The organism is Neobacillus sp. Fa239 (assembly GCF_055395235.1).
The window spans coordinates 4,219,731-4,335,073 of record NZ_AP041611.1 but is presented as its reverse complement, the minus strand read 5'-3'; the positions used below and the strand labels follow the sequence as shown (position 1 = coordinate 4,335,073).

The window sequence follows — 115,343 nt, the reverse complement described above, 5'->3', positions numbered from 1 at the left end:
TTTTTTCATTTTGATAGGTTGCAAAAAAAATATAAACAAAGTATACTAGTCATCGTGAACTTCTTGAAATTAGGTAACGATTAATTACTTAAAGGGTTAGGACCTCTCTGGACTAACTTTCCCCCGTGGTAATTGCTCCTGTACCGTCAATAACAGGATTTCAAGAATGAAGCGGAAAAAGGTTAGAGGGGGAAATTGAATATGGAAACAATGGGTAGACACGTAATCTCTGAATTATGGGGATGCGATTTTGAAAAATTGAATGATATGGATTTTATTGAACAAACTTTTGTTGAGGCGGCTCTTAAGTCAGGTGCAGAAATTCGCGAAGTTGCTTTCCATAAATTTGCTCCACAAGGCGTGAGCGGTGTTGTGATCATCTCTGAATCACACTTAACCATTCACAGCTTTCCAGAACATGGATATGCAAGCATTGATGTGTATACATGCGGCGATTTAAATCCGAATATTGCAGCCGACTATATTGCTGAAGCTTTAAATGCAGAAACCCGTGAAAATATTGAAATCCCGCGTGGTATGGGTCCTGTTCAAGTAAAACAGGCGAAAGTTCTTTAATTCTAAAATATATGTAAATGAATTGACAAGGGGTGTATACGAATACACTCCTTTTTATTTTATTTACGCTTTATTATAATAAAGTTAAAGTGATTTTTTTGGAGGAATACTATGGCTATCTTTGGAAATGTATTTTTGAGATTTAGCAAGCAAATTGAGACTTCAGATCGACAAGCGGATGAATTGTTGAAAACACATTATTATAAGGCAACTTTTAATCAGCTTTTTCAATCGGTTGAGCATGTATTCAGCGGGGATGCGGATTGCCGGATTACTACTGTATCAAAGGAGCATGGAGAAATGGCCGTTGAAATAAATAAACCGTTCCCTTGCTTTTTAATAATCACTGTTGTATCGGTCAAGCCAATGGAAACAGCAGTGGATTTTATTCTTTCCACTGATAAATTCTCCCTTACCGGGGTTTATCCTGTTTTAAGAAAGCGAATCATTGCCTATTACGACAAGCTTAACAAAGTGCATACATACGTTGGAACAGCTAAAAACCATTAATAGTTCTACTTGTCTTACCTTATTCTTTTTAATAAGATATTGGTAAGAGGCTTGTTTTGCCTAGTTAGATTTGGAGCTGATTAACAATGAAGTGCCCAACATGTTTTAATTATGGTACACGTGTACTTGATTCTCGGCCGGTTGATGATGGACGGGCAACACGGCGCAGACGGGAATGTGAGGAATGTGGTTATCGTTTTACCACTTTTGAGAAAATAGAAGAGATCCCATTAATTGTTGTGAAGAAGGAAGGAACTCGGGAAGAGTTCAGCCGAGATAAAATTTTGAGAGGCTTAATCAAAGCCTGTGAAAAGCGTCCTGTTGCGTTAAAGGAATTGGAAGACATCACCCATGGTGTTGAAAAAGAACTGAGAAATCAAGGCATATCTGAGATTAAAAGTGAATTTATCGGCGAAATGGTCATGGACAGGCTTGCCCGGGTTGATGAAGTTGCCTATGTCCGTTTTGCCTCTGTATACCGTCAATTTAAGGATATTAATGTTTTTATTGAAGAATTAAAGGAACTGATTAACAAAGAGAAATCATAAGGAGCTAAAGCATTCTTTGGCTTCTTTTTCCACTTATAGAGAAAGAGGTGGTAACGATGGCGCAGCATTGGCAGGAGATCGTTCCTATTGACCGTTATATCGTAAGTGCTAATGGACTTCTGCATGATTATGACCGAAAAGTGCTGACCTTTTTGTATCAGCCTTTAATCGGGTCTGCATGCTTTAGTTTGTATATGACGCTTTGGTCGGAATTAGAGGAAAATCGATTATGGTCAGAATCCTCTTCCCATCACTTATTAATGAACCTATTAGGTCTAAATCTAAAAGATATTTATGAAGCAAGATTAAAGCTTGAGGGAATTGGACTTTTAAAGACATTTGTAAAGACGGAAGAAGATGAGCGTTCCTTCATTTATGAACTGCACCCTCCGTTAACCCCCGAACAATTTTTTTTGGATGGGATGCTTAACATCTATTTATATCGAAAGATTGGCAAGAACCATTTTGCACGGCTCAAACGTTTTTTTAGCGACCAACAATTGCCAGTGGATGATAGGTTTATGGACATCACAAAGGCCTTTCAGGAAGTTTTTAGCTCGGCCACTCCGGGGAGCCTTCAATATCATCAAGATCTTTCAGCTGAACTAACTGCAGATGGCCAAAAGCAGTTTATTGGCAGGCAGGATCAAAAAACCATTCAAATCGATTCGAGTTTCTTTGATTTTGAATTACTGTCAGCTGGTTTAAATGAATCACTCGTCCCCAAAAAGGCACTCACTTCAAAAGTGAAAAATGTGATTAGCAATCTGGCGTTTTTATACCAAATAGATGCAATTGAAATGAAAAACTTCATTTTGGGCGCAATGAATGAGCATGAAGAAATTGATATAGAGGAATTGAGAAAAGGGGTTCGTGATTGGTATCAATTTGTTAATTATGACCAGCTTCCGAGCCTTATAAACCGAACCCAGCCTGTAATCCATCAAGTTCAGTTAACCGAACCGAAAACACAGGAAGAAAAATTGATTCGTTATTATGAAACTACTTCCCCTTTAACGGTTTTTAAGGAGCTTTCAGGTGGTGTGGAGCCATCAAATGCTAATTTGGAAATTCTAGAGGAAATTATGATTAAGTACAAGCTTTCACCCGGGGTTGTGAATGTATTGATACAGGTTGTCATGATTAAATCCGATATGAAGTTTACCAAGGGATTTGTCGATTCAATCGCCAGTCATTGGGCCCGAAAGCAATTGAAAACGGTGAAGGAAGCTATGGAATTTGCAAAGAAAGATGAAGTATCTCGGGCAGAAAACAAAAAGGCTGGAAGAGGATCGAATAGAAAGCCAATTCGGAAAGAGCTGCTTCCAGACTGGTTTGATAAGGAAAAACAAAAGAAGACAGAAAAGAGTCCGGACTTAGAGGCTAAAAAACGAGATATAGATGAAATGCTTAAGGCATTAGACGAATAGAGGTGAGGTGACTTATGGAGAAGATAAACCAAACGTTAAAAAGGTTAGCCTCAAATAACGATTTCCAAAAACGATATGAAAAAATGCGTCAAGAAACCTTAGAACATCCTGACATTAAGGATTTTATTATAAAGAATCAACATGCCATTACAAAAGACTTAATTGACAGAAGCTTAGGAAAGCTTTATGAATATACAAACCAAAGCAAGGCTTGCAATAAATGTGAAAACCTTGAAAACTGCATCAATATGATGAAGGGCTATCAGCCTGAATTGTTTTTAACAAGAAATTCTATAGATGTTAGATACGAACGCTGTCCAAGAAAAATAATGCATGATGAAAAACGAAAAAATGAGAGTTTGATTAAGAGTCTATATGTGCCGAAAGACATTTTAAATGCCACTTTTGAAGACTTTATACGTGATGAAGACAGAATCGATGCTTTTCAAAAGACCCTCGCATTTTTATTGGCATATGAACAGGGAAAACAAACAAAAGGCTTATATTTATATGGTGAATTTGGGGTTGGGAAATCCTATTTGTTAGGTGCAATTGCCAATAAGCTCGCTCAAAAACAAATTTCATCGATGATTGTTTATGTCCCTGAACTTCTTCGCGAGATGAAAAGCTCTATTGCTGACTCAACCTTAAATGAAAAAATTGAGGCACTCAAAAAAGAACCGATCTTAATGTTGGATGATATTGGGGCGGAAGCAATGTCAAGCTGGACAAGAGATGAGGTTTTAGGACCGATTCTCCAATTTAGAATGCTTGAAAATCTTCCGACCTTTTTCACCTCCAATTTTGATTTTCAAGGATTAGAACACCATTTAACTTATAGCCAGCGTGGTGAAGAAGAAAGAATGAAAGCACGAAGAATTATGGAAAGAATAAAGACCATAAGTGAGCCGGTACTTGTTGATGGGCCAAATCGAAGAAGATAATTTAAATAATGAAGAAAAGGGCTGCCAGCGAAAACCGCGGCAGTCCTTTTTCTTTTTTGCGAACTTCTAAATTGGTCAAGTCCCCCATATATATTAGAAACCAGAAAATCGGTACGAGGGGGGATTTGGTTGGCAGAAATCATCTTCCAAAGTAAGATGGATGCACAGCGGTTTTATAATCATTTGCTAAAATGCTTACAAAATAAATTTGATAATCAATTTATTCTTCTTTATGAAGATCGATATATAGTAAAAATTATTGAAGGCGGTTTATCCAATCAAACCTTTGAAAAGATCAAAGAAGCATTTTGGGAGTTTATTGTTCATATAAAACGAGACGATTGGTATAGGGAAATTTTGAATAATCAATATTTATATGAGGACCCGGATGAGCAGCAGCAAATTATTGATATTATTTATTCCATTCAAGATGGGTATCGAAAGGAATTAGCGGTCTTTTTAAAGGACTCTGGAGAAGAGCCAAAAATCAAGGAAGCCATCAGCCAAATATTTCAAGAAAATATTTCCTTTTCATTTGATTCATTTTTCAAATTCCGCTTGCGTCCCTATTTGCAATTGCTTGAAAGCTATGTAGAAATTTCTATTGATGAATATAAAATGGAACAGGAATACCAGATGTTTGTTCAAACACTTCGAGAGTTTTTAGCGGGAAGAAAACCGATGATGAATATACTTCATTTGTTGTTTGATGAGGAGATTACCTTTTTCAATGAGGATCTTCTGGAATTGAAAAGGGCTGAACTCACAAAAATGATTGACCGTAAATTATTGTTTAATCATCCGATTTATGTTGACTCTGCATCCATTGCACCACTTTTATCACTCGCACCAACATCGATTTTTATTTACACGAAGGATTCTGAGGCACCGCTTATCCGCACCATTAAAAATATTTTTGAAGAAAGAGTAACGATTAAATCCTTTGAAACACTTCGAAAAATAAGAATGGCAGAGGGGACATCAGATATTTCTGAACATCATGCATAAAATAAAAAAATATTGCCAAAATAATAATTATGGTGTAAATGTCCCTTGATTTTTAAAAATGAAATCATTATAATAACCTACATAGCAAATTATTACAGTAAAAGTAATGATAAGGATAAGAGTATTTCTTTACGGTTACAAGAGAGGGAGGTCAAAGGCTGGAAGCCTCCTATCACGGAATAAATACTTACCACCTTTAAACTTCAGCAGTGAACGTCTGTTTAAGAGATCAGTAATTGTTGACGGTCAACAACCGTTATTTGTCCAAAGTCATTTTTATCTTTTTTAAAAATGAAAAATTGGGTGGAACCACGTGTTAATCATAACTCGTCCCTTTTCCAGGGACGGGTTTTTTATTTTTATCAAAAATGATTGGAGGAATTGTTATGTCAGACGTTGTAAAATTATCGTTTCCTGATGGAGCAGTAAAGGAGTTTTCAAAAGGAACAACAACGGAAGATGTTGCCGTATCTATCAGCCCGGGCCTGAAGAAAAAAGCGATTGCCGGTAAATGGAATGGCCAAATGTTCGATCTTCGCCGTCCGATCCTTGAAGACGGTTCAATAGAAATTGTAACGCCTGATTCTGGGGAGGCTTTGGAAGTTCTCCGTCACAGCACTGCCCATTTAATGGCACAGGCAGTTAAACGACTCTATCCTCAAGTAAATCTTGGTGTAGGTCCGGTTATTGAAGGCGGGTTTTACTACGATATGGATCTTGAGGAGTCATTAACACCAGAAGATCTTCCAAAAATCGAAAAGGAAATGGCGAAAATCGTAAATGAAAACCTTGAGATTATTCGCAAGGAAGTCAGTCGTGACGAAGCCGTCCAGCTTTTTAAAGAAATGGATGATCCATACAAGCTTGAACTAATTGAAGCCATTCCAGCTGAAGAGACTGTAACAATCTATCAGCAGGGTGAATTCCTGGATCTTTGCCGCGGTGTCCATGTTCCGTCAACTGGAAAAATTAAAGAGTTTAAACTTTTGAGCATTGCCGGTGCCTATTGGCGCGGTGACAGCAACAATAAAATGCTCCAGCGGGTTTATGGAACTGCGTTTTTCAAAAAAGAAGAACTGGCAGAGCACCTTCGTTTGCTTGAAGAGGCAAAAGAGCGGGACCACCGCAAGATCGGAAAAGAATTAAGCCTGTTTACAAATAATCAATTGATCGGCCAGGGGCTTCCGCTCTGGATGCCAAAAGGGGCAACAATCCGCCGAATTATCGAGCGATATATTGTCGATAAAGAAGTAAGCCTTGGTTATGATCATGTGTATACTCCGATAATGGGAAGCGTTGATCTTTATAAAACATCAGGACACTGGGACCATTACCATGAAGACATGTTCCCAGTTATGGAAATGGATAATGAGCAATTAGTGCTTCGGCCGATGAACTGCCCGCATCACATGATGATTTATAAAAATAGCATCCACAGCTATCGTGAACTGCCGATTCGAGTTGCAGAGTTGGGAACAATGCATCGTTATGAAATGTCAGGCGCATTATCTGGTTTGCAGCGTGTCCGAGGAATGACGCTAAATGATGCTCATATTTTTGTCCGTCCAGATCAAATTAAAGAAGAATTCCAACGGGTTGTTCGTTTAGTACTGGATGTTTATAAAGACTTTGATATTAGTGATTATTCCTTCCGCTTATCCTATCGTGATCCGCTAGATAAGGAAAAATACTTTGATGATGATGCAATGTGGGAAAAAGCGCAAAGCATGTTGAAGGAAGCGATGGATGATCTTGGACTGGATTATTTTGAAGCTGAAGGGGAAGCGGCCTTTTATGGTCCGAAACTTGATGTTCAGGTCAGAACTGCATTAGGTAAAGATGAAACACTCTCCACTGTCCAATTGGATTTCTTATTACCTGAGCGATTTGACTTAACTTATGTTGGCGAGGATGGCAAGCAGCACCGCCCAGTTGTTATTCACCGAGGGGTTGTTTCAACGATGGAGCGATTCGTTGCTTACCTAATTGAAGAATATAAGGGAGCATTCCCGACATGGCTCGCACCTGTTCAAGTTCAAGTCATACCGGTATCACCAGAAGCACATTATGACTATGCCAGGAAAGTACAGGATCAGTTAAAAGCTGAAGGCTTCCGTGTTGAATTGGATGGCCGCAATGAGAAAATCGGCTATAAAATCCGCGAAGCCCAAATGCAAAAAATTCCATATATGCTCGTTATCGGTGATAAAGAAGTGGAAGAAAGCGCTGTGAATGTCCGCAAATATGGTGAACAAAACTCAGAAACCAAGCTATTTTCGGAGTTTATCGCTTCCTTGAAGGCGGAAGTGAAAAAAGGATAATAAAACAAAGAGAGGCATCGCCTCTCTTTTTGTTTATAAAAAAACTGTTGAATAATTTTTCGTTTCTTGCTAAAATAAATTTCGTTGCCAATAACATTGTTAATTTGACATTACGTCTTTGCTTATGTTATAGTTACTAAGGTAAAAATTGAATACAATTATGGGAAAAGAAGAAGCACCCGCTTCTCACCTGATTGACGCTTTAGCAGTTGGCAGGTTTTACGTGAACTTTTTAGTTTGATTACTTTTGTTTCGTAAAGTGTGGGTGTGCTCATCCGCACTTTTTTATATGCATGAAAAACAAAACAATGCTTAAAAGTTTTAGTATTTACCAATGCAGCTATGTGTCATGAGAAAAGGGCAGCCTTTTATAAATCCTTCTTGTCCTGAATGATGTATTTGTAATTAAACCTTGGAGGTGGCTAATTATTAGCAAAGACATGTTGTTAAATGAGGGAATTCGCGCTCGTGAGGTTCGCCTGATTGATCAAAACGGTGAACAGCTTGGAATCAAATCCAAAAACGAAGCGTTGGAGATTGCTGGAAGAGTGAATCTTGATTTGGTACTTGTAGCACCAAATGCAAAGCCTCCAGTAGCCCGAATTATGGACTATGGCAAATTTAAATTCGAGAATCAAAAGAAGGAAAAAGAAGCTCGAAAGAATCAAAAAATTATCGTCACTAAAGAAGTTCGTCTGAGCCCGACAATTGATGAGCATGACTTTAATACAAAGCTTCGCAATGCTATTAAGTTTTTGGAAAAAGGCGACAAGGTAAAAGCTTCAATCCGTTTTAAAGGCCGAGCGATTACCCATAAAGAAATCGGTCAGCGTGTATTAGACCGTTTTTCAGAAGCGTGCAAAGAGGTTGCGACCATTGAGTCACATCCGAAAATGGATGGACGGAGTATGTTCCTAGTCCTAGCACCTAAATCAGACAAGTAATAAGGAGGATATCCCAATGCCAAAAATGAAAACTCACCGCGGCGCTGCAAAGCGTTTCAAAAGAACCGGAACTGGTCAATTAAAGCGTGACCACGCTTATACAAGCCACTTATTTGCTAACAAATCTACAAAAGCAAAGCGTAAGCTTCGTAAATCATCACTTGTTTCAAAAGGTGATTTCAAACGCATTCGTCATTTATTAACTAATATCTAATCATCTCGAGTATTTTCGATTTATATAGGAGGGAAATTACATGCCACGTGTAAAAGGCGGTACTGTTACTCGCAAACGTCGTAAAAAAGTTCTTAAATTAGCTAAAGGTTATTTCGGTTCAAAACATACATTATATAAAGTTGCTAACCAACAGGTTATGAAATCTTTAATGTATGCATTCCGCGATCGTCGTCAGAAAAAGCGCGACTTCCGCAAACTTTGGATCACTCGTATCAACGCAGCTGCTCGTATGAACGGTCTTTCTTACAGCCGTTTAATGCATGGATTAAAGCTTGCTGGTATCGAAGTAAACCGCAAGATGCTTGCTGAATTAGCAGTTAGCGATGCTAACGCATTTGCTGAATTAGCAAACGTTGCAAAACAACAAAATAACAAGTAATTTTATAATATAGCCATTCTCTAATAATGAGGATGGCTTTTTCTATAAGGGGAATGGAGAATGAATGAAAAAGAAATAGTGGCAGCGGCCTATTTTATCCTTAATTTAATAGGGCTGTTCCTGATGGGGATCGATAAAAAGCGGGCCATAAAGCATCAATATCGGATTCGGGAAAGGACCTTATGGCTTGTCGCATTGGTTGGCGGAGCAGTCGGAACAACCATTGGCATGCAGCTATACCGGCATAAAACAAAGCATCTGACATTTAAGATAGGCTTTCCACTACTTGCAATTATTGATGTTATTTTATTAGTCTTTTGGATTTAATTTTTTCAATAGGAGGGGATTAAGGTGCAACTTAAAAAATTATTTGACATGCAAAAGAATTTGGATGCCCATATTGAAGCAAAACACGGGCTTCATGAAGAGGATTTATTTAGCAGGAAGGTACTTGCTTTACTTGTGGAAGTTGGGGAACTTGCCAATGAAACGCGGTGTTTTAAATTTTGGAGTATTAAGTCTTCTTCTCCAAAGGATGTGGTATTGGAGGAGTTTGTGGATGGAATCCATTTTATTTTATCGCTTGGTCTCGAGTGCGGGTTCCAGGAACAATCCCCCGAACTGCCTAAGATGCCTTCCTCGATCGATGTGAATGAAATGTTCCTAAACATATATGATAAGATCAGTATTTTTCAAAAAAGCAAAGCCCTTTCTGATTATGTTTGTTTATTTGAGACTTATCTTCAATTGGCGAGTCTGCTTGGTTTTACAATGGAGGATATCGAAAAAGCATATTTATTGAAAAATGAAGTAAATTATCAAAGACAAGAAAATAACTATTAGCAGAAAAATTTGTCAATTTCAATAGTTATTTTGTATAATTAAGATTGGTACGAATAAAAAGGGGGCGAAACAATGGCAAAATTAGATGAAACATTAACCATGTTTAAGGACTTAACCGATGCCAAAGGAATACCCGGCAATGAGCGTGAAGTTCGTGAAGTGATGAAAAAATACATAGAACCATTTGCGGATGAAGTAACAACTGATGGTCTAGGCAGTTTAATTGCCAAAAAGACTGGTAAAGAAGGTGGACCAAAGATTATGGTTGCCGGCCACTTAGATGAAGTAGGGTTTATGATCACAGCAATCGATGATAAAGGCTTCCTTCGCTTCCAAACTGTCGGCGGATGGTGGGGGCAGGTGATGCTTGCACAGCGTGTGACCATTGTGACACGCAAAGGTGATGTAACCGGTATCATCGGCTCAAAACCGCCACACGTATTATCTGCTGAAGCACGGAAGAAACCAGTTGAAATTAAAGATATGTTCATTGATATCGGTGCATCCAGCCGTGAAGAAGCCCAGGAATGGGGTGTTCGTCCTGGAGATATGGTGGTTCCTTATTTTGAATTTACCGTCATGAACAATGAGAAAATGCTTTTAGCAAAAGCTTGGGATAACCGTATTGGCTGTGCAATTGCGATTGATGTTCTAAGACAGCTGCAAGGCGTGGATCACCCAAATGTTGTTTATGGGGTAGGGGCCATTCAAGAAGAGGTTGGATTGCGTGGAGCTAAGACGGCCACTTTCAAAATTCAGCCGGACATCGGCTTTGCTGTAGACGTAGGTATTGCCGGTGATACACCTGGAATTTCAGAGAAAGAAGCAATGAGCAAAATGGGCAAAGGACCTCAAGTCGTTGTATATGATGCTTCAATGGTGGCACATAAAGGCTTACGTGATTTTGTAACAGATGTCGCCGATGAGCTGAGCATTCCATATCAATTTGAATCCATTCCTGGCGGTGGAACAGATGCCGGCTCTATCCATTTGACTCGTAACGGTGTTCCTGCACTAGCCATTACGATTGCAACACGTTATATCCATTCACATGCTGCAATGCTTCACCGTGATGACTACGAAAACGCAGTAAAACTAATCGTTGAAGTCATCAAGCGCTTAGACCGCGAAACGGTGGATAAAATTACGTTCGAATAAATTGAAAGAGGCTGCAAATGGGCAGCCTCTTTATTATTTCAATGCTTCTAGGAGTTAGTTCGCAGCAAAGAAGTTAAGGGAGAAGTAAGGGCTGTTTCCTAAAGGGGACATATGGTCCTAGATATGGAAACGCAGATGGGTGTCCAAAAAGGACTGGTGTAAAGTGAACGATGTTATGGCCTATATGAAAACTATAAGGATCATAATGTATGATCTGATTCCAAGCACCAAACGTCGGTGAAGGAAAACCTAAATATAATGATCCGTTAGTACCGGTAATGATAGTGGGCATTCGATCACCAATCCATATTTTTTACATTTTACGTTTTGATAGGAAAAAAGAGCATGTTTTGTTGAGGAAAGACTGATTGGAAAAAGGTTCATAAATAAAAGCTGCCGATTTATGATCGGCAGCAGGGAAAAGACAGCTATTGTTTTAACCCGTTTTCAAGAGAAGAAAGCATTTCTTTTTTCTCTTCCTCAGATGAATTTTTCCAAATGACTTCAAATAATACGCCTAAGCCGGGCAGCATTTTTTCTTCGCCATTTTGGATGGCATCAACAATTGTATCTTCCAGTTCCGCTTGTGAGTTGCCAGAAACATTGTGGATAATCGCATTTCTTAAGTTTAAGTTCATGATTACACACTCCTTTTTATCCTGTATTACTCTAATATGATTTCTAATTTTGGTTTAATTATGTATAATTAGGAAATTAAAAAGCGTTTTTAAAGGAGATTCATGAGTTGAAACATATTCAATCTGTTCAAAATCCGCAGGTTAAACAATGGAAAAAGCTGCAAACCAAAAAAGAACGGGATAAAACGGGCTTGTTTTTAGTGGAAGGTTTCCATTTAGTGGAAGAGGCGCTGAAAGCTGAAAAGTTTGTGGTAGAAATCATCGTTTCAGAAGAAGTGGGTTTGCCTCCGCGCTGGGATTCTGGAACAACACCAGTCACAACCGTAACAGAAGAAATATCCAACGCACTATCGGATACAGAAGCACCACAAGGAATATATGCAGTCTGCAGGCAGCCGGAATGGCAGGCAGAGGATGCTAAAACCTATTTATTCATTGATGCAGTCCAAGACCCCGGCAATTTAGGGACAATGATCCGGACGGCCGATGCAGCGGGAATTGACGCCGTCATTGTTGGAAGCGGCAGTGTGGATCACTTTAATTCAAAGGTCCTTCGCTCTGCACAGGGAAGCCATTTCCACCTTCCTGTCATCCGGGGAGATCTAAACATTTGGGTTGAGAAACTAAAGAATCGCCAAATTCCTGTCTTTGGTACGGCCTTGGAACAGGCTTCCGTTTATACCGATACCGTACCTACTGAAAATTTTGCTTTAATCGTTGGTAACGAAGGGAATGGGGTCAACAAGGATCTTTTAGCCCATACAACTGCCAACCTCTATATTCCGATTTACGGGAAAAGTGAATCTTTAAATGTGGCGGTTGCAACAGGTATTCTGATTTATTATTTAAAATTGGGCTCAAAATGATTTGAAACGCAATAAAAATTATTATATAATAATCTGCAATATGAATATTTGAAAAACGATGACGGAGAAAAGTATCTTGTCCAAGACCTTTTAGGGAAAAAGTGCCGTGACTGAAAGCACTTTTAGGAAACAGAGAAGAGAAGTTCACCTCCCGAGTTGGCATCAGGACCATTTTAATATGTAAAGATGCGCCGGCAAAAGCCGTTATTCGAATGAAGCGAACACAAATGTTTTGTACATAAAGTGTTTACAAGGGTGGTACCGCGACTATAAACCTCGTCCCTTTCCAGGGATGGGGTTTTTTTGTTTGATTTGGAGGCATCCAAAATAGTTTCGCGGAATTATGGCTAAAACCCGTGGAATTATTTCCAAAGTTGGCGGAATTAAGAAAAAAGTCGGCGGTATTCCGTTTCAAATGCGCGGAATGAATCAAAAAAGTAAATCCCCGCCCCAGAAAAAAGGTTAATTTAAAGGAGGAAATCCAATGCAAGAACGTTTAAAGGAATTGCAGGAGGAAGCAATCGAGAAGATTGAACAATCTTCCAGCTTACGAGATTTGAATGATATTCGTGTTGCCTACTTAGGTAAAAAAGGTCCAATCACTGAAGTATTACGCGGCATGGGCAAGCTTTCCGCAGAAGAGCGTCCTGTCATGGGAGCACTGGCCAATGAGGTACGCGAGGCGATAGCTGTAAAAATAGAGGCAAAGCAAGCTGAGTTAGAGGAAGCGGCAGTACTTGAAAAATTAGCTTCGGAAACAATTGATGTCACTCTTCCAGGCCGCCCGGTAAAAGCAGGGAACCACCATCCCTTAACAAGAATCATTGAGGAAATTGAAGATTTATTTATTGGCATGGGTTATCAAGTGGCAGAAGGGCCTGAGGTTGAGCAGGATTATTACAACTTTGAAGCTCTTAATTTGCCGAAAGGCCACCCTGCCCGCGATATGCAGGACTCTTTCTATATTACAGAGGAAATCCTGCTTAGAACTCATACTTCACCTGTTCAAGCGCGGACAATGGAAAAACACGATGGCAAAGGGCCAATTAAAATCATCTGCCCAGGCAAAGTGTACCGCCGCGATAATGATGATGCGACACACTCCCATCAGTTCATGCAAATTGAAGGCTTAGTGGTCGGTGAAAATATTCGCATGAGTGATCTTAAAGGTACCCTTGAGGTATTTGCGAAGAAAATGTTTGGTGAAGATCGTGAAATCCGCCTGCGCCCTAGCTTTTTCCCATTCACGGAGCCATCTGTTGAAATGGATATTTCTTGTAAAATTTGCGGCGGCAGCGGCTGTAATGTTTGTAAGCAAACAGGCTGGATTGAAATCCTTGGCGCTGGTATGGTGCATCCAAATGTACTCGAAATGGCGGGTTATGATTCTAAAAAATATACCGGTTTTGCTTTCGGAATGGGTCCTGAGCGGATTGCCATGTTGAAATACGGGGTAGATGATATTCGTCATTTCTATACAAATGATGTACGGTTCTTAAAACAATTTTCAAAACACGAATAACAATAAAAGCGGAAGTGCCTTGGGCAGCCCCGACAAGCTTAAGACGAGCCGGCGGGAAGGTTGTTCTTTAACCTTCTTGCTGGATTGGCTTAAGACCTCGAGGGGCTAGGCACTGTAGCTGGATAATAAAAGGAGGATGACGACATGTTCGTTTCATATAAATGGCTCCAGGATTATGTGGATTTAACGGGAGTAACGGCTGCAGAATTAGCCGAAAAAATTACGAAAAGCGGTATTGAAGTTGAAGGTGTGGAAGTGCTTAACGAAGGCATTAAAGGAGTGGTTGTCGGCTACGTCCAGGAACGTGAGCAGCATCCAAATGCTGATAAATTAAGCAAATGCCTTGTTGATATTGGTCAAGGAGAACCGGTGCAAATTATTTGCGGGGCAAAAAACGTGGCACAAGGTCAAAAGGTAGCTGTTGCAACGGTTGGAGCAGTTTTGCCAGGGGACTTTAAGATCAAGCGGGCAAAGCTTCGCGGTGAGGAATCCAATGGAATGATTTGCTCGCTTACCGAGCTTGGCATGGAAGCAAAATTGGTACCAAAAGAATATTCAGAGGGAATTTTTGTTTTTCCTTCAGATGCAGAAGTCGGCACTGATGCAATTGCCTTATTAAACAGAGATGATGAAGTTCTTGAGCTTGGCTTAACACCGAATCGTTCCGACTGCTTAAGCATGCTTGGCGTTGCATACGAAGTGGCAGCTATTCTTGGGAGAGATGTGAAGCTTCCAGAAATCAACCTTGAGTCCAGTGATGAAAAAGCAACGGATTATATTAAAATTGTTGTGGATGCGAAAGAGGATAACCCACTATATTCAGCAAAAGTCATTAAAAATGTAAAAATCGGACCGTCTCCGCTTTGGATGCAAACTCGATTAATGTCAGCAGGCATTCGCCCGCATAATAATGTTGTCGATATTACCAATTATATTTTATTAGAATATGGCCAGCCATTACACGCATTTGACTATGACCGCTTAGGTTCCAAAGAAATTCTCGTCCGCCGCGCAAACGATGGAGAAAAGTTTGTCACACTGGATGATGCGGAACGAATTTTGACAGCTGATCATCTTGTGATTACGAATGGAAAAGAACCAGTAGCCCTAGCTGGGGTTATGGGCGGAGCAAATTCCGAAGTAACGACTGATACGACAACAGTTTTATTAGAAGCTGCTTATTTTACAGGTTCAGTCGTTAGAAAGGCTTCTAAAGACCACGGCTTAAGAAGTGAAGCAAGCGCCCGTTTTGAAAAAGGTGTTGACCCTAATCGCGTCCGTGCTGCTGGTGAACGTGCGGCCTATCTCATGGCAAAATATGCAGGCGGGGAAGTTTTGGAGGGGGCAGCAGAAGTCGATACCCTTACAATAGAACCCGCAGTTGTCTCGATCACACTTGAAAAAATCAACCGCGTCCTAGGAACAAACCTTAATGCTTCAGATGTAAAAGCAATTTTTGACCGCCTGCAATTCGTTGCCGCCATTGAAAATGACGTGATTACCGTAACGGCGCCTACCCGCCGCGGCGATATCAAAATTGAAGAGGATTTAATTGAAGAAGTTGCTCGTCTTTATGGCTATGATAATATACCTAAAACATTGCCAATCGGTTCAACCACACCCGGAAAACTTACGGAGTACCAGAAAAAACGCCGCGTTGTGCGTCAATATCTGGAAGGAGCCGGCCTTTACCAAGCAGTAACATACTCCTTAACAAGCGAAGAAAAAGCAGCACAATTTGCACTTGATATGCGGGATACCATTCGATTGGCAATGCCGATGAGCGAAGACCGGAGTATACTAAGATTGAGCATTTTGCCACAGCTATTAGAAGTATTAAAATACAACAGTGCAAGGCAAAATGACAGCCTGGCTATTTATGAAACGGGTGCTGTATTCTTGGCAAATGGTGCGGATGTACTGCCAACTGAAGAAGAACATGCAGCGGCAGCGATTACCGGCCTCTGGCACAGCCATTCCTGGCAGGGAGAGAAAAAGCCGGTTGATTTCTTTGTACTAAAAGGGATTTTAGAAGGAATGTTTGCCAAGCTTGGCCTTTTGGAGCAGGTTGCTTTTGTTCAAGCCAGAGTTGAAGGTATGCACCCTGGCCGGACAGCTGAAGTTCAGTTAAATGGCAAAAAAGTTGGATTTATCGGTCAAGTTCATCCAACTGTCCAAAAAGAGCTTGATCTAAAGGATACCTATGCATTTGAGCTGTCATTGAAAGAGATTCTTGGAGAAGAAGCAGCACCGCTCCAATATGAAGCGATCCCAAGATTCCCTTCGATTACAAGAGATATTGCCCTTGTTGCAAACAAGGAATCTGTATCAGGCGCATTGAAGGAAATTATTTTAACCGCTGGTGTTCCGCTCATCAAAGAAGCAAATGTCTTTGACTTATATGAAGGGGAGCATATGGAGGAAGGGAAAAAATCCATTGCGTTCTCATTAAAATATGCTGACCCGGAACGAACATTAACGGATGAAGAAGTAACAAAGGTTCATAACAAAGTGCTAGAAGCATTGAAAGATCAAGCTGGAGCCGTTTTACGGGGCTAATCAGGATTTGAAGATTTTAATTATCTCCGAAAATGAAGAAATCGAGTATGAAACCTTATTGGTTTTATACTCGATTTTTTTTGTAATAAGCAATAAGTAATGCACGAAACTTGTTAAATAGGCTTACAGTTAATAAATGCCCGAACCTAGCAAAAAATAAGGCTTGCGATCAATAAGAGAGGTTCTTAATGCCCGAACCCAGCAAAAAATAAGGCTTGCGGTTAATAAGAGAGGTTCTTAATGCCCGAACCTAGCAAAAAATAAGGCTTGCGATCAATAAGAGAGGTTCTTAATGCCCGAACCTAGCAAAAAATAAGGCTTGCGGTCAATAATTGAGGTTCTTAATGCCCGAACCTAGCAAAAAATAAGGCTTGCGGTCAATAAGAGAGGTTCTTAATGCCCGAACCTAGCAAAAAATAAGACTTGCGGTCAATAAGAGAGATTCTTAATGCCCGAACCTAGCAAAAAATAAGACTTGCGGTCAATAAGAGAGATACTTAATGCCCGAACCCAACAAAAAAGCAGGTTCATGGTCAATAAGAGAAGATCTTAATTGAATCACTGGGAACTGCTCTTTATGACAGATTTCGCATCTTCCAAATCCAATAGAACTACATAAAATATAGCTTGAAATCTTGAGGAAACCTGCCTAAGATTTTAGCTCCTCTTTTTTTTGACAAGATTCATTGCTTTTTCTGTGTTGGCAAAATGAAGCTTCACAAATCCGGGCAAAGACTCCCGCCCTTTCCGCAAAATCAATTTAGCTGCGGCTTCATCAACTTGAGAACCAGCCCCTTTAGGAATTGTAAAGCCCGCTGCAGCACTCAATTTATCCATATATTGGACAAACGCATAGCGGGCAAGAATGGAGGCGGCCGCAACAGCAAGATGAATTCCCTCTGCCTTTGTACTGAAATAAACATTTTCTCGAGCAATCGCCTTTTGATTTTTTATATGCTGAAAATAAGTACTTCCCTGCACAAATTGGTCGACCAATATTGCTTCCGGCTTCAAAGGCGATATCTTCTCCAATACGTTTAAAATTGCCTGATTATGGAGGATGGCTTTCATTTTCCCTTGTGACATGCCCGATTGCTGCAGCTGATTATACTTATCATTTTTTAATGTCATCAGGCTAAAGGGGACTACATCCTTGATAACTTTTGCAATCGCGATTATTTTTTCATCATTTAAATCCTTTGAATCTCTCACTCCGAGCTCTTTTAACAAAGGAATATCTTCTTTTTTAACATAGGCTGCAACAACTGTGATCGGACCAAAAAAATCACCGGTGCCGACCTCATCAGAGCCAATGACCGACATCGAGCTGATTCCAGCAGGGACGTTCCCTTTTGCAGCAGAAGGAGCCTTGGTCGGCTTTTTCTCAGCAGCCTCCCCCCATTTACCAGCTTCCCCCTCACAGCCATTCCCTTGAAACAGCACCTTGCCTGATTTATAGGCGGTAATCGAACAAGCTGATACTTTGGCAGTAAATAAACTGCCAGTTGGATTCTTATCTGTTAGATAGGCACTATAATATTCTTTCATTTTCATGATTTCGCTTAAAGTACAATTTAAAACAACATTAGCCAATCGTGTACACCTCTTTCAAATTTGATAATGATCTAGCAAAAGGAGCTGCCATTAAATGCCGCATCGGCTTTTCTAACTTGTTTGACTTTTCGACCTAGATGGATTCATGGTATGATATACATTAGGATTCTTTTGAATGGAGGCATTCAGGTTGTCAAATTCACCTAAAGCTAGAACAACCGTCGATATATTCGGGCAGCACTACGTTATTGTTGGGACAGAAAGTCCTGGCCATATTCGGCTCGTTGTATCGTTAGTGGATGATAAAATGCGTGAAATCAGCTCTAAGAATCCGGCACTTGATGTTAGTAAGCTTGCTGTTTTAACAGCAGTAAATGCCGTCAATGATTATATTAAAATAAAAGATCAATTCGAACGGCTGCAGGCGGAATTAAAAAAGAAAAGGATTGAATAAATTCATGTTGGATATAGCCATTCTTGTATTATTAATTATCGGATTTTTTATCGGCTTAAAGAGGGGATTCATCCTCCAGCTTGTCCATTTAACAGGTTTTATTATTGCATATATTGTGGCAAATTTATACTATGAACAATTTGCACCTAAGCTTGTTCTATGGATCCCATACCCCAATCTGGGTGAAAATGCTACATTAAAATTACTTACAGGCAGCGGGAATATGGAGCAGGCTTTTTATCGGGGGCTTGCCTTTGTGATCATTTTCTTTGCCGTTAAGATACTCTTGCAAATTATCGGTTCCATGCTAGATTTTATTGCCCATTTGCCTATACTGAAACAATTAAACATTCTGGGCGGCGGCATACTGGGTTTTTGTGAAGTCTACTTAATTATCTTCATTTTATTATATATTGGAGCCCTGATACCAATAAAAATTTTGCAGGATCCAATGGATCATTCCATTTTAGCGGCAGCGATGGTGAAACATACACCAATCCTTTCACAGCAAATTAAAAGTATGTGGATTTCATATTCAACTGCTTTAACTTCTCTGTAGCAGAGAAGTTTTTCTTTTCATGCCTTAAAAAAAGATATTTTGAAAATGCTAAAAAGAAGGTAGGTGGGCTGGATGGAAGTCAATAAAAAAGATGTCATTCATCTTTTAGATTCAATTGCCATTTATTTGGAGCTGAAAGGGGAGAACCCCTTTAAAATATCTGCTTTTCGAAAGGCAGCGGCCGCATTGGAGGCGGACGAGCGCAGTTTAACCGAAATTGAAGATTTCACAGCGATTTCAGGGATTGGTAAAGGTACTGCCGCCGTCATAAATGAATACATACAAGAGGGCACATCCTCTGTCTTAAAAGAGCTGAAAGAGGAAGTACCAAAAGGGCTGATTCCATTATTGCAGCTGCCGGGGCTGGGCGGAAAAAAAATTGCCAAGCTTTATCAGGAGTTAGGAATAGAGGACGTAACAAGCTTGGAAGAAGCATGCAAAAACGGACAAGTACAAGTCTTGCCTGGTTTTGGAAAGAAAACAGAGGAAAAAATTTTAAGTGCGATACAAAATATTGGCACGAGACCAGACCGGCTCCCAATCGCTTATATGCTTCCAATCGCTGAAGGAATTGAACGGATTCTTGCGACAATACCGGAAATTCATCGATTTTCACGGGCCGGCAGCTTGAGGAGAATGAGGGAAACCATCAAAGACCTTGATTTTATCATCGCCACTGAACAAGCGACCATTGTGAAACAACATCTCCTTGCATTAAAGAATATCAAAGAGGTTACCGGAGCAGGCGATACAAAGGTTTCTTTAGTATTTGAGTTAGATTATGATATTTCTGTTGATTTTCGGCTTGTTAAACCGGAGGAATTTATTACAACATTACATCATTTTACCGGCTCCAAGGAACATAATGTCCGCATGAGGCAGCTCGCAAAGGAGCGCGGTGAGAAAATTAGTGAATATGGTGTGGAAAATATCGAAACAGGGGAAGTGTTAACCTTTTCTTCGGAGGAAGAATTTTTCAAGCATTTTGATCTGCCGTTCATCCCTCCTGAAATAAGGGAGGTTGGAAAAGAAGTAGAGGAGTTTTCTGCAGCTGAAGAATTAATTGAGCTGAAGGATATAAAGGGTGACCTTCACATGCATTCCACCTGGAGTGATGGAGCCCATACTATAGAGGACATGGTTGAAGCCTGCCGGGCGCGCGGCTATCAATATATGGCGATTACCGATCATTCGCAATACCTAAAGGTTGCGAATGGGCTTACACGTGAGAGGCTGTTACAGCAAAGAGATGAAGTTAAAAAATTAAACAAAAAATATGATGATATTTTGATTTTATCAGGCGTTGAAATGGATATTCTTCCTGATGGGTCACTGGATTATGAGGACGATATTCTGGCAGAAATGGATTTTGTCATTGCCTCCATTCATTCGGCATTTTCTCAGTCACGGGAGAAAATCATGGCTCGTTTAAAAACAGCGTTAACCAATGCTCATGTTGATTTAATTGCCCATCCTACCGGAAGAAAAATTGGCCGGCGGGAAGGATATGATGTCGACATTGATTTGTTGATTGAGCTTGCGAAAGAAACCAATACAGCATTAGAGTTAAATGCTAATCCAAACCGGCTTGACCTGGCTGCTGATTATTTACGAAAAGCCCAGGCAGCCGGAATCAAAATAGTGATCAATACGGATGCCCATAAAATGGATACATTAGCACATATGGAAATCGGTGTTTCCGCAGCGAAAAAAGGCTGGATTAAACGGTCATCGGTTTTAAACGCATTAAACAAGAATGATTTACTTGATTTTTTGCATAATCGACAATAATGAGGGATGATCTCCAATGCATGAAAGAGCATTAAAGGTACTAGAATTCAACAAAGTGAAGGAACAGCTGATTGACGAGGCAGCTTCTTCTCTTGGCAAAGATAAAATAAGGCAATTGATACCATCGACGGAATTTGACGAGGTAGTCAAGCTGCAAGAGGAAACAGATGAAGCAACAACTGTTTTGCGGTTAAAAGGAAATGTTCCCCTTTCAGGTGTTCATGATATTCGCACCCATATAAAACGCTCTGTTATTGGCGGTGTCCTCAGTTCTCATGAATTGGTTCAAACAGCCAGTACGATATATACAAGCCGGCAAATGAAGAGGTTTATTGAGGATTTAGCGGAGGAAAATGTGGAGATTCCACATCTTTCATCACAAGTGGAACAAATAATCCCGCTGACAAATCTGGAGCATTCCATCAAACAGGCGATTGATGAAAGCGGAGAGGTATTGGATGGGGCCAGTGAGCTTCTCCGCTCCCTGAGACATCAGCTAAGGTCAAATGAAGCGCGGGTCAGGGAGAAATTAGAGAGCATGATCCGTTCGTCAAATGCACAAAAAATGTTGTCGGATGCGATTATTACGATTCGTAATGACCGCTTCGTCATTCCGGTAAAACAAGAATATCGGGGGCATTATGGGGGAATTATCCATGATCAAAGTTCGTCAGGGCAAACTTTATTTATTGAACCGCAAACCATTGTTCAACTAAACAATCAGCTTCAGGATATTCGGGTTAAGGAACAGTTGGAAATTGAAAGAATTCTGACGGAGCTGTCCAGCTGGGTTGCCGAGCATGATTCAGAGCTGCAGATAATTGTAAAGGTACTAGCTGATTTAGACTTTATTTTTGCCAAAGCTAGATATGGCCGGAAAATGAAAGCATCCATGCCAAAAATGAATCATGAAGGCAGAATTCGATTATTTAAGGCTAGACACCCATTAATCCCGATCGATGAAGTGGTGGCAAATGATATTATGCTTGGCGGCGATTTTACGACCATTGTGATCACAGGTCCGAATACGGGGGGGAAAACGGTCACATTGAAGACCCTGGGCCTATGTGCTTTAATGGCGCAGGCAGGCTTGCAGATTCCTGCACTGGATGGCTCTGAATTAGCCGTTTTCGATGCCATATTTGCCGATATTGGCGATGAACAATCCATTGAGCAAAGCTTAAGTACATTTTCATCCCATATGGTCAATATTGTTGATATCTTAAATAAAGTTGATTTTAATAGCCTCGTATTATTTGATGAACTCGGTGCCGGAACGGACCCACAGGAAGGGGCAGCACTGGCAATCTCGATTTTAGATGAGGTGCATAAACGGGGCGCAAGGGTGATTGCGACCACTCACTATCCTGAATTAAAGGCATATGGCTATAATCGGGAAGGAGTCTTAAATGCCAGTGTCGAATTTGATGTGGAGACATTAAGTCCAACTTATAAATTGTTGTTAGGTGTTCCTGGAAGAAGCAATGCCTTTGAAATTTCTAAACGTTTAGGGTTAAATGAACAGGTCATTCAAGCAGCGCGGTCACATATAAGTGAGGACACGAATCAAATTGATAAAATGATTGCATCGCTGGAGGAAAGCAGGCGGCAGGCTGAAATCGAGCAAGAGGAAGCGCGGGATTATTTAAAACAGGCAGAGATGTTACATAAGGACCTGCAAAAACAAATAATCGAGTTCTATGATAAAAAGGACGTAATGCTCGAAAAGGCAGCAGAGAAGGCCGAAAAAATTGTTGAAGAAGCGAAGGATGAAGCAGAGAAGGTGATCCGCGATCTTCGTAAAATGCGGATAGAAAAGAATGCGGAAATTAAAGAGCACGAATTAATCGAGGCAAGGAAGCGCCTTCAGGATGCAGCGCCTGAAATTAAGAAATCAGATAAAATTGGTACGAAGAAAAGTAAAAAACAAACCTTTATGCCGGGTGATGAGGTAAAGGTCCTTACCTTTGATCAAAAGGGAACTTTAATTGACAGAGTTTCTTCTACTGAATGGCAGGTCCAAATTGGAATTTTGAAAATGAAAGTAAAAGAAAAAGACATGGAATATCTGAGCACTCCAAAGCAGGTAGAAACGAAGCCGATGGCGATTGTCCGAGGCAGGGAGACGATGGTCAAATTAGAATTAGATTTGCGCGGGGAAAGATATGAAGATGCCTTGCTGAAAGTAGAAAAGTATATTGATGATGCCTTATTATCAGGGTACCCTCGTGTTTCCATTATCCATGGAAAAGGAACTGGGGCACTAAGGCAAGGGGTTCAAGAATATTTACGAAATCACCGCTCAGTAAAGAAAATTCGCTTTGGGGAGGCAGGAGAGGGCGGCTCGGGGGTAACCGTAGTTGAATTTAAATAAAAATTTGGGGAGTAGTTGGAATGAACCAATTTTGGGAGAACCAGTATATTCAAATTGCGGCCTATTATAGTGTAGTCATATTATGCATAATTGTCTTTTTAGCGATTTTTGAAATGGTTACTAAATATCGGAATTGGGAAGAGATTAAAAAGGGAAATATGGCGGTTGCTCTGGCGACTGGCGGAAAAATATTTGGGATTGCGAATATTTTTCGTTTTTCCATTGAACACCAGGATTCATTGCTTAGGATGATCAGTTCAGGTATATATGGATTCATCCTGCTTCTTGTTGGCTATTTTATCTTTGAATTTTTAACACCAAAATTTAGAATAGACGATGAAATTCAAAAAGATAACCGTGCAGTTGGCTTTATTTCAATGGTCATTTCCATCGGATTGTCCTATGTTATTGGTGCTGGAATTTCTTAAGGGGAGTTAAATGGTGGAGAAATTAGCTAAAATACTTCTGGGATTATGCGGCTTGTTTTTGCTAATAGGCTTAGGGTATATGTTGTTTTTTGCGAAATAAGCAGGAAATCATCGCTGGAAGGAGCCGGCGGTGATTTTTTTTGCTCGTTGTTTAAGTATTAGGTCTATAATATAATAGAATCAGATATTGGAATTTTTAAATAATTCTTCTAAAAGGAGGCCTGAAATGACAGAAATAAAACCATGGCTTCAACATTATCCAGAAGAAATCCCTGCTACCTTGGAATATTCTTCAGAACCTGTCCAGCAATACTTAGTAAATGCTGCTGAAAAATATCCAAAAAAAATTGCGATTCATTTTATGGGAAAAGAAATCACTTATAAAATGCTTTATGATCAGGCAGTAACATTAGCTGGATATCTGCAAGGCCTTGGTATTTCTAAGGGCGATCGTGTTGCTATCATGCTTCCGAATACTCCTCAGTCGGTGATTAGCTATTATGCGATCTTAATGGCAGGTGGAATTGTTGTCCAAACGAATCCATTGTATACCGAACGGGAGCTTGAATACCAAATGAAGGATTCGGGTTCCATTGCCATTGTCACACTTGATATCCTTTACCCTCGAGTATCAAATGTGATGACAAGAACCACTTTGAAGAACATCATTGTAACCGCCATCAAAGATTATTTACCATTTCCGAAAAATATGCTCTATCCCTTTGTCCAGAAAAAACAGTATGGAATTGTCGTTAATGTCAAGCATGAAGGCAGCACACATCTGTTCAAAGAAGTAGTAAAAACATTGCCACAGGACCTGATTAATTATGAATTTGATTTTGAAGAAGATCTTGCCCTCCTCCAATATACTGGAGGTACAACCGGTTTTCCGAAGGGCGTCATGCTGACTCACAAGAATTTAGTTTCCAATGCGGCGATGTGTCATGCCTGGCTTTATAAATGCAGGACGGGTGAAGAATCGGTGCTGGGAATATTACCGCTTTTCCATGTATATGGAATGACAACTGTATTGATTTTATCGGTAATGCAAGTGCAAAAAATGATTTTATTACCGAGATTTGATGTTTTAACGACTTTAAAAACCATTCAAAAACAGCGGCCGACCCTATTTCCCGGTGCGCCAACCATTTATATCGGATTATTAAACCATCCAGACTTAAAAAAATTTGATCTTTCTTCAATCGAAGCCTGTATTAGCGGTTCAGCCCCGCTGCCCGTTGAGGTACAGCAGAAGTTTGAAGAAGTGACTGGAGGAAAGCTTGTCGAAGGCTACGGATTAACAGAATCATCACCTGTCACCCATGCCAATTTCTTGTGGGATCGTCCTCGTGTGAAGGGAAGTATTGGCGTTCCATACCCGGATACGGATGCAGCCATTTTTTCGATAGAGGGTGAACGCTTACCCGCAGGAGAAATCGGTGAAATTGCTGTAAAAGGACCTCAAGTCATGAAAGGATATTGGAACAGACCGGAGGATACGGCTCAAACATTGCAAGACGGATGGCTTTTGACAGGCGACCTGGGCTACATGGATGAACAAGGGTATTTTTATGTTGTCGATCGCAAAAAGGATATGATCATCGCCGGTGGTTATAATATTTATCCTAGGGAAATTGAAGAAGTTTTGTACGAACATCCTGCTGTGCTGGAAGTCGTTGTTGCGGGAATCCCTGATCCATATCGGGGTGAAACGGTCAAAGCGTATATTGTCCTAAAAGAAGGTACAGCTGTGACAGAGGATGAATTGAACCAATTCGCCAGAAAATATTTGGCAGCCTATAAGGCCCCAAGAATATATGAATTTAGAAAAGAATTGCCTAAGACAGCAGTCGGCAAAATTTTAAGAAGAGCACTTGTTGATGAAGAAAAGAGAAAAATAGAGGAAGATACCGGAAACCTTGCATAGCCAACCTTGAGGCCTTCCATTCGCCTCTTTATTTTTGAAAGAAAAGGCTTGTCCTATCGCATAAAAGTGGGTATAGCGTCTTGACAGAAATTCATCTAAAAATTATTATTAAATTATGAATGATGATTCATTCATTTTTATATTCAAGAAAGGCGAAGCCATTTTTTCTAAAGGAGGAGGGGATTATATGAAAAAAATGAAGCCTAAATATATGCAAATCATTGATGCAGCCGTCATTGCTATTGCTGAAAATGGGTACCACCAAGCCCAAGTTTCTAAAATTGCTAAACAGGCCGGTGTCGCCGATGGAACCATCTATCTTTATTTTAAAAACAAGGAAGATATTCTCATCTCTCTTTTTGAGGAAAAAATGGGCAGCTTCGTTGAAAAAATAGAAGAAATTATAGCAGGAAAACAAACAGCGGCGGAGAAATTATTAAAGATGGTCGAAGCACATTTTAAAATGCTTTCTAATGATCATCACCTTGCGATCGTAACCCAGCTCGAATTACGTCAATCAAATAAAGAACTTCGACAGAGGATAAATGATATACTTAAAGGGTATTTAAAAGTGATTGAAAGAATCGTTTCAGAAGGAAAAGAATCCGGTGAGTTCTCCAGGGACATTGATGTAAGGCTTGCCAGGCAAATGATCTTTGGAACGATTGATGAAACCGTAACATCATGGGTGATGAATGAGGAAAAGTTTGATTTGAATGCGCTTGCAGGCCCAGTACATAATCTATTAGTGAATGGATTTGGAAACAGGGAAAATTGATATCATTTTAGAATGGGAGGATTACAATGAAGTTTTTAAGCTGGTCTTACCAAGACACTATTGCCACTATCACAATTAATCGACCTCCGGCAAACGCCCTTTCATCAGGTTTATTGAGGGAATTATCAGGAGTCCTTGATGAAATTGAATCCAATCGTGACTTAAAAGTTGTCGTCATACATGGAGAAGGACGCTTTTTCTCGGCGGGTGCCGATATAAAAGAATTTACCACCGTCTCTACTTCAGAAGACTTTGAGAAGCTTGGAAAGTTTGGTCAAGATTTATTTGACCGTATGGAAAAGTTTCCAAAACCGATTATTGCAGCGATTCATGGTGCGGCCCTTGGAGGAGGACTGGAATTGGCAATGGCCTGTCATATCAGGCTTGTAAGTGAAACAGCCAAGCTCGGACTTCCTGAACTTCAGCTTGGTCTAATACCTGGATTCGCCGGTACACAGAGGCTGCCTAAATATGTTGGAGTTGCAAGAGCAGCGGAAATGCTTTTCACTTCAGAACCAATTACAGGCGTTCAAGCAGTACAATATGGCTTAGCCAATCATGCCTATCCGGAAAATGAAGTTTTGGAGCAGGCTTATAAGCTTGCGGCGAAAATTTCCAAGAAAAGCCATGGCTCTTTAAGCGCCGCTATATTATTATTGAATTATGCAAAAACTGAAGAGTTTTATGCTGGTACTGCTAAAGAAGCAGAGTTATTCGGTAAAGTGTTTATGTCAAATGATGGCAAAGAGGGAATCCAAGCCTTTATCGAAAAAAGAGAACCGCAATTTAAAGGTGAATAAACTTCCGTATGCGGGTTTATTTCTGCCCGCTGGGAAGTTATTATAAAAATTTTTTTGAAAAAAATTTTCTTAATCTTTCAAACTGAGCGAATGCTCGAAATTTTATAGGAGGGAAACCATGAACATTTATGTGTTAATGAAAAGAACCTTTGATACTGAAGAAAAAATTGCCTTAAGCGGTGGAAAAATCAATGAGGATGGAGCAGAATTTATCATCAACCCTTATGATGAATATGCAATCGAAGAGGCAATCCAAGTTCGCGATGCGGCTGGTGGAGAAGTTACGGTCGTTTCCGTCGGAAATGAAGAAGTTGAAAAGCAGCTGCGCACCGCCCTTGCAATGGGAGCTGATAAAGCCGCTTTAATAAATATTGAAGATGATGTTGAATACGGCGATCAATTTACGACTGCCAAAATCCTAGCTGAATACTTAAAAGATAAGAAGGCAGATTTAATCCTTGCAGGGAATGTGGCGATTGACGGCGGTTCTGGTCAAGTCGGTCCTCGTGTTGCCGAATTATTAAATATTCCTTATGTCACCACGATTACAAAGCTGGAAATCAACGGCAGCAGTGTAACCGTTACTCGAGATGTTGAAGGAGATTCAGAAGTGATTGAAACGAGCCTTCCACTTTTGGTTACCGCTCAACAAGGATTAAACGAGCCTCGCTATCCTTCCTTGCCTGGGATTATGAAAGCGAAAAAGAAACCGCTTGAAGAGCTTGAATTAGATGATCTTGATCTTGAAGAAGACGATGTTGAAGCAAAAACAAAGACGATTGAAATTTATTTACCGCCGAAAAAAGAGGCAGGAAAAGTTTTATCAGGTGATTTAAATGATCAGGTAAAAGAACTTGTTCAACTTCTTCATACTGAAGCAAAAGTAATTTAATCGTTTTTTTATAATAAAGTTTCAGGAGGTAATCGAATGTCTAGAAAAGTACTTGTATTAGGTGAAGTCCGTGACGGATCATTACGTAATGTATCGTTCGAAGCTGTTGCTGCCGGGAAAACTATGGCAGAGGGCGGAGAGGTAGTAGGTGTATTAATTGGCAAAGCTGTAAGCGCTTTAGGAGCTGAACTAATCCAATCGGGTGCTGACCGCGTTGTAGTGGTGGAAGATGAAAAATTAACCCAATATACTTCTGATGGTTATGCGCAAAGCTTGTTAGCCGTTATTGATAAAGAAAAGCCTGAGGGATTAGTTTTCGGTCATACAGCTTTGGGGAAAGATTTATCACCAAGAATTGCCGGAAAGCTTTCATCGGGATTAATTTCCGATGTAACCGCGATTGAAACAGCCGGCGGAAATATCGTTTTTACAAGACCCATTTACTCCGGTAAAGCTTTTGAGAAAAAAATTGTTACCGACGGGTTAATTTTTGCAACTGTCCGTCCAAATAATATTGCACCGCTTGAAAAAGATGAAAGCAGAACTGGCGGAGTGGAAGCTCTTTCTGTCGAGATTAAAGATCTTCGCGCCATCATTAAAGAGGTTGTCAGAAAAGCGAGCGAAGGCGTGGACCTTAGTGAAGCTAAAGTAGTGATTTCAGGCGGCCGTGGCGTAAAAAGCGCCGAAGGCTTTGCTCCATTAAAAGAGTTAGCCCAAGTATTAGGCGGCGCGGTTGGCGCTTCCCGCGGTGCCTGCGATGCCGACTACTGCGATTACTCCCTGCAAATCGGGCAAACCGGTAAGGTTGTAACGCCAGACCTTTATATTGCCTGTGGAATCTCCGGAGCCATTCAGCATTTAGCAGGTATGTCCAACTCCAAAGTGATCGTTGCCATCAATAAAGATCCGGAAGCAAACATCTTCAAAGTGGCCGATTATGGAATTGTTGGAGACTTATTTGAGGTTGTTCCATTATTAACGGAAGAGTTTAAAAAATTAAAAGTACACTCATAATAAGTAGGAAAGAACGAGCGGCGAAAAACCCGCTCGTTTTTATCGCTGCCGAATAAGATATAATCATTGGGAAAATTGCATCCAATCAAAAAATTAGCATGATGTTTCAAACGGTGATATACTTTCGGTAGTATTTCAAGTATTTTTTAGGAGGGCAACAAAAATGGCAATTTCACATGTTACAGATCAAAATTTTGCTGCTGAAACAGGTTCAGGCCTTGTACTTGCAGATTTCTGGGCTCCTTGGTGCGGACCTTGTAAAATGATAGCTCCAGTTCTTGATGAACTTGACTCAGAAATCGGCGATAAAGTAAAGATTGTTAAATTAGATGTAGATGATAATCAGGAAACAGCTGCTAAATATGGCGTGATGAGCATTCCTACATTACTCGTTTTCAAAAATGGTGAAGTCGTTGACAAGGTAGTCGGCTTCCAGCCAAAAGAAGCACTAGCTGGTGTTTTAGAAAAGCATATTTAATTATTAGTTAAAAAAACCTTAGCCTGATTTTTATCGGCTAAGGTTTTTTTAACTTTCCTTTATATTAGGTTTGTTTTACAATTTTATCGATATAGAAAAATTATGGACGGAGCGGAGTGGCCTAAATGAATGAAACAATCAAGCAAAAGCTGACATTACTCCCAGACCAGCCGGGCTGCTATTTGATGAAAGACCGTCAAGGGACAATCATCTATGTGGGGAAAGCAAAGGTATTAAAGAACCGTGTCCGCTCCTATTTTACCGGATCGCATGACGGGAAGACCTTAAGGCTTGTGAATGAAATTGAAGACTTTGAATATATAGTGACTTCATCAAATATTGAAGCACTTCTTCTTGAATTAAATTTAATCAAGAAATATGATCCCAAATACAACATCATGCTGAAGGATGACAAAAGCTACCCGTTTATCAAGCTGACCGCGGAAAGGCATCCGAAGTTAATCATTACGAGGAAAGTCAAAAAAGATAAAGGTAAGTATTTTGGACCATATCCGAATGTTGGAGCAGCGAATGAAACGAAAAAGCTTCTTGATCGTCTCTATCCATTAAGAAAATGCTCAACTCTCCCTGATCGGGTCTGTTTGTATTACCATCTCGGACAATGCCTGGCACCGTGTGTAAATGATATTGCTGAAGAACAGTATAGGCAGATGACTGATGAGATTACCCGGTTTTTAAATGGCGGTTTTACGGATATTAAAAAAGAATTAACGGAAAAAATGACAGCTGCTGCGGAAGAGCTTGATTTTGAACGGGCCAAGGAATTCCGTGATAAAATCGTTCATATCGAAACGATTATGGAAAAGCAAAAAATCACGATGACCGATTTTACTGACCGAGACGTGTTTGGCTACGCCGTTGATAAAGGGTGGATGTGCGTGCAGGTCTTTTTTGTCCGCCAAGGGAAGCTGATTGAACGGGATGTTTCCATGTTTCCGATTTATAATGAGCCAGAGGAAGAAATCCTTACATTTTTGGGTCAATTTTATCAGAAAGCCAATCATTTTAAGCCAAAGGAAATTCTCATTCAGGATGAAGTGGATTTGGCAATGGCAGAACAGCTTTTAGAAGTAAAAGTGTTGCAGCCTAAGCGGGGGCAAAAAAAGGATCTCGTAAAAATGGCGATTAAGAATGCAAAAATTGCTTTGAACGAAAAGTTCTCACTGATTGAAAAAGATGAGGAAAGAACGATTAAAGCAGTCGAAAACCTAGGTGAACTGCTTGGAATTTATACACCTCACCGCATTGAAGCATTTGATAACTCAAATATCCAGGGGACAGACCCTGTTTCTGCTATGGTCGTTTTTACGGATGGAAAAGCGAATAAACGGGAATACCGCAAATATAAAATAAAATCGGTTATAGGTCCGGATGATTATGAATCGATGAGAGAAGTTACGAGGAGAAGATACTCACGGGCATTAAAGGAGGAACTTCCGCTCCCGGATTTGATTATCATCGATGGCGGGAAGGGTCATGTTGAAGCAGTACGGGACGTGCTGGAGAATGAGCTTGGGTTGGATATTCCTCTTTCCGGGTTAGTAAAAGATGAAAAGCACCGTACCTCGCAATTACTGTACGGGAATCCACTTGAGATCATTCCTCTTGCCCGAAACAGCCAGGAATTCTATTTGCTGCAAAGAATTCAGGATGAGGTACACCGATTTGCGATTACGTTCCATCGGCAGACCCGTGGGAAAAGTGCATTTCAATCCCTCCTTGATGATATACCTGGTGTGGGTGAAAAACGGAAAAAGCTATTGTTAAAACAGTTTGGTTCGGTGAAAAAAATGAAAGAAGCGAGTATAGAGGAATTTACAGCGATTGGAATCCCTGTAAATGTCGCGGAGGAATTAATCAAAAAACTTCAGTCCTAGGCATTGTCACAAAAATGGGACTATGCTATAATGAGTGAAAATTATATTACTAACACTTTTATATTAAAGTGTAGGTAGAGGTGCGAGCTTCAAGAGTAATGGTTCTGAGAAGGATGAGCTTCAAGGAAGAACCATGAAAGGGTTTGCTCGCCGAAGTGAAGGAAGTCTCATTTCTTTCTTTGCTGGTCCTGTGTTGAATAAATACTGGATTGTCAAGACATATGTCTTGGAGAGCTATCTTACATTGTATACGCATGAATTTTTTTCGTGTTGATCAAGCAATGAGATACTCTCTCATTGCTTTTTTATTTTTTTTGAGAAAAATATGGAGAAGCCTAGCTGAAAGAAGGAGAAACAATGGGATTAATTGTGCAAAAATTCGGGGGAACTTCCGTTGGCAGTGTAGAAAGAATAATGAATGTGGCGGAGTCGGTTAAAGCGGAAACCGAACGCGGTAACAATGTTGTTGTTGTCGTATCGGCTATGGGAAAATCAACGGACCACCTCGTCACGCTGGCAAAGGAAATTTCTGCGCAGCCAAGCAAACGTGAAATGGATATGCTGTTGACCACAGGGGAGCAGGTATCCATTGCATTATTATCGATGGCATTAAATCAAAAAGGTCTGCAAGCTGTTTCCTTTACCGGCTGGCAGGCAGGGATTGTCACAGAACCAGTCCATGGGAATGCCCGTATTACTGATGTAAGGACAGAGCAAATTGAAAGCCAGCTGTCTGAGGGCAAAGTGGTGATCGTTGCCGGTTTCCAGGGCATCACTGAAAACGGCGAAATTACCACACTCGGCCGCGGTGGCTCTGATACAACTGCCGTAGCATTAGCAGCTGCACTCAAAGCTGATCGATGTGATATTTATACGGATGTTACCGGAGTATTTACGACAGACCCAAGATATATTAAAGGTGCTCGGAAGCTGTTATCTATTTCTTATGATGAAATGCTCGAGTTAGCCAATTTGGGAGCAGGGGTCCTGCACCCGCGTGCAGTTGAATTTGCAAAAAATTATCAAGTGAGACTAGAAGTCCGTTCAAGTATGGAGAAAATCGAAGGAACAGTGATTGAGGAGGAAGCAACAATGGAACAAAATCTAGTAGTCCGCGGTGTCGCATTTGAGGATGAAATTACGAAAGTAACTGTATTGGGTCTAGCCAATTCATTAACGAGTTTATCCACCATTTTTACCACCTTGGCGGCGCACCATATTAACGTCGATATAATTATTCAAAGCACCACTGAGGCAGGAGCGGCAAATCTTTCTTTCTCGATCAAGACAGAAGATTTAATGGAGACATTAAGAGTCTTGGAAGACAACAAAGAATTGCTTAACTATGAGCAAATTGATGCGGAAAACCAGCTGGCAAAAGTGTCGATTGTCGGTTCCGGAATGATTTCCAATCCAGGGGTAGCAGCAAGAATGTTTGAAGTGCTCGCCGAGCAAAATATTCAAATCAAAATGGTCAGCACCTCTGAAATCAAAGTATCAACGGTAGTGGAAGAAAAAAGCATGCTTAAAGCCGTTCAAGCACTCCACGATGCCTTTGAACTCTCAGCCGTTGCTGAGTAAAAAATAACAAAAAAGCTTTCACGGGATCGAACCCATGAAAGCTTTTTTGCAGTGTCCACCCTACGTGGACAAAACAGGGTGTTTTGTCCACGAACGGTGCCTGTCACCTAAATGTTGTCACCTATATGGTGTCTTTTTGGTCCCATTTTACGGTGAATAGGACTTTGTTTGATTTTTTGATGGGGTGTTCAAAGGCTTCGGAGATGACTTTTTTCTGGGACTCGATTTGTTGGGCTAAAAATCCTGCTTCGAGCTGGAAAAAGTGTTCTGCTTTTGATTTTACACGGGAAACGATAAGTGGACTGAACAGCTCAAATTCGAGTTCGTCCTTTCCTTCACGTTTGATCGTTAGTTCTCCCCATGAGGCCCGTGAGAAGAATTCAATGATACCATCAAAATCATCTAAAGGATATTTTCTTGCGATGCGTTTTCCTGCCCAATACAGGATTTCAGGCGTATCCTTTCCCAATATCTCAGGCAAAAGAATTTCTCTGATTAATTCATAACCAAAAATTGATATGTCCCTGGGTTCATCTAAATCCATATGCTGAATGGCAGCTGTACTATCTTTCACAAGTCTCCCCTCTTTCTATCATTCTATTATATACAATTTGTGTTTTATTTCAGTACAGTTTTTAATTAAAATTTGATGGGGATTAAATGAAAAATTTGCTATTTTGCAATATCAAGTTCTTATTTACCTTGAAAATTATTTTATCCTATTTAGGAATTTTCTATCAGTTATACGTTGGTAATTTCTTAAAATTTTATTGGGATGGCTTCAAAATTAATCCAATTAATAGAAATAAATATTATTCTGTCAAACTATCGAATTTTTTTAAAAATTTTATTTTTAGAAAATAAATTCTGTATCCGGTTTCTTGACGGTGTATGATGTTGGGAGTAAAATGGACATGTCACAATTTTGTCATACTGGTGAAGGCTAAATTTTCCTTTATAGAGGCATAAAAAAGGAGTGAGGCTTTTCATCACGTTTAAAATTTTAGGGGGGTAAAATATGGCGGGTAATCGAGAGTTTGTGTCACGAAGATTGCATTCGTTGTTCGGAGTTGTTCCGATTGGCTTATTTCTAATCGTGCACCTAACAGTCAATCATTTTGCAACATCAGGGGTAGCATCATTTAACAAAGCGGCAAATTTCATGGAAAGTTTACCATTTGTGCGGGTATTAGAATGGATACTTATTTACTTACCATTATTATTCCATGCTATCTATGGACTTTATATTGCTTTTACGGCTACAAATAATGTTGGTAGACTAGGCTTTTTTAGAAACTGGATGTACCTTCTCCAACGTATAACAGGCGTAATCACATTAATCTTTCTTGCATGGCATGTTTGGGAAACTCGAATCGCTATGGCTTTCGGTGCAGCGCTTAACTTCCAAATGATGCAGCACATTTTATCTTCACCATTCATGTTTGGGTTTTATTTAGTTGGAGTAATTTCAACTATTTTCCACTTCTCAAACGGGTTATGGTCATTCATGGTTAGCTGGGGTATCACAGTGTCACCACGTTCTCAAGTAATTTCTACATACGTAACAATTATAATTTTTATTCTTCTTTCAATTGTAGGAATTCAAGCGATGTTTGCTTTTGTATAAACAAGAATTGTTCGGAAAAAAACGGATTTTGGATTAGGGAGTGAGTCACAATGAGTAAGGGTAAGGTGATCATAGTCGGCGGCGGATTAGCCGGCTTGATGGCAACGATTAAAGTTGCCGAATCAGGAACACCGGTTGAGTTATTTTCACTTGTACCGGTTAAACGTTCTCACTCTGTTTGTGCCCAAGGTGGTATTAATGGAGCAGTAAATACAAAAGGTGAAGGGGATTCAACTTGGATTCACTTTGACGATACGATTTATGGCGGGGACTTTTTAGCGAACCAGCCGCCTGTAAAGGCGATGTGTGATGCAGCCCCTGGTATCATTCACTTGATGGACCGGATGGGAGTAATGTTCAACCGTACTCCTGAGGGATTGCTGGATTTCCGTCGTTTCGGCGGAACACAGCATCACCGTACCGCTTTTGCCGGAGCCACTACAGGACAGCAGCTTCTTTATGCATTGGATGAACAAGTCCGCCGTCATGAAGTGGAAGGCTTAGTTACAAAATATGAGGGCTGGGAGTTCTTAGGTGCCGTAGTGGATGATGAAGGCGTTTGCCGCGGAATCGTTGCTCAAAATCTAAAAACGATGGAAATTAAATCCTTCTCTGCTGATGCTGTGATCATGGCAACAGGCGGTCCTGGGATTATTTTTGGAAAATCGACAAACTCTGTTATTAATACAGGCTCTGCTGCATCAATCGTTTACCAGCAGGGAGCTTATTATGCAAATGGTGAAATGATTCAAATTCACCCTACTGCCATTCCTGGAGATGATAAACTTCGTCTTATGAGTGAATCTGCTCGTGGAGAAGGCGGACGTATTTGGACTTATAAGGATGGTAAGCCTTGGTATTTCCTTGAAGAGAGATATCCTGCATATGGAAATCTAGTACCACGTGATATTGCAACACGTGAAATTTTCAATGTCTGTGTGGACATGAAGCTTGGTATCAATGGGGAAAACATGGTTTATCTTGATCTTTCTCACAAGGATCCACATGAGCTGGATGTTAAGCTTGGTGGTATTATCGAGATTTATGAAAAGTTCATGGGTGAGGATCCTCATAAAGTTCCAATGAAAATTTTCCCTGCCGTTCACTATTCAATGGGCGGATTATGGGTTGATTATGATCAAATGACAAGTATTCCGGGACTGTTTGCTGCAGGAGAATGTGATTTTTCACAGCACGGTGCAAACCGCTTAGGTGCAAACTCCTTACTATCTGCTATTTTTGGCGGAATGGTTGCTGGCCCTAATGTTGTTAAATATATTAATGGACTTGAAAAGAGCTCAGATTCCGTTTCTTCAAGTGTTTTTGATCGCCATGTAAAAGAACAAGAAGAAAAGTGGAATTCGATTATGTCGATGGATGGAAACGAAAATGCCTATGTGCTTCATAAAGAGCTTGGTGAATGGATGACAGATAATGTTACCGTAGTTCGCTTTAATGACAGGCTCAAAAAGACAGACGAAAAAATCCAAGAGCTTTTAGAGCGTTATCAAAAAATCAATATTAACGATACATCAAAATGGAGCAACCAAGGAGCAGCATTCACTCGTCAATTACAAAATATGCTGCAGCTTGCACGTGTTATTACGATTGGCGCCTATAATCGTAATGAAAGCCGTGGTGCACATTACAAGCCAGAATTCCCTAAACGAAATGATGAGGAATTCATGAAAACAACAATGGCGAAATTTGTTGATGCGAAAACTGCACCAGCATTCCATTATGAAGATGTAGATATCTCGTTACTTGCACCTCGTGAGCGCGATTACACTAAAAAGCATTAAAGAAAGGGGAGTAGGAAAGAATGTCTGAAACAAAAACAGTAAAATTTATTATCACTCGTCAGGAAACTCCAGACTCTGCTCCTTTTGAGGAGGAATTTGAACTTCCATACCGCCCGAATATGAACGTCATTTCGGCGCTAATGGAAATTCGCAGAAACCCTGTTAACGTAAAAGGACAAGGTACAAGCCCGATTACATGGGAAATGAACTGTCTTGAAGAAGTATGCGGCGCTTGCTCAATGATCATCAATGGCAAACCCCGCCAAGCTTGTTCGGCACTTGTTGACAAGCTGGAGCAGCCAATTCGCTTGGCTCCTATGAAAACTTTCCCAATCGTCCGTGATTTACAGGTAGACCGGAGCAGAATGTTTGATTCCTTGAAAAAAGTTAAAGCATGGATCCCAATTGATGGTACTTATGATTTAGGACCTGGTCCGCGTATGCCTGAAAGAAAAAGACAATGGGCATATGAGCTATCAAAATGTATGACCTGCGGTGTTTGTTTAGAGGCATGTCCAAATGTGAACAGTAAATCAAACTTCATGGGCCCAGCAGTATTTAATCAGGTTCGTTTGTTTAACGCACATCCAACCGGCGAGATGAATAAAGCTGAACGCTTAAATGCATTTATGGAAGATGGCGGTTTACAAGGCTGTGGTAATTCACAAAACTGTGTGCAATCCTGTCCAAAAGGGATTCCAATTACAACATCGATTGCGGCGGTTAACCGTGATGCAACATTACAATCATTTAGAAACTTCTTCGGAAGCGATAACGATTAACACGCAAAAACCTTCTTTTCTTTTACGGAAAGAAGGTTTTTGCATTTAAGAAGAAGAATATATTCAAATTAAAAATAATTGTTATAATGATGATAATGTGTATCAATGAAGGAAAAGGACGGTATAAACAGGTGAAATCAAGATTTCCACTTCTTTTAGTTTTAGTTGGTGTAATTTTATTGGCGATCGGGATTTGGCAAATGGCAGATGTGAACATGAAAACAAACGCTACTTTAAAAAAGGCAAAGGAATTGATTGCCCAGCAAACAGTTGATTCACCTACAAAAAATACACCCCCCATACCCAAAAATAAAATAAATAAACAAAAGGCAACAGCAGTAGGTGACACCATTGGAATTCTCCAAATTCCTAAAATTAATGCCGAACTGCCAATTGTCGAAGGAACTGACCCTGATGATCTTGCAAAAGGTGTCGGTCATTATAAGGGCTCCTTGTTTCCAGGAGGACACGGGCAAATTGTTTTATCCGGTCACCGCGATACTGTTTTTCGTCATCTTGGTGCATTGAAAATCGGGGATATTTTAAAAGTGGAAATGCCTGATGGAAGCTTCGATTATAAAATTGACCATATGAAAATAGTGGATTCCAAAGACACAAATATCATTACATTGCAAAAGAATAAAGAAGAATTAATTTTAACAACATGCTATCCATTCCGTTATATTGGAAATGCGCCAAATCGATATATTATTTATGCCTATCCAAACTCATGATTGAATTTTATTTTTCACAAAATAAATTCTCCTAAGAAGCAAATATAGTCACTACATGAGTGCCCTTGACATAAGATATGGTGACTAAATATATACCCACCCCACGGTTCATAACTGGCGAAGGCAAGGAGGGTCACAATACTTGAAGGAGAATGATTATACTCACAAGCCATTACTCACCAAACGCGAAAGAGAAGTATTCGAACTGTTAGTACAAGACAAAACAACGAAGGAAATCGCTGGTGAATTATTTATAAGCGAAAAAACGGTTCGGAATCATATTTCCAATGCCATGCAAAAGCTTGGTGTTAAGGGGCGATCACAAGCAGTTGTAGAGCTCCTTCGAATGGGAGAGCTAGAACTTTAAACATGACCGGCATCCTTTTGGGAGGCCGGTTCATATTTTATAAAGGATTTTTTAAAAGTGGAAGAGTAGGTATTTTGTGGTATATCCAGTTTTTCAGCTTGAAATTTTATTGAAAAAAGTAGAAAATAAGAGCATGCTTACTGGCTTTAATGTTGACTTTTAGAAAAGCAATAGAGGAGAAGCCTATTATAGGAGTGTATGATAAATGAAACTCGAAAATTCACAAAAAGTGGATCCAGTAATGGTTGCAAATATTGAGAAGGATTTACGCTACATATCTGGGATTGTTAAGCAAAAGGGAAGAGAGATGCTAACTAATTATAAAATTACTCCTCCCCAATTTGTTGCCCTTCAATGGTTATTTGAAGATGGAGATATGACCATCGGTGAACTATCAAATAAAATGTTTTTGGCTTGCAGCACCACAACAGACCTAGTTGATCGAATGGAGAAGAATCTCCTTGTGGTTCGGGTTAAGGATCCAAATGACCGTCGGGTTGTGAGAATTCACCTGCTTGAAGAAGGCGAAAGAATTATTGATGAAGTGATTAAGAAACGTCAAGTTTATTTGCAGGAAGTATTAAAAAACTTCTCTTTAGAAGAAATTAAATTTCTGCAAAGTAACTTGATGAAATTACATCAGGAAATGCGTTAAAAAATGAGGCGAGAAGTTTGAAACAACCAATTGGTGTGATTGATTCCGGGGTTGGAGGACTTACGGTTGCGAAAGAAGTCATGAGACAGCTCCCAAATGAAAAAATCATTTATCTGGGAGATACTGCCCGATGTCCGTATGGACCGAGAACCAGGAATGAAGTAAAGAAATTTACTTGGGAAATGACATCCTTTTTATTAGATAAACAGATTAAGATGTTAGTTATTGCCTGTAACACGGCAACAGCTGCTGCTCTTGATGAAATTCGCAAGGAATTAAATATTCCGGTGATCGGCGTCATTTATCCAGGGGCACGTGCAGCGATCAAGAGAACGAAAAACTACCGTGTTGGAATTATTGGAACGGTAGGCACAGTCAAAAGCGGTGCCTATGAAAAGGCGTTGAAATCGCTGAATAGCAGGCTATATGTCTTAAGCCAGGCATGTCCAAAGTTTGTACCGCTTGTTGAAAGCGGCCAATACAATGGAACTATAGCCGAAAAAATTGTGAACGAATCATTGAAACCGTTACTTGATCAGTATTTAGATACATTAATTTTAGGATGTACCCATTATCCGCTGCTCGAACAGCTAATTAAAAATGTCATGGGTAATGAGGTTAATGTTATTAGCTCCGGTGATGAAACAGCACGAGAAGTCAGTGCCATTCTACAATACAACGGAATTCTCGAAGAATCTGAGGACGAGCCGGTCCATGAATTTTATACCACTGGATCAAGGACTATTTTTTCAAAAATTGCTTCGGAATGGTTAAAAATGCCCGTTGATAATGTAAAAAAAATCAAGCTATAAAATAAGGACTCCTTCTTTGGGGTCCTTTTTCGCATTTTTTTGAGGAATGTCCAAATTTTCTTTGATAAAACGGTCTATTTTCTAGGAAGGCTCGTATACATTGTAGTACAAACTGTCTTGGGGGGAATTTATATGTCTAAAAATAAAGTAATACCTCTTGTTTCGGCAATGTTTATATCCAGTGTTCTTCTGTCAGGATGTGGATTGTTCGGAACCGAAACTACCAAAAAAATTGATCCGCCAAAAAGCATGGAGGTTTCTAATAAAAATCTAAATAAGGAAACAGCCGGAAAGACGGCGGAGGCTAAAAATACGATTAAGACAGAGCTCTATTTGATCGACAAAAATGGCTATGTTGTACCGCAAACACTGGCTCTTCCAAAAACAACGACGGTAGCAAAACAGGCTCTCGAGTACTTAGTGGATAATGGACCTGTTACTGAAATGCTCCCAAATGGATTTAGAGCTGTATTACCTGCAGATACGGGAATTTCCTTAAGTATTAAAGATGGAGTAGCCCATGTTGATTTTTCAAAAGAATTTAAGAATTATCAGCCAGAAGATGAAATGAAGATTCTTCAATCAGTTACCTGGACACTGACCCAGTTCAATAATATCAAGTCTGTTAAACTCACGATGGGCGGGCATGAGCTAACAGAAATGCCTGTCAATGGTACCCCGATTAGCGATAATCTAACTAGATCGATAGGCATCAATATTGATACAACGGATGTCGCGGATATCACTAATACAAAGCCAATAACCGTTTATTATATTGGTGGTGAAGAAGGCGGGTACTATTATGTACCAGTCACAAGAAGGGTTAGCAATAGTGTGACGAACAATGTTGTCGCGGCGGTTAATGAATTAGTCGAAGGGCCAAATGAAAAATCAAATCTGATGTCTGATTTTATGCCTGACGTCAAACTGATGGACAATCCAAAGGTGGAGAATGGAGAAGTAACATTGGACTTTAATGAGAATATATACGGAAGTTTCAAAGAGAAAGTGATTTCACAACATGTATTGGATGCATTGGTCCTTTCCTTGACTGAACAGCCGGGAATTGAAAAAGTAGCTGTTACCGTAAAAGGAAAAGCAGAATTGGTACAGGAAGACGGTAAAAAATTAATCAAACCGGTATCTCGACCAGAAAAAGTAAACACGGGTAGTTTTTAAAAAATATTTTTTGTTATACTATATAGTGACAATGAAAGAGGTAGGCTTTTAGGCCGCCTCTTCTTTATTTGACATATTGCATCGTATTTTCATGAAGGAGGAAGAAATATGCGTGTTGATGGAAGAGAACCATTGCAGTTAAGACCTATACATATTGAAACAAACTATTTAAAGCATCCTGAGGGTTCAGTCTTAATTACCGTCGGAGATACAAAGGTCATCTGCACAGCAAGTATTGAAGACCGTGTTCCCCATTTTATGAGAGGGGAAGGGAAAGGCTGGATTACGGCTGAGTATTCAATGCTCCCACGAGCGACAGAGACAAGAAATATTCGTGAATCTTCAAAGGGTAAAGTTTCCGGTCGCACAATGGAAATTCAACGCTTAATTGGCCGTGCTCTTAGGGCTGTTGTAGATCTATCTGCACTAGGTGAAAAAACAGTATGGATTGATTGTGATGTAATCCAGGCAGACGGCGGCACCCGCACCGCTTCAATCACAGGTGCTTTTGTGGCGATGGCAATGGCATTGAATTCTTTAGCGGAAAAAAGAGCCGTCAAGTTTCCGATTATCGATTACTTGGCAGCAACCAGTGTGGGAATTTTAAAAAATAATCAAACCGTTCTCGATTTAAATTATGCTGAGGATTCTAAAGCCCAAGTGGATATGAATGTTGTCATGACAGGAAATGGAGAATTTGTAGAGCTACAGGGAACTGGGGAAGAATCTACTTTTTCTTATGCGCAGCTTCAAGAACTGCTCCATGCCGCGCAGGAGGGATTAATGGAGCTATTCGAACAGCAGAAACATGCCCTCGGTGAAGAAATCATCGCTAAAATTGAGGAGAGACGGAAGAAAAAATAGATTTTATTTTTGATTCGCCGATAAATAGCGGTAATTCGCCGATAAACTGTTTGAATTCGCTGATAAATAGCAAAGATTCGCCGATAAATTCTTGCGGTTTATATGAATCGCTAATAGAAATAAGAAATTCGCTAATAGAACCGATAAATTTGCTAATTGAATTAAGAAATCCGCTAATAGAACCAAGAAATTCGCTAATAAAACATGCAAAACCGCAAATATTTTTGCAAAAAGAGGAGTTAAAAATGAAAGAAGTCATCATTGCTACAAAAAATCCCGGAAAAGCAAAGGAATTTGAGCATATTTTTGCACCGAGAGGGATAAAAGTCCGGACTTTATTAGATTTTCCTGAAATTCCAGAAGTAGAGGAAACCGGCATTACCTTTGAAGAAAACGCGATCCTGAAAGCGGAGGCGGTTTCTAATGCCCTAGATAAAATGGTTATTGGCGATGACTCGGGCCTTATCGTGGATGCATTAGAGGGAAGGCCAGGAATCTATTCTGCCCGCTATGCAGGAGAACATAAAAACGATCAGGACAATACAAATAAAGTTCTTGGCGAATTAGAGGGCGTTCCAGAGGAAAAAAGGACGGCTCGTTTCTATTGCGCACTAGCAGTTGCGGCACCTGGCAAACAAACCATCACTGTTTTTGGAACATGTGAAGGCCGTATTTTAGAAGAACAACGAGGTACAAATGGATTTGGTTATGACCCCGTTTTCTTTGTGCCTGAAAAAGGCCGTGCCATGGCCGAGTTAACCTCGGATGAGAAAAATAAAATTAGTCATCGGGCAAATGCATTAAAGAAGCTGGATGTAATCCTGGATTCTATTTTAGAAAGAACATCGTTATCATGAGCAAAGTGTTAATCGTCAGTGACAGTCATGGATTAACGAAGGAGCTCGAGGTGTTACGGGAGAGGCACTTGAAGGACGCCGATTTAATGATTCATTGCGGTGATTCACAATTGATGCCGGATGATCCAACCATTTCAGGTTTTTTGACGGTTATGGGGAATTGCGATTTCGGCGGATATCCTTTAGAAACAATGACGGAGGCTGCAGGCCGCAAAATTTTCATTACCCATGGTCATAAATATTCTGTAAAAACATCCTTAATGAGCTTGAAATATAAAGCTATTCAGATGAATGCAGATATCGTGTGTTTTGGGCATTCGCACATCTTAGGCGCGGAATTAATTGGCGGTACCCTATTTCTGAATCCAGGCAGTATCCGTCTGCCGCGTGAGCGTTTTGAAAAAACCTATATGATCTTGGAGTTAATGGAAGATCGAATTCACATGCACGTATTTGATATCAGCGGTCGAGAATTGCCCGATTTATACCGTGAATTTAGCATGCCAAAATAGCGGGGGAAATTCCCCCCTATTTCTTCTTAAAAAGGAGTTGACATTTTCGATCGAGGAGCCTATAATAAAACTTGTCCTTGAAAATTATAAATGTCCCAGTAGCTCAGCCGGATAGAGCATACGCCTTCTAAGCGTACGGTCGGGAGTTCGAATCTCTCCTGGGACGCCATCTAATCTACATACCAAATGATAATTACTCACCTTCTAAGGGTGAGTTTTTTTATTTGTTCTCCATTCTAGTAATCTTTTACAAAAAACCATCTCTATATGGTAAAATTAAATAGATTAATAACTTTGTAGATTGGAGAAAATATCAATGAAACGACTCTTGTTGAGAGCTGGCATATTAACCATATTAACTGGAGCATCATTGGGTTTAATGAATAAAGATGCATCCGCGGAGACCAATTTGGCAGCCAAATGTAAACCATATGGTGTGATTAAGAAAAATACGAATCCTTCCTTTCAGCTTGCCAATTGTCTGCTGACCAATGCAGCAATGGAAGCGAATATACCTCCTGAAGTGGTGAAAGCTGTCGCTACCCAGGAAAACGGAGGGTGGGCTCAATTTAAAAATGGGACGCCTTTAATTTCTGATGATGGCGGCATTGGCATCATGCAAATCACGAATCAATCAGGCTATGATAAAGAAAAATTAAAAAATGATGTCATTTACAACATAGAGTCAGGCGTCAAGATCCTAAGCGATAAATACAATCTCACTTACCTCCCAAAAATAAAAAATGCAGACCGCTGGACCATTGAAAATTGGTATTTTCCCGTTATGGCTTATAATGGCATAAAACCTGTAAACAGCCCATTATACCAAGCAACTGGAGGAAATAACAAAAATGCCTATCAGGAAAAAGTCTTTTACTGGCTTGAAAAAGAAAGCTTCTTAAATGACACGAAATATAATAAATCAATCTTGGCGAAGATACCCTTCAGCACAAAGGATTTTCAATATGATCCCAAGAGTGGTAACAATATTGTATTCTTAAAAAACCAATACACCGTAACCGGCCTAATGCATTCCTCCTCATACCGTTTTAAAAAGGGCGACAAGGTATTTGTTACTCAGAACCTTATCAACTTGAGGAGATATAAAGATTCAACCAAAAATGCCGTACGGTTACCCAAGAATACAACCTTAATCATTACCGGTAATTATCTCTACTCATCCTCCGGCAGCCAAAACCAATTTGTATGGTACCCAGTAAAATCAGAGGATGGAAAACTAACCGGATATATTTCTTCGGCTTATATTATGAAAAAATTAGGAACACCTACGGTCAACGCTGTTACCCATCAATCAACGGTAATCTCAGGAAAATCCGAATCAAATACAACCGTTTATGTGGTAGTAAACAACAAAATAATCGGTAATGGCATTGCCAAAAATGGTGCCTATGCCATTCATATCCCAAAACAAAAAGCAGGCACTACTATCGTTGTTTATGCCAAGAATAATTTAAATAATAGGAGTGCCAGCAAAACAGTTTATGTTAGATAAATCAAGTAGTAAAAAACTCACCTTCCCGAGGTGAGTTTTTTGTTTTTTTCCAATTTGTGCTACACTATTCTTCATTAAGAACCTTAAGGCAGGTATTTTTATGAAAAAGCGGGAACGAGCGAAGCGAAAAGATAATATTATCTACTTTCCCGGGCTCGAGAAACAATTAACGGAAAAGGGGTTGGAATCACTAAGATTAAAAAAATATGCGGAAGCTATTACTCTTTTAGAAGAAGCAAAAGATCTTGACCCGGAAAACGATGAAATGTTAATCGGTTTAGTGCTAGCCTATTTTGAAGCTTCAGCCTATAAAAAAGCAAAAAAACTTGCGAATGAAATGCTCCTAAAAGGAATCGGCGACTATTTCCAAATGGTTGACCTTTATTTAACCATTCTCATTCAGCTCCATGAATATCCCGAAATTGTGTCGACCATTGAGGCACTATTAGATGAAAAAGAAATTCCGCAAGATAAACATGACCATTTTATAACGATTCTGCAATTTAGCAGGCGAATGGCAGAACAGAATGTAACGGGGTCCACTGAATCAATTCCTGAAGAAAGAAATATAAAAGAGCTTAATTTATATTCATTACATAACCTAAATGACCAAATGCAGCTGGCAGCAACACTAGCAGATAAAAATATTAGACCGTTTGTTCCTGAAATAAAAGATTATTTGATGGCTGATTCCGGGAACCCTTTCCTTAAAACGGTGTTGCTTACTCTTCTAAAAGAACAAGAATATGATAAAGAAATTGAAATAAGAAAATTTAACCAAGGAATAACCGTCGTTCCTATCCAATTACCCGAGGTTAAACAAGAGCCAAGAATGACTGGAATAAAAAAAATATTGGAAGAACAATTAGAACAGCATGACCCCGTCCTTTTTGAAAATATCATTGGAATGGTTGAAAGAATTTTTTTTACTAGTTATCCTTTCCATCTAGGGCCGGAAGAATTGGAGGCATGGGCAGGGGCCTTTCATTTCATAGCTTTTGAGTACTTGGGAATGGAATTGAATTTAAATGAAATATCCTTTGAATATCAAACATCACTTGAAAAAATACACCAGGCAATTGCTCAAATAAGGGAAATAGAAGAAATTTCTTATCCTAATATATAGTCAACTCTGTTGAAAGAACATAAACCTATGTTATAATGTAGGGGTTGCACCCGTGTAAAAATTGATATTTTACATTTAAAAAGTGGATAATGACTTGATAAAACAAGGATTATTCATACTAATTCGTTACGAATGAAATGAAGAATAGATTGTTGGAGGGAAAAAGAATGACAGTTAAGTGGGAAAAATTAGAAGGAAACCGCGGTGTCCTTACTATTGAAGTAAGTGCTGAAAATGTAAACAAAGGTTTAGATGCGGCATTCCAAAAAGTAGTAAAACAAATTAATGTTCCTGGCTTCCGTAAAGGAAAAATGCCTCGTGGAATGTTTGAAAAACGTTTTGGTGTAGAGGCTCTATATCAAGATGCTTTAGATTTCATTTTCCCTGAAGCATATGGACAGGCAATCGATGAAACTGGAATTGAACCAATTGCTCATCCAGACAAAGTAGATTTCGATCTTGACCAAATGGGCAAAAATAAAGAATTTACTTTTGTTGCAACTGTACAGGTTAAACCTGAAGTGAAATTAGGCGAATACAAAGGCCTAGAAATCGAAGAATTCGATACAAATGTTACAGATGAAGACATTCAAAATGAATTAACTTCAATGCAAAATCGTCAAGCAGAGCTAGTAGTTAAAGAAGAAGGAACAGCTGAAAACGGCGATACTGTTGTCATCGACTTTGAAGGATTTGTTGACGGAGAAGCATTTGAAGGCGGGAAAGCGGAAAACCATTCACTAGAATTAGGTTCCGGCTCTTTCATTCCTGGCTTTGAAGAGCAATTAGTTGGTGTGGCTGCAGGCGAATCAAAGGATGTAGAAGTAAGCTTCCCTGAAGAATACCATGCTGCAGAGCTAGCTGGAAAACCTGCTACTTTTAAAGTTACGGTTCATGAAATTAAGGGTAAAGAGCTGCCTGCTCTAGATGACGAATTTGCAAAAGATGTTGATGATGAAGTTGAAACATTGGATGCATTAAAAGAAAAAATCAGAACTCGTTTAGAGAATAGCAAGAAGCATGAAGCAGAACATCACCTACGTGACAGCGTTGTTGAAAAAGCAGCTGAGAATGCAGAAGTTGAAATTCCAGAAGTTATGGTCAACAACGAAGTAAACCGTATGCTTCAAGAATTTGAACAACGTCTGCAAATGCAAGGTATGAATCTTGAGCTATATTATCAATTCTCTGGTCAAGACGAAAATGCACTTCGCACTCAAATGAAAGAAGAAGCAGAAAATCGCGTTCGTGTGAACCTAACATTAGAAGCGATTGCAAAGGCAGAAAACCTTGAAGCAACAGACGAAGATGTAAATGCTGAATTAGAAAATATGGCTGGCATGTATAACATGACAGTTGACAGCATTAAAAAAGCATTAGGCGGCTTGGAAGGCATTAAAGCTGATCTAAAACTTAAAAAAGCAGTTGACTTTCTTGTTGAAAACAAGAAATAATATAAAATAAAAACAAAGGCGCGATTTTGATCGTGCCTTGTTTTATACATTTTTTGCATTACATATTATAATGGTAGCAGGGAAACCTTTTTATCAAAGGGCAGGAATAAAGCAGGTACATATCGAATTATTAAAAACACTACAGCAAGAGAGTTAATTTCAATAATAATGGTTAAGCTTAATGAAGTACATACGTTGCTATTATAAGGGGTTACAAACAAAAACGGGCGCATAGAAAACATATTTAAATGAAGACGTTTTATTTCCAGTCCAAAGTCATCATGTGTTACAATGCAATACATAACGCTGAAATATTTTGAAAAAAGTCTCGAATTTGTTTGTAATTCGCAGCTTATAATATCGTAAACCTAAGGTCCAAGGGGTGAAAGGATTGTTTAAATTTAATGATGAAAAAGGGCAATTAAAGTGTTCTTTCTGTGGTAAAACGCAGGATCAAGTCCGCAAGCTTGTTGCCGGTCCCGGAGTGTATATATGTGACGAGTGCATTGAACTATGCACTGAAATCGTAGAAGAAGAGCTTGGGACAGAGGAAGAAGTTGAGTTTAAGGATGTTCCAAAGCCAAAAGAAATCTGCGAAATTCTTGATGAGTATGTCATTGGTCAGGATCAGGCAAAGAAATCACTTTCTGTAGCCGTTTATAATCACTATAAACGGATTAATTCCAACAGCAAAATTGATGATGTTGAGCTTTCCAAAAGTAATATTTGTATGATTGGGCCGACTGGTAGCGGTAAAACCCTGCTTGCCCAAACATTGGCAAGAATTTTAAATGTGCCTTTTGCGATTGCCGACGCAACCTCTCTTACAGAAGCGGGTTATGTTGGTGAGGACGTGGAAAATATTTTATTAAAATTGATTCAGGCTGCTGACTATGACGTTGAAAAAGCAGAAAAAGGGATCATTTACATTGATGAGATTGATAAAATTGCCCGCAAATCTGAGAATCCATCCATTACACGTGATGTATCAGGTGAAGGAGTTCAACAGGCGCTATTAAAAATTCTTGAAGGCACGGTGGCGAGTGTTCCTCCACAAGGCGGAAGAAAACACCCGCATCAAGAATTTATCCAAATTGACACAACGAATATTCTCTTTATTTGCGGTGGAGCATTTGATGGGATTGAACCGATTATTAAACGCCGTTTAGGTCAAAAAGTAATTGGTTTCGGCTCCGATCTAAAGCAGCAGGAAATTGGCCAAAAGGAGCTTCTTTCAAAAGTGTTGCCTGAAGATTTACTTCGGTTTGGTCTAATTCCGGAATTTATCGGCCGTCTGCCGGTTATTGCCAGTCTGGAACAGCTTGACGAAGGTGCATTAATTGAAATTTTAACAAAACCGAAAAATGCACTTGTCAAGCAATATCAAAAAATGCTTGAAATTGATGATGTTGAACTAGAATTTGAGAGCGGAGCACTTACAGAAATTGCGAAGAAGGCAATTGAACGTAAAACAGGTGCACGTGGCTTGCGTTCTATCATTGAAGGCATCATGCTTGATGTCATGTTTGACCTTCCATCCCGTGATGATATTTCGAAATGTATCATTACAAAAGAAACAGTTTTGGAAAATCGTGAGCCAAAACTGATTTTAGAAGATGGAACCGTTGTTGATGAAGAAAGAAAAACATCTGCATAAACCTTAAAACCTGGCGAAAATCGTCAGGTTTTTTTCTTCCTCTACGAATTTATGGTTTATTCCCTTCCAACACAGGAGATACTGATTAATATCTATCAGAATTCATTTCAGGAGGGGATCGTATGAGTTGGACGGGGATTGCATTATTTATTCAACTCTTTTTTGGAATTATTATCGGGCTCTATTTTTGGAATTTACTTCGAAACCAAAGGACCCAGAAAGTATCAATCGACAGGGAATCACGGAAGGAAATGGAACAGCTGAGAAAAATGAGATCCATTTCGTTAACCGAACCCTTATCAGAAAAAGTTCGCCCTACCAGTTTTCAAGATATTGTCGGCCAGGAAGATGGGATTAAATCCTTAAAAGCAGCGCTGTGCGGCCCAAATCCACAACATGTGATTATTTATGGACCGCCTGGGGTAGGGAAGACAGCTGCAGCTCGATTAGTTTTAGAAGAGGCGAAAAAAAATCATAAATCTCCTTTTAAACCAGCTTCAGTTTTTATAGAATTGGATGCAACAACGGCCAGATTTGATGAGCGAGGTATCGCAGACCCGCTGATCGGCTCGGTTCATGACCCTATTTATCAAGGAGCAGGTGCAATGGGGCAGGCTGGAATTCCTCAGCCGAAACAGGGTGCCGTGACAAATGCTCATGGCGGAGTTCTCTTTATCGATGAAATTGGCGAGCTTCATCCTATTCAAATGAATAAGCTGTTAAAGGTTTTGGAGGATCGCAAAGTATTTTTGGAAAGCGCCTACTATCATGAAGAAAACACGCAGATCCCAACGCATATCCATGATATTTTTAAAAATGGTCTTCCTGCCGATTTTCGTCTGATTGGGGCAACAACGAGGACACCGAATGAAATTCCTCCGGCAATTCGCTCTCGTTGTATGGAAGTATTCTTTCGGGATTTAAGTCAGGAAGAAATCTATACAGTGGCAACCAAAGCCGCCGATAAGGTAAATATGAAAATTAATGAAACTGGCGTTAACACTTTATCCAATTACGCCAGAAATGGTCGTGAGGCCGTCAATTTAATTCAAATTGCTGCAGGGCTTGCGATCACTGAAGACCGTGATTTTATCAAGGATGAAGATATTGAATGGGTGATCCATTCCAGTCAAATGACGCCAAGGATGGAGCGGAAGATTAACGATGATTCCCATGTTGGGCTTGTCAATGGACTTGCGGTTTATGGTCCGAATTCCGGTGCTCTCCTGGAAATCGAAGTAACCGTTATCCCTGCTAAAGAAAAGGGGTCGATTAATATTACCGGAATCGTCGAAGAAGAAAGCATCGGCGGTCAAGGGAAGTCAATTCGTCGAAAAAGTATGGCCCGTGGATCAATTGAAAATGTCATCACTGTGCTGAGATCGATGGGTGTACCTGCGAATGATTTTGATATTCATGTCAATTTTCCCGGCGGGGTACCGATTGATGGTCCTTCTGCAGGTATAGCAATGGCAACGGGTATCTATTCAGCGATCTATAAAATTCCAATTGACAACACTGTTGCGATGACCGGTGAAATCAGCATCCATGGAAATGTGAAGCCTATCGGAGGGGTATTCCCTAAAGTAAAGGCAGCGAAAAAGGCCGGCGCGAAAACGGTCATCATTCCTGAAGAAAACATGCAATCCATTTTAAATGAAATCGATGGGATCAATATAGTGCCTGTCACCCATTTAAATGAAGTGTTTGATATTGCCCTCGTGAATGGCCTGGGAAGAAATAACGTCATTCCGGCTTCTATTGAATTGTCGAAAAAGGAATCTATTTAAATCCGATACTCCGACTTGTGAACCAGTGCAGGCCGGAGTTTTATTTTTTAGGAAGAAAACATTTTGTTTGGATAAAATAAAATCATGAACATTTCCTTAGGATTAGACACTTTTTTGCAAATGAGATAGAATTGTACAAAGATATTGATTTGCATGTGGAGGTGCAGTATTTTGGCGAATAATAACGAATTGATCGTCCCCCTCCTGCCGCTACGAGGGTTGCTTGTTTATCCGACAATGGTCCTACATTTGGATGTTGGGCGGGAAAGATCCGTCCAGGCTCTTGAAAAAGCTATGGTTGATGACCATTTAATTTTTTTAACAACTCAAAAGGATGTCTCAATTGATGACCCAGTAGAGGAGGACTTATACCGGCTTGGTACTTTAACGAAGGTTAAGCAAATGCTGAAGCTGCCAAATGGCACAATCCGTGTATTGGTAGAAGGATTAAACAGAGCAGAAATCGTTTCCTTCCATGATGAGGATGATTACTATTCCGTCAGCATTGTCACGTATGACGACCCGGATACGAAAGATGTGGAAGACCAGGCATTAATGAGAACAATGCTGGATTACTTCGAACAATACATAAAATTATCGAAAAAAATCTCTGCTGAAACCTTTGCATCGGTAACCGATATTGAGGAGCCAGGAAGAATGGCAGATATTATTTCATCACACCTGCCTATCAAGCTCAAGGATAAACAGGAAATACTCGAAACCATAGATATTAAAAAACGGATCAACCTCGTGATTGATACCATTCATAACGAAAAAGAAGTCCTGAACCTTGAAAAGAAAATTGGCCAGCGGGTAAAACGGTCCATGGAAAGAACGCAAAAAGAGTATTATTTGCGGGAACAAATGAAGGCTATTCAAAAGGAATTAGGCGATAAGGAAGGCAAAACCGGCGAAGTAGCCGAACTGACCAAAAAAATTGAAGCAGCCGGCATGCCGGAACAGGTTAAGCAAAATGCCCTTAAAGAGCTCGATCGCTATGAAAAAGTGCCCACCAGCTCTGCTGAAAGTGCGGTCATCAGGAACTATATCGAATGGCTGGTATCGATCCCCTGGTCCAAAACAACAAATGATGATATTGACATCCACCGTGCCGAGAGAATATTAAATGAAGACCATTATGGATTAGAAAAAGTAAAGGAACGGGTTTTGGAATATTTAGCTGTTCAGAAGCTGACCAATTCCTTAAAGGGACCGATTCTTTGTTTGGCCGGCCCTCCAGGTGTAGGGAAGACCAGCCTCGCTCGTTCGATTGCGACATCCTTGAATCGCAATTTTGTCAGAGTGTCTCTTGGCGGTGTCCGTGATGAATCAGAGATTCGCGGTCATCGAAGAACGTATGTTGGCGCAATGCCGGGCCGAATCATTCAAGGGATGAAAAAAGCAGGTACAATTAATCCGGTCTTTTTATTAGATGAAATTGACAAAATGTCGAATGACTTCCGCGGAGATCCATCTTCTGCAATGCTGGAAGTACTGGATCCGGAGCAAAACCATAACTTCAGCGACCATTATATTGAAGAGCCATACAATTTATCAAAGGTCATGTTCATTGCAACGGCCAATAATTTGTCAACGATACCGGGTCCGCTATTGGATAGGATGGAAATTATTACAATTGCCGGTTATACCGAGCTTGAAAAGGTTCATATTACAAGAGATCACCTCCTGCCGAAGCAGATCAAGGAAAATGGCCTTTCGAAAGGCATTCTTCAGGTACGCGATGATGCGATTTTAAAAGTGGTTCGTTACTACACAAGGGAAGCGGGAGTACGGAGTTTAGAACGACAAATGGCGACCCTTTGCCGCAAGACTGCAAAAATCATCGTTTCGGGTGAGAAGAAACGGGTCATCATTACCGAAAAGAATGTCGAGGAATTTTTAGGAAAGCCTAAGTTCCGATACGGCCAGGCAGAAACGGAAAACCAAGTAGGAGTGGCTACAGGACTCGCCTATACCACTGTTGGCGGAGATACGCTGCAAATTGAAGTATCCCTATCGCCCGGCAAGGGAAAGCTTGTTTTGACTGGAAAGCTTGGTGATGTAATGAAGGAATCGGCTCAGGCCGCTTTTAGCTATATCCGTTCAAAGGCAAGTGAGCTTGGAATTGAAGAGGATTTCCACGAAAAATATGATATTCATATTCACGTTCCGGAGGGGGCTGTGCCGAAGGATGGTCCATCCGCTGGGATTACCATTGCAACGGCGTTAGTTTCAGCATTATCCGGTAGACCGATTCGCCGTGAAGTGGGGATGACCGGGGAGATTACCTTACGGGGGCGGGTCCTTCCAATTGGCGGTTTAAAAGAAAAAACCCTGAGTGCCCATAGAGCGGGGCTAACAAAGGTCATCCTGCCAAAGGATAATGAAAAGGATATTGATGATATTCCGGAAAGCATCCGCAATGAAATGGAATTTGTTCTTGTTTCACATGTGGATGAAGTATTAAAACACGCTCTGTTAGAAGGAGTCGTTAAATGAAAGTAGTTAGTTCTGATATAGTCATTAGTGCGGTTAAACCAGAGCAATACCCGGAAACTGATTTACCGGAATTTGCCCTTGCCGGACGTTCTAATGTCGGTAAATCTTCGTTTATTAATAAGATGCTGAATCGTAAAGGTTTGGCGAGAATTTCCTCTAAACCGGGAAAAACCCAGACATTAAACTTCTTTTTGATTAATGAAGTGCTGCATTTTGTCGATGTCCCCGGGTATGGGTATGCCAAGGTGTCCAAAAGCGAGCGGGCTGCCTGGGGGAAAATGATTGAAACCTATTTAACCCTTAGAGAGCAATTAAGAGCGGTTGTCTTAATTATTGATTTACGCCATCCGCCAACCGAAGATGATATCATGATGTATGATTTCTTAAAGCATTATGAAATTCCCTGTGTTGTCATCACCACTAAAGCCGATAAAATCCCAAAAGGGAAATGGGAAAAGCATCAAAAAGTCATCCGTGAAGCGCTTGACCTTGACAAGAATGACCATATTGTTCTTTTCTCATCGGAAACAGGTCTTGGTAAAGATCAGGCATGGGCCATTTTGGAAAGCTATATGTAAAAATAAACGCTTGGCTCTAGCTGCCAAGCGTTTATTTTTTCTTTTTCAGTATAAAATAAATACCAACAACAATTAAAAGAACGGGCCAAAATTTCCAAACGAAACTCATTCCATTTTGCAGAATGCCAAAATATCCAGCCATTTTATTATAAAATAATAACCAAACAGCCAAGATTAAAAAGAGAAAGGCTTGAAATAATCCTTTACTTGTTTTTTGAAAACGCAGGAAAAAGCCTAAAGAAATAATCAAAATTAACATTCCAATGGTATTATGCGGCCATGAGACAAGATGATTAACCAGTTGAAAATGGAGGCCGAAACCAAACATAATCACCCCTGGCAAAATTGACTCATGTTCCTTTTCTGCATAACCTTGTCCTAAAAAAGCAAGTCCGACGATAATAAGCAAGGTCGGCCATGTGAAAAATTGCGGAAAGAAATGAATTCCTGTTTGCTGCATTAAAAAATATGCACCAAATCCGATTAAGATTATTCCGGGAAAAATCCGTTGATTTTTCATCTATTACACCACTTCCAGTAAGGTTCACTTGAATATCACTGATTTTTTTGGTACTGTACATAAGGAACTAATTGTCGATTTATAAACTTTTCATTTTCTAATATTATCACATTTGTTTCATTTTCTGTTCACATTTTTGGGCAAAAAATCGAAATTAGACATGGTATAATCATACTAGTCAAAACTGTTATCCTTATGGGGGTGTTCGAAAATATGCATATCATAGTGATTGGTCTAAACTATAAAACTGCCCCTGTTGAAATCCGTGAGCGGTTGACATTTAATCAATCCGATCTTGTGGATGCCACAAAAAAGCTAAATACAAAGAAAAGCATCCTGGAAAATATCATTCTTTCTACGTGTAATCGGACAGAAATTTATGCGGTCGTTGATCAACTACATACTGGCCGTTATTATATTAAAGAATTTTTATCTGAATGGTTCGGACTGGAGCAAGCAGAGTTTTCTCCTTATTTATTTGTTTATGAAGAAGATGGAGCAATTGATCATTTATTTAATGTAACGTGCGGACTGAATTCCATGGTATTGGGAGAAACACAAATATTGGGCCAGGTTCGGACTAGCTTCATGTTGTCACAGCAGGAAAACACTACTGGCACTGTGTTCAATCAATTATTTAAACAAGCCATTACATTGGCAAAACGCGGTCATTCTGAAACAGATATTGGCGCGAATGCGGTATCGGTCAGCTATGCAGCGGTCGAGCTGGCAAAAAAGATTTTTGGTTCTCTTTCCGGTAAACATATCCTCATTTTCGGTGCCGGGAAAATGGGAGAACTGGCTGCCCAAAACCTGCATGGTAACGGGGTGAAGAAGGTTACAGTCATCAATCGGACCTTTGACAAAGCAAAAGAGCTTGCTGGCCGATTTGGCGGTGAAGCAAGAGCGCTTGAAGAATTGCAGAAAGCCTTGGTGGAAGCCGATATCCTGATCAGTTCGACGGGTGCGAAGGATATTGTCATCTCAAAAGCAATGATGGCGAAAGTGGAGAAATTGCGTAAAGGCAAGCCGTTATTTATGGTGGATATTGCTGTACCACGCGACCTTGACCCGAAAATTGCTGAACTTGACAATGTCTTTTTATACGATATCGATGACCTTGAGGGAATTGTTGAAGCTAATTTGCAGGAGCGGAAAAAAGCTGCCGAAAAAATTAAGCTGATGATTGAAAAAGAAATCGTTGAATTCAAACAATGGCTTGGCATGCTTGGGGTGGTTCCGGTGATCTCAGCCTTACGAGAAAAAGCCCTTGCTATCCAGGCAGAAACAATGGTCAGTCTTGAGCGGAAACTTTCAAATTTATCGGATCATGATAAAAAAGTAATCAATAAACATACGAAGAGTATCATTAACCAGCTATTAAAGGATCCTATTTTACAAGCAAAAGAATTGGCTGCAAGACCAGATGCTGATCAAGCGTTGGAATTATTTATGAAAATTTTTAGCATTGAAGAGCAGGTTCTGGAACAACAATCGAAAGCAGCCGAAACCACTAAAATAATGGTTCATGTACCGCAGGCTTCCTTTCAGTCGTAAGGGGTACTGCATATGTTTACAATTGAAATGACACGGCTGCATGAGTTAACCGTTGTATTATATGCCTTCAGCGTGTTGTTATATTTTTTCGACTTTCTCAACCATAACCGGAGGGCAAACCGTATTGCCTTCTGGTTACTTGCATTTGTATGGGTTTTGCAGACTATTTTTTTGTTTTTTTACATGGTGAAAACAGGAAGATTTCCTGTGTTAACAATCTTTGAGGGTCTCTATTTTTATGCTTGGGTTTTGGTCACGTTATCCCTTGGAATCAATCGATTGCTGAGGGTCGATTTTATTGTGTTTTTTACAAATATATTGGGGTTTATCGTTATGGCCATCCATACCTTTGCCCCGATGCAATATCATTCCCATGTGATGGCAAAACAGCTTGTGTCTGAGCTGCTGTTGATACATATAACCATGGCCATTCTATCTTACGGAGCTTTTTCCTTATCGTTTGTTTTTTCGCTTCTATATCTGCTGCAATACAATTTATTGAAACAAAAAAAGTGGGGAAAAAGACTGCTCCGGCTTGCCGATTTAAACAAACTCGAACGTCTGTCCTATATAATGGCGGTTATTGGTGTGCCGATGCTCCTATTAAGCCTGATTTTAGGGCTGCAATGGGCATTTTTAAAGGTTCCCGGGATGCCGTGGTATGATATGAAAATTATTGGGTCCTTTCTGTTATTGACAGCCTACAGCATTTATTTATACCTCCGGCTTGTCAAAAATTTGTCGGGAAAATCCTTAGCATTATGGAATACTGCATCATTTTTAATTGTCTTAATCAACTTTTTCTTATTTAGTCAATTATCATCTTTTCATTTTTGGTATCAGTAAAATTAGGAGGCAGCTATGAGAAAAATAATCGTAGGCTCAAGACGGAGTAAATTGGCATTAACGCAAACAAATTGGGTAATAGATCAGCTTAAAAAACTTGGAGCCCCATTTGAATTTGAAGTTAAGGAAATCGTAACAAAAGGCGATAAAATCCTCGATGTGACCCTTTCAAAGGTGGGCGGAAAAGGATTGTTTGTGAAAGAAATTGAACAAGCGATGCTAAATAAAGAGATTGATATGGCTGTTCATAGTATGAAAGATATGCCGGCAGTTCTCCCGGATGGGCTTACGATTGGCTGTGTACCATTCCGTGAAGATCACCGCGATGCGCTAATTTCCAGGGATCATGTGAAGCTGAAGGATTTGAAACCTGGTGCGATTATCGGAACAAGCAGTTTAAGACGAAGTGCCCAGCTGCTAGTGCAGCGTCCGGATTTAGAGATTAAGTGGATTCGTGGAAATGTTGATACAAGACTGCAAAAACTGCAGGAAGAAGAATACGATGCCATTATTCTTGCCGCTGCGGGCCTATCCCGCCTTGGCTGGGCATCGGAAACGGTTACTGAATTTATTGATGCCGATATTTGTGTACCGGCTGTAGGACAAGGGGCCTTATCCATTGAATGCCGTGAGGACGACTCGGAGCTCCTTGATTTGTTTGAAAAATTCACCTGCAAAAAAACGGAGAAAGCCGTTAGAGCAGAACGGGCCTTCCTGCAAAAAATGGAAGGCGGCTGCCAGGTGCCGATTGCCGGCTTTGCCTATGTAGATGATCAGGATGAGGTCGTATTAAATGTGTTAGTGGCTTCCCCGGAAGGAAAAGATATTTTTAGGGAAGAATTAAGAGGAACCAACCCGGAAGAGCTTGGTGTTCAGGCGGCTGACCTCTTGATTAAAAAAGGGGCAAAGGATTTGATTGACCGGGTTAAACGAGAGCTTGAGGGTCAATGCTAAAATCTTTACCACTAATGGATAAAAAAGTCCTCGTACCCAGAGGCGAAAATCAAGCGAAATCCTTTTCAAAGCTTGTCGAAGGATACGGAGGGATACCTGTTGAGATCCCTTTAATTGCCTTTCGTCCGATTGAAAACAATAAGCGTCTTCTGGAGTATTTGGAGTCGCTTGATACATATGATTGGCTTATTTTCACCAGTAATGTCACTGTGGAAATGTTTTTTTCCTTTGCACAGAGTGATCGGCCCCTGCCGAAAATTGCGGTGATTGGGAAGAAGACAGCTGAGGTGCTTACGTCGAAAGGGATAAAGGCCCATTTCGTCCCTTCCGCCTATGTGGCAGAGGTATTTGTGGAAGAATTTATGCCGCTTTTATCCAGCAGCAGCAAGGTGCTAATCCCAAAAGGGAATCTTGCCCGGGAGTATATTGCTGCTTCTATTAGCACTATTGGCGCAATTGTAGATGAAATTGTTATCTATGAAACTTACATGCCAAAGGAGAACCGGCTAAAATTAGCTGATATGCTTAGAGAGGAACAGCTTGATATTTTACTGTTTACCAGCCCTTCCACCGTGGATCATTTTATGGATGTGGTAGCAGAGTATGAGCTAAAGGATCACCTACATAAGTGTATCATCGGCTGTATCGGTCCTATAACTAAGCAGAAGCTCCATTCATATGGGCTTCAGGTTCATGCTTCCCCAAAGGAATTTACTGTTAAAGACATGATTAAAAGTACGATAGCTTTTATTGAGGAGGAATTATAAATGGAATTACAATTTTCACGTCATCGCCGCCTGCGTTCAAGTGAGAGCATGCGCGCCCTTGTAAGAGAAAATCATTTAAAAGCGGAAGACTTTATTTACCCGTTGTTTATTTATGAAGGGGAAAACATCCGTAATGAAGTATCCTCCATGCCGGGTGTGTACCAGGTTTCAATGGATCATTTGGAAGCGGAAATGGAAGATATCGTTGCCCATGGCATTAAGTCCGTATTATTGTTTGGAATTCCTGCAACCAAGGACGAATGCGGTCAGCAGGCCTACCATGATCACGGGATTGTCCAGGTTGCGACCCGATTTATTAAAGAAAAATTCCCGGAAATCATCGTGGTTGCTGACACGTGTTTGTGCGAATATACCAGCCATGGCCACTGCGGGGTAGTTGAGGGCGAACATATTCTAAATGACCCATCCCTTGAATTATTGGTTAAAACAGCCGTTACCCAAGCGAAAGCAGGAGCAGATATTATCGCACCTTCCAATATGATGGATGGCTTTGTCGCAGCGATTCGTGCCGGACTTGATGAAGCCGGCTTTACTGACATTCCGATTATGTCTTATGCTGTAAAATACGCTTCCGCCTTCTACGGACCGTTCCGTGAAGCAGCTGAGGGTGCGCCGCAGTTCGGCGATCGGAAAACCTATCAAATGGATCCCGCCAACCGCATGGAAGCCTTTAGAGAAGCAGAATCTGATGTGGCAGAAGGGGCGGATTTCTTAATTATTAAGCCTGGTATGCCATACCTTGATATCGTTCGCGATGTAAAAAATACTTTTAATCTGCCTGTTGTGGTTTACAATGTGAGCGGAGAATATTCAATGATTAAGGCTGCCGCAATAAACGGCTGGATTGACGAGAAAAAGACGGTTCTTGAAATGTTAATCGGCATGAAGCGTGCCGGTGCGGATTTAATCATCACTTACGCTGCAAAAGATGCGATTCGCTGGTTAAAAGAAGAAGAATAATCATTTTTGGAAATGAGGGATTAGCATGCGTTCGTATACGAAGTCGGTTGAAGCATTTAAAGAAGCCCAAACCCTTATGCCCGGCGGTGTAAACAGCCCGGTCCGCGCCTTTAAATCGGTCAATATGGATCCGATTTTCATGGAGAGGGGAAAGGGTTCAAAAATTTATGATATTGATGGCAATGAATATATCGATTATGTGTTATCATGGGGACCGCTAATCCTCGGGCATTCAAATGACCGAGTAGTGGAAGCGCTGAAAAAAACGGCCGAAAGAGGGACAAGCTTCGGTGCGCCTACACTATTGGAAAATGAATTAGCCAAGCTGGTTCAAGAGCGCGTTCCTTCGATTGAAATCGTGCGCATGGTTAACTCAGGAACGGAAGCTACGATGAGCGCTCTTCGCTTAGCACGGGGTTATACCGGTCGCAATAAAATTTTAAAATTTGAAGGCTGCTACCATGGCCATGGTGATTCCCTGTTGATTAAAGCCGGTTCCGGGGTCGCTACACTAGGCTTGCCTGACAGCCCGGGAGTACCTGAGGGCATTGCAAGTAATACGGTTACAGTCCAGTATAATGACCTCGAGGGTGTGCGATATGCTTTCGATCAATTCGGTGATGATATTGCATGTATCATTGTTGAGCCTGTTGCAGGAAATATGGGTCTTGTACCGCCGCTGCCAGGGTTTTTAGAAGGACTTCGTGAGATTACAACTCAACAAGGTGCTTTGTTGATCTTTGACGAGGTTATGACGGGCTTCCGGGTTGGCTATAACTGTGCCCAGGGCTATTTCAATATTACGCCAGACCTTACTTGCCTAGGGAAAGTAATCGGCGGAGGACTTCCTGTTGGCGCGTATGGCGGCAAAGCGGAAATCATGAAACAAATTGCTCCAAGCGGTTCAATCTATCAAGCAGGTACTTTGTCAGGAAATCCGCTTGCGATGACGGCCGGACTTGAAACATTAAGCCAACTGACACCTGAGCACTATGAAGAATTTATTCGAAAAGGGGATCTGTTAGAAAAAGGCATTAAGGCTGCGGCAGAAAAATACGATATTCCGCTTACCTTTAACCGTGCCGGTTCCATGATTGGTTTCTTTTTCACGAATGAAAAGGTTATTAATTATGACACAGCGAAACAATCTAATCTTGAATTCTTCGCGGAATACTACCGCCAGATGGCGGATCAGGGAATTTTCTTACCGCCATCCCAGTTCGAAGGCCTGTTCCTTTCAACTGAACACACGGATGAAGATATTGAAAAAACAATCAGTGCTGTGGAAGTTGCCTTTTCTAAGCTTAAATAATAGGACTGGAACACTCACCTTATTTGGTGGGTGTTTTTTTGATGGAATTGCTAATTCGATCTGGTTCGCGGAATTCTTTGGGAATCGGGCGGAATTAGTGAAGAAGTTCGCGGAATAAATTAGCTATCCCGCGGAAAAACGGCGGAAACCCGCGGAATTACTGGAGAAGTCCGCGGAAAGGTTCTACGTGCCCGAAAAGGCAATCAGAAAAAGCACCCGGTCACCTAGAGAGGGTCTACGTGCCCGAAAAAGCAATCAGACAAAGCACCTGGTCACCTAGAAAGGTTCTATGTGGCCGAATAAGCAATCAGGAAAAGCACCCGGTCACCTAGAAAGGTTCTACGTGCCCAAAAAAGCAATCAGACAAAGCACCCGGTCCCTAGAAAGGCTCTACGTGCCCGAAAAGGCAATCAGATAAAGCACCCGGTCACCTAGAGAGGCTCTACGTGCCCGAAAAAACAATCAGATAAAGCACCCGGTCACCTAGAAAGGTTCTACGTGCCCAAAAAAGCAATCAGACAAAGCACCCGGTCACCTAGAAAGGTTCTACGTGCCCGAAAAAGCAATCAGGCAAAGCACCCGGTCACCTAGAAGGTTCTACGTGCCCAAAAAAGCAATCGGGCAAAGCACCCGGTCATCTAGAAAGGTTCTACATGCTCGAAAAAGCAATCAGACAAAGCACCTGGCCACCTAGAAAACCACAACCCCGCGGAATCTCCTCCCACACCGAGACCTAGTCAAAAGGTCAAAACCATGTCTCGCGGAATACTTCAGGAAACGCGCGGAATTACTGGAGAAGTCCGCGGAATAAATCCACCATCCCGCGGAATAACAGCGAAACCCCGCGGAACCCCAACAAATTCCCGCGGAATCCCCCTCTCACATATCAAAGTAATATTCGAATCCTGAAACTTTCCCCTGCAAATCCGCTTTTTTATCATAATTAATATCCAACTCTCATAGAGTGTAAGTGACATAGTGATTTTGCGTGAAAGGAAACGAAAGGAGGAGTCGCTTTGTCTCAGGAGAATCAATCGAACCTACGATTTTCCTTGGAGGAATCTTTGTGGTTTAGAAAGGGACAGGAAGTCGCAGAACTTGTGTCGATTTCCCTAGACCCGGATATTACCATCCAGGAAAATGATCAATACGTAACCATCCGTGGTTCGCTGGAGCTGACCGGCGAATATAAAACATCCGAACCAAGCAATGAAACCGAAGAGGAAGCATTTTCGAACCAGAAGTATGTGGAGAGGGTAGAGGAACCGGAAGAAGGGACCTGTCAATTTTCCCACCGTTTTCCGGTGGATATCACCATCCCAAATAATCGGATTCAAAGTATTTATGATATTGATGTCCTCGTTGAGTCCTTTGATTATTCCCTGCCGGAGCGCAGCTGTCTGAAATTATCTGCAGAATTAACAATTAGCGGTTTATATGGCGCCCAGCAGCAAGATGTTCAGGAAATTCCGGATGAGTTTGAAGTGCTCCATCGCTCTGAAGAAGAGGACTTCGCCGTAGAATTTGAGCAGCCTGTGCCGCCAACTGGTTTTGCCGAGTCGTTCTTTTTTGAAGCGGAAGCGAGAAAACTGCCAGAAGAAGAAAGTGCAGAGGTTTTCCCGAAATTCCCGAATTTCTCTTATCAAGAGCAATTCCAGGAGCCGGAACCATTCCAACCTTCCTGGAGCTACCAAGAAGCCAGGAATGAACTGGAGCAAACAGCTCCAGTACCAACGGAAAATGTTTATGTAGAGGAGGATGCAGCTGTTATGGAAGAAAGCTCTTCCTCATCTGAAGCAGCACCTCCAAAACAACAAAAGAAGAAAAAGGCTGTTAAAAAGAAAAGCATGACCTTAACCGAGTTCTTTGCCCGTAAAGAAGAGGGTTCAGAGCAAGCCAAATTAAAAGTTTGTATCGTTCAAAAAGGCGATACAGTAGATAGTTTGGCTGATAGGTACGACGTAACCGTTCAAAATCTTCTTAAGGTCAACCACCTTGAAATCAATCAGGATGTACACGAGGGCCAGGTATTATATATTCCTGTGGCACTGGCTAAAAAATAAATCGCACCACACCACAAGTTGAGCGGGTTCAGGAAACCTGCTCTCCTTCTTTCTTTGTGAAAGAGAGCTGAATCTCATGGATAACAAGAATTGGCTTGAAACCCTTTCCCCAATTCTAGAGAATTATCAAATTAAGCCTTATTATGTTGAAGACTTCGGAACCGTACAAAAAGTTTATTCCAATAAAGGAACCTTCGCTCTAAAAAAAATTGCCCCTTCTATTGGGACGGATTTTATTCGGCATGTCCATCTGCTGTATCAAAAGGGCTATAACCGGATTGTCCCGATTTATCCAACCATGGACGGGAGATACGCCGTCCTTCATGACAAGTATTTATATTATTTAATGCCGTGGATGCCAAATGAAATAAAGGAAGACCGTCAGCATAGAAATCAGCAGCTTTTTCGTGAATTGGCCAGAATGCATACCCTTTCGGCCAAGGAGATTGCGGTGAGCCCGGAAGAACGAACCGAGCATTATGAAAAAAACCTGCAACAGCTTGAAAAACATCAGGAATTTTTAGATGGGTTCATTGATGAATGCGAAAAAAAGACGTATATGTCCCCGTTTGAATTATTGTATTGTACGTATTATAACAAGATTAATGAGGCGCTTAATTTCTCAAAAAGAAAGTTTGAAGAATGGTATGAAAAAACAAAAGAAGATGAAAAGGCACGAATGGTCATAACTCACGGGAAATTATCTTCCGAGCACTTTCTATATGATGAACGTGGATATGGCTATTTTATCAATTTTGAAAATGCTCGTTATGGCTCTCCGATTCATGATCTATTACCTTACCTTTCCAAAGCATTGGATACAAATCCAAAGCGGAATGACGATGCGATTGAATGGGTAAACCATTATTTTAAATATTTTCCGTTTAAAGCCGATGAGAAATTATTATTTTACAGCTATTTAGCCCATCCCGTACCAATGATCCAAGCGGTAGAAGGCTATTACCGGAAGCAGCGCTCAAGAAGGAATGAATTGAAGTTTGTCAAACAGTTGCAGCACCGTTATTGGCATTTGACAAATTGTGAGTATGTTGTGATGAGAATGTCGGAAATCGAAGCGATGCAGCAGCAAGCAAAAGAAGGAGCCCAACAGCAGCAGTAATATGCTACTTATGGGCTCCTTAAATAATTTCAAAAAAAATCGAGATTGCAATGGCGATAAAACAAGATAAAAGAATAATATCAAAGAACGTCGGCAAAAGAAGGGTTCGAATAAACTGGAAAATGATAAACGGAATAATAAATTGGGCCGCTATTCTCCTGCACGTTCTAAACCAGGGATGGTATGTGAACTTGTTAAATCTTCTCCTTCCCATCGAAGAGCCCTCCTTTTTAAAATGGCATTTATCTATATATATTCCAGAATTCGGACGGTATCCCCAAATAACTCTAAAATTCTTCCAATTTTCTGATTGAATTGCCATGTTTAATGGAATGCTATAGCATCGGCTATTTCGAAGGCTGCATCCCATGCTTCTTTGGACGATTCAAAATTCAATCAGAGCGCATAGGTATAAATTTTTAAAAATTAGGCAATCATTATTGACGTCTTCCTCTTATTTTGGGTAGTATAACATTATAATTTAATTACGAAAGCAACGACAGGGAATAGTACGATGCCAGCCTGTTTAAAGAGAGGGAAATCATTAGCTGAGAGATTTCCTATGCAGAACGTCGGAAGGTCGCCCTCGAGCTTCTTCTGCGAACGGCTTACAAAGCCAACTAGTAGAAGACGGATGAAATCCGTTATCCGATGAAGCGCCAATCGTGTTTTATGATTGGAAAAAAGGTGGTACCGCGAAGCAAACTCCATTCGTCCTTTTACAAGGAATGGAGTTTTTTTATTTTTCAGGTACAAAAAGGAGGAACTTTGATGGAAACGAAGGAATTAACAATGCCAACGAAATACGATCCGCAGTCGATTGAAAAAGGGAGATATGAATGGTGGCTGCAAGGCAAGTTTTTTGAAGCAAAAGATGATGAAGGAAAAGAGCCCTTTACGATCGTAATCCCGCCGCCGAACGTTACAGGGAAGCTGCACTTAGGTCATGCATGGGATACGACCCTTCAGGATATTATGACCCGGATGAAACGGATGCAGGGCTATGACGTTTTATGGCTTCCAGGGATGGACCATGCCGGAATCGCCACTCAGGCAAAGGTAGAAGGAAAGCTTAAAAGTGAAGGCAAAAGCCGTTATGATCTTGGCCGAGAAAAGTTTGTGGAGGAAACATGGAAATGGAAGGAAGAATACGCCTCCCATATCCGTGACCAATGGGCAAAATTAGGCTTGGGGCTTGATTACAGCCGCGAGCGCTTTACCCTTGATGAAGGACTTTCAGACGCCGTTCGTGAAGTATTCGTCACCCTTTATAAAAAAGGCCTAATCTACCGGGGCGAATACATCATCAACTGGGATCCATCTACCAAAACAGCTCTATCTGATATAGAGGTTATTTACAAAGATGTTCAAGGTGCCTTTTATCATATGCGATACCCGTTAGCGGATGGTTCCGGTCACATCGAAATCGCCACAACCCGTCCGGAAACGATGCTTGGTGATACAGCGGTTGCCGTTCATCCGGAAGATGACCGCTACAAGCATTTAATCGGCAAGACGGTAATTCTGCCGATTACCGGTCGTGAAATCCCAATCGTAGGCGATGATTATGTTGATATGGAATTCGGTTCCGGGGCAGTAAAAATCACGCCGGCACATGACCCGAATGATTTTGAAATCGGCAACCGTCACAATCTTGAACGAATCCTCGTTATGAACGAAGACGGCACAATGAATAATAATGCCGGAAAATATCAAGGACTTGACCGTTTCGAGTGCCGCAAGCAAATTGTAAAAGATCTGCAAGAGCAAGGCGTTCTTTTCAAAATTGAAGACCATCTTCATTCTGTTGGCCATTCTGAGCGCAGCGGTGCTGTTGTTGAACCATACCTTTCTACGCAATGGTTTGTAAAAATGCAGCCGCTCGCAGATGAGGCCATTGCCCTGCAAAGCAAAGAAAATAAAGTAGACTTTGTTCCGGAACGCTTTGAAAAGACGTACATGAACTGGATGGAAAACATCCGTGACTGGTGCATTTCCAGACAGCTTTGGTGGGGCCACCGGATTCCGGCCTGGTACCATAAAGAAACCGGTGAAGTATATGTTGACCACGTGCCGCCGCAAGACATTGAGAACTGGGAACAGGATACCGATGTATTAGATACATGGTTCAGCTCGGCATTATGGCCATTCTCGACGATGGGCTGGCCAAATACGGAAGCAGCCGATTATAAACGCTATTTCCCGACCAATGTTCTTGTAACTGGCTATGATATTATTTTCTTCTGGGTATCACGGATGATTTTCCAAAGCATTGAATTTACTGGGGAACGTCCATTTAAAGATGTTCTGATCCATGGTCTTGTACGTGATGCACAAGGCCGCAAGATGAGTAAATCCCTGGGTAACGGCGTTGACCCGATGGATGTCATTGACCAATATGGAGCCGATTCACTCCGCTACTTCCTTTCAACTGGAAGCTCACCGGGTCAGGATCTTCGCTATACTACCGAAAAAGTAGAGGCAACCTGGAACTTTGCCAATAAAATTTGGAATGCTTCCCGCTTTGCATTGATGAACATGGACGGTCTAAAGTATGAGGAAATAGATTTTAGCGGCGAGAAGTCCGTTGCGGATAAGTGGATTTTAACGCAATTAAATGAAACGATTGAAACCGTTACAAGGCTTTCCGATCGTTATGAATTTGGTGAAGTAGGCCGCGCCTTATATAACTTCATCTGGGATGATTTCTGTGATTGGTATATCGAAATGGCGAAGCTTCCGTTATACGGGGAGGATGAAGCAGCAAAGAAAACAACGCGTTCCATCCTTGCCTATGTATTAGACCAAACATTGCGTTTGTTGCATCCATTCATGCCATTTATTACGGAAGAAATTTGGCAAAACCTCCCGCATGAAGGTGAATCGATTACCACAGCGAATTGGCCTCAGGTGAAGCCGGAGTTGTCAGATGAACAGGCAGCAGGGGAAATGAAGCTGTTAATGGAAATGATTCGTTCGGTTCGCAATATTCGTGCTGAAGTGAATACACCAATGAGTAAGAAAATCAAAATGCTTGTAAAAGCAAAGGATGAAAACGTCCTAAAAGCAGTCGAAAAAAACCGCGCCTTTATTGAGCGCTTCTGTAATCCTGAAGAATTACAAATGGGCATGGAGATTGAAACGCCGGAAAAAGCGATGACCGCTGTGATCACAGGCTTGGAAATCATCCTTCCTCTTGAAGGCTTAATCAATATTGAAGAAGAAATCGCCCGGCTGGAAAAGGAACTCGATAAGTTTACGAAAGAGGTCGAACGAGTTCAAAAGAAATTAAGCAATGAAGGCTTTATGAAGAAAGCGCCTGAAAGTGTTGTGGCTGAAGAACGGGCAAAAGAAAGTGATTACCGTGAAAAGAGAGCATCTGTCGAGGCTCGTCTAAATGAATTAAAAGGTTTATAATAAATGAAGGCGGACCTTGCATAAAGGTTCGTCTTCCTCTCATTTAAGACATAATAATTGGGGTGTCACAAATATGTTCAAAACCTATAACGAAGCCCTTGAATGGATCCATGCGAGGTTACGGCTAGGCATTAAACCTGGATTAAAACGGATGGACTGGATGATGGAAAAATTAGGCCATCCTGAAAAGAAATTGAAAGCAGTACATATCGGTGGGACAAATGGAAAAGGCTCAACCGTTACTTTTTTACGCTCCATCCTTCAAGCAGGGGGATATTCGGTCGGGACGTTTACCTCTCCCTATATCGAGCAGTTCAATGAGCGGATTAGTATAAACGGTAAACCAATCCAAGATGAAGAATTGCTGAAGCTTGCCAATATCATTCGTCCGCTTGCTGATGAATTAGAGGGAACTGAGCTAGGCGGCCCCACCGAGTTTGAAGTGATTACCGCCATGTGCTTCCATTATTTTGCCGAAGTCCATCAGGTTGATTTTTTTGTTTGCGAGGTCGGTTTAGGGGGAAGATTTGATTCTACGAATGTGATCCTGCCGCTCGCCTCCATCATTACAAACATCGGTCTTGACCATACCAGTATATTAGGGAATTCTTATGAAGAAATTGCTTTTGAAAAAGCAGGCATCATCAAGGATCAAACGCCTATTTTTACCGCCGTTAAGCAGCCGGAAGCACGAAGAGTAATTGAACAGCAGGCTGAGAAAAAACAGGCACCATTGTACCGATTGAATCAGGAATTTACCATAAGTTCATATCGCTCACTTTCACATGGTGAAAGCTTTTCTTTAAATTCATTGGACCATTTAGAAATTAGCATGATAGGCAGGCACCAAACAGAAAATGCTGCACTGGCAGTATATGCAGCTCAATATTTAAATAAAAGTGGTTCAGCTGTCCTTACGGAAGAGGCAATCAGAGTGGGATTAAAGCAGGCTTATTGGCCAGGCAGATTAGAGATCCTTTCGGAAAAACCTTTCGTGATCATAGATGGTGCCCATAATGATGAAGGCATCACCACGCTTGTGAATGAGTTGACCACTCGGTTTGCCGAAAAAGAGATTCATATCGTTTTTGCGGCATTAAAGGATAAAAGTTTTGGGAAAATGATTGGTAAATTAGATCAAGTAGCCGATCAAATCTCATTCGTTTCATTCGATTTTCCTCGTGCAGCAACGGCATGGGATTTATTTGAGCAAAGCAAATCACCAAATAAAATGATCGTGGAAAACTGGGAGAACTATCTGAAAAAAACAGTTCAAGAACTAAAACCCAATCATTTACTTGTTGTTACGGGATCTCTCTATTTTATTTCAGAGGCAAAACCGCATTTATGCAAGTTATTGAAAAATTCGAAAATTTCATTATGACAAGCCAATATTTTTTTGATAAAATTATTTTACTTTTATATTCATAAAGAGTAATGGGGAGGGGAGTAAATGAATGTCACTGCACAAGCCAAAAAAGTCATTTGGCTAATTTGGATTTTGTTCGTTCCGGCAGGAATGTGGTTTACATTTACGGCTTATCCCCCTCCTTCACATTTAGCGGGATACGGGCTGGATCTCCTGGCATTTTTGCTGCTGACTTCCGTTGTTGCCTCAATGCCGATGGTCATTAACAATACGCCAATCTTTCTTATTCAGTGGGTGGCACTTGCAACCTTTTTAAGTTTCGGTTTATTTGTGGAAATGGTTTTTGCACAGCTTGCCGTTATTGTCCTGCTTGTAAGACTTAAAGTCCAAAATGACCAGTTGTTTCGTTTACCACTTAATTTAATTATGTTTTTCATTGTTTCATTTGTAAGTGGTTCAGTTTACTATTTACTGGGCGGAGAAACGGGTGTCAGTCTCGCAGACCACCCTCGCTCTGTGTGGCTTGGTATTCTTTATGCTGCAATGAATTATTTTTTAAATCAAATTATTGTTTCCATTTATCTTTATTTTATTTATAAAAGGAAGGAATCCTACTTTGGCAAAGATTTCATCGTTGAGTTAATTACATCCTGCATCACCTTTCCAATCGGATTTATCCTGTATATGCAATACCACCAACTCGGTTTAATGGCCCTGCTTTTTGTAGGGGTTCCATTTGTAAGTCTTTCTATCATATTTAAACTCTATTATTCTAGTGAAAAAATAAACGAGTATTTGCAGTCTGCGGCTGAAATTGGCCATCAAATGGCGGAGCGCCTTCAAGTCAAAGATGTTATAAATTTGTTTATTCAGAAGCTCAGTGAAATGCTGCCGGTGGATTATGCCTATATCATGGAGGCGGCGGATGACGATACGCTGCAATTGGTGCGGAAGATTGAGAGTGGCGAAGTGTTAGACAATAATATGCCGCCCATTCGAAAAAATGAAGGAATTAGCGGAACCGTATTGTCCAATCGCAAGGCTGTTCTATTCGCGAGTAAAAAGGAATGGCTTTCTATTTCAAAAGGGTATATTCCTAGCGATGCCGAAAGTGTTCTATGTGTCCCAATCTTAAGAAGCAAAAAGATCATCGGCGTGTTACTGCTTGCCTCAAAGCGAAAACGTGCCTATGAAAAATCACAACTGATGATTGTCGATATCCTCTGTTCTCATTTTGCAGTAGCGCTCGAAAATGCGAAGCATTATGAGATGACAAAAATGCAGAGCGAACACTGTTCCTTAACGAAATTGTACAATTACCGCTACTTTGACTCCTTGCTTAAAGCTGAATTTGAAATGCTCTATCAATTTAAGCGGAAGGCGCTTTCCCTCATTATTCTTGATATCGACCATTTTAAATCCGTCAATGATACTTACGGACATCAAGGCGGTAATGAGATTCTTTCCGAGCTTGCCGTTCGAGTCAGCCAGTTGGCCGGAAGTCTTGGTACCGTTGCACGTTATGGCGGGGAGGAATTTGTGGTTTTATTACCGGATTTTCAAAAAGAAGATGCTTATCAACTGGCGGAACACATCCGTCAATCCATTGCTAACTGGCCATTTACCATCAAGCAAACTCTTGAAAAAGATAATTGGCAGCAGCAGGTAAGGATTACAGCTTCAATTGGGGTGGCTACTGCTCCAGATGATGCGGAGGATTCGATGGATTTGATCCGGCACGCTGACCGCGCACTTTATGTGGGTGCGAAAAGGGCTGGCAGGAATCGGGTGGCAGAGTATTCGTCGTGTTAATTAGCCAGTATAAGATTTCAATAGTAAAAAAGGTCGGTTCTGAGAATCGGTCTTTTTTATTAGTTATTAATCCTTTTTAACTAAAACTAGTAATAATTTAAACTTTAAGGATTTATAATAAATTGATAAAATAAGAGAAATAAAGTAGATTTTTGTATATTTTTTTCAGATAATGTAGAATAATGGAATTATATTTCTGTAGGGGGAGTTGGTATGAAAGTACTATTAAAAGATGAAAAAGGTCTTACTTTATTGGAGATCCTTTTATCCATCTCTCTACTTTCTATTGTTTTGTTGATCTTTTTCGGCTTCTTTATTCAATCAAATACTTTTGCATCACAGAGTAAAAGTCAATTGACAGGAAGTCAACTGAGCCAAGAAATATTAGAAAAGGTGAAAAGTAATTATCCCTCCATCCAATCGAGCTTGGGCGCAGATCAATACTTGACAACGGCCGGTTGGAACACCCTTTATCAAACCAATATTACAGGAGAATATTATATTCAAATTAATAGCCAGAAATTTTATCCCCGGGTCAAAATAATACCTGCGAATCAACAAAATGCTAGTTTTTCAGACCAGTTGATGTATATTCAGGTTGAAATTGGAGTCTATCAAAAAGGTACCTGGGTGAAGAAATTTGAAACATATGGATTTAAGGGGAACTAGCATGAAAAAAAATGGATTTACCCTAGTAGAACTTTTGGTTACCTTAGCTCTCGTTGGGATGGTCATTGGGATTCTTGGAGCGGTCTTTAGCTCAGGTCTGAAACAAGGTGTACAGTCTAAAAAAGATATCTTTCTTCAAGAAGAAGCAAACAATGTTGCAACCTCACTGCGAAGAGCTCATTTAAATCAACCGACTTATACGATTTTAGTTTCTAACAATGCGATTGCCTTGAATGGTGTCACAATTTCAGATAAGTATCAGTACCAGGCAACGATTAAATATAACAATACCACTTATACAAATAACCAAACCGTTACTATTACAAGTAGTTCTCCAGTTATGATCGAGATTACATTCATCAAAGATAATTCTACTTATAAATTAAGAACTACATTATCTAGAGGGGTGTAATTATGTTAAAAAATGAAAGAGGTTCAACCTTAATTACAGTTTTACTAATGGTCGTAGTTTTTACTGTGATTGGGTTAAGTCTCGTCGGTTTAAATGTCAGCAATGCAAAACAAGGAACACAAACAAAAAATAATTTACAGGCTACCAATCTTGCTGAAATGGGAACGACTCAATTAAAGGAAATGGTTTATGCAAAATTAGCTGATCCTACCTATACCAGTATGAGCCTTACTGATATCCAAACAAATTTACAAAGCTATTTAAATACAAATATTAACACAGATTATAAGGTTTATAATACAATGAGCAGTCCGAAATTCCGAATAAATTCAGCTACTGTTACAAGCTGGATTGAGGGCACTAACGAAGTAATCAATGTTGCATTTAATTCAATGGGCACTTCTTCAAATAATCAGACGAAGAATGTTACAGGATCGATTCAGTTGAAAAGGACAAAAGCATTCCCAGCACCTCCTTCTGGAGCAACCGTTTTCTCAACAGATCAAAGTGTAAGCAGCAATACGGACCAATCCTTTCAAACCGTTTATTATAGTGATGATCTAGCAATGGCCTCCAATACCAATATTTTGGTTAGTAAGGATTTATATGCACAAGGAACGATTACACAGAGCAGCAACTCAGATTTAATTGTTAATGGCAATGCTTATGTTACAATACTGGACCCTAAAACAAATAATAATCCGGGTAATCTATCGCTTATGTGTGTAGATCAAACATTATATGTATATACCCCAGACACGACTGCTAGGATTTCTTATACACAATTACCTTTTTCTAACAGAAAAGGTACTTATCAAAATTGTCACGATGTCCAGATTGCTAATCCTGCGTTTAATGGTATTTTTGCAAAAAATGTACAGTATATTTCATCGATTCCTGAACCTTGGAACAGAAACAAACTTACGATGGAAAATATCCAGTATCCATAGCCAATTTTTATTAGTATATTTTTTTTGTAAAATTAGTGAATCGATTGTCCTATGAAATTTAATGGAGTGTGAGTATATGGTCAGTTTTATATGGTCTATAGGGTCCGTGTTGGTGATTCTATTAATTATGTCCTTATTACCACTAGGTTTTACATTCAGAGGTAAGCTATCTATTGCCTTGGCAAGTCTTGGTCTTTCTCTCGCGGGTTTAGCAGCCATAGCCGTTTTGTCATTTTGGCAAATAGCAATTGTTCTTATATTGCTTTCGTTCCTAACAGCTTATATGATGGAACGTCGGATCGGCAATATTATTCATGTTGGAAACGAGCAGTTTGAAGATGTGTTAGAAGAAATGGATGAAGAAACCTCTATTGAAGAATCCAAGCTCGAAATTGTAAAAGAAGAAAACTTTTTAGAGATTACTAAAATTGAATCGATTGATAATTTTGAGTCTCATAACGAAATTGACTCACTGAATCCAGAGCCAATTTTATCTGCACCAGAACCAGAACTGGTGGCTGTTAATGAGATGTTGGATGTAGATGAATCCTTTTTGCTTGACCGTGAGATGGAGCATGATGTTCTTTCCGAAGATATGACTGAGCTTGAGGAGGATTATCTTTCTGATATTGAGAGTTTGCTAGTGGATGATTTTGAAGTTAAACATGAAGAAATTAAAGAATTTGACTCATTGGAGGATGCATCATTAGAATTACTATTTTCCTCAGATGAAGAAGCAGGGCTAGATGAAACAGAAGAAAGTGCAAAGAAGTTAGTTTTACAAAAGTAGCTAATTTATATGGAATTGTATGAAGGGAGGCAGAAAATGTGGGGAAGAATCAACAAATGTTGAAGTTATTTATTGTGTTATTCCTGTGTACCGCATTTATTTTTAGTTTCTCCCATTTCGGTGCCCAAGCCTTTGAAAATTTGTCGAAGGCGAACGGAAAATTTTCTGATGGGACCACCGTTGGAACGTTAGTTCTATCAGGAAAATCCGAAAGTGAAGTAGCTGGTTTATTAGAAAATAAATATTCCGACTGGTTAAAGAATACGAAAATGGAGCTTCAATACAGGGAAAAAACAGCCCCATTTGATTTAAGCCAGTTTGAATTTGATGTAAATCAAACAATAAATTCAATAAAAGACGGTCAAAAAAACCCTGCGTACATTACGATTGAAAAAACACAGGTGGAGGATCAGCTGCAAATTCTTTTTCCTCAGCTGCAGACAAACGAAATTGATCTGGTAAAGCTTACGAAAAGTTTAATGGATACGGCATCACAGTTGGCAAATGGCCAATATAGTTTTGACTTAAATAAAGATCACTTGCTGGCTGGCCATTATCCAAACACTTCCACATTAAATGTTGCAGTTATTACTTTGAAAAATGTTACGGATCCGCTTCAGGACATCCTAGAGACAACTACTTCAATTGAAATACCGGAGAAAGCCACTTTTTCACTGCTTGATTTTGTAAAAAAACATAAGCTTGAAAATACATCCGCGTTAAATGTATTAGCGACAGGAATCTATCAAGCAGTACTGCCATCCAATTTTACAATAGATGACAGAAATATAAGTAGCACACTTCCAGCTTATGCAAAGCTAGGCTTTGAAGCAGAGGTAAATTCAACAAGTAATGAGGATTTAATCATAACCAATCCCAACGAGTCAAAATATACTTTAGAGCTTCAATTAGAAAAAAATAAATTAATCGTGACCTTATTGGGTGAACCATTTTTATATGATTACAAGGTTTCTATAAAAGAGACACAGACTCTAGAACCGAAGACAATATTACAGTATAGCCCTCTTCTTTTACCCGGAAAAACAGAAATTAGGACAAAAGGGGTCAATGGGCAAATGGTTAAGGTATATCGTGATATCTATCAACAGGGCCAATTAAGTAAAAGCGAATTGATCTCAGATGATTATTATCCGCCTGTCTATCAAGTCGAAGTGCATCCTTTGGGAGGAAGTGTTCAATCGACAGGAACAACTGGAAATCAGTCTAACACGACAGGAAATGACCAATCAGGTAGTGGTACATCGAATAGTACAATTGTAAATCAATCATCATCAACTACTGGTTCCACCCAGAACAGTACGAATAACAGCATTTGGGGTAAACCGAATGAGCAGTCAAAATAATGTCACAAAAGCAGGGATGGAAGATGAAACAAATACGAAGACGACTTGGTGACTTGCTAATCGAAGAAGGATTGATTACGTCAGAGCAGCTTGAAACCACATTAGCCGAGAAAAATACCAATCAAAAACTTGGTGAGGCACTGGTTCAAAGGGGATTTATCAGCGAACAGCAATTGATTGAGGTACTGGAATACCAGCTTGGTATTCCACATATCAGCCTTTTCCAATACCCGTTTGATACTAATATTTTTTCTCTTGTCCCAAAAGAAACAGCACGGCGAAATTTAATTATCCCGTTAAAAAAGGACGGCAATAAGCTTTTTATCGCCATGGTTGACCCAATGGATTTCATTGTGATGGATGATTTACGCTTGTCAACGGGCTTCCAAATTGAGGCGGCCATTGCGACTAAAGACGATATCTTAAAGGCGATTAATAAATATTATGATGTGGATGATGGTCTCGACCAACTGCTTGATGAATTGCCGCAAAATGAGAAGGGACGAAATGATGACGTATCCGACCTTGATTCACCTATTGTTAAACTGGTTAATCAGATTTTAATCAATGCGGTGATCCAAAAAGCAAGTGATATTCATATTGACCCACAGGAAACCAAGATCCTTGTCCGCTATCGAATTGATGGGGTCTTACGCAATGAACGTGTTCTGCCAAGGCATATGCTAAGCGTCTTAACTGCGAGAATAAAAATCATGTCTAATCTTGATATAACCGAACACAGGATTCCACAGGATGGACGGATTAAAATGAATCTAGATTTCCATACCCTTGACCTGCGCGTATCAACCCTTCCGACTGTATACGGAGAGAAAATTGTTATGCGGCTCCTGGATATGAGTTCTTCGTTAAATGATATAAACAAACTAGGATTTAATAGCCTTAACTTAAAGAGGTTTGGAGAATTAATCGAAAATCCAACAGGTATTGTCCTCATCACAGGGCCGACAGGGTCAGGAAAATCCTCGACTTTATATGCTGCACTAAATAAGCTGAACAGTGAGGAAGTTAATATCATAACAATCGAAGACCCTGTAGAATACCAGTTGGAAGGTATTAATCAAATACAAGTAAACCAAAATGTAGGGATGACCTTTGCGGCGGGTTTAAGATCGATCCTACGTCAAGATCCGAACATTATCATGGTCGGTGAAATTCGTGATAAGGAAACCGCTGAAGTGGCTATCCGTGCCTCACTAACTGGGCATTTAGTCTTAAGTACACTGCATACTAACGACTCAATCGGTACAGTCACGAGGTTAATTGACATGGGAGTGGAGCCGTTTATGTTAGCTTCATCCTTAAGTGGTGTTGTAGCTCAGCGGCTTGTCCGCAAGGTATGCCGTGAATGTATGGAGGTTCAGGAGCCTTCAAAGCGTGAGATTGAGATTTTTGCAAGACGAGGAATAAAAATAGAAAAAATTCATCGGGGTAAAGGCTGCTCCTTCTGTAATATGACGGGCTATAAGGGAAGAATAGCCCTTCATGAAGTTCTGGTTATTAACGATGAAATGCAGCGCTGTATTATGAATGGAGAATCGTTTCAAAAATTGAAGGAATTAGCGAAGAAGAGTAAAACAATCTTCTTAATTGATGATGGCTTATTAAAAGTTAAACAGGGTTTAACGACTACTGAAGAAGTATTACGAGTAGCAACTCTTGAATAGGAGTAAATGTAGATGAAAGAAAAAATCGATCAAATACTAAGAGCGGCAATTGAATACAAAGCTTCCGATGTCCATTTAACAGTCGGAGTTCCACCTGTCATGCGTATAAACGGTGATTTAAAAAGGTATGGAACGGATAAACTGCTTCCTGATGATACCGAGGGAATGGCAAAAGCAATCATTCCTGAACATTTATGGAATGTATTTAAGGAAAAGGGTGAACTTGATTTTTCCTATGGGGTTCCGGGAATTTCCCGCTTTCGTGTAAATGCTTTTCACCAGAGGAAAAGCGTATCTATCGCATTAAGGACAGTTGCTTCAAAAACCCCGACGATTGAGGAATTGGACTTACCAGAAGTTATTGGGAAATTAGTAGAAAAACCTCAAGGTCTCATTCTTGTAACTGGACCAACAGGGAGCGGTAAATCTACTACCCTTGCATCGATGATTGATTATATGAATCGCACGATGCGGAAGCATATCATTACACTTGAAGATCCGATTGAGTATCTTCATAAACATGGAAATTCAATCATAGACCAGCGGGAAGTAGGGTTTGATACCAAATCCTATGCCAGTGGCTTAAAAGGTGCCCTTCGTCAGGACCCAGATGTTATTCTCGTTGGGGAGATGCGGGACTTAGAAACGATAGGTATCGCGATCACAGCTGCCGAAACCGGGCACCTTGTCTTAGGAACCCTGCATACATCAAGTGCACCGACAACGATCAACAGGATCATAGACGTTTTTCCGCCAGCGCAGCAGCCACAGATTCGCGTCCAGTTAGCGTCAGTTTTAGTGGGGGTAATTTCACAACGACTTTTCCCAACGGCAGATAAAAAAGGCCGGAAAGCTGCTACAGAAATAATGGTAAATAATCCGGCCATCGCCAACTTAATTCGCAATGAGAAAATTCATCAAATCCAAAGCACCATGCAAACCTCCCGTGCCCAGGGTATGCATACGCTTGAAATGAGCATAAAGGATTTGCTTGACCGCAACCTTATTCAGAAGGAAGCGGCTTCACAATATTTACATGAGAAGATGCTAAATGGCTAGATTTAAATATTCAGGACGCGACCGAAAAGGTAAACGGCAGGGCACAATTAATGCGACTTCCAGACGTGAAGCAATGGAAAAACTTAGAGAAGAAGGCATTCGCGTTATTGAAATGAATGAAGTTCCTGAAACGCTCATGACTAAAGACCTATCTTTTGGAAAACCGGTAAAGCTTCAACATTTTGTTATTTACTTAAGACAATTTGCGACTTTATTAAAGGCCGGGGTAACAGTTGTGGATGCCACTGCCATTCTTGCTCAGCAAACAGAGAGTAAAGGATTAAAAAAAGCATTGCTTGATGTTGAGCAGGATTTAAGGGAAGGGAACCCACTTTCAGAGGCTGTTTCAAAACACAAGAAAATTTTCACACCGATGTTTATTAACATGGTAAATGCAGGTGAAGTCAGCGGGAATTTAGATATTACCCTTGATCGATTAGCAGATCATTTTGAAAAACAGCACTACACAAGGCAGAAAATCGCATCTGCACTTTCTTATCCCATCGTATTAGGTTTTGTCGCAATTGGGGTAGTTATCTTTTTATTAGTTGCTGTAGTTCCGACATTCGTTTCAATGTTTGATCAAATGGGTGGCAAACTTCCAGCAATTACTTTGTTAGTTATATCTGCGAGTAAATTTATGCAAACTTTTTGGTGGCTTATAGTCCTTTTTATCGTAATTATAGTGATTTCGATATCTTATTTGAAAAAAAATAGTAATACGAAATACTATTTAGATTTAATCCTGTTAAGAATGCCGATATTTGGGAACTTAATGCAAAAAGCTGCACTTGCTAGAATGATGAGAACATTAAGCTCCTTATTTTCTAGCTCGGTTCCAATTCTTCAAGCAATGTCAATCGTTGAAAAGGTAGTAGAGAACGAGGTTCTTGCTAGGGTAATTCAGGAATCCCGTAATACTCTTGAAAGAGGCCGCTCAATGACGGAACCAATGGAAAAACATTGGGCATTTCCACCTTTGGTTACACAGATGATCGCAATAGGCGAGGAAACTGGTGCTTTAGACGCAATGCTTTCAAAAATTGCAGAATTCTATGAAAAAGAAGTAGAAACTGGTACTGATCGATTAAAATCATTAATAGAACCAATAATGATTGTTGTACTATCCGGCATTGTTGGTACTATAGTTACAGCGATAATGGTACCTCAATTTGCCATGTTCGACCAATTTCAACAAATGAATCAATAAATGACAATAAAACTATAAAACTGATAAAATATTACAAAAAAATATATTTTCTACTTCTAATTAAATATCAATTAAAGTATAATAAAAAGGACTATAATAATAGGTTCAAAGAACCATAGAGGAGATGAAAGAATGCTTCAAAGTTTAAAGAAAAAAGTAAAAGATCAAAAGGGTATGACACTAATTGAATTACTAGCAGTTATTGTTATTTTAGGGATTATTGCAGCAATTGCAATTCCATCTATTTTAGGATTAATTGACAATTCTAAAAAAGATGCGCATGTGGCAAATGCTCAACAAATGCTTAATGCTGCTAAAATGGCGATTGCATCGGACGCTACGTTACAAACAGGTCCTCATTTTTTAACCTTAAATGATTTGGAAACTAAAAATTATCTTGACCCTGTAGATAGCCCTGATTCGTTAGCATATTCGAAAGGAACAACACTTAGCGCAGCTGATTCTACCGTCTCATATGTTCAGATTCAAGATGGGAAAGTTGTTGGAGTTAATCTTATAGAGGTTGCTGGTACTGGCAAAAGAGGAATATCGGTAATCAAAACAGATGGTACCAGTGTTTCATCTAAGGATTTTAATCGTGGATTAGTTTCTCCATAATTTTATGTATATTAAAAGGAAAGTGTAAATTAAATAAATGAAGATATTATATTTTATTATATTTATATATGGATGTATCTTCGGCTCCTTTTTTAATGTTGTCGGTCTTAGGACCCCATTGAAGAAATCTATTGTTGCCCCACGTTCGGCATGTCCAACCTGCGGGCATCAGTTAAAAGCTTACGAGCTAATACCAGTAATTTCATACTTGCTTCAAGGGGGAAAATGCCGCGGCTGTAAGTCGCGGATTTCTCCTATTTATCCAACTTTTGAACTATTAACTGGAATTTTATTTGCAGCAGCACCATACTTGGTCGGACGGTCTTGGGAGTTAGTGATTGCTTTAACACTTATTTCACTTTTTATGATAATCATTGTTTCAGATATTCACTATATGATCATCCCTGATAAAATTTTACTATGGTTTGCAGGGATTTTTTTATTGGAACGAATCTTTTTGCCCTTAAGTCCTTGGTGGGACAGTCTTTTCGGGATGGTTGCCGGCTTCCTTCTATTGCTATTCATTGCTCTGATTAGTAAAGGCGGAATGGGCTTTGGTGATGTGAAACTGTATGCTTTACTGGGATTTGTATTAGGTGTCAAACTAGTACTTTTATCCTTCTTTTTATCAACATTATATGGGGCAATTATTGGCGGACTAGCACTTATTTTAGGAATAGTCAAAAGGCGCCAGCCCATTCCATTTGGCCCGTTTATTGCAGCAGGAACATTGACTGCTTATTTTTGGGGATCGGATTTAATCAACTTGTACTTGCAATTTCTAAATCACGGAATATAACTAAGGGGTTTATGATATGGCTTTTTCCCTCTTCGCACCCAAAAACCGAATTATTAATCTTGTCTTGAATGATCATTCGATTCGTTTTGTTGAACTAAAGCAGGCGGATCCTCCTATAGTACAGAGGTGGAACGAGCGCTATCTTCCAGCTGGGATTATTAGTGAGGGTAAAATAACTGATGCTGAATCCCTGTCCAACATTCTGGAGGAATGTATTGATGAATGGAAAATTCAGCGTCGTTCCATCCGCTTCATCGTACCTGATCCGCTTGTTATCATAAGAAAAGTGTCGATACCATCGGAAATTCAGGATGATGAATTGAAGGGATATCTTTATTTGGAACTTGGTTCAAGTATTCACCTGCCCTTTGAAGAACCGGTTTTTGATTATTACCTTTTGAATGATAATGGCAAGACGAAGGATTTATTATTATTTGCTGCTCCTGAGCAATTTGTCACGGAATATGCCGAATTATTTTTCAAGCTAAAATTAAACCCTATTGCGGCCGATATATCACCGCTTGCTTTGTATCGTTTATATTATCGGCTCGATATGAAGAGCCGTAATGAAGTCCTATTTACCGTCCAATTTGATTTGACAAGTGTTAATTTATGTATTTTTGAAGATACGGTACCGCTTGTCATGCGTCAGTTTCCTTTGCCGTTCAATCCGGATCATTGGGAAATGAAGCGCGGCGGATTAGGGATCATGGAGTACAAATATATCGGTGAATCGGAAGAACTGGCGATTCAAATTGAAGATATTTTTAGAGAGATCAATATGCTTCATGATTTTTACAGATACTCTCTTAGCAGTGAGAAGCAGGATGTCACCAAGTACCTCTTAAATGGAGACCATCCGATGCTTACCGCGATTTATGATGAAATGAAAGAGAGATTTGAGGTACCAATTGAAAAAATTTCTCTGGAAAATGAGTTAAAAGGAAAATCTGAAAGCGTACCAGAAAATCATTTACTGGCTTTAGGGCTCGCTTTAAAAGAGGTGAAATAATGCTAGTAGAAATCAACCTGTTACCGCAAAAAGAACCGAAAAAATTGGGCCTGATTCTTACAATCGGCAGTCTACTAGCATTATTATTAATGATTGGCGGAATTTATTATTTGCAGATTCATTCGGTCAATAATGAAATGGCTTCCGTAGATCAACAAATTTCGATGACGAAGAATCTTGCTGATAAAGAACAAAGCAATGCTCAAGCAGTGGAATCATCCAATTCTGTAAACCAGTTAAAGAGTGCGATTGATTGGGCCAATAATTATCCGATTCTAACAGTCCCGGTTATGCGCTACCTATCATCATTATTGCCGGAACGCGGCTTTATTCAATCATTTAGCTATAATGAAACTGGGACGGTCACTCTCTCCGTTCAATTTGATAGTTCAAGAGAAGCAGCTTATTTTCTGGATAGCTTAACGCAATCGAAATGGATTGAAGAAGTTTCCTTAAGTTCTTTATCAACCACAACCATTGAAAGCAACACAGCTGCTAATTCAGCTGTTCCAAATAATCAAACAAATGCTACGAACACTACCGGTACAACATCTAATACGAATAACACAAATACTGCTGGTGGTACTAATCAAAATCCAGCAGCCAATAGCACGAATTCTGCAAATCAAACAAACAGCACTACGACGACAACCGTGCTTCAGTCTGACCAAAATGGCACAACAGTTAAGCAGACCACCCAAAACGGTTCGACGGGTACAACAACAAATTCGAGTACTGCAAATAATGCAACGAGCAGTCCAGCAGCTGCCAATAGCTCAACAAGTGATAATTATCTGCCGCGTTATACTGGAAGCTTTGAAATCAAATTTAATAACGACTATATTAAAAAGGTTTTAAAAAAGAGCAAGCAGAATGAGGAAGGAGTGGCTGGTTCATGAGGCTTCGTTTCTCAAAAAGAGATAAGTTAATATTAGGGGGCGGTGCTCTGTTAACAGCTCTCCTTATTGTTTTTGCTCAATTCCTATTTTTATCGCCGGCAAAATCCGCTTTAGCATCTAAGCAGCAGGAATTAACGAATGATCAAAATTTGTTGGATATCGTCAGCAAAAAAAAGACGGAAACCGCAACGGTTACGTCTGAAGATACAAGGGAATTGCAAATGAAAGTTCCTGTTGAGCCGCTTGAAGACCAGTTTATTTTAGATTTGGAAAAGGCTGAAACGATTTCCAGTAGCTTGATTAAATCGATGAGCTTCTCACAGGACGCGGATGTCACTTCGGCAAATACTCAAGCAGGGGCAGGCAATGCGAATAACGGGCAAATCACGGCGACTGGTCAAAATACGGCTACTGCCGGTTCAACAGCTCAGAATGGTACCAGCTCTAATGGGACAACCACAACAACTTCAAACCAGGCAGCATCCACCCAAACATCAGCTAATCAACAGCAAGCAGATGCACCGCCTGCTGGGATGAAAAAGCTGACGGTCAGTCTGAGCGTTCAATCACCAAATTATGAGGACTTTGAAAAATTTGTCGGTACTTTGGAATCGTTAAAACGAATTGTTGTGGTTGAATCGATTAACTACTCTGGACCTCCAGAAGTCACTTCACTTGGTCAGGACAGCCAGCCGTTTACCTACAGTCTTACAGTTTCAGCCTACTATATGCCAGGATTAACTGACCTTCAGGCACAGTTGCCAAAGATCGACGCACCGGCACCGGCCGGTAAGGAAAACCCATTAAGCACGTTTGCTGATATACCGACACTGACAAAATAAGCACTGTCATAATCGTACAAAAAATTTGGCGAAATCATTCGATAACAAGACGACAAAAGTCTTGTTATTTTTTTTTGTCAATATGGTAGGATGGGTTAAATTAGGAATAAGTAGAGAGGGGTACGAAGAGTGGACAAGCCTAACCGGGGCAACACGATCACCATTAAATTAAATCAAGAAACCAAAAATATTGGTGGAGAACCTCAATTAATTGAAGCGGAACCCAGTCAGGAGCAGCTATTGCCAGAAGTCATTAAAATAGATCCCGAAACTGTGAAGGACGAAGTTTTATTAGAACCGGATGAGGAAGAAGCTTTTTTAGAAACTGCCGCTGCAGAAGACGCGATAGACGATGAAAGCTTTGACTGGATTATTCCGGAATCATCCGGTCATGAAATCGAGGAATTCAAGATTGTCAGTTCCCAGAAAAATAAAAAGGTCGAGAAAAAGAAAGCTTCTTCGATTATTCCAAGTCTTAAAAAGAGTAGTATAAAGGACTTTCGGACCATTATTTTATCTACTGTTTGTGCGATTATTTTAGGCACTGGCTTTGGAATTCTTATGCTTAAGCTGATTAGCACAGACCAGAGTAACAAAACGACAGCAGAGCCTGCGGCAGTAATGAATCAAGAAACAACGAATACGAAGGTTAGCACCACTTCAGCCGTTATCAAGCCTTTTACAGCTTTTGTTGTCCAAGGGGGTGTCTTTTCCTCCAAGGATTCAGCATATTCGTCAGAACAACAATTGGCCGATAACGGGGCTCCGTCAAGCTCCGTCAAGGTTGATGGGAAGCAATACTATTTATTCATAGGGGTTTCAGATAAAATTGACACAGCCAAAAAGCTTGGAAGCTATTATATTGGTCAAGGAATTAATGATGTCTGGGCCCACTCCATCTCAATTCCGGAAAAGACAATTAGCAATATAACGGCAGATGACAAAGCCTTTTTAGAATCAGCTCTCCAATCCTATCAGCAGCTTTCAAACGTTACCTCCTCTGCGGTTCTAACAAGCAGCATATCGGATCAATCGGGCAAATTGATTTCGCAGTTAGACCAGCAGGTCAATAGCAGTAAGCAATTGAAAAATGATAATATTAAAAAGCTGCAAGCAGATTTATCTCAATCGGTAGCAAAACTAAAAGACTTTCAAAAATCAAAAGAGGCTAAAAACCTAATCGATGCCCAGCAATATCTATTAAACTTCCTGGCACTTTATTATTCGCTATAATTTTTCGACATGGTTGTCGAGAATTTGATATTTTCCGGGAAATGAACCCACTCCTTCAATGCCTATCCAAAAATGGAATAGGCTCTCTTTATTTTATCAATCTATATGAATAAATTGTAAAATTTTATCAAACTTTAATGATATAAAAATTGTTTGCTTCGACAATTTCTGATACGATTATTTTGTATCTCCCTAATACGTTGCATAAAGGTATGGTGATGGAATGCAAAACCTCATATTAGCCTCTTCTTCTCCACGGCGAAAAGAACTTCTAGAAAATCTCCGCTTAACCTTCGCGATTTCAAGCAGTGATGTTGATGAGAGCTTTGACCCAGGACTTTCTCCTGAGGAGGTAGTGATGGAGCTTGCCAATCGAAAGGCACAGGTAGTTTTTAAGAAAAACAGTCATGCATTTGTGATAGGTGCTGACACTATTGTGGTTGCGAATGGTCAAATCTTAGGTAAGCCAGCGAATGAGGCAGAAGCCAGCAAGATGTTAAAAATGCTTTCAGGTAAGCAGCACGATGTGTACACAGGTGTTTCAATTATGTCTCCAAAAAGTCAAGTGCGTTTTTATGAAAAAACGGAAGTTTGGTTTTGGGAGTTAACGGACGAAGAAATCGCGTTCTACGTACAAAGCGGCGAACCGCTTGATAAAGCAGGTGCATATGGCATCCAGCAGCTAGGGAGCATGCTTGTCAAAAAAATAAATGGAGACTATTTTGCGGTTGTCGGACTGCCTGTTGCAAGGACGATTCGTGAGTTAAAACAATGCGGATATCCATTGCCGTATTAATTGTTCATTAACTCCCCATTAAGGGAGGAAAAAGAGTGTCCACTAATTCATTAATGATTCGTGATTTCCCTCAAGATGAACGTCCAAGAGAACGGTTTATTCAACATGGCCCACAAAGTTTATCCAATCATGAACTGATTGCGATTCTCCTCCGAACCGGTACGAAAGATGAATCGGTTCTGCAATTATCCAATCGGCTATTGACTCATTTTGAAGGGTTGCGGCTGTTAAAGGCTGCAACTCTTGAAGAAATTACTTCCATAAAAGGAATCGGTACCGCAAAGGCGATCCAGATTCTTTCGGCTGTAGAAATCGGCAGAAGAGTGGCCAACCTGTCCTTCAATGATCGGTACACGATCCGTTCACCGGAAGACGGGGCAAATTATGTCATGAATGATATGCGCTTTTTGTCCCAGGAGCACTTTGTCTGCTTGTATTTAAACACGAAAAATCAAGTGCTCCACAAACAAACGATTTTTATCGGAAGCCTGAACGCAAGCATCGTCCATCCGCGCGAGGTCTTTCGCGAAGCCTTAAAGCGCTCGGCTGCCTCGATCATCGCCTTGCATAACCACCCGTCAGGCGACCCCACACCAAGCCGTGAGGACATTGAGGTGACAAAGAGGCTTGTAGAGTGTGGGAAGATGATTGGGATTGAAGTGCTCGATCATTTAATTATCGGGGAAAATAAATTTGTTAGCTTAAAGGAAAAAGGATATTTATAACACTATGATTTTATTTGACGTTGGGCTATAATATTGGTTATGATTTTTTAGTGCCATTTGAATTAGATAATTTGAACTGAAATAAAAAACAGGTAGTACATACCTTATGGAAATGATTGAAAGGGAGATACACATTATGTTTGGAATTGGTTCTAAAGACCTTGGAATTGACTTAGGAACTGCGAATACCCTTGTATTTGTGAAAGGAAAAGGGATTGTCCTTCGGGAACCATCGGTAGTGGCAATTCAAACGGATACCAAAAGTATTGTTGCCATCGGGAACGATGCAAAAAATATGATTGGACGGACTCCCGGGAATGTGGTTGCGACTCGGCCGATGAAAGATGGCGTCATTGCTGATTTTGAAACGACTTCAGCGATGATGAAATACCATATTCGTCAAGCGCAAAAGAGCAAAAGCGTTTTTTCCGGTAAGCCTTATGTGATGGTCTGTGTGCCTTCAGGAATTACCGCAGTGGAAGAAAGAGCGGTAATAGATGCGACAAGACAAGCGGGTGCGAAGGACGCCTACACGATTGAAGAGCCTTTTGCTGCTGCGATCGGTGCTAATTTACCGGTTTGGGAACCAACCGGAAGCATGGTGGTTGATATTGGCGGTGGGACAACGGAAGTAGCCATTATCTCATTAGGCGGAATTGTTACGTGCCAATCGATCCGCATTGCCGGTGATGAAATGGATGAATCGATTATTTCATTTATCCGCAAAAATTATAACTTAATGATTGGTGACCGTACTGCTGAGACGATTAAGATGGAAATTGGTTCTGCAGGCAGTCCTGATGGAATTGAAAATATGGAGATTCGCGGTCGTGATTTATTGACAGGTCTTCCAAAAACAATTGAAATTACCGCTAAAGAAGTTGCCGTTGCCTTAAAGGATACGGTCTATGCCATTGTGGATGCGGTGAAAAATACATTAGAAAAAACCCCGCCTGAATTAGCGGCTGACATTATGGACCGCGGGATTGTGTTAACCGGCGGCGGTGCTCTATTGCGAAATTTGGACAAGGTCATTAGCGAAGAAACGAAAATGCCTGTCCTTATTGCAGAAAATCCGCTTGATTGTGTGGCAATTGGTACTGGCAGGGCTTTAGATCAAATTCATGTATTTAAGAGCAGAGCGAAGGATTCAAGATAAATCCTTCAAATATTAACTACTTATTTTTATTAGAAATTATAGAGGTGTATAATCATGCCACAGTTTTTTTTGAATAAACGTCTGATTGTTTTGCTTGTCAGTATTATTGTTCTCGTGGCATTGATTGGGTTTTCATTAAGGGAGAGAAGTAAGCTAACCTGGCCGGAGCAGTTTGTCAAAGACACGGTCGGCTGGGTTCAATCCCTGGTTTCTAAGCCTGCCCATTTAGTAGCAGGCTTTTTTGGAAATCTCCAGGATCTTCAAAATACATATCAAGAGAATAAAGAATTAAAATCCCGTGTCGAGGAACTTGTCAGCCTTGAGTCCCAAGTCCAAGGTCTGAAAAAAGACAATGATGATTTGCGTAATATTCTCGGAGAGAAAAAGACCCTGAGTGATTATCAGCCATTACCGGCAACGGTTATTGGCAGAAACCCTGATCGCTGGCATGAAATGATTATTATCGACAAAGGCAGTATTAATGGCATACAGCAAAATATGGCTGTTGTCACAGCTAACGGCTTAATTGGAAAAGTAAAAAATGTAAATCATTTTAGTTCGACCGTTCAATTATTAAGTGCCATGGATCCAAAAAATCGTATCTCTGCCGTTGTTCAAGGCGACAAAGATTCGTTTGGATTTGTCCAAGGCTATGATCCAGTAAAAAAATTACTTTTAGTCAAGACCATTCCTTCCGATGCTAAGATTAAGAAAGGTCAAGTGGTAATTACCTCAGGTTTGGGCGGTGTATTCCCTAAAGGTCTGCTTATCGGTAAGGTTGTGGATGTAAAACCGGATCAATATGGGTTGAATCAGACAGCTTTAGTGGCTCCCGGAGCTAACTTTTATGATATTGAAAATGTGATTGTCATCAAGAGAATCATGCCGCAACCTAATAAAACAGCGATGAATGACGGTAAGGAGGAGAATTTGTGAAAAAACTTCTCCTTCCTCTTTTATTTTTCTTTCTTTTTATCATCGAGAGCATTTTTGCACAATATTGGCCTGCAGATGTTTTAGGCAAGGACAACATTTGGGTGCCGCACTTTCTTTTTGCTGCAATTCTTTTATTAACGATTTATACAGGGAAAAAACAAGGGATTATCTATGCGATGATCTTCGGCTTGCTATACGATATTGTTTATATTGAAATTATTGGCATTGATTTATTTCTATTTCCGTTTGTTGCCTACATCATCTCGAAAATAATGAATGTGATGCAAACAAATATGATCGTTGTCTTCCTGATATCACTTTTGGGTATTGCTTTTTTGGAAATTGGCATTTATGAAATGGATTCATTGATCCATATTACGGATATCGATTTTATGAATTTTCTCAAATTGCGATTATACCCAACCCTTCTATTGAATGCCGTTTTTCTTCTATTGGCCGGCTATCCATTAAAACTGCAGTTTGAAAAATATGCTCAGGCTTTAGATGAATAATTTTGCTGTGTTTTTTAAAAGCAAAAAAAGGAGAATGGACGAGAAGTGTCGAATTATTTATGCAGGTGTGTATACTGGACACTTTCTGAACTTTGAGGTGAGTATTTCTCCATGACAAAACGACAAAATGTTACAATAAAGGGAACGAAGGATGGCATAGTTCTTCACCTTGACGATACATGTTCTTTAGAAGAATTGAAAAATGAACTCGACCAAAAGCTTACTTCTACTTTAGTTACACAAGAAGAGAAGCATTTAATTGCTGTGAAAGTTGAAATAGGTAATCGCTATTTAACGGATGCCCAATCGGAAGAATTAAAAAGCCTGATTCGCCAAAAAAAGAATTTGGTTGTTGAAGATATCGAATCAAATGTAATGACAAAGGAAGAAGCGAAACGGCTGAAAGACGAAACGGATATCGTATCCGTTTCGCGAATCATACGTTCTGGCCAAGTCCTTGAGGTTCCGGGTGATTTGCTGCTTATTGGGGATGTGAACCCGGGAGGCACCGTGATTGCCGGAGGGAATATTTTTATTATGGGTGCCTTAAAGGGAGTTGCTCATGCCGGTGTTAATGGAAATGATGATGCAATCATTGCTGCTTCCAGTATGAAACCAACCCAGCTGCGAATCAGCGATTGTTTAAATCGGGCTCCTGATTCCACTGATAATAAAGAGAAAAGGGAAATGGAATGTGCTTATATAGATGAAGACCGCAAAATCATCGTAGATAGATTGCAAGTTTTAATCCATTTAAGGCCTAATTTAACGAGATTAGAAGGGGGACATTAAAGTGGGAGAAGCAATTGTAATTACATCCGGTAAGGGCGGCGTTGGCAAAACAACAACTTCTGCTAATATTGGAACAGCATTGGCCCTTCAAGGTAAGAAAGTATGCTTAGTGGATACAGATATAGGTCTAAGGAATCTTGATGTTGTAATGGGCCTCGAAAATAGAATTATCTATGACCTTGTAGACGTAGTCGAAAAAAGATGTAAAATTCATCAGGCTTTGGTTAAAGATAAACGATTTGAGGATTTATTGTTTTTGCTTCCGGCAGCTCAAACGGTTGATAAATCCGCTGTAAAACCGGAGCAGATGAAGGAATTAATTACTAATTTAAAACAGGATTATGATTATATAATCATTGACTGCCCGGCAGGCATTGAACAAGGGTTTCAAAACGCCATTGCCGGAGCAGATAAAGCCATTGTTGTGACAACTCCTGAGGTTTCCGCCGTTCGTGACGCTGACCGGATCATTGGTCTATTAGAAAAAGAACAGAATATGGAACCTCCTAAATTGGTGATCAATCGTATTCGCAATCATATGATGAAAAGCGGTGACATGCTTGATGTCGATGAAATTACCCAGCATTTGTCCATCGAGCTGTTTGGGATTGTGGCGGATGATGAAGAGGTAATTAAGGCAAGTAACCATGGCGAGCCCATTGCTCTAAATCCAAACAGCCGGGCCTCACTTGCCTATCGGAATATTGCCAGAAGGATTCTGGGAGAATCCATCCCGCTTCAACCGCTCGAAGAACCAAACAAAGGCGTTTTTTCTAAATTAAAGAAATTTTTCGGTGTAAAATAATCTCTTTAAGGGTCTGTCCGTAATCTTTTGGACAGGCTCTTTTTATTTGGAGGTGTTAAAGTCGAATGTTGATTGGAGCGGAGGGCGTCCGACTCCTGCGGGATAGAGAGGTCACGGGAGACCCCGCAGGCGCCTTTAGCGCCGAGGAAGCTCCCGGACCTCCCCGCGGAAAGCGAGCGCCCGGAGCGGAAATCTACAAACGAGTATATCCACTGAAATATAGCATACAAATGTAGACCCGCACATAGACTTGTACAAAACGTGAGAAAAGGGTGAATGGGTATGTCGCGGTCTACACCGGATGAAATTCGGAAACGAATTGCCAAAAGAAAAAAAGAAACAGGGAATAGCCCAGAACAGATTATTTCATGGCCGGGAGATGAAGAAAAATATGGCTTCAACAACATAAACACTTCCGGGAGCGGACCTGAAGAAGATGGCCACCCATTATTTAAAAAAGAAGTATTTCTATTTAAAATATTGGCCTCGGTTTGTCTTTTTTTAGTGGTTGCGATTTTATTTCGGAATCAATCGGCAACATTCAATCCGGCTAGGGATTTTATTACGAAATCAATGGATACGGACTTTCAATTTGCCACTGTATCAAAGTGGTATGAGGATAAATTCGGTAAGCCATTGGCTCTTTTGCCTTTCACAGGATCGGACAAACCCAGTAATACAACCACCGTCCAAAAGAACTTTGCTGTTCCGGCTTCAGGGAAAATCCTTGAAAACTTTGAAAAAAACGGACAAGGCATCATGATTGAAACAGGAAAAGGCGCATCTGTTAAAGCGATGAATGAGGGTAATGTTATATTTGCCGGTATAAAGGATGGATTGGGAAAGACCGTCATTATTCAGCACCCGGATCAAACGGAAACATGGTATGGAAATTTAGCCGATATAAAGGTTAAATTATATGACTTTGTGGAAAAGAAAAAGGTCATTGGTACAGTTTCGGATTCAACCGGCGCTGATAAAACAAAAGGAAAGTACTACTTTGCGATTAAAAAAGGGGATGCCTTCATCGACCCCATTCAGGTGATCCGCTTTGACTAGAGCCATTGATTTACTTCGACATGTCCATATCCATCCGTTACTTTGGATTGTGATCGCCATCTCTATTGCTTCTGCCCATTTTCTTGAAGTGTGTTTACTTCTGGGCATCATTTTTATCCATGAAATGGGGCATGCTGCTGCGGCATCTTTTTTTTCCTGGAGAATCAAAAAAATCACGCTCCTGCCCTTTGGAGGTGTGGCGGAAATGGATGAGCACGGCAACCGCCCGTTAAAAGAAGAAGCGATTGTCGTGCTTGCCGGTCCCCTCCAGCATCTTTGGATGGTGGGTCTGGCGTTTTTATTGAACTCCTTTTCCTTGATTCCATTGGATTTATTTCAGTTATTCTATCAGTATAATTTGATGGTATTCTTTTTTAATCTGTTTCCGGTATGGCCGCTAGACGGTGGAAAACTTGTCTTTTTACTGCTATCGTTACAAAAAGCTTTTCCGAACGCCCATCGATCCACTTTAATTATATCCTTTATTAGCCTAAGTATCTTTTCTCTCCTGATATTAATGACTGCACCCACACATCTCAACGTTTGGGTTGTGATTGCCTTTTTATATTTCTCACTTTATCACGAATGGAAGCAGCGTCGATTTATTTTCATGCGTTTTCTTCTTGAACGATATTATGGCAAAAAAAGTGATCTCCAATTATTAAAGCCCATCCAAGCAGATGAACAGGAAATGCTTATCCATGTTTTGGAGAAATTCCAGCGCGGCTGCAAGCACCCGATTATTGTCGAGGGAGATGGCAGGGAAAAAGGAACATTAGATGAAAATGAATTATTACACGCCTATTTCGCTGAAAAACGTTTAACTGATAAAATCAGCGACCTTCTATTTTCTTATTGAAAAGGTATAATAGAATCATCAATGAATAAAGTGAGGCCGCTCGTTTGGAAACGTTAATTGTCAATTATGCTGCAAGGGAAAAAAGATTTGCCTATCTTCGAGACCACCGGGTTGAAAAGATCGTGTTTGACCGACCGGAGCATCGCTCTTTAGTTGGAAATATTTATTATGGAACCGTAACAAAAGTATTGCCTGGGATGAATGCCGCCTTTATTGATATCGGCGAAGAATCCCAGGCTTATTTGCATCGCGATCTGCTGTCTGCCTATGTTTTGTCAACAGATAAAGACAAGTTGCCCATTACTTCTTTTGTTCATCAAGGTGAAAAAATGCTCGTCCAGGTTCAGAAGGATGCGACGGGTACAAAGGGACCCCGAGTAAGCGGGATTATTGAGATTCAAGGTAGTTCTCTCATCTATATGCCTCATGGCCGCTATGTGGCGGTTTCGAAAAAAATTGCCGATGAATCACAAAAGGCAGCCTTTCGCCGGTTGGGTAACCGCCTCAAATCAGAAGAGGAAGGCATTATTTTTCGAACTTCGTGCATCTCTTGTTCCGAAGCGGAAATTCAAGAGGAACTGATGCAGCTCCGTTATCAATACGAAGGAATGCTACAGAAAGCGGCGTTGACCAAAAAGCCGCAGCTTATTTTTCAAAAGGATACATTTATTGAAACGATTCTTGAGATGCTTGGGAAAATGAATACGGGTGAAGCGGTTATCGATGACCTGCCATTAAAAAAATGGCTCGAGGAAAACAGTTCAAACCATAATGTGAAATATACCTTCTATAATGGCAAACAGAACATCTTTTCCGTGAATCGCCTGGAACATGAGATTGATAAAGCGCTGAAACGAATTGTCTGGCTTGAAAATGGGGCCTATTTAATTTTTGATGAAACAGAAGCTTTAACTATTATCGATGTGAATACAGGGAAATTTTCCGGCAAAACGGACTATCAGGAAACGGTTTTAAAAACGAACGCACTCGCCGCCAGCGAGATTGTTCGCCAGCTCCGTTTACGGGATATCGGCGGGATTGTATTGATTGATTTTATTGATATGATGAGGGAAGCAGACAGGCAATACATTTTAAAAATCATCGAAGAAGAACTACGTAAGGATGAAAAACGAATTAAACTGATTGGTTTTACTAAGCTCGGGATCCTCCAGCTGACAAGAAAGAAGACCAAAGTTACTCTGTCAGAGGCATTGCAGAGGAAATGTCCGGTCTGTGAGGGAACAGGACGAATCTTAAGTGCTGAAACTGTTGCATTTCGGCTTGAGCGGGAACTTCTTGAGCATCGGAATTCAGATTATGAAGCCGTCTTAGTTGAAACAACCGATGCCGTTAAAACTTTAATGGAAGGCAGCTTTCAAAGTTTATTAGAAGAAACCCTCCAGATGAAAATTTATTATTCCATTGGTTCTGCGGTTTCGCCATATTATCTGATCAAGCAGTTTGGAACCGAAAGTGAGATTGCCCAAAAAACTGCTGAATTCTATTGACACACCTAAATAGATTATGTTAAAGTTTTAATGTTATGTTTGTAGCACCCGTGCTACAACCGCGCAGAACAGGTATTAAGTGTTATGCGGAAAGCATAAACGCCTGTGTATGGCGAGTCTGAGTTTATAAGGAGGTGCAGTTCATGTACGCAATTATCGAAACTGGCGGTAAGCAATTGAAAGTTGAAGAAGGCCAAGCAATCTACATTGAGAAATTAAACGTAGAAGCTGGCGAAACTGTTACTTTTGACAAGGTTCTTTTCGTTGGCGGTGAAAATGTAAAAGTAGGAAGCCCTGTTGTTGCAGGCGCTACTGTTACAGCTAAAGTTGAAAAACAAGGCCGTGCGAAGAAAATCATTGTTTTCAAGTACAAAGCGAAGAAAAACAACCGTAAGAAGCAAGGTCATCGTCAACCTTACACTAAAGTAATCATCGAAAAAATCAACGCGTAAGGTGTTGAAGAATAGATGATTGAAATTACGATTAATCGTACTGAGTCCGATTCGATTCATTCGTTTACAATGAGCGGACATGCCAAGTTTGCCAAGCATGGCGAGGATATCGTTTGTGCTGGGGCTTCGGCCGTATCTGTTGGTGCTATTAACGCTGTTCATGTGTTAACTGGTGTTACACCTGAATTTGAAAATAAGCCTGGCTTTCTCCGCTGTGTAATTCCGGAAAATCTTCCGGAGGAGACTCATGAAAAAGTTCAGCTTCTTCTTGAAGGAATGGCTGTATCGTTACGAGCGATTGAAGAAGAATACGGAAAGCACATAAAAATTACCTTCAAAAAGCAGGAGGTGGAATAAATGTTATTAAAATTAGATCTTCAGTTGTTTGCATCTAAAAAGGGAGTAGGTTCTACAAAGAACGGACGTGACTCTATCGCGAAGCGCCTAGGTGCTAAGCGTGCGGACGGACAATTCGTAACTGGTGGTTCAATCCTTTACCGTCAACGCGGTACAAAGATTTATCCAGGTGAAAATGTAGGCCGTGGCGGTGATGACACTCTTTTTGCAAAAATCGACGGCGTTGTTAAATTTGAACGTTTAGGTCGTGACCGCAAAAAAGTGAGCGTTTATCCTGTAGCTCAAGAAGCGTAAGTTTCATTCGGAAACTCTAACCTGTCCGGTTAGAGTTTTCTTTTTTCTATAAGATATTAAATTGTTTTTTTGGAATTAAGAGTGAAACTTCAAGGTATACCTCAAAATAAGCCTCTTTTTATTCCTCTTTTTGACATCTTTCGTATAAAAATGCTTACGCATGGTTACTTTTTTGATATACTAACAGATAATAGCTTTCGGACAATTATTGTAGGAGTGCGGGTAATGAAGGATTGGGATATCGTTAAGGTGCTTCGGCATTCAAGGCACGATTGGTTAAATCGGCTGCAGTTAATTAAAGGGAACTTGGATTTAAACCGAGTTGACAGTGCAAAAAAAATTATCGATGAAATTATCATGGATACACAACAGGAAGCTAAGCTTTCAAACTTGCAAATGACCTTGTTTGCTGCATTGCTCCTTAAATCCAATTGGGAAAATTATTATTTTCAGCTTGAATATGAGGTTCTTACTGATACAGATTCTTTGAAGATAGATGATTCATTGGTAACAAAATGGACGAGTTCCTTTTTTTCTGAATTAAATTCAGTCGTTGAGCCATTTGGTGAAAATCATTTATCGATTACGATCGAAGTAAAAACTGGCGGTGTTAGTTTCTTTTTTGATTTTAGCGGAATAATAAGCAAAAAAGAACAATTTGAGCAATACTTGAAAGACCAAAAATCAGAATCCATTAACTTAGTGGTGAAGGAATTCACAGAAAACGAATTCGCATTAGAAATATTTATGCCCGTTCTCTAATAAAGGCATAAAAATAATGCGTTACTCGTAGTGATATCTGCGGGAGGTAAAACATGTTTGTAGATCAAGTCAAAATATATGTAAAAGGCGGAGATGGCGGCAATGGAATGGTCGCATTCCGTCGTGAAAAATATGTGCCAAACGGAGGACCGGCTGGCGGTGACGGCGGCAAAGGCGCCAATGTCATTTTCGAGGTTAATGAAGGCTTACGCACGCTGATGGATTTCCGTTATCAGCGTCATTTCAAAGCGCCTCGCGGAGAGCATGGCATGTCGAAAAGCATGCACGGGAAAAACGCAAAGGATATGATCGTTAAAGTGCCACCTGGTACAGTCGTCATTGACGCGAATACGAAAGAGGTTATCGCTGATCTTGTCGAACATGAACAACGGGCAGTAATCGCTAAAGGAGGCCGCGGCGGCAGAGGCAATATTCGTTTCGCCACACCAGCAAATCCTGCTCCGGAGCTGTCGGAGAATGGAGAACCTGGTCAGGAACGGGATGTCATTTTGGAATTAAAGCTTTTGGCAGATGTCGGTCTTGTTGGTTTTCCTAGTGTTGGAAAGTCGACTTTACTTTCAGTTGTTTCTTCTGCTAAACCTAAAATTGCTGAATATCATTTCACGACGATTGTTCCAAATTTAGGCATGGTGGAAACAGAGGATAACAGAAGCTTTGTAATGGCCGATCTTCCAGGATTAATTGAAGGTGCCCACGAAGGTGTCGGACTGGGGCATCAATTCTTGCGTCATATTGAACGGACACGAGTGATTGTCCATGTCATTGATATGGCAGCAACAGAGGGCAGGGATCCATTTGAAGATTACCTGACGATTAATAAAGAATTACAAGAATATAACCTAAGATTGACTGAGCGCCCGCAAATTATCGTTGCCAATAAAATGGATATGCCAGAGGCAGAGGAGCATTTGCAAAAATTTAAAGAGCAGCTTCAAGAGGATTATCCAATTTTCCCTATTTCCGCTGTAACCAGAAAGGGTTTGCGCGATTTATTGTTTGCTGTTGCTGACAAAATAGAAGAGACTCCGGAGTTTCCGCTTGAGCATGAAGAAGAAGAGACTGGAATTCACCGGGTTCTATACAAGCATGAAACGGATCCAGAGGCATTTACGATTACAAGAGACCCTGACAGTTCATTTGTCGTCTCAGGTGAGAAAATTGAAAAACTATTTAAGATGACTGACTTTTCTAGAGAAGAATCTGTTCGAAGATTCTCAAGACAGCTTCGCGGTCTTGGTGTCGACGATGCTCTTAGAAAAAAAGGTGCAAAAGATGGGGATATTGTCAAATTGTTAGACTTTGAATTTGAATTTATCGAGTAGCCCTTTCGCAGCAGGAGTGAGAGAAATGAAAAGGGATAAATCAGAAAATAAGTTTTTCCTGATTCGCGAGGATGTTTTGTCAGAAGCGATGCGGAAAACACTTGAAGTAAAGGAAATGCTGGATAGAGGAAAAGTGGAATCCGTTGCGGAAGCCGTGCAGCGGGTTGATTTAAGCAGGAGCGCCTTTTACAAGTATCGGGACACCGTTTTTCCTTTTTCAACCATCGTAAAAGAAAAATTAGTTTCGCTTTTTTTTCATTTAGAAGATCGTTCAGGCACACTGTCGAAATTGCTTAGTGTAGTTGCTTCGTCGGGCTGCAATGTTTTAACCATTCACCAAACGATTCCTTTACAGGGTAGAGCGAATGTTACCCTTTCTTTAAATACATCCAATATCCTTATGGAAATAGATGATTTACTGAATGAATTAAGAAAGCTTGAATTTGTAGAGAAAGTGGAAGTTCTGGGAACAGGGGCATAAGGATTTATTCCTTTGTCCGTCTGGACCGGAGCTTTCTTTTATAGACAAAAAATAGGATTGGAGTGGGAGAAAGTGAAGGTTGGTTTTTTAGGTCCAAAAGCTACATTCACCGAATTAGCGGTGAAGAAAGCTTTTTCAGGAGAAGAACTTGAGCCTTTCCGGACAATTCCGGAATGTATGGATGCGGTTGTCGACCAAAAAGTTGACCTGTCCGTTGTGCCAGTTGAAAATACACTTGAAGGCTCTGTCAATATCACGCTGGATTATTTAACACATGTTGTTGATATCCCCATCGTTGGAGAAATCACGATTCCAATCCAACAGCATTTCATGGTTCATCCCGCTAACATGGGGAATTGGCAGAATGTAAAGCAAATCTACAGCCATTCACATGCCATTGCCCAGTGTCATAAATTTTTACATACAAGGTTTAAAGGGGTGCCGCATGAAAGTGTTTCCTCCACAGCGGCAGCGGCAAGAATGGTTATGGAACAGCCTGAATTGCAAGGTGCAGCCATTGCCAATGAATTGGCCGCAACGGAATATGGGCTGGCTATTGTCCAAAGAAACATCCATGACTTTGATCACAACCATACTAGCTTTTTAATTCTTTCAGAAAAGAAAATTTATTTTCATTCATTGAAACATCCTAAATTTAAAACAACCTTAATGGTTACCCTCCCGTCCGATTATGCCGGTGCCCTCCATCAAGTGCTGTCAGCCTTTGCATGGCGGAAAATAAACCTCTCAAAAATCGAATCCAGGCCGATGAAAACAGGCATTGGCAATTATTTCTTCATTATAGATCTAGAAATGATGCTGGATGAGATATTAATACCTGGAGCAGTCGCCGAATTAGAAGCGTTAGGCTGTGGCGTAAAGATACTCGGAAGCTATCCATCGTATTTGGTTGATTTAAACTAAACAAAGAGGGGTCAGTCCCCCATTGCGTTAACGCAATGGGGGACTGACCCCTCTTTTTACCCTTCTTTTTATGCTTCCATCAAAATGCCTTCTGCTTTTAGGGCGGCTTCAGCTTTATTTAATGCATGTTCACTTGGAGCTGCAATGGTATGAAGGTGGATGCCGTCTGTTAATTCTGATAAAAAGGCAGCATTTGTGTTTTGAATTTTTTCCAAAAATTGTTTTACTTCTGCTCGATTGGAAACCATGATGGATGCGGTTAAATCACCATAAACGGCATGTTCAATCCGTACATCTTTTACGGTGACACCCTGGTCAACCAATAAATTTAGTTCCTTTTCCGTCTCTTCCCGAGTATGGCGGCAGGCAATGGTCCGCTCCATCATTGGTGTACCTGCAGCCTGATGCAGAAACATATATCCTTGACTGGTTGCAATAATAGGCTCATTTTTAGCCTTCAAAAGGGTAATATCCCCGACGATAACTTGTCTGCTCACATTTGCTTTCGTTGCTAATTCACTGCCCGTAATCGGTAGAGGACTGTCTTTCAGCTGTTGTAAAATGAAGGCTCTCCGTTCCTCCCCCAAAACTTTCTTTTGATCCGCCATATGAATCCTCCTACTTTTATTCCCATTGCCTTTTATTTTACCATAACGGTGAAATTAAATAACGGAAACACCTTTATAGCTTTTTCCAATTGAAAAACACTTGTAATTAGTTTAATTCTATGTAAATATAGATGTCAAGACAGCTGTTAATCCAGGAGGTTAACATATGATAAATGATGATGTTTTAATTATTGGAAGTGGAGTAGCAGCATTACAATTAGCTATAAATTTAAATAAGGACTTAAATGTGAGGATTCTCACAAAGAGTGAACTGAGGACAGCAAATTCCTACTTGGCCCAAGGCGGAATTGCCGCTGCCATCGGACCCACCGACCATTCGTCAAGACATTTTGTTGATACCCTTGAAGCCGGCAGGTTTCACAATAACCATGAAACCGTCCAGAAAATCATCGACGAAGCTCCTGCTCTTATAAAAGAGCTTGCTCAAAACGGAGATGTATTTGATAAAGATCAACATGGAGACTTATCTTTAGGGATGGAAGGAGCCCATAGTGAAAAAAGAATTGTTCATAGCGGCGGGGACGCAACCGGTAAGAATGTAATGGAATATCTCATTAGCTGCCTTCATGAAAATGTTACCATCGAAGAAAACGTCTTTGCATATGAACTTATTCTAAATTCGAAGAAAAATCGCTGTATCGGTGTAAAAGCAAAAAGGCAAGATGGGACAATCCAGACGTATCTCGGAACTCACGTCATTATGGCGACCGGCGGCTGCGGTCAATTATATAGCTATACCTCCAATGCGGAGACTGTTTGCGGAGACGGAATTGCGATGGCCTATTTAGCCGGAGCAGAAATAGCGGATATGGAATTTATTCAATTTCACCCGACACTCTTATACATTGACGGTGAAACAAAGGGGTTAATTTCCGAAGCTGTTAGAGGAGAAGGAGCCATCCTTGTTACTGAAGATGGCAAGCGGATTATGGAGGGAGTACATCCATTAAAAGATTTGGCTCCAAGACATGTAGTCTCTCAAAAAATATATCAATACTTAAAAAATGGAAGTAAAGTATTTTTAGATATTAGTAGAATAGAAAATTTTGAGCAGCGATTTCCTTCCATCTCCATTAAGTGTAAAGAGAATGGTATTTGTTTAGCAGATGGAAAAATTCCTGTTGCACCAGGGAGTCATTTTCTAATGGGAGGAATCAAGACGGATTTAATCGGACGTTCTTCCATTGAAGGGCTATATGCCATCGGCGAGTCTGCCTGTACAGGCCTTCACGGGGCAAACCGTTTAGCCAGCAACTCCCTTTTAGAGGGATTGTACCAGGGGAAACACTTATCTGCATGGATAAACGCTCAGCCGAGAAGAGGATTTATTTTAGAACCGGATCAATTTATTCCTTTCGATTCGCAAAATCATGTTATTCTTCCAGAAATTAGCATACTGAAAGATTTGATGATGGAAAGAGTCGGAATTGTTCGCGATGAAGTTACCCTTAAAAAACAAAAGCACTGGCTGGAACAATTTAAGGTTCATCAGGTAAGCCATATAGATTCCTTTTCTGCTGCAGATTTAACAAAAATATTTATGGTAATCATAGCTGAACTTATTACCAATTCTGCCTTAAGGAGAACTGAAAGTCGCGGTGGTCACTTTAGGAGCGATTTTCCTTTTGAAGATGATGGAAATTGGTTAACAAAAACAATCATTCATAAACATAAACAGGAGATGGAGAAAAAACATGAACACGTTGAAACTGCGCTCGCAACTTGAAAAATTTTTTCTTGAAGATATCGGTGAACAGGATATTACCACAGATTTGATTTTTGCAGACGACACTATGGGTGAAATTGTGTTTCTTGCAAAGGATCATGGCATTTTTTGTGGCGAAGAAATTATTAAAACAGGTTTTCAGCTGTTAAACAGTCAAGTGACTACCCAAGTATTTGTGAAGGACGGGGAGTCCATTGAATACGGCCAGCAGCTTGCACACGTCTCAGGAAAAATAGCTGACTTATTAAAAGGGGAGCGGGTCATTCTCAATTTAATTCAAAGGATGAGCGGGATTGCCACCCAAACTCAAAAAGCAGTTACAACCTTGGACAGCGGTCATACAAAAATTTGTGATACGAGAAAAACGACTCCTGGCCTGCGAATGTTTGAAAAGTATGCCGTACGCTGTGGCGGGGGCTATAATCACCGCTTTGGCTTATATGATGGGGTGATGATTAAAGACAATCATATTTCCTTTGCCGGTTCAATAGTAGCGGCGGTTGAAGCTGTCCGTTCAAAAGCTGGTCATATGGTGAAGATTGAAGTGGAAGTTGAAACGGAAGAACAGGTAAAGGAAGCTGTAAATGCAGGTGCTGACATCATTATGTTCGATAATCGCACACCGGATGAAATTAAGGAATTGATTCAATTGGTACCTGCCGGAATTATAACCGAGGCCTCAGGCGGAATTCAATTGGGCAATCTTGCTTCCTACCGTGATACTGGCGTTGACTATATTTCGCTCGGTTTCTTAACCCATTCATATAAAGCATTGGATATCAGTGTAAAAGTGAAATGGAACGAAGAAGTGGAATAATAGGACCATCTTGGCGTTAGATCGAATGCTGATAAATTCATAAATAATGGAGATAGATGCAATTTTTCGATTGCATCTATTTTTTTATAAAAATTAATGAAAATATCCAATTCATATTTTTCAAAAAAAAAGCATAAGTTTTTTTGAAGAAGGTTAGCACTTTGCCCATTTTCACATACACTATATGGACTTATGCCATAGGAGGGAAATCAGAGTGAAGATCCATATCGTACAGAAAGGGGATACTCTTTGGAAGATCGCCAAGAAGTACGGCGTGAATTTTGAAGAGCTGAAAAAGATGAATTCACAGCTCAGCAACCCTGATATGATTATGCCCGGTATGAAAGTAAAAGTCCCAACATCAGGTGGAATGGTTAAAAAAGGAAACCCAGTGGGATCTAATCCGGGAACTGCAATTAATTTAGGGGCAAAGAAAGAAATGCCGATTGCTGAGCAACCGTTTGTCAAAGAGAAACCGGTCCCAATGCCGATTAAAGAAGCTCCAAAAAAAGAAATGCCAATTAAAGAAGCGCCAATTAAAGAAGCACCAGTTAAGGAAGCACCAGTTAAAGAAATACCAAATGTGGTCCCAAATGTACCGCCAAACGTGCCATATACTCCAAAAATGCCTCTGCCAGTCGTTCCTGAAATTGATATAAACAATTATTATATGATGAACATGTCAAATATGACTGTTCAACCCAACCTGCCGCCGAAACCAGCTAATATCCTTCCTGAAGTAAAAGTACCAGTTAAAGAAGCACCAGTCAAAGAAGCGCCAGTTAAGGAAGCACCTGTTAAAGAACCGAATATAGCTCCAAATGTGATGCCAAATGTGATGCCAAATGTAGTACCGCCAGTGGAAGCACCTGTGATGGAGCAGCCGTGTGTACCAATTACACCGGTCATGCCAGGACCAGGATTTTGTCCGCCATTGGAATATTTCCCTGGACCATATATGCCGTATCCTCATGTTCAAGGTGCTGCATATCCTGGCTACAATGTACCGGCAGCACCAGGCTATATGCCAACAGCACCAGGTTATGTGCCAGCTGGGCCAGCAGTAGGTCCAATGGCCGGCGCTCCGGGGTATTTTCCACATCATTTTGATGATGAATCTTCATCATTTATGCCGCAAATGCCAATGATGAATCCTGGTTATCCAGGAGGGGCATTTGGAGCACAAACTCCAGCATATCAGCCAACGGGTTATCCTGGGGCAGTACCACCAATGGGCTATTCAGAAGCCTATCCAGGAACAGCGCCTACAGGTTTTCCAGCAGGTTTCCAAGGAGGAGCACCGGCAGGCTTCCCAGGAGGAGCCCCAGCAGGCTTCCCAGGAGGAGCCCCAGCAGGCTTCCCAGGAGGAGCTCCGGCAGGCTTCCCAGGAGGAGCTCCAGCAGGCTTCCCAGGAGGAGCTCCGGCAGGCTTCCCAGGAGGAGCTCCAGCAGGCTTCCCAGGAGGAGCTCCAGCAGGCTTCCCAGGAGGAGCTCCAGCAGGCTTCCCAGGAGGAGCTCCAGCAGGCTTCCCAGGAGGAGCTCCAGCAGGCTTCCCAGGAGGAACTCCAGCAGGCTTTCCAGGAACAGCTCCAGGAGCATTTCCCGCTGGACCGACTGGGGTGCCAGGCACCGGTTATTCCACACCAGCAGTTCATCCCTATGGCCAAATACCATACGGATACGCGCAAATGGAGGGCCCGATGGTAACGGGTGAGGAAATCGCACCAGCAGCTCTCGGATATGGAGTACAAGGATTACCGGTAGGATCCGGCGGGGATTGCGGCTGCGGAGCACCTGCATCTGCTGCGGTACCGCCTGAATTTGTTCCGCCGACACCTCCAATTTATAGTGCACCATACACAGGGGGGAATGTGGCGCAGCCTCCGTTTATGAATCCATATGGGATTGGACCTGGAGCAAGTCCATACGGGATGCCGCGCTATGAAGATGAAAGCAATGAACAAAACGGTTAACAATAACGGAGACGATACTTATTTTGATCGTCTCCTCTCTTATTTTCGCACACGGTTTTATGAAAAAATCATCATGATGGTGCCATTAAGAAAATTAGTTTTTTTGTTAAAAACCAATAAAAATACTTACATTGTTAAGGGGTATCACTCCAATAACAAACTCAGGCTTCAAGAAGCTTTCACAACGACCTTAAAAAAAGAAGGTTTTAAGGAAACTTATTCATTTGTTTTCCAGCCTGTAAAAGGACCGCTTTTTTTTGAGGGTTCATATTTTGGTGTCATTGAATACATTGAGCCGCATAAAGCTCCCTTTTCTTATCATACGCAAAGAAATCGCCTTGACGGTTTGGAACTATTAACGCATTTTCACAAGGTCACGTCCACATTTGAAGCGCGTTATCGAACGTTGCTGTCAAAGGCAAACCTGATTGATAAATGGAAAGAAAGACACCAGATTTTTTTAAATAATCAATCCATTTTGAAATATTTTATGAATGAACCCTTTCTTTCAGAAATGAGTGAATGGGCAGACTGGTCCATAGGCGGAATGGAGAAGAATTCCTCATTTTTCAATGAGGAGCCCTATGTGATCCTCCATGGTGATGTTGCCCATCACAATTTTATACGGGATGAATCTGGAGTATTAAAACTTATTGATTTTGATTTAATTAGTATTGGTCCGGCTGCATTGGATCTATTACAATACGCGAACAGGATTTTACCGTATATGGACTGGTCCATGGATCGCCTCGTCTCGTTCAAACAAATTCAGGAATTGATGGATGAAAAAGCTTTTTTATATGCCTTAGGGTATCCTGCAGATATTTTCCGTGAATGGAATCGGATTATTCGTCATAAAACCTATACAGACCCAAAAAAAGTTAAATCGGTGATGGAGCTAACGATCGGACAGTTTTATGTCCGAAAAAAATTCGTTGATACATTAATGAAAATGGTGTAATTTTGGTCGTTTCTGGCAGAATGAAAACCCCTTATACGTAACACCCTAATAATGGGCATGTATATCATGCTCCAGGATGTTAACTAGGGGGTTTTTCGCTTGAACAAGAAACAGTGGATGATACCTCTTTCGGCCGTGATGATTTTTGGACTTGCTGGCTGTGCAGCAAATAATGATCGGACAGGAATAAAACAGAAGAATGTCAATAACTCACTACAGCCCGTTGGCTACTACTCCAATGAAAATCATCCGGATAACGGTTTTGGATTTACAGACAATGATGGTCCTTTAACGGAAATGATGGACCACACGCTGGGGACTGAAGGCTATACCCAAAAGCAGCGAGAACAAAGGATGCTGCAAACCCGGGACAAAAATGGGAACCCCATCAATCCCACCGTACCACTTGCCGACCATGACCATAACTTTTTTCAAAGGGATAATCGTTTCAGTATGAGCGATGCCAATTATCATGGTCATTTGAATAAGAATATTGGGAATCAGGGTTTTCATACCGGACGAGTAGAGCTGGTAAAAATATCTGATAAAATCAAGCAGAAAGCAGAAGCTGTTAATAATGTTAAGGATGTTAAGTCCGTGATCTATGGTAATTCGGTGCTAATTTCAATTGATTTGGTCGATTACAGCCGGGCCAAGGAAACAGAGAAAGCTGTCGAAAAAGCAGTAAAGCCATATGTAAACGGCAAAACCGTTAGAGTTGTGACAGACGAAGGAATCTTCAGCCGAGACAGAAGCAGTCATCTACCTAAAGGTAAATTAAAACCATAATAGTAAGGGCAAAGCGAATCTGCTTTGCCCTTTCATCATTTTCTTTTTCGGAAGGATAAATAGGCAAAAAAAGGCTAAACTAGTAGTGTAAAATATGATTATTTTAAACAAAAAGAGGTGATTTTGCATGAGGTTCGATTGGAAAGCATTATCTCGAATTTGTTTGACGATTACTATAGTAACCCTCCTATTGTTTTCTGGAATTGCTCCAGGCATAGACATCCTTGGCTCCGCTTCACAACTAGATAACCATCAACAGCTACAGAAGGAACCTCTGCACTTGAAGGTTATTCTAAAAAGATCCTATTTGGATGGCGAAGTCAGCGAAGAAATGGTTAATGAAACGTGCTGGTCACTGGAAAACTTTTGGGCAAAGTATGATCAATGGCAATTGACAGGCATAGACCAATCCAAGCTTGTTTTTCGAAAAAATATTGATGACATTTCTCCATTACTGAAAGCCAATGGTTACTTTGGAATCACGCATGATGGTGTATTAACCATTTTCAATGGAAGGCCAGACCGATATCGAATTATTCAATCCTTTTTTCAAATAGATATTAAAAAGCTGGAAAGCAAAAAACAAGAAGAGCTTCTTCACGGTATACCAATTAAAACGAAAGACCGCTATGTCGAAGTGTTAGAAACATTTAAGCCATATTCCATCAAAAATTAACTGTTGTATAAAACAGACTGATCAACAAATCAGCCTGTTTTTTTATGGTTTTAATCTTCTATTAGCGAATTTTTGATGTTTATTAGCGAATTTAAACTTTCTATTAGCGGATTATTGATTTCTATTAGCGAATCACTGAATCCGCTGATTATTTTCTTCACCTCCCTCGAAATTATGGTAGAATGAAATACAGTCAAACTGGGGGAGAGAATCAAATTGTTTGAATTTATCAAAGGAACCGTTGAATTTGTCGGTCCTGAATACGTGGTCATTGAAAATAATGGTATCGGCTATCAAATTGGGGCGCCCAATCCCTTTATCTATTCAAGTAAATTGAATAGCATGGTTACCGTTTATACCTACCATTATGTCCGGGAAGATACGATGGCCTTATACGGGTTTACAACAAGAGAAGAGAAACGGCTCTTTACAAAATTATTAAATGTTTCCGGAATTGGGCCGAAGGGAGCGCTTGCGATCCTTGCTTCCGGGGAAGTCCAGCAGGTGGTCACGGCGATTGAGAATGAAGACGAAAGCTTTCTTATTAAGTTTCCGGGAGTCGGGAAAAAAACAGCCCGCCAAATGATATTGGACCTAAAAGGGAAATTACAGGATATAGTTCCGGATTATTTTCCGAACTTATTTAATGCGGAACAATTTGCCCAACAGAAGCCATCAAGCACGGAGGCTTTTGAGGAAGCCATTCTTGCTTTGAAAGCCCTGGGCTATTCGGAAAAAGAAATTAAAAAGATTTCCCCTGAACTTAGAAAAGAACAGCTTTCAACAGACCAATACATTAAAAAAGCCCTGCAGCGGCTTTTAAAATAGGGTGATCGATTCATGGAAGAAAGACTAATTTCTAATGAAGCAGACGCAAGCGAAATCAGCTTTGAACAAAGCTTAAGACCGCAAAACCTCAAGCAGTATATTGGACAGGATTCCGTTAAGGAGAATCTGGGGATCTTTATTGAAGCGGCAAGACTACGGAAGGAAACATTGGACCATGTCTTGTTATACGGCCCGCCAGGTCTCGGGAAAACGACATTGGCGATTATTATTGCCAATGAAATGGGCGTTAATATTCGGACAACATCAGGACCTGCGATTGAAAGGCCGGGGGATTTAGCCGCCATCCTTACGGCACTCGAGCCTGGGGATGTTCTATTTATTGATGAAATACACCGGCTGCCGAGGACGATTGAAGAGGTATTGTATCCTGCGATGGAGGATTTTTGCCTTGATATTGTGATTGGCAAAGGCCCTAGTGCCCGCTCTGTAAGGCTTGACTTGCCGCCCTTTACCCTTGTCGGGGCTACAACAAGGGCCGGCTCCCTTTCAGCACCATTACGGGACCGATTTGGAATTTTGAGCCGTCTCGAGTATTATAAGGAAGACCAACTAAAAAATATTGTGCTCCGCACGGCAGATTTGTTTGAAACCCAAATTGACATGCTTTCCGCAGCTGAAATTGCCAGAAGAGCAAGGGGGACTCCCCGAATAGCCAATCGACTGCTCCGACGGGTCAGGGATTTTGCCCAAGTAAAGGGAAACGGTGCAATTGATATCCTGCTCGCCAAGGAAGCGCTCGAGCTCCTTCAGGTGGACCGACTTGGACTTGATCATATTGACCACAAACTGCTAAAAGGAATTATTGAAAAATTCCGCGGCGGACCTGTGGGTCTTGATACGATTGCCGCTTCAATCGGAGAAGAAGCAGAAACCATCGAAGATGTGTATGAACCCTATTTACTGCAAATTGGTTTTTTACAAAGAACGCCGCGCGGCAGAGTAGTGACACCGGCGGTTTATCATCATTTTGGCATGGAGGTGCCTAAAAAGTGACGGGTTTATCAAAAACGCTGATGATTATTGGAGCCATTATTTTTGTCATTGGTTTCTTGATGCCGTTTTTGCACCTTGGGAAGCTGCCGGGAGATATTGTTATTAAAAAAGGGAATACTACTTTTTATTTCCCTATTATTACATCCATAATAGTAAGCATCATATTATCCGTGATATTTCATTTTCTCGGAAGATTTAGATAAAGGTGTGTTAATTTCATGAAAGTAGATTTGTTTGATTTTCATTTGCCAGAAGAATTAATTGCTCAAGTTCCGTTAAAAACCAGAACAGACAGCAGATTGATGGTATTAAATAAAGAAACAGGCGAAATAAAACATGAGATTTTTAAAAATATCAGTGAATATTTGCGTGAAGGGGATTGCCTTGTATTAAATGATACAAAGGTGCTGCCTGCACGCCTTTTTGGCGTGAAACAAGATACAGGTGCCAAAATCGAAGTGCTCTTATTAAAGCAGCTGGAAGGCGACCAGTGGGAAACACTCATAAAGCCAGCGAAACGAGTAAAAACCGGCACCGAGATTGTGTTTGGAGACGGACTCTTAACAGCTGTCTGCACGGCTGAAGCAGATCACGGCGGGAGAGTACTTGATTTTAAATATGAGGGGATTTTTTATGAGGTTCTCGATCAATTAGGCGAGATGCCTCTGCCGCCTTATATAAAAGAACAGCTGGAAGACCGCGACCGCTATCAAACGGTCTATGCACGCGAACCAGGTTCTGCAGCAGCACCAACGGCAGGGCTTCATTTTACGGAAGACTTGTTAAATGAGGTTAAGGAAAAGGGCGTTCATGTTGCCTTTATCACTTTACATGTTGGGCTTGGAACCTTTAGACCGGTCAGTGTGGAGGATGTCCTTGAGCACGATATGCATTCCGAGTTTTATACGGTTACAGAAGAAACGGCTAATCTCCTAAATGAAGTAAGGGAGAATGGCGGGCGAATCATTACCGTCGGCACCACTTCAACGAGAACATTAGAAACAATCGCTTCCGAAGGCGATGGCACCTTTGCAGCTGGCAGCGGCTGGACAAGTATTTTTATTTATCCTGGATATGAATTCAAGGCAATTGATGGGATGATTACGAATTTCCATTTGCCTAAATCCACTTTGATTATGCTTGTCAGCGCCTTGGCAGGGAGAGAAAATATACTTCACGCCTATAACACCGCTGTTAGTGAGCGGTATCGCTTCTTCAGCTTTGGCGATGCAATGTTGATTATCTAGGTAAAGCATTAGGAAGGAGAATATGCATTGACGGCTATTCGCTATGAATTAATCAAAACATGTAAACAAACGGGAGCGAGGCTTGGCAGAGTACATACCCCGCATGGTTCGTTCGATACACCAGCCTTTATGCCGGTTGGGACACTTGCAACGGTAAAAACAATGGCACCTGAGGATTTAAAAGAAATGGGTGCAGGAATTATTTTGAGCAATACCTATCATTTATGGCTTCGCCCTGGACATGAGATTGTAAAGGAAGCGGGCGGACTGCATAAATTTATGAATTGGGATCGTGCGATATTAACGGATTCAGGCGGGTTTCAGGTTTTCTCTTTAAGTGAATTCCGCAAAATTGAAGAAGAAGGGGTTCATTTTCGCAATCATTTAAATGGCGACAAATTATTTTTATCCCCTGAAAAAGCAATGGAAATCCAAAATGCCCTAGGTTCTGATATTATGATGGCATTCGACGAATGTCCGCCATACCCGGCTACCTTTGAATACATGAAAAAATCAGTGGAAAGAACATCGAGATGGGCAGAGCGCTGTTTGAATGCCCATCAGCGTCCCGAGGATCAAGGCTTGTTTGGAATTGTTCAAGGGGGAGAGTATGAAGAGCTAAGGAAGCTAAGCGCGAAAGACTTAGTTTCTCTTGATTTTCCAGGTTATGCGGTGGGTGGTTTATCGGTTGGCGAACCAAAAGATGTGATGAATCGTGTGCTGGAATTTACGACACCATTGCTGCCAAACAATAAACCGCGTTATTTAATGGGAGTAGGGTCACCGGATTCGTTAATCGACGGAGCCATTCGCGGAATTGATATGTTTGATTGTGTTTTGCCAACGCGGATTGCGAGAAATGGGACACTAATGACCAGCAACGGCCGGCTTGTCGTGAAAAACGCCAAATACGCGAGAGATTTTGGACCGCTTGATGAGAACTGTGATTGCTATACATGCCGAAATTATACGCGGGCTTACATTCGTCACTTGATTCGCTGTGAAGAAACATTTGGAATTCGTTTAACGTCTTACCATAATCTCTATTTTCTGTTAAGATTAATGGAGCAGGTCAGACAAGCAATTATGGAAGACCGGCTGGGTGATTTTAGAGAAGAATTTTTTGAGCGTTATGGCTTTAATAAGCCAAACGCGAAAAATTTCTAATAGATGAAAGGAGGGAAACATGATGCAAAATATAGGTACAATACTTCCATTATTATTAATGTTTGTGTTATTTTATTTCCTATTAATTCGCCCGCAGCAAAAACGCCAAAAGGCTGTTCAGCAAATGCAAAGGGAATTGAAAAAGGGTGATAAGGTAGTAACGATTGGTGGTCTGCATGGCTTTATCGATTCGATTGATGACAATAAAGCAGTGATTAAATGTGGAGACGGCAGCCGTCTTACATTTGACAGAAATGCTGTTCGTGAAGTAACCGAAGGAAGCAAAGAAACTTCAAAAGAAGCTTCAAAAGAAGCTTCGAAAGAAGTCGTGCTAGAAAAAAAATAAACCACCTAAAAGGAAGCCAAACATCAATGGCTTCCTTTTTTTTCATTATGAACGAGAATTATTGGATGCAATATTAACACCAAGAATTCCACCCATCATCGCAATCAGGGTATAACAGGTATGATAGATAACCTGCTCACCGTTAAAAAGGCGATCATAGCCTAAATATTGGAACATAAAAACAATGAATGAGTAAATTAATCCGGTAACTCCACCGATTAGCCAGCCTCTTTCTTTTCGTTTACCTCCCGATAAAAATCCACCACCGAATAAAGCGATAAAAGACACAGCGGTGATAATGTATTGCATGGAAACTTCCCGAGTGGATGTAAATCTCAGAATTAGAGAAACAATCAGGCTGCTAATAGCTGCAAAAGCGAAGATAAAAATTAACCCGTACAAAATAGATGTACCAAAGCTTTTTGATTCTATTTTACTCTCCCCCTTTTAGTCTTTGTTTTTTCTGCTTATTTCTCAAATGAAAGAAAGCAGAGCATTCCTAGTACAAGCATATTCTTGGACGTATAAAGTTAGAATCAAAAAATCCAATCGTTTTTTATGGAATATTATCCCACTTGTTATTTTTGGGGAATTACAAACAATATATTTGAATGTAATAAAAGGGGCGACATGCTGTGGAAATCTATTTGAATATTGCGATTCGGACGGTAGTTTTATATGTTGTTATGCTGGTTATTTTTCGGCTGATGGGAAAAAGGGAAATCGGTGAATTAAGTATTTTAGATCTGGTGATCTTTATTATGATTGGTGAAATGGCCGTTATTTCCATTGAAAATACCAAGGATCCTCTTTTTCATACCATTTTGCCAATGATCTTATTAATGATTATTCAAATTGTCCTTGCCTTGGTTTCCTTAAAAAGCAAGCGATTTCGCAATCTTGTTGATGGACAACCAAGCATTATTATCAATAGAGGGAAAATTGATGAAAGGGCGATGAGGAAGCAGCGCTACAATTTTGATGACTTAATGTCCCAATTGCGAGAGAAGGATATACGAAGCATCGCAGACGTTGAATTTGCGATTTTAGAAGCATCTGGAACATTATCCGTGATTGAAAAATTACAGGATCCCAAAAAGCCGAAAAAAAATGGCGACATCACCATTCCGCTAATTATGGATGGGGCAATCGATGAAGAAAATTTAAAAAGGATTAATAAAACCAATCTTTGGTTGCGTCAGGAGCTGAAAAAAAAAGGATATCGCGACTTAAAAAAGATTTCCTTTTGCAGCTATGAGAATGGGAAGTTCTTTATTGATTTGCAGGATGAATGAAAGAAGACAGGCTCATAATGCTGTCTTCTTCTACATTTAAGCTGCAATAAAATTTTTGATTATAGGAATTCGTTTTAGATCGTCTTTCTTAATAAGGCCAAACATTAGCAGCATCAAAATATAGCAGAGGGACATCGCAAATGCTGATGTTAAAACTCTGATAGCCAAATGTTCTTTAACAAGGAAATGCTGGAATAACCAGTATCCTCCCCAGCCCGATGCCCCCATGACAATAAAGGCTTTCAAATATTCTCGTATATAGAAGGTAAAGGCGATTTTTTTTAAGACAGTTGCAAAATGAAGGACTGTCACTAAGACAAATCCGACAATTATTCCTAATGCGGCTCCGTTAATTCCGAACGAGGATTGGGAGGCAAGTAAAAATATCACCACGGTTTTAACGATTGCCCCAATTAAACTATTAATCATTGCTGCTCGAGCAAGATTTAAAGCCTGGAGCACTGCCTGCAGTGGACCCTGGTAATAAAAAAATAAAAAGAAGGGTGCCATTAACCGAATAAAAAACGCGCCATTTGTTGATCCATACATAAGTTTCATAAGCGGGTCAGCAAGGACATAAAGGACAATAACAGCTAGTCCGCCCGATAAAAAGGCAAATCGTAAAGCTTGTTGTACCCGGTATTCAATCAATTTATGGTTGTTTTGTGAATTTGCTTCACTGATCGCCGGCACGAGCGACGTTGCTAACGAGAAGGTGATAAAGGATGGAAGCATTAATAATGGCATGGCATAACCGGTTAAAGCGCCATATTGTTTCGTTGCTTCCACTGCAATGACGCCGGCAAGAGCTAAACTATGGGCGACAACAATCGGTTCGAAAAACCAGGCAACCGATCCAATCATCCTGCTTCCCATTGTCGGTAAAGCAATATCCATTAATTCTTTAAAAGTAGTTTTTCCGGCATGAACGAATTTAAAAAAGTCTTTCCTTAGCTTAAAGCGTTTTTTTAACTTAAATGCGGTCAGTAAATAAATAAGGGAGACAAGCTCGCCAATGACGGATGCCACCATAGCGGCAGCGGCTGCATATTCAATGCCATAAGGGATAAATGCTCTCGTTAAAACTGCAATTAAGGTGATTCGAACCAATTGTTCCAATATTTGTGAATTCGCAGATGGCCTCATGTTTTGTCTACCTTGGAAATAGCCCCTTAATACAGATGAGACAGCGATAACAGGAACAACTGGTGCTATGGCGACTAATGGATAATAAGTTCTCGGGTCGGTGAACAACGTAGTCGAAAGAATAGGGGCCAGAAAAAATAAAGCTGGTGTAAAGATAAATGATAACGTAATTGTTGTGGCTAATGAGACCACAAGTATTTTTTTTATCTCTGCATAATTTCCTTTTGCTTCTGCTTCTGCAACATTTTTGGATATCGCAACGGGCAGGCCAAGCTGCGTAATCGTAACGACAAGAATAAAGGTAGGAAAAGCCATCATATATAGGCCTACACCCTCTTCACCAATACTTCGAGCTATGACAATCCGATTAATAAATCCGAGTACCCTTGTAATCAGGCCGGCAATTAATAGGATGAAAGTCCCTCGTAAAAACTTCGACATTCAACTTCCCACCTTCTCAAAAAAGAAGAATTCATATACAATTAACTATATGCATAAGGGTGGACAAAGCATGACAAGCAGAATCACTTTTAAACAAACAAATTAATTGCCAATGTGATATGGGGGGTTAAATAGATGGAAAACAGTCATGCAAACGATCGTTTTCGCACCCAGGTTGAACCTGCTTTGGTGAGTAAAATTTCAGAATTTTGCTTACTTGGCTATAATTCTGTAACGGTAAGCGGTTTATGGGATTTTTTACAAAGGAAGAAATGGAAAAAGGTAAAGGAAGAAATGCTATTGCACGAAGTAATACGGGATATATTAGCTGTTAAGGTAAGTGATTATATGAGTTTCGCCACAATTGAAGCTTATAAGGCTCCTAAATTCTCGTTTGAGGACGAAAATGGTTGGAAAGAGTTGTTAAAATAGAACCGCCCTTTTTCATATTAATGTAAATTGACAGCCTTTCCATCTTATTTCATAATGAAGGCAATGACTTTTTTAAAAGCTTGTACTGTGGCAGTGCTTTGGCTTATACCCTAAGGAGGAACAATACATAATGGTTAAACGCAGTAGAATCGTTGCTTTCCTACTAATCGTTTTACTTTTAGGAAGCACCATGGGAGTTACAACAAAAAATATTGTAAACCATATTAATCTGGGACTGGATCTCAAGGGTGGTTTTGAAGTTTTATATCAGGTTCAACCTGCTAAACCGGGACAAATAATTGACAAAAAGGTATTAGCTGATACCGCCTCAGCACTTGATAAACGGATTAACGTCCTAGGGGTCAGTGAACCAAGTATACAAGTTGAAGGAAATAATCGGATTCGGGTACAGCTTGCCGGTGTAAAGGACCAGAACAAGGCGCGTGAAATCTTGTCTACACAGGCTAATTTAACCTTCCGAGATGCCAATGACAAACTGATGATGGATGGGACCGATTTGAAGCAGGGCGGTGCCAAGCAAACCTTTGATGAGAATAACAAACCAAGTGTTTCGTTAACCTTGAAGAGTGCTTCAAAGTTTGCAAAAGTTACCAAAACAATTATGAACATGAATCCAAATGTGCTTGTTATTTGGCTTGATTATAAAAAAGGAGATTCCTTTAAAGCTGAATCCCTTAAAGCGAAGCCTAAATATCTTTCGGCTCCAACGGTAAGACAAGTATTCAACCAGGATACAGTTTCAATAGTCGGAAGCTTTACCGTGCAAGAGGCACAAACCCTTGCTTCACTTTTAAATGCCGGTGCTCTTCCTGTGAAGCTTAAAGAAGTATACTCCACTTCTGTCGGCGCTAAATTTGGGGAAAAAGCATTGCACGATACGGTTTTGGCAGGCATTATCGGCGTTGCGATTATTTATCTATTTATGCTTGTTTATTACCGATTCCCAGGCTTCATCGCTGTTGTATCTTTAAGTATCTATATCTATTTAATTTTATTGATTTTCCACTGGATGAATGCAGTCCTGACACTGCCGGGTATTGCGGCTTTGATTCTCGGGGTCGGTATGGCCGTGGATGCGAATATTATCACGTACGAACGAATTAAAGAAGAGATCAAAGTTGGTAAGTCGATTAAATCAGCTTTTCAGGCTGGTGAGAAAAATGCTTTTACAGCGATTCTCGATTCCAACTTAAATACAATTTTAACAGCCTCAGTCCTATTCTTTTACGGTACAAGCTCTGTGAAAGGATTCGCAACCATGCTTATTCTGAGTGTAATCATGAGCTTTTTAACGGCTGTTTACGGTTCACGTTTATTGCTTGGTTTATGGGTGCACAGCCGTTTCTTAAATAAAAAGCCGGGCTGGTTTGGTGTGAAACAGGCTGACATTAAAGATATTTCGGAAAACTTCGATACATTAGACCTTCCGACCAAGTTCGATAAGATTGATTTTGTGAAACATAAAAATAAATTTTTCATCTTTTCCGGCGTCCTTATTGGAATCGGAATTATATTGCTCTTTATATTCCGTTTGAACCTTGCCATTGATTTTACTAGTGGTACTCGAGTGGAAGTTTTATCAAAAACACCTGTTACAACCCAGCAAATTCAAAGCTCACTTGCAAAGCTTGGCTTAACAGCGGATGATATTACCCTTGAAGGCAAGAACAATGATATTGGTGCTGCGCGTTTGAAAGGTGTTTTATCGAAAAATGATATTGCCAAATTAAAGACCAGTTTTAAAAGTGAATATGGAACAGAGCCAAACGTAAGTACGGTTTCGCCAACTGTTGGTAAGGAACTTGCGAAAAATGCCATTATTGCCGTTTTAATTGCGTCGATTGGGATTATCCTATATGTGACCATTCGATTTGAAATGTATATGGCCCTTGCAGCGGTAATCGCCATGCTTCATGATGCATTCTTCATGATCGCTTTCTTCAGTATTACAAGATTGGAAGTGGACTTGAACTTTATTGCGGCAGTTTTAACCAT

111 protein-coding genes, 1 tRNA gene, 2 pseudogenes, 1 riboswitch and 5 other annotated features (1 of these 120 only partly in view) are annotated in these 115,343 nt (G+C 40.4%); of the genes and pseudogenes, 105 read left to right on the top strand and 9 right to left on the bottom strand.

From position 1 onward, the window contains the following. The first annotated feature begins 201 nt into the window (after positions 1 to 201). The 13 genes from speD (at position 202) to ACZ5XR_RS21410 (ending at position 10,896) form a co-directional block, all read left to right on the top strand. Complete coding sequence (gene speD / locus ACZ5XR_RS21470; RefSeq protein WP_026572226.1) at positions 202 to 576, top strand: adenosylmethionine decarboxylase; 375 nt, start codon at positions 202 to 204, stop codon at positions 574 to 576. A gap of 111 nt (positions 577 to 687) precedes the next feature. Then, the gene (locus tag ACZ5XR_RS21465) at positions 688 to 1,086 is read left to right on the top strand and encodes a hypothetical protein (protein WP_464498502.1); all 399 of its coding nucleotides are present in this window, start codon (positions 688 to 690) and stop codon (positions 1,084 to 1,086) included. Positions 1,087 to 1,172: 86 nt separating this feature from the next. Beyond that, on the top strand, positions 1,173 to 1,634 hold the full coding sequence (gene nrdR, locus ACZ5XR_RS21460) for a transcriptional regulator NrdR (RefSeq protein WP_464498501.1): 462 nt from the start codon (positions 1,173 to 1,175) through the stop codon (positions 1,632 to 1,634). A 56-nt stretch (positions 1,635 to 1,690) separates the two neighbouring features. After that, complete coding sequence (locus tag ACZ5XR_RS21455) at positions 1,691 to 3,064, top strand: replication initiation and membrane attachment family protein (protein WP_464498499.1); 1,374 nt, start codon at positions 1,691 to 1,693, stop codon at positions 3,062 to 3,064. A 14-nt stretch (positions 3,065 to 3,078) separates the two neighbouring features. After that, positions 3,079 to 4,008: a primosomal protein DnaI gene (dnaI, locus tag ACZ5XR_RS21450; protein ID WP_464498498.1), complete on the top strand. Its 930-nt coding sequence runs from the start codon at positions 3,079 to 3,081 to the stop codon at positions 4,006 to 4,008. Between the two features lie 129 nt (positions 4,009 to 4,137). Next, positions 4,138 to 5,016 carry a putative sporulation protein YtxC gene (locus ACZ5XR_RS21445; RefSeq protein WP_464498497.1) on the top strand — a complete coding sequence of 293 codons (879 nt, stop codon included), beginning with the start codon at positions 4,138 to 4,140 and terminating at the stop codon, positions 5,014 to 5,016. Positions 5,017 to 5,113: 97 nt separating this feature from the next. Further along, positions 5,114 to 5,354 (top strand) — a binding site (T-box leader). Positions 5,355 to 5,402: 48 nt separating this feature from the next. Further along, positions 5,403 to 7,337 carry a threonine--tRNA ligase gene (gene thrS, locus ACZ5XR_RS21440; RefSeq protein ID WP_464498495.1) on the top strand — a complete coding sequence of 645 codons (1,935 nt, stop codon included), beginning with the start codon at positions 5,403 to 5,405 and terminating at the stop codon, positions 7,335 to 7,337. A gap of 161 nt (positions 7,338 to 7,498) precedes the next feature. Then, positions 7,499 to 7,630: a sequence feature (ribosomal protein L20 leader region), on the top strand. A gap of 147 nt (positions 7,631 to 7,777) precedes the next feature. Next, positions 7,778 to 8,281, top strand: coding sequence for a translation initiation factor IF-3 (infC, locus tag ACZ5XR_RS21435; RefSeq protein WP_464498494.1), 504 nt, complete (start codon positions 7,778 to 7,780; stop codon positions 8,279 to 8,281). A 16-nt stretch (positions 8,282 to 8,297) separates the two neighbouring features. Continuing rightward, positions 8,298 to 8,495: a 50S ribosomal protein L35 gene (gene rpmI / locus ACZ5XR_RS21430; protein ID WP_464498493.1), complete on the top strand. Its 198-nt coding sequence runs from the start codon at positions 8,298 to 8,300 to the stop codon at positions 8,493 to 8,495. Positions 8,496 to 8,535: 40 nt separating this feature from the next. Continuing rightward, positions 8,536 to 8,895, top strand: a complete 360-nt coding sequence (gene rplT / locus ACZ5XR_RS21425) for a 50S ribosomal protein L20 (RefSeq protein ID WP_024028563.1) — start codon at positions 8,536 to 8,538, stop codon at positions 8,893 to 8,895. A gap of 60 nt (positions 8,896 to 8,955) precedes the next feature. After that, a complete protein-coding gene (locus tag ACZ5XR_RS21420) occupies positions 8,956 to 9,222 on the top strand; it encodes a DUF1294 domain-containing protein (protein ID WP_464498492.1) in 267 nt (88 codons plus the stop codon). Positions 9,223 to 9,246: 24 nt separating this feature from the next. Then, positions 9,247 to 9,738: a dUTP diphosphatase gene (locus tag ACZ5XR_RS21415; RefSeq protein WP_464498491.1), complete on the top strand. Its 492-nt coding sequence runs from the start codon at positions 9,247 to 9,249 to the stop codon at positions 9,736 to 9,738. Between the two features lie 72 nt (positions 9,739 to 9,810). Further along, positions 9,811 to 10,896 carry a M42 family metallopeptidase gene (locus tag ACZ5XR_RS21410; RefSeq protein WP_464498489.1) on the top strand — a complete coding sequence of 362 codons (1,086 nt, stop codon included), beginning with the start codon at positions 9,811 to 9,813 and terminating at the stop codon, positions 10,894 to 10,896. 428 nt (positions 10,897 to 11,324) lie between these two features. Here ACZ5XR_RS21410 and sspI read toward each other — a convergent pair whose 3' ends face one another. Then, complete coding sequence (sspI, locus tag ACZ5XR_RS21405; protein WP_464498488.1) at positions 11,325 to 11,534, bottom strand: small acid-soluble spore protein SspI; 210 nt, start codon at positions 11,532 to 11,534, stop codon at positions 11,325 to 11,327. A 107-nt stretch (positions 11,535 to 11,641) separates the two neighbouring features. On the opposite strand from sspI, the gene ACZ5XR_RS21400 reads away from it, so the two are divergent. The 3 genes from ACZ5XR_RS21400 to pheT all read left to right on the top strand — a co-directional run bounded on the left by ACZ5XR_RS21400 (position 11,642) and on the right by pheT (position 16,481). After that, complete coding sequence (locus tag ACZ5XR_RS21400) at positions 11,642 to 12,400, top strand: TrmH family RNA methyltransferase (protein ID WP_464498486.1); 759 nt, start codon at positions 11,642 to 11,644, stop codon at positions 12,398 to 12,400. Between the two features lie 49 nt (positions 12,401 to 12,449). Further along, positions 12,450 to 12,687: a binding site (T-box leader), on the top strand. A gap of 197 nt (positions 12,688 to 12,884) precedes the next feature. After that, positions 12,885 to 13,922 carry a phenylalanine--tRNA ligase subunit alpha gene (pheS, locus tag ACZ5XR_RS21395; RefSeq protein WP_464498485.1) on the top strand — a complete coding sequence of 346 codons (1,038 nt, stop codon included), beginning with the start codon at positions 12,885 to 12,887 and terminating at the stop codon, positions 13,920 to 13,922. Positions 13,923 to 14,066: 144 nt separating this feature from the next. Continuing rightward, entirely contained in the window at positions 14,067 to 16,481 is a 2,415-nt protein-coding gene (gene pheT, locus ACZ5XR_RS21390) for a phenylalanine--tRNA ligase subunit beta (RefSeq protein WP_464498483.1), read from the top strand. 657 nt (positions 16,482 to 17,138) lie between these two features. Here the strand turns inward: pheT and rnhC are convergent. Further along, on the bottom strand, positions 17,139 to 18,074 hold the full coding sequence (rnhC, locus tag ACZ5XR_RS21385) for a ribonuclease HIII (protein WP_464498482.1): 936 nt from the start codon (positions 18,072 to 18,074) through the stop codon (positions 17,139 to 17,141). 136 nt (positions 18,075 to 18,210) lie between these two features. Between rnhC and zapA the strand changes: the two genes are divergently transcribed. The 13 genes from zapA (at position 18,211) to ACZ5XR_RS21320 (ending at position 33,009) form a co-directional block, all read left to right on the top strand. After that, entirely contained in the window at positions 18,211 to 18,489 is a 279-nt protein-coding gene (gene zapA, locus ACZ5XR_RS21380) for a cell division protein ZapA (protein WP_464498481.1), read from the top strand. Positions 18,490 to 18,493: 4 nt separating this feature from the next. After that, positions 18,494 to 19,048: a CvpA family protein gene (locus tag ACZ5XR_RS21375; RefSeq protein WP_464498480.1), complete on the top strand. Its 555-nt coding sequence runs from the start codon at positions 18,494 to 18,496 to the stop codon at positions 19,046 to 19,048. 72 nt (positions 19,049 to 19,120) lie between these two features. Continuing rightward, entirely contained in the window at positions 19,121 to 20,839 is a 1,719-nt protein-coding gene (gene polX, locus ACZ5XR_RS21370; RefSeq protein ID WP_464498478.1) for a DNA polymerase/3'-5' exonuclease PolX, read from the top strand. Between the two features lie 16 nt (positions 20,840 to 20,855). Next, on the top strand, positions 20,856 to 23,213 hold the full coding sequence (locus tag ACZ5XR_RS21365) for an endonuclease MutS2 (protein WP_464498477.1): 2,358 nt from the start codon (positions 20,856 to 20,858) through the stop codon (positions 23,211 to 23,213). Between the two features lie 20 nt (positions 23,214 to 23,233). Beyond that, positions 23,234 to 23,641 carry a DUF350 domain-containing protein gene (locus ACZ5XR_RS21360; RefSeq protein WP_464498475.1) on the top strand — a complete coding sequence of 136 codons (408 nt, stop codon included), beginning with the start codon at positions 23,234 to 23,236 and terminating at the stop codon, positions 23,639 to 23,641. Between the two features lie 226 nt (positions 23,642 to 23,867). Then, positions 23,868 to 25,568, top strand: a complete 1,701-nt coding sequence (locus tag ACZ5XR_RS21355; protein ID WP_464498474.1) for an AMP-binding protein — start codon at positions 23,868 to 23,870, stop codon at positions 25,566 to 25,568. A gap of 187 nt (positions 25,569 to 25,755) precedes the next feature. After that, on the top strand, positions 25,756 to 26,346 hold the full coding sequence (locus ACZ5XR_RS21350; RefSeq protein WP_464498473.1) for a TetR/AcrR family transcriptional regulator: 591 nt from the start codon (positions 25,756 to 25,758) through the stop codon (positions 26,344 to 26,346). Between the two features lie 26 nt (positions 26,347 to 26,372). Further along, complete coding sequence (locus tag ACZ5XR_RS21345) at positions 26,373 to 27,146, top strand: enoyl-CoA hydratase (protein WP_464498472.1); 774 nt, start codon at positions 26,373 to 26,375, stop codon at positions 27,144 to 27,146. A 118-nt stretch (positions 27,147 to 27,264) separates the two neighbouring features. Further along, positions 27,265 to 28,038, top strand: coding sequence for an electron transfer flavoprotein subunit beta/FixA family protein (locus ACZ5XR_RS21340; protein ID WP_464498471.1), 774 nt, complete (start codon positions 27,265 to 27,267; stop codon positions 28,036 to 28,038). Positions 28,039 to 28,074: 36 nt separating this feature from the next. Further along, on the top strand, positions 28,075 to 29,052 hold the full coding sequence (locus ACZ5XR_RS21335; protein WP_464498470.1) for an electron transfer flavoprotein subunit alpha/FixB family protein: 978 nt from the start codon (positions 28,075 to 28,077) through the stop codon (positions 29,050 to 29,052). Positions 29,053 to 29,215: 163 nt separating this feature from the next. Continuing rightward, positions 29,216 to 29,530 (top strand): thioredoxin, encoded by a 315-nt coding sequence (trxA, locus tag ACZ5XR_RS21330; protein WP_464498468.1) that lies wholly within the window; start codon positions 29,216 to 29,218, stop codon positions 29,528 to 29,530. 125 nt (positions 29,531 to 29,655) lie between these two features. Beyond that, positions 29,656 to 31,428: an excinuclease ABC subunit UvrC gene (gene uvrC / locus ACZ5XR_RS21325; protein WP_464498467.1), complete on the top strand. Its 1,773-nt coding sequence runs from the start codon at positions 29,656 to 29,658 to the stop codon at positions 31,426 to 31,428. A gap of 67 nt (positions 31,429 to 31,495) precedes the next feature. Then, positions 31,496 to 31,673, top strand: a riboswitch (Lysine riboswitch). Between the two features lie 112 nt (positions 31,674 to 31,785). Further along, a complete protein-coding gene (locus tag ACZ5XR_RS21320) occupies positions 31,786 to 33,009 on the top strand; it encodes an aspartate kinase (RefSeq protein ID WP_464498466.1) in 1,224 nt (407 codons plus the stop codon). A 121-nt stretch (positions 33,010 to 33,130) separates the two neighbouring features. Here the strand turns inward: ACZ5XR_RS21320 and ACZ5XR_RS21315 are convergent, their stop codons facing one another. Continuing rightward, positions 33,131 to 33,583, bottom strand: a complete 453-nt coding sequence (locus tag ACZ5XR_RS21315; RefSeq protein WP_464498465.1) for a YslB family protein — start codon at positions 33,581 to 33,583, stop codon at positions 33,131 to 33,133. A gap of 444 nt (positions 33,584 to 34,027) precedes the next feature. Between ACZ5XR_RS21315 and ACZ5XR_RS21310 the strand changes: the two genes are divergently transcribed. From ACZ5XR_RS21310 to yihA, 19 genes are all read left to right on the top strand, one after another. Continuing rightward, positions 34,028 to 34,636: a succinate dehydrogenase cytochrome b558 subunit gene (locus ACZ5XR_RS21310; protein ID WP_464498463.1), complete on the top strand. Its 609-nt coding sequence runs from the start codon at positions 34,028 to 34,030 to the stop codon at positions 34,634 to 34,636. Between the two features lie 50 nt (positions 34,637 to 34,686). Continuing rightward, entirely contained in the window at positions 34,687 to 36,438 is a 1,752-nt protein-coding gene (gene sdhA / locus ACZ5XR_RS21305) for a succinate dehydrogenase flavoprotein subunit (RefSeq protein ID WP_464498462.1), read from the top strand. Positions 36,439 to 36,458: 20 nt separating this feature from the next. Further along, positions 36,459 to 37,220 carry a succinate dehydrogenase iron-sulfur subunit gene (gene sdhB / locus ACZ5XR_RS21300; protein WP_464498461.1) on the top strand — a complete coding sequence of 254 codons (762 nt, stop codon included), beginning with the start codon at positions 36,459 to 36,461 and terminating at the stop codon, positions 37,218 to 37,220. A 200-nt stretch (positions 37,221 to 37,420) separates the two neighbouring features. Beyond that, positions 37,421 to 37,954 carry a class D sortase gene (locus ACZ5XR_RS21295; protein ID WP_464502397.1) on the top strand — a complete coding sequence of 178 codons (534 nt, stop codon included), beginning with the start codon at positions 37,421 to 37,423 and terminating at the stop codon, positions 37,952 to 37,954. A 142-nt stretch (positions 37,955 to 38,096) separates the two neighbouring features. Further along, complete coding sequence (gene gerE, locus ACZ5XR_RS21290) at positions 38,097 to 38,321, top strand: spore germination transcription factor GerE (protein WP_026572264.1); 225 nt, start codon at positions 38,097 to 38,099, stop codon at positions 38,319 to 38,321. Positions 38,322 to 38,526: 205 nt separating this feature from the next. Further along, a complete protein-coding gene (locus ACZ5XR_RS21285) occupies positions 38,527 to 38,976 on the top strand; it encodes a MarR family winged helix-turn-helix transcriptional regulator (protein ID WP_464498459.1) in 450 nt (149 codons plus the stop codon). Positions 38,977 to 38,993: 17 nt separating this feature from the next. Beyond that, positions 38,994 to 39,788 carry a glutamate racemase gene (gene racE / locus ACZ5XR_RS21280; protein WP_464498458.1) on the top strand — a complete coding sequence of 265 codons (795 nt, stop codon included), beginning with the start codon at positions 38,994 to 38,996 and terminating at the stop codon, positions 39,786 to 39,788. Between the two features lie 132 nt (positions 39,789 to 39,920). Beyond that, positions 39,921 to 40,967, top strand: a complete 1,047-nt coding sequence (locus tag ACZ5XR_RS21275) for a GerMN domain-containing protein (protein WP_464498457.1) — start codon at positions 39,921 to 39,923, stop codon at positions 40,965 to 40,967. A 108-nt stretch (positions 40,968 to 41,075) separates the two neighbouring features. Next, positions 41,076 to 41,831 (top strand): ribonuclease PH, encoded by a 756-nt coding sequence (gene rph, locus ACZ5XR_RS21270; protein ID WP_464498455.1) that lies wholly within the window; start codon positions 41,076 to 41,078, stop codon positions 41,829 to 41,831. Positions 41,832 to 42,076: 245 nt separating this feature from the next. After that, entirely contained in the window at positions 42,077 to 42,688 is a 612-nt protein-coding gene (locus ACZ5XR_RS21265) for an XTP/dITP diphosphatase (RefSeq protein WP_464498453.1), read from the top strand. Beyond that, complete coding sequence (locus ACZ5XR_RS21260) at positions 42,685 to 43,200, top strand: metallophosphoesterase (protein ID WP_464498452.1); 516 nt, start codon at positions 42,685 to 42,687, stop codon at positions 43,198 to 43,200. Before ACZ5XR_RS21265 ends, ACZ5XR_RS21260 begins: the two co-directional genes overlap by 4 nt. A 92-nt stretch (positions 43,201 to 43,292) precedes the next feature. Then, a tRNA-Arg gene (locus tag ACZ5XR_RS21255) sits at positions 43,293 to 43,369 on the top strand. A gap of 147 nt (positions 43,370 to 43,516) precedes the next feature. After that, positions 43,517 to 44,713, top strand: coding sequence for an Ig-like domain-containing protein (locus ACZ5XR_RS21250; RefSeq protein ID WP_464498451.1), 1,197 nt, complete (start codon positions 43,517 to 43,519; stop codon positions 44,711 to 44,713). Between the two features lie 100 nt (positions 44,714 to 44,813). Continuing rightward, positions 44,814 to 45,839 carry a tetratricopeptide repeat protein gene (locus tag ACZ5XR_RS21245; protein ID WP_464498450.1) on the top strand — a complete coding sequence of 342 codons (1,026 nt, stop codon included), beginning with the start codon at positions 44,814 to 44,816 and terminating at the stop codon, positions 45,837 to 45,839. Between the two features lie 167 nt (positions 45,840 to 46,006). Beyond that, complete coding sequence (gene tig, locus ACZ5XR_RS21240; RefSeq protein ID WP_464498449.1) at positions 46,007 to 47,293, top strand: trigger factor; 1,287 nt, start codon at positions 46,007 to 46,009, stop codon at positions 47,291 to 47,293. 391 nt (positions 47,294 to 47,684) lie between these two features. Beyond that, positions 47,685 to 48,950 carry an ATP-dependent protease ATP-binding subunit ClpX gene (gene clpX, locus ACZ5XR_RS21235; protein ID WP_464498448.1) on the top strand — a complete coding sequence of 422 codons (1,266 nt, stop codon included), beginning with the start codon at positions 47,685 to 47,687 and terminating at the stop codon, positions 48,948 to 48,950. 122 nt (positions 48,951 to 49,072) lie between these two features. Continuing rightward, on the top strand, positions 49,073 to 50,740 hold the full coding sequence (gene lonB / locus ACZ5XR_RS21230; protein ID WP_464498446.1) for an ATP-dependent protease LonB: 1,668 nt from the start codon (positions 49,073 to 49,075) through the stop codon (positions 50,738 to 50,740). Between the two features lie 171 nt (positions 50,741 to 50,911). Beyond that, positions 50,912 to 53,239, top strand: coding sequence for an endopeptidase La (gene lon / locus ACZ5XR_RS21225; protein ID WP_464498444.1), 2,328 nt, complete (start codon positions 50,912 to 50,914; stop codon positions 53,237 to 53,239). Further along, positions 53,236 to 53,817, top strand: coding sequence for a ribosome biogenesis GTP-binding protein YihA/YsxC (yihA, locus tag ACZ5XR_RS21220; RefSeq protein WP_464498443.1), 582 nt, complete (start codon positions 53,236 to 53,238; stop codon positions 53,815 to 53,817). Before lon ends, yihA begins: the two co-directional genes overlap by 4 nt. A 31-nt stretch (positions 53,818 to 53,848) precedes the next feature. Here the strand turns inward: yihA and ACZ5XR_RS21215 are convergent, their stop codons facing one another. Further along, a complete protein-coding gene (locus ACZ5XR_RS21215; RefSeq protein WP_464498442.1) occupies positions 53,849 to 54,337 on the bottom strand; it encodes a LiaF transmembrane domain-containing protein in 489 nt (162 codons plus the stop codon). A 213-nt stretch (positions 54,338 to 54,550) separates the two neighbouring features. On the opposite strand from ACZ5XR_RS21215, the gene hemA reads away from it, so the two are divergent. The 8 genes from hemA to ysxE all read left to right on the top strand — a co-directional run bounded on the left by hemA (position 54,551) and on the right by ysxE (position 63,937). Next, positions 54,551 to 55,894, top strand: a complete 1,344-nt coding sequence (gene hemA / locus ACZ5XR_RS21210; RefSeq protein ID WP_464498440.1) for a glutamyl-tRNA reductase — start codon at positions 54,551 to 54,553, stop codon at positions 55,892 to 55,894. Between the two features lie 12 nt (positions 55,895 to 55,906). Beyond that, positions 55,907 to 56,740 carry a cytochrome c biogenesis protein CcsA gene (gene ccsA, locus ACZ5XR_RS21205; RefSeq protein WP_464498439.1) on the top strand — a complete coding sequence of 278 codons (834 nt, stop codon included), beginning with the start codon at positions 55,907 to 55,909 and terminating at the stop codon, positions 56,738 to 56,740. Between the two features lie 15 nt (positions 56,741 to 56,755). Beyond that, positions 56,756 to 57,694: a hydroxymethylbilane synthase gene (gene hemC / locus ACZ5XR_RS21200; RefSeq protein WP_464498438.1), complete on the top strand. Its 939-nt coding sequence runs from the start codon at positions 56,756 to 56,758 to the stop codon at positions 57,692 to 57,694. Beyond that, a complete protein-coding gene (locus ACZ5XR_RS21195; protein ID WP_464498436.1) occupies positions 57,688 to 58,461 on the top strand; it encodes a uroporphyrinogen-III synthase in 774 nt (257 codons plus the stop codon). The genes hemC and ACZ5XR_RS21195 overlap by 7 nt, the downstream gene beginning before the upstream one ends. Continuing rightward, complete coding sequence (gene hemB, locus ACZ5XR_RS21190) at positions 58,462 to 59,442, top strand: porphobilinogen synthase (RefSeq protein ID WP_464498435.1); 981 nt, start codon at positions 58,462 to 58,464, stop codon at positions 59,440 to 59,442. It abuts the gene before it with no gap. 25 nt (positions 59,443 to 59,467) lie between these two features. Beyond that, complete coding sequence (gene hemL, locus ACZ5XR_RS21185; RefSeq protein ID WP_464498433.1) at positions 59,468 to 60,754, top strand: glutamate-1-semialdehyde 2,1-aminomutase; 1,287 nt, start codon at positions 59,468 to 59,470, stop codon at positions 60,752 to 60,754. A gap of 1,016 nt (positions 60,755 to 61,770) precedes the next feature. Next, the gene (spoVID, locus tag ACZ5XR_RS21180; RefSeq protein WP_464498432.1) at positions 61,771 to 62,817 is read left to right on the top strand and encodes a stage VI sporulation protein D; all 1,047 of its coding nucleotides are present in this window, start codon (positions 61,771 to 61,773) and stop codon (positions 62,815 to 62,817) included. Between the two features lie 76 nt (positions 62,818 to 62,893). Then, positions 62,894 to 63,937, top strand: coding sequence for a spore coat protein YsxE (gene ysxE / locus ACZ5XR_RS21175; protein WP_464498431.1), 1,044 nt, complete (start codon positions 62,894 to 62,896; stop codon positions 63,935 to 63,937). Positions 63,938 to 63,956: 19 nt separating this feature from the next. On the opposite strand, the gene ACZ5XR_RS21170 is transcribed toward ysxE, so the two are convergent. Beyond that, entirely contained in the window at positions 63,957 to 64,151 is a 195-nt protein-coding gene (locus ACZ5XR_RS21170; RefSeq protein ID WP_464498430.1) for a hypothetical protein, read from the bottom strand. Between the two features lie 273 nt (positions 64,152 to 64,424). After that, positions 64,425 to 64,659: a binding site (T-box leader), on the top strand. A 49-nt stretch (positions 64,660 to 64,708) separates the two neighbouring features. Here ACZ5XR_RS21170 and ACZ5XR_RS21165 point away from each other — a divergent pair. From ACZ5XR_RS21165 to pheA, 34 genes are all read left to right on the top strand, one after another. Further along, entirely contained in the window at positions 64,709 to 67,354 is a 2,646-nt protein-coding gene (locus tag ACZ5XR_RS21165) for a valine--tRNA ligase (protein WP_464498429.1), read from the top strand. Positions 67,355 to 67,427: 73 nt separating this feature from the next. After that, a complete protein-coding gene (locus ACZ5XR_RS21160) occupies positions 67,428 to 68,738 on the top strand; it encodes a bifunctional folylpolyglutamate synthase/dihydrofolate synthase (RefSeq protein WP_464498427.1) in 1,311 nt (436 codons plus the stop codon). Between the two features lie 69 nt (positions 68,739 to 68,807). Further along, positions 68,808 to 70,535, top strand: coding sequence for a sensor domain-containing diguanylate cyclase (locus ACZ5XR_RS21155; RefSeq protein WP_464498426.1), 1,728 nt, complete (start codon positions 68,808 to 68,810; stop codon positions 70,533 to 70,535). A 213-nt stretch (positions 70,536 to 70,748) separates the two neighbouring features. Continuing rightward, a complete protein-coding gene (locus ACZ5XR_RS21150) occupies positions 70,749 to 71,204 on the top strand; it encodes a prepilin-type N-terminal cleavage/methylation domain-containing protein (protein ID WP_464498424.1) in 456 nt (151 codons plus the stop codon). Position 71,205: 1 nt separating this feature from the next. Next, positions 71,206 to 71,616, top strand: coding sequence for a type II secretion system protein (locus ACZ5XR_RS21145; RefSeq protein WP_464498422.1), 411 nt, complete (start codon positions 71,206 to 71,208; stop codon positions 71,614 to 71,616). A 2-nt stretch (positions 71,617 to 71,618) separates the two neighbouring features. Further along, positions 71,619 to 72,566 (top strand): type IV pilus modification PilV family protein, encoded by a 948-nt coding sequence (locus ACZ5XR_RS21140; protein WP_464498420.1) that lies wholly within the window; start codon positions 71,619 to 71,621, stop codon positions 72,564 to 72,566. Between the two features lie 76 nt (positions 72,567 to 72,642). Further along, positions 72,643 to 73,356: a hypothetical protein gene (locus ACZ5XR_RS21135; RefSeq protein ID WP_464498419.1), complete on the top strand. Its 714-nt coding sequence runs from the start codon at positions 72,643 to 72,645 to the stop codon at positions 73,354 to 73,356. A gap of 38 nt (positions 73,357 to 73,394) precedes the next feature. Further along, the gene (locus ACZ5XR_RS21130) at positions 73,395 to 74,720 is read left to right on the top strand and encodes a G5 domain-containing protein (RefSeq protein WP_464498418.1); all 1,326 of its coding nucleotides are present in this window, start codon (positions 73,395 to 73,397) and stop codon (positions 74,718 to 74,720) included. Between the two features lie 23 nt (positions 74,721 to 74,743). Beyond that, positions 74,744 to 76,405 carry a GspE/PulE family protein gene (locus ACZ5XR_RS21125; protein ID WP_464498417.1) on the top strand — a complete coding sequence of 554 codons (1,662 nt, stop codon included), beginning with the start codon at positions 74,744 to 74,746 and terminating at the stop codon, positions 76,403 to 76,405. Between the two features lie 12 nt (positions 76,406 to 76,417). Beyond that, positions 76,418 to 77,464: a type IV pilus twitching motility protein PilT gene (locus tag ACZ5XR_RS21120; RefSeq protein ID WP_464498416.1), complete on the top strand. Its 1,047-nt coding sequence runs from the start codon at positions 76,418 to 76,420 to the stop codon at positions 77,462 to 77,464. Continuing rightward, positions 77,457 to 78,674, top strand: a complete 1,218-nt coding sequence (locus tag ACZ5XR_RS21115) for a type II secretion system F family protein (RefSeq protein ID WP_464498415.1) — start codon at positions 77,457 to 77,459, stop codon at positions 78,672 to 78,674. Before ACZ5XR_RS21120 ends, ACZ5XR_RS21115 begins: the two co-directional genes overlap by 8 nt. Positions 78,675 to 78,806: 132 nt before the next feature. Further along, entirely contained in the window at positions 78,807 to 79,292 is a 486-nt protein-coding gene (locus ACZ5XR_RS21110; protein ID WP_464498414.1) for a prepilin-type N-terminal cleavage/methylation domain-containing protein, read from the top strand. Positions 79,293 to 79,329: 37 nt separating this feature from the next. Then, positions 79,330 to 80,091 (top strand): prepilin peptidase, encoded by a 762-nt coding sequence (locus ACZ5XR_RS21105; RefSeq protein WP_464498413.1) that lies wholly within the window; start codon positions 79,330 to 79,332, stop codon positions 80,089 to 80,091. Between the two features lie 16 nt (positions 80,092 to 80,107). Continuing rightward, on the top strand, positions 80,108 to 81,103 hold the full coding sequence (gene pilM / locus ACZ5XR_RS21100; protein ID WP_464498412.1) for a type IV pilus biogenesis protein PilM: 996 nt from the start codon (positions 80,108 to 80,110) through the stop codon (positions 81,101 to 81,103). Further along, on the top strand, positions 81,103 to 82,002 hold the full coding sequence (locus tag ACZ5XR_RS21095; RefSeq protein WP_464498411.1) for a PilN domain-containing protein: 900 nt from the start codon (positions 81,103 to 81,105) through the stop codon (positions 82,000 to 82,002). Before pilM ends, ACZ5XR_RS21095 begins: the two co-directional genes overlap by 1 nt. Then, positions 81,999 to 82,844 (top strand): hypothetical protein, encoded by an 846-nt coding sequence (locus tag ACZ5XR_RS21090; protein WP_464498409.1) that lies wholly within the window; start codon positions 81,999 to 82,001, stop codon positions 82,842 to 82,844. The genes ACZ5XR_RS21095 and ACZ5XR_RS21090 overlap by 4 nt, the downstream gene beginning before the upstream one ends. A 129-nt stretch (positions 82,845 to 82,973) precedes the next feature. Next, positions 82,974 to 84,077, top strand: coding sequence for a hypothetical protein (locus ACZ5XR_RS21085; protein ID WP_464498408.1), 1,104 nt, complete (start codon positions 82,974 to 82,976; stop codon positions 84,075 to 84,077). 223 nt (positions 84,078 to 84,300) lie between these two features. Next, positions 84,301 to 84,873, top strand: coding sequence for a Maf family protein (locus ACZ5XR_RS21080; RefSeq protein ID WP_464498406.1), 573 nt, complete (start codon positions 84,301 to 84,303; stop codon positions 84,871 to 84,873). A 53-nt stretch (positions 84,874 to 84,926) separates the two neighbouring features. Next, entirely contained in the window at positions 84,927 to 85,598 is a 672-nt protein-coding gene (gene radC, locus ACZ5XR_RS21075; RefSeq protein ID WP_464502396.1) for a RadC family protein, read from the top strand. A 136-nt stretch (positions 85,599 to 85,734) separates the two neighbouring features. Further along, positions 85,735 to 86,757: a rod shape-determining protein gene (locus ACZ5XR_RS21070; RefSeq protein ID WP_464498405.1), complete on the top strand. Its 1,023-nt coding sequence runs from the start codon at positions 85,735 to 85,737 to the stop codon at positions 86,755 to 86,757. Positions 86,758 to 86,811: 54 nt separating this feature from the next. Beyond that, entirely contained in the window at positions 86,812 to 87,693 is an 882-nt protein-coding gene (gene mreC / locus ACZ5XR_RS21065) for a rod shape-determining protein MreC (protein ID WP_464498403.1), read from the top strand. Further along, positions 87,690 to 88,205, top strand: a complete 516-nt coding sequence (gene mreD, locus ACZ5XR_RS21060) for a rod shape-determining protein MreD (protein ID WP_464498402.1) — start codon at positions 87,690 to 87,692, stop codon at positions 88,203 to 88,205. Before mreC ends, mreD begins: the two co-directional genes overlap by 4 nt. 111 nt (positions 88,206 to 88,316) lie before the next feature. Continuing rightward, a complete protein-coding gene (gene minC / locus ACZ5XR_RS21055) occupies positions 88,317 to 88,997 on the top strand; it encodes a septum site-determining protein MinC (RefSeq protein WP_464498401.1) in 681 nt (226 codons plus the stop codon). Between the two features lies 1 nt (position 88,998). Next, positions 88,999 to 89,802 (top strand): septum site-determining protein MinD, encoded by an 804-nt coding sequence (gene minD, locus ACZ5XR_RS21050; protein ID WP_464498399.1) that lies wholly within the window; start codon positions 88,999 to 89,001, stop codon positions 89,800 to 89,802. Between the two features lie 282 nt (positions 89,803 to 90,084). Beyond that, positions 90,085 to 90,861: a peptidoglycan DD-metalloendopeptidase family protein gene (locus ACZ5XR_RS21045; RefSeq protein ID WP_464498398.1), complete on the top strand. Its 777-nt coding sequence runs from the start codon at positions 90,085 to 90,087 to the stop codon at positions 90,859 to 90,861. Beyond that, entirely contained in the window at positions 90,854 to 91,720 is an 867-nt protein-coding gene (locus ACZ5XR_RS21040) for a M50 family metallopeptidase (protein WP_464498397.1), read from the top strand. Before ACZ5XR_RS21045 ends, ACZ5XR_RS21040 begins: the two co-directional genes overlap by 8 nt. A 44-nt stretch (positions 91,721 to 91,764) precedes the next feature. Continuing rightward, the gene (locus ACZ5XR_RS21035; RefSeq protein WP_464498396.1) at positions 91,765 to 93,228 is read left to right on the top strand and encodes an Rne/Rng family ribonuclease; all 1,464 of its coding nucleotides are present in this window, start codon (positions 91,765 to 91,767) and stop codon (positions 93,226 to 93,228) included. A gap of 47 nt (positions 93,229 to 93,275) precedes the next feature. After that, positions 93,276 to 93,358: a sequence feature (ribosomal protein L21 leader region), on the top strand. 13 nt (positions 93,359 to 93,371) lie between these two features. Beyond that, complete coding sequence (gene rplU / locus ACZ5XR_RS21030) at positions 93,372 to 93,680, top strand: 50S ribosomal protein L21 (RefSeq protein WP_464498395.1); 309 nt, start codon at positions 93,372 to 93,374, stop codon at positions 93,678 to 93,680. Between the two features lie 15 nt (positions 93,681 to 93,695). Beyond that, positions 93,696 to 94,037, top strand: a complete 342-nt coding sequence (locus tag ACZ5XR_RS21025) for a ribosomal-processing cysteine protease Prp (RefSeq protein WP_464498393.1) — start codon at positions 93,696 to 93,698, stop codon at positions 94,035 to 94,037. After that, complete coding sequence (gene rpmA, locus ACZ5XR_RS21020; RefSeq protein WP_026572313.1) at positions 94,038 to 94,331, top strand: 50S ribosomal protein L27; 294 nt, start codon at positions 94,038 to 94,040, stop codon at positions 94,329 to 94,331. It begins immediately after the preceding gene. 225 nt (positions 94,332 to 94,556) lie between these two features. Next, positions 94,557 to 95,093 (top strand): Spo0B C-terminal domain-containing protein, encoded by a 537-nt coding sequence (locus ACZ5XR_RS21015; protein ID WP_464498391.1) that lies wholly within the window; start codon positions 94,557 to 94,559, stop codon positions 95,091 to 95,093. Between the two features lie 53 nt (positions 95,094 to 95,146). Further along, complete coding sequence (gene obgE, locus ACZ5XR_RS21010; RefSeq protein ID WP_464498389.1) at positions 95,147 to 96,436, top strand: GTPase ObgE; 1,290 nt, start codon at positions 95,147 to 95,149, stop codon at positions 96,434 to 96,436. Positions 96,437 to 96,461: 25 nt separating this feature from the next. Beyond that, the gene (locus tag ACZ5XR_RS21005; protein WP_464498388.1) at positions 96,462 to 96,917 is read left to right on the top strand and encodes an ACT domain-containing protein; all 456 of its coding nucleotides are present in this window, start codon (positions 96,462 to 96,464) and stop codon (positions 96,915 to 96,917) included. 72 nt (positions 96,918 to 96,989) lie between these two features. Further along, a complete protein-coding gene (gene pheA / locus ACZ5XR_RS21000) occupies positions 96,990 to 97,841 on the top strand; it encodes a prephenate dehydratase (RefSeq protein WP_464498387.1) in 852 nt (283 codons plus the stop codon). Between the two features lie 68 nt (positions 97,842 to 97,909). On the opposite strand, the gene ACZ5XR_RS20995 is transcribed toward pheA, so the two are convergent. Beyond that, positions 97,910 to 98,449, bottom strand: coding sequence for a 3H domain-containing protein (locus ACZ5XR_RS20995; protein WP_464498386.1), 540 nt, complete (start codon positions 98,447 to 98,449; stop codon positions 97,910 to 97,912). Positions 98,450 to 98,615: 166 nt separating this feature from the next. On the opposite strand from ACZ5XR_RS20995, the gene nadB reads away from it, so the two are divergent. The 3 genes and pseudogenes from nadB to safA form a co-directional block, all read left to right on the top strand. After that, on the top strand, positions 98,616 to 100,196 hold the full coding sequence (gene nadB / locus ACZ5XR_RS20990; RefSeq protein ID WP_464498385.1) for an L-aspartate oxidase: 1,581 nt from the start codon (positions 98,616 to 98,618) through the stop codon (positions 100,194 to 100,196). Next, a complete protein-coding gene (gene nadC, locus ACZ5XR_RS20985) occupies positions 100,165 to 101,013 on the top strand; it encodes a carboxylating nicotinate-nucleotide diphosphorylase (RefSeq protein ID WP_464498383.1) in 849 nt (282 codons plus the stop codon). Before nadB ends, nadC begins: the two co-directional genes overlap by 32 nt. A 184-nt stretch (positions 101,014 to 101,197) precedes the next feature. Next, positions 101,198 to 101,362, top strand: a pseudogene (gene safA, locus ACZ5XR_RS20980) (SafA/ExsA family spore coat assembly protein); the annotation flags it as partial. Between the two features lie 176 nt (positions 101,363 to 101,538). Here safA and ACZ5XR_RS20975 read toward each other — a convergent pair. Then, positions 101,539 to 101,676 (bottom strand): annotated as a pseudogene (locus ACZ5XR_RS20975) (hypothetical protein); the annotation flags it as partial. 1,277 nt (positions 101,677 to 102,953) lie between these two features. Between ACZ5XR_RS20975 and ACZ5XR_RS20970 the strand changes: the two are divergent. The 9 genes from ACZ5XR_RS20970 to yajC all read left to right on the top strand — a co-directional run bounded on the left by ACZ5XR_RS20970 (position 102,954) and on the right by yajC (position 110,013). Beyond that, positions 102,954 to 103,946, top strand: coding sequence for a phosphotransferase (locus tag ACZ5XR_RS20970; RefSeq protein ID WP_464498382.1), 993 nt, complete (start codon positions 102,954 to 102,956; stop codon positions 103,944 to 103,946). 99 nt (positions 103,947 to 104,045) lie between these two features. After that, the gene (locus ACZ5XR_RS20965; protein WP_464498381.1) at positions 104,046 to 104,735 is read left to right on the top strand and encodes a YhcN/YlaJ family sporulation lipoprotein; all 690 of its coding nucleotides are present in this window, start codon (positions 104,046 to 104,048) and stop codon (positions 104,733 to 104,735) included. Positions 104,736 to 104,862: 127 nt separating this feature from the next. Then, the gene (locus ACZ5XR_RS20960) at positions 104,863 to 105,411 is read left to right on the top strand and encodes a BofC C-terminal domain-containing protein (RefSeq protein ID WP_464498379.1); all 549 of its coding nucleotides are present in this window, start codon (positions 104,863 to 104,865) and stop codon (positions 105,409 to 105,411) included. 216 nt (positions 105,412 to 105,627) lie between these two features. Then, a complete protein-coding gene (gene ruvA / locus ACZ5XR_RS20955) occupies positions 105,628 to 106,239 on the top strand; it encodes a Holliday junction branch migration protein RuvA (protein ID WP_464498378.1) in 612 nt (203 codons plus the stop codon). A 12-nt stretch (positions 106,240 to 106,251) separates the two neighbouring features. Next, positions 106,252 to 107,253 carry a Holliday junction branch migration DNA helicase RuvB gene (gene ruvB, locus ACZ5XR_RS20950; protein ID WP_464498376.1) on the top strand — a complete coding sequence of 334 codons (1,002 nt, stop codon included), beginning with the start codon at positions 106,252 to 106,254 and terminating at the stop codon, positions 107,251 to 107,253. Continuing rightward, the gene (locus ACZ5XR_RS20945; RefSeq protein WP_464498375.1) at positions 107,250 to 107,456 is read left to right on the top strand and encodes a DUF2905 domain-containing protein; all 207 of its coding nucleotides are present in this window, start codon (positions 107,250 to 107,252) and stop codon (positions 107,454 to 107,456) included. Before ruvB ends, ACZ5XR_RS20945 begins: the two co-directional genes overlap by 4 nt. A gap of 15 nt (positions 107,457 to 107,471) precedes the next feature. Then, positions 107,472 to 108,500, top strand: a complete 1,029-nt coding sequence (gene queA, locus ACZ5XR_RS20940) for a tRNA preQ1(34) S-adenosylmethionine ribosyltransferase-isomerase QueA (RefSeq protein WP_464498374.1) — start codon at positions 107,472 to 107,474, stop codon at positions 108,498 to 108,500. A 27-nt stretch (positions 108,501 to 108,527) separates the two neighbouring features. Further along, complete coding sequence (gene tgt / locus ACZ5XR_RS20935; RefSeq protein ID WP_464498372.1) at positions 108,528 to 109,667, top strand: tRNA guanosine(34) transglycosylase Tgt; 1,140 nt, start codon at positions 108,528 to 108,530, stop codon at positions 109,665 to 109,667. Between the two features lie 22 nt (positions 109,668 to 109,689). After that, on the top strand, positions 109,690 to 110,013 hold the full coding sequence (gene yajC / locus ACZ5XR_RS20930) for a preprotein translocase subunit YajC (protein WP_464502395.1): 324 nt from the start codon (positions 109,690 to 109,692) through the stop codon (positions 110,011 to 110,013). Between the two features lie 45 nt (positions 110,014 to 110,058). On the opposite strand, the gene ACZ5XR_RS20925 is transcribed toward yajC, so the two are convergent. Next, positions 110,059 to 110,415 carry a TIGR04086 family membrane protein gene (locus ACZ5XR_RS20925; RefSeq protein WP_464498371.1) on the bottom strand — a complete coding sequence of 119 codons (357 nt, stop codon included), beginning with the start codon at positions 110,413 to 110,415 and terminating at the stop codon, positions 110,059 to 110,061. Between the two features lie 233 nt (positions 110,416 to 110,648). Between ACZ5XR_RS20925 and ACZ5XR_RS20920 the strand changes: the two genes are divergently transcribed. After that, positions 110,649 to 111,308, top strand: a complete 660-nt coding sequence (locus tag ACZ5XR_RS20920) for a DUF421 domain-containing protein (protein WP_464498370.1) — start codon at positions 110,649 to 110,651, stop codon at positions 111,306 to 111,308. Between the two features lie 36 nt (positions 111,309 to 111,344). Here ACZ5XR_RS20920 and spoVB read toward each other — a convergent pair whose 3' ends face one another. Continuing rightward, the gene (gene spoVB, locus ACZ5XR_RS20915) at positions 111,345 to 112,895 is read right to left on the bottom strand and encodes a stage V sporulation protein B (protein ID WP_464498369.1); all 1,551 of its coding nucleotides are present in this window, start codon (positions 112,893 to 112,895) and stop codon (positions 111,345 to 111,347) included. 135 nt (positions 112,896 to 113,030) lie between these two features. On the opposite strand from spoVB, the gene ACZ5XR_RS20910 reads away from it, so the two are divergent. Then, positions 113,031 to 113,327, top strand: coding sequence for a post-transcriptional regulator (locus ACZ5XR_RS20910; protein WP_464498368.1), 297 nt, complete (start codon positions 113,031 to 113,033; stop codon positions 113,325 to 113,327). Between the two features lie 130 nt (positions 113,328 to 113,457). Continuing rightward, a protein-coding gene (gene secDF / locus ACZ5XR_RS20905) for a protein translocase subunit SecDF (RefSeq protein WP_464498366.1) crosses the window boundary here: on the top strand, positions 113,458 to 115,343 show its 5' portion. 373 nt of this gene lie beyond the right edge of the window; the window shows 1,886 of its 2,259 coding nt (coding positions 1-1,886); its start codon is at positions 113,458 to 113,460; its stop codon lies beyond the right edge, outside the window.

Excerpts from the sequence above, each read along its gene's own strand:
- uvrC (WP_464498467.1), top strand. The coding sequence starts at position 29,656 with ATGAATGAAACAATCAAGCAAAAGCTGACATTACTCCCAGACCAGCCG.
- ACZ5XR_RS21365 (WP_464498477.1), top strand. The coding sequence starts at position 20,856 with ATGCATGAAAGAGCATTAAAGGTACTAGAATTCAACAAAGTGAAGGAA.
- ysxE (WP_464498431.1), top strand. The coding sequence starts at position 62,894 with ATGGATAACAAGAATTGGCTTGAAACCCTTTCCCCAATTCTAGAGAAT.
- ACZ5XR_RS21080 (WP_464498406.1), top strand. The coding sequence starts at position 84,301 with ATGCAAAACCTCATATTAGCCTCTTCTTCTCCACGGCGAAAAGAACTT.
- thrS (WP_464498495.1), top strand. The coding sequence starts at position 5,403 with ATGTCAGACGTTGTAAAATTATCGTTTCCTGATGGAGCAGTAAAGGAG.
- hemB (WP_464498435.1), top strand. The coding sequence starts at position 58,462 with ATGGAATTACAATTTTCACGTCATCGCCGCCTGCGTTCAAGTGAGAGC.
- ACZ5XR_RS21350 (WP_464498473.1), top strand. The coding sequence starts at position 25,756 with ATGAAAAAAATGAAGCCTAAATATATGCAAATCATTGATGCAGCCGTC.
- ACZ5XR_RS21285 (WP_464498459.1), top strand. The coding sequence starts at position 38,527 with ATGAAACTCGAAAATTCACAAAAAGTGGATCCAGTAATGGTTGCAAAT.
- ACZ5XR_RS21355 (WP_464498474.1), top strand. The coding sequence starts at position 23,868 with ATGACAGAAATAAAACCATGGCTTCAACATTATCCAGAAGAAATCCCT.
- pheS (WP_464498485.1), top strand. The coding sequence starts at position 12,885 with ATGCAAGAACGTTTAAAGGAATTGCAGGAGGAAGCAATCGAGAAGATT.
- ruvB (WP_464498376.1), top strand. The coding sequence starts at position 106,252 with ATGGAAGAAAGACTAATTTCTAATGAAGCAGACGCAAGCGAAATCAGC.
- sdhA (WP_464498462.1), top strand. The coding sequence starts at position 34,687 with ATGAGTAAGGGTAAGGTGATCATAGTCGGCGGCGGATTAGCCGGCTTG.
- minC (WP_464498401.1), top strand. The coding sequence starts at position 88,317 with ATGACAAAACGACAAAATGTTACAATAAAGGGAACGAAGGATGGCATA.
- pilM (WP_464498412.1), top strand. The coding sequence starts at position 80,108 with ATGGCTTTTTCCCTCTTCGCACCCAAAAACCGAATTATTAATCTTGTC.
- rplU (WP_464498395.1), top strand. The coding sequence starts at position 93,372 with ATGTACGCAATTATCGAAACTGGCGGTAAGCAATTGAAAGTTGAAGAA.
- ACZ5XR_RS21115 (WP_464498415.1), top strand. The coding sequence starts at position 77,457 with ATGGCTAGATTTAAATATTCAGGACGCGACCGAAAAGGTAAACGGCAG.
- infC (WP_464498494.1), top strand. The coding sequence starts at position 7,778 with ATGTTGTTAAATGAGGGAATTCGCGCTCGTGAGGTTCGCCTGATTGAT.
- rplT (WP_024028563.1), top strand. The coding sequence starts at position 8,536 with ATGCCACGTGTAAAAGGCGGTACTGTTACTCGCAAACGTCGTAAAAAA.
- ACZ5XR_RS21245 (WP_464498450.1), top strand. The coding sequence starts at position 44,814 with ATGAAAAAGCGGGAACGAGCGAAGCGAAAAGATAATATTATCTACTTT.
- ACZ5XR_RS21195 (WP_464498436.1), top strand. The coding sequence starts at position 57,688 with ATGCTAAAATCTTTACCACTAATGGATAAAAAAGTCCTCGTACCCAGA.
- ACZ5XR_RS21310 (WP_464498463.1), top strand. The coding sequence starts at position 34,028 with ATGGCGGGTAATCGAGAGTTTGTGTCACGAAGATTGCATTCGTTGTTC.
- obgE (WP_464498389.1), top strand. The coding sequence starts at position 95,147 with ATGTTTGTAGATCAAGTCAAAATATATGTAAAAGGCGGAGATGGCGGC.
- ACZ5XR_RS21155 (WP_464498426.1), top strand. The coding sequence starts at position 68,808 with ATGAATGTCACTGCACAAGCCAAAAAAGTCATTTGGCTAATTTGGATT.
- ACZ5XR_RS20970 (WP_464498382.1), top strand. The coding sequence starts at position 102,954 with ATGAAGATGAAAGCAATGAACAAAACGGTTAACAATAACGGAGACGAT.
- ACZ5XR_RS21375 (WP_464498480.1), top strand. The coding sequence starts at position 18,494 with ATGTTGGATATAGCCATTCTTGTATTATTAATTATCGGATTTTTTATC.
- ACZ5XR_RS21420 (WP_464498492.1), top strand. The coding sequence starts at position 8,956 with ATGAATGAAAAAGAAATAGTGGCAGCGGCCTATTTTATCCTTAATTTA.
- mreC (WP_464498403.1), top strand. The coding sequence starts at position 86,812 with ATGCCACAGTTTTTTTTGAATAAACGTCTGATTGTTTTGCTTGTCAGT.
- ACZ5XR_RS21145 (WP_464498422.1), top strand. The coding sequence starts at position 71,206 with ATGAAAAAAAATGGATTTACCCTAGTAGAACTTTTGGTTACCTTAGCT.
- ACZ5XR_RS21005 (WP_464498388.1), top strand. The coding sequence starts at position 96,462 with ATGAAAAGGGATAAATCAGAAAATAAGTTTTTCCTGATTCGCGAGGAT.
- sspI (WP_464498488.1), bottom strand. The coding sequence starts at position 11,534 with ATGAACTTAAACTTAAGAAATGCGATTATCCACAATGTTTCTGGCAAC.
- ACZ5XR_RS21250 (WP_464498451.1), top strand. The coding sequence starts at position 43,517 with ATGAAACGACTCTTGTTGAGAGCTGGCATATTAACCATATTAACTGGA.
- ACZ5XR_RS21410 (WP_464498489.1), top strand. The coding sequence starts at position 9,811 with ATGGCAAAATTAGATGAAACATTAACCATGTTTAAGGACTTAACCGAT.
- hemA (WP_464498440.1), top strand. The coding sequence starts at position 54,551 with ATGCATATCATAGTGATTGGTCTAAACTATAAAACTGCCCCTGTTGAA.
- ACZ5XR_RS20995 (WP_464498386.1), bottom strand. The coding sequence starts at position 98,449 with ATGGCGGATCAAAAGAAAGTTTTGGGGGAGGAACGGAGAGCCTTCATT.
- zapA (WP_464498481.1), top strand. The coding sequence starts at position 18,211 with ATGGAGGCATTCAGGTTGTCAAATTCACCTAAAGCTAGAACAACCGTC.
- nadB (WP_464498385.1), top strand. The coding sequence starts at position 98,616 with ATGATAAATGATGATGTTTTAATTATTGGAAGTGGAGTAGCAGCATTA.
- ACZ5XR_RS21125 (WP_464498417.1), top strand. The coding sequence starts at position 74,744 with ATGAAACAAATACGAAGACGACTTGGTGACTTGCTAATCGAAGAAGGA.
- rph (WP_464498455.1), top strand. The coding sequence starts at position 41,076 with ATGCGTGTTGATGGAAGAGAACCATTGCAGTTAAGACCTATACATATT.
- ACZ5XR_RS21025 (WP_464498393.1), top strand. The coding sequence starts at position 93,696 with ATGATTGAAATTACGATTAATCGTACTGAGTCCGATTCGATTCATTCG.
- ACZ5XR_RS21320 (WP_464498466.1), top strand. The coding sequence starts at position 31,786 with ATGGGATTAATTGTGCAAAAATTCGGGGGAACTTCCGTTGGCAGTGTA.
- ACZ5XR_RS21265 (WP_464498453.1), top strand. The coding sequence starts at position 42,077 with ATGAAAGAAGTCATCATTGCTACAAAAAATCCCGGAAAAGCAAAGGAA.
- yajC (WP_464502395.1), top strand. The coding sequence starts at position 109,690 with ATGCAAAATATAGGTACAATACTTCCATTATTATTAATGTTTGTGTTA.
- ACZ5XR_RS21215 (WP_464498442.1), bottom strand. The coding sequence starts at position 54,337 with ATGAAAAATCAACGGATTTTTCCCGGAATAATCTTAATCGGATTTGGT.
- dnaI (WP_464498498.1), top strand. The coding sequence starts at position 3,079 with ATGGAGAAGATAAACCAAACGTTAAAAAGGTTAGCCTCAAATAACGAT.
- ACZ5XR_RS20960 (WP_464498379.1), top strand. The coding sequence starts at position 104,863 with ATGAGGTTCGATTGGAAAGCATTATCTCGAATTTGTTTGACGATTACT.
- ACZ5XR_RS21275 (WP_464498457.1), top strand. The coding sequence starts at position 39,921 with ATGTCTAAAAATAAAGTAATACCTCTTGTTTCGGCAATGTTTATATCC.
- sdhB (WP_464498461.1), top strand. The coding sequence starts at position 36,459 with ATGTCTGAAACAAAAACAGTAAAATTTATTATCACTCGTCAGGAAACT.
- ACZ5XR_RS21165 (WP_464498429.1), top strand. The coding sequence starts at position 64,709 with ATGGAAACGAAGGAATTAACAATGCCAACGAAATACGATCCGCAGTCG.
- ACZ5XR_RS21140 (WP_464498420.1), top strand. The coding sequence starts at position 71,619 with ATGTTAAAAAATGAAAGAGGTTCAACCTTAATTACAGTTTTACTAATG.
- ACZ5XR_RS21160 (WP_464498427.1), top strand. The coding sequence starts at position 67,428 with ATGTTCAAAACCTATAACGAAGCCCTTGAATGGATCCATGCGAGGTTA.
- hemL (WP_464498433.1), top strand. The coding sequence starts at position 59,468 with ATGCGTTCGTATACGAAGTCGGTTGAAGCATTTAAAGAAGCCCAAACC.
- ACZ5XR_RS21135 (WP_464498419.1), top strand. The coding sequence starts at position 72,643 with ATGGTCAGTTTTATATGGTCTATAGGGTCCGTGTTGGTGATTCTATTA.
- ACZ5XR_RS21340 (WP_464498471.1), top strand. The coding sequence starts at position 27,265 with ATGAACATTTATGTGTTAATGAAAAGAACCTTTGATACTGAAGAAAAA.
- ACZ5XR_RS20910 (WP_464498368.1), top strand. The coding sequence starts at position 113,031 with ATGGAAAACAGTCATGCAAACGATCGTTTTCGCACCCAGGTTGAACCT.
- ACZ5XR_RS21110 (WP_464498414.1), top strand. The coding sequence starts at position 78,807 with ATGCTTCAAAGTTTAAAGAAAAAAGTAAAAGATCAAAAGGGTATGACA.
- ACZ5XR_RS21070 (WP_464498405.1), top strand. The coding sequence starts at position 85,735 with ATGTTTGGAATTGGTTCTAAAGACCTTGGAATTGACTTAGGAACTGCG.
- speD (WP_026572226.1), top strand. The coding sequence starts at position 202 with ATGGAAACAATGGGTAGACACGTAATCTCTGAATTATGGGGATGCGAT.
- spoVB (WP_464498369.1), bottom strand. The coding sequence starts at position 112,895 with ATGTCGAAGTTTTTACGAGGGACTTTCATCCTATTAATTGCCGGCCTG.
- ACZ5XR_RS21015 (WP_464498391.1), top strand. The coding sequence starts at position 94,557 with ATGAAGGATTGGGATATCGTTAAGGTGCTTCGGCATTCAAGGCACGAT.
- ACZ5XR_RS21045 (WP_464498398.1), top strand. The coding sequence starts at position 90,085 with ATGTCGCGGTCTACACCGGATGAAATTCGGAAACGAATTGCCAAAAGA.
- rpmI (WP_464498493.1), top strand. The coding sequence starts at position 8,298 with ATGCCAAAAATGAAAACTCACCGCGGCGCTGCAAAGCGTTTCAAAAGA.
- pheT (WP_464498483.1), top strand. The coding sequence starts at position 14,067 with ATGTTCGTTTCATATAAATGGCTCCAGGATTATGTGGATTTAACGGGA.
- radC (WP_464502396.1), top strand. The coding sequence starts at position 84,927 with ATGATTCGTGATTTCCCTCAAGATGAACGTCCAAGAGAACGGTTTATT.
- queA (WP_464498374.1), top strand. The coding sequence starts at position 107,472 with ATGAAAGTAGATTTGTTTGATTTTCATTTGCCAGAAGAATTAATTGCT.
- trxA (WP_464498468.1), top strand. The coding sequence starts at position 29,216 with ATGGCAATTTCACATGTTACAGATCAAAATTTTGCTGCTGAAACAGGT.
- lonB (WP_464498446.1), top strand. The coding sequence starts at position 49,073 with ATGAGTTGGACGGGGATTGCATTATTTATTCAACTCTTTTTTGGAATT.
- ACZ5XR_RS21455 (WP_464498499.1), top strand. The coding sequence starts at position 1,691 with ATGGCGCAGCATTGGCAGGAGATCGTTCCTATTGACCGTTATATCGTA.
- nadC (WP_464498383.1), top strand. The coding sequence starts at position 100,165 with ATGAACACGTTGAAACTGCGCTCGCAACTTGAAAAATTTTTTCTTGAA.
- ACZ5XR_RS21335 (WP_464498470.1), top strand. The coding sequence starts at position 28,075 with ATGTCTAGAAAAGTACTTGTATTAGGTGAAGTCCGTGACGGATCATTA.
- polX (WP_464498478.1), top strand. The coding sequence starts at position 19,121 with ATGGAAGTCAATAAAAAAGATGTCATTCATCTTTTAGATTCAATTGCC.
- rpmA (WP_026572313.1), top strand. The coding sequence starts at position 94,038 with ATGTTATTAAAATTAGATCTTCAGTTGTTTGCATCTAAAAAGGGAGTA.
- hemC (WP_464498438.1), top strand. The coding sequence starts at position 56,756 with ATGAGAAAAATAATCGTAGGCTCAAGACGGAGTAAATTGGCATTAACG.
- nrdR (WP_464498501.1), top strand. The coding sequence starts at position 1,173 with ATGAAGTGCCCAACATGTTTTAATTATGGTACACGTGTACTTGATTCT.
- ccsA (WP_464498439.1), top strand. The coding sequence starts at position 55,907 with ATGTTTACAATTGAAATGACACGGCTGCATGAGTTAACCGTTGTATTA.
- tig (WP_464498449.1), top strand. The coding sequence starts at position 46,007 with ATGACAGTTAAGTGGGAAAAATTAGAAGGAAACCGCGGTGTCCTTACT.
- ACZ5XR_RS21150 (WP_464498424.1), top strand. The coding sequence starts at position 70,749 with ATGAAAGTACTATTAAAAGATGAAAAAGGTCTTACTTTATTGGAGATC.
- ACZ5XR_RS21295 (WP_464502397.1), top strand. The coding sequence starts at position 37,421 with ATGGCAGATGTGAACATGAAAACAAACGCTACTTTAAAAAAGGCAAAG.
- ACZ5XR_RS21095 (WP_464498411.1), top strand. The coding sequence starts at position 81,103 with ATGCTAGTAGAAATCAACCTGTTACCGCAAAAAGAACCGAAAAAATTG.
- ACZ5XR_RS21360 (WP_464498475.1), top strand. The coding sequence starts at position 23,234 with ATGAACCAATTTTGGGAGAACCAGTATATTCAAATTGCGGCCTATTAT.
- ACZ5XR_RS21465 (WP_464498502.1), top strand. The coding sequence starts at position 688 with ATGGCTATCTTTGGAAATGTATTTTTGAGATTTAGCAAGCAAATTGAG.
- ACZ5XR_RS21120 (WP_464498416.1), top strand. The coding sequence starts at position 76,418 with ATGAAAGAAAAAATCGATCAAATACTAAGAGCGGCAATTGAATACAAA.
- ACZ5XR_RS21090 (WP_464498409.1), top strand. The coding sequence starts at position 81,999 with ATGAGGCTTCGTTTCTCAAAAAGAGATAAGTTAATATTAGGGGGCGGT.
- ACZ5XR_RS21260 (WP_464498452.1), top strand. The coding sequence starts at position 42,685 with ATGAGCAAAGTGTTAATCGTCAGTGACAGTCATGGATTAACGAAGGAG.
- yihA (WP_464498443.1), top strand. The coding sequence starts at position 53,236 with ATGAAAGTAGTTAGTTCTGATATAGTCATTAGTGCGGTTAAACCAGAG.
- ACZ5XR_RS21105 (WP_464498413.1), top strand. The coding sequence starts at position 79,330 with ATGAAGATATTATATTTTATTATATTTATATATGGATGTATCTTCGGC.
- ACZ5XR_RS21345 (WP_464498472.1), top strand. The coding sequence starts at position 26,373 with ATGAAGTTTTTAAGCTGGTCTTACCAAGACACTATTGCCACTATCACA.
- ACZ5XR_RS21170 (WP_464498430.1), bottom strand. The coding sequence starts at position 64,151 with ATGGGAAGGAGAAGATTTAACAAGTTCACATACCATCCCTGGTTTAGA.